Raw genomic sequence first — 115343 nt, 5'->3', positions numbered from 1 at the left:
CTTGCTTACAAATGCATGTGACACATCAAAGCCGTAAGCCTCGGCATACTCAATAATTTGTTGGCCCATACGCCCACTGGCGCCCAATACACCTAATTTCATGCGCTTTCTCGTGCTTCCTGATAAAGGTTGTTATCCTGCAACAAGTTCTCGCTGCGCGCAACAACGCGCGCCACCATCATATCACCTGTAACATTGGTCATCGTGCGCGCCATATCAATGATGCGATCAATAGCGGCAATAAAAGCGATTCCCTCGAGCGGTAACCCAACGGCGTTTAACGTCACCGTTAACATCACTAACGCAGTACCGGGGACCCCTGCCGTTCCTACAGATGCTAGCGTTGCCGTCATCATGATCAAGCCATAATCCATCCAATCCAATGGAATGCCGTACAGGTTAGCGATAAAGATACTCGCCACGGCAGGATAAATACCGCCACAACCGTCCATATTGATAGTCGCCCCGAGCGGCAACACAAAACTCGCGTAATCCTTCGATACACCCAAACGTTCTGTGACCGCGCGATGTGCCGCCGGCAAGGAACCAAATGAACTGCAGGTCGTAAAGGCAACTACTTGTGCATCGAACACGGCTCGGAAAAATTGCCAAGCACTCATGCCCCCCATGGTGCGGATAAAGCCACCGTAAACCACCACAATGTGGATCAGCACTGCTAAATAGATCACACCCACGAATTTGGCCAAAGGCAATAAACTTGCAATGCCGTATTCACCGATCACCCATGCCATTAAGCCTAAAACGCCAAGCGGTGTAAGTTGCAAGACCATGCGAGTGACCTGATACATCACCTCTGCGCCCGATTTAATCACTCGACGTACCGGTTCAGCAGGTTCGCCCAGTTTCTGTATAGCAACACCGATAATCGCGGCAAAGACAACTATTTGAAGTACATTGCCTTCACTGAGCGCAGCAAATGGATTAGTTGGCACAAAGTTAAGTAGCACTTGTGAGACGCTCGGAATGCCCTTTTCGGTTTGTTCTGTTGCGGTGAGAGCCTGAGCCGGGCTCATATCGATAAGTGTCCCCAGCGTCAAGCCGATAGCACTGGCGATAATGGCTGTCAGCATGAACATACCAATCGTTTTAGCTCCCAAGCGCCCTAGCTTTTGGCCATCGTTTAAATCGGTAATTGCACTGACAATGGCACAAAAGATAAGCGGCGCCACCAACATTTTTATTGCGCGAATAAACAGGTCGCCCAACGGCTTAAGTGCTTGTCCCGCTTCGGGGAACAGAGCACCTACCAGCGCACCTAAAACAAATGCACCCAGTACGCGTTGCCAGAAGGGAATATTAAACCAGAATCTAAACATAGAACGTCCACATCGAGAAAAATGCGGATAATTTAGCGTCAATCAATCGGTCGCCGAAAGAAAATTTTTGACTAGCATATAACTAAAAGACCAAGCCAACGAAAATTTGGCTTGGTCTTATTAATTACGAGGAAGGTCGCTCACAAGAAGGATTGCGTCCTTGTTGATGGGCTTGTTGTACTCGCGCACTCAAGCTTGGTGCGTAGTCTTCTATGGCGTCAATGCGCGTTTGTGGTGATGGGTGCGTTGATAACAGTTCCGGTGGAGCGCCTTTCGACTGCTTCGCCATATTGCGCCACAAGTCAGCGGCTTCAATAGGCTTAAACCCGGCATCTGCCATGTAGTCGAGACCCAACTGGTCTGCTTCAGACTCGTGAGTCCGACTATACGGTAACAAAATACCGACTTGCGCTCCCACACCTAAGGCACTCATCAATAGCGCCGCAGTATCGCTCTCTAGCTCCTTATTGGCAAAAATTGCACCAATTTGAAGCCCCGCGCCGACTGCCATGTTGCTTGATACACGCTCATTGCTATGTTGCGCGATCACGTGGCCAATCTCGTGACCAATCACGGCAGCCAACTGGTGTTGGTTTTCTGCGACATCCAGTAAACCGCGGTAAACACCGATATTGTTTCCCGGCAGGGCAAAAGCATTCACCGTGTCTTGATCAAATACAGTGATTTCCCAATCTGCTTGACTGTAGGGTTCGGGTAGCACATCAATCAACGCGTGACTAACGCACTGGACGTAAGCATTAATCGCGGGGTCGTCACTAATCGGCGTTTCAGCTTTCATCTGTTCATACGACTGCTCACCCATTTGATTCAATTGACCCTCGGGTAAAAAAGCTAACTGAGAACGTCCTGTTGGCGACTTTGAGCAACTGACTACTGTCACAGTCGCCAGCGTCAACGCCGCTATTTTCCAAGCCCGCATAATGCCTCCTTTAGGCAAACAATAATGACTTCGTACTAACGATATTAGTCTTAGCTACGCAAGTCATCAAAAAATTGTTTAACACCGTCAAAGAAGCCTTTTTCCTTCGGTCTGAACTTAGCCGCTTCGTCGCCTTGCCCCATCGAACTCTCAAGTTCCTCGAGTAATTCGCGTTGACGCGATGATAAGTTCACCGGCGTTTCGATGACCACTTTACATATCAGGTCGCCGACAGCACCCGTACGGACTGACTTAACGCCTTTGCCACGTAAGCGGAAATGTTTGCCCGTTTGAGTCTCTTTTGGCACCTTCAATTTGACTTTACCTTCTAGCGTCGGTACCTCAATTTCGCCACCGAGCGCTGCCTTGGTAAAGCTCACTGGAACTTCGCAGTATAAATTGTTGCCGTCACGCGCAAAGATAGGGTGTTCACGCACATGCACCTGAACATACAAGTCGCCTGCTGGCGCGCCTTTTTCTCCCGCCTCACCTTCGTTCGCTAAACGAATACGATCACCGGTATCTACGCCTGCCGGAATTTTAACCGATAGTTTTTTGGTTTTTTCAACGCGCCCCTGACCGTGGCAAGTATTACATGGATCTTTGATGATAGACCCGGTACCACGGCAATGCGGACATGCCTGCTGCACAGCAAAGAAGCCCTGACGCATTTGAATTTGACCGGAACCGTGACAGTGACTACAGGTTTCTGGTCGTGTGCCTTTTTTCGCACCTGAGCCGTCGCAATCCTCACATTCCACCATGGTCGGAATTTGCAATTCGACTTCTTTACCTTTCACCGCGTCTTCTAGCGACATTTCTAGATTGTAACGTAAGTCCGCACCGCGCTGAGGACGCGCTTGCTGACGACGACCGCCACCAAAAATATCACCGAATACATCGCCAAAGATATCAGCAAAATCGGCACCACCGCCACCAAAACCACCGGCGCCCGCTCCGCCACCTTGGCGAGCTTGTTGAAACGCTTCGTGCCCATATTGATCATACATCTGGCGTTTTTGTGGATCCGACAACACTTCGTAGGCCTGTTTAATTTCCTTAAACTTGGCTTCTAACTCTTTATCACCTTTCGTGCGGTCTGGGTGGTACTTCATCGCCATCCGCTTGTAGGCTTTCTTAATATCTCTCTCATTGGCGTCTTTGCCGACACCTAAAATCTGATAATAATCCTGCGCCATAACCGTAATCTTCTGTTGTGATTTTACACCTGTCTAAAATAAATACACGGGCATTACCTTTCGGCAACACCCGTGTTGATATCGAAGTTGCCTAATTAAGCTTACTTCTTATCGTCGTCTTTCACTTCCTCAAATTCAGCGTCAACAACGTCATCATCTTTAGATGATTGTGCTTGCTCTGCACCGGCTTCTGCACCACCTTGTTGTGCTTGCTGTTGCTGAGCAGCTTCCATCAGTTTTTGTGAAGCTTCCATCAACGCTTGAGACTTCGCTTCGATAGCGTCTTTATCGCCGTCTTTAGAAGCTTGCTCAAGTTCGTCGCAGGCTGTTTCGATGGCTTTCTTATCATCTTCTGACAAGGCTTCGCCGACTTCTTTCAACTGATTACGCGTTGCGTGCACTAAGCCGTCGGCTTGGTTACGCGCTTGCACTAACTCTTCAAACTTTTTGTCATCTTCAGCGTGTGCTTCCGCGTCTTTAACCATTTTTTCGACTTCATCCTCATCAAGACCTGATGAAGCTTTGATGGTGATCTTCTGCTCTTTACCGGTGTCTTTATCTTTCGCCGACACATGTAAGATACCGTCAGCGTCAATGTCAAAGGTCACTTCGATTTGCGGTACACCGCGCGCCGCTGCACGAATACCTTCGAGGTTAAACTGACCTAGCGATTTGTTATCGCTTGAGCGTTTACGTTCACCCTGCAATACATGAATCGTTACAGCTGACTGGTTGTCTTCTGCGGTCGAGAATGTTTGCGATTCTTTTGTTGGAATCGTGGTGTTTTTCTCGATCAACTTGGTCATTACGCCGCCCATGGTTTCGATACCTAATGACAGCGGACAAACGTCAAGCAGCAATACGTCTTTCACATCGCCTTGTAAAACACCGGCTTGAACAGCTGCACCTAGTGCTACGGCTTCATCTGGGTTGACGTCACGGCGTGGCTCTTTGCCAAAGAAGTCAGTCACGGCCTGTTGAACTTTAGGCATACGTGTTTGACCACCGACCATGATGATGTCTTTAACATCGCTCACTGACATATCAGCATCAGCCAGTGCTTGCTTCAATGGCTCAAGCGACTTCTTAATCAAGTCTTCAACCAACGATTCTAATTTAGCGCGTGTTACTTTAATCGCTAAGTGCTTAGGGCCGGTGTTATCAGCCGTGATATATGGCAAGTTGACTTCCGTTTGTTGCGCAGAAGACAGCTCGATTTTCGCTTTTTCGGCGGCTTCTTTCAGACGTTGCATCGCCAAAGGATCTTTACGTAAATCGATGCCTTGATCTTTCTCGAACTGCTCAACCAAGTAGTTAATCAAACGGTTATCAAAGTCTTCACCACCTAAGTGCGTGTCACCGTTTGTCGCCAGTACTTCAAAGGTATGCTCGCCTTCGACTTCGTCGATTTCGATGATCGAGATATCGAACGTACCACCACCTAAGTCATAAACAGCGATAACGTTGTCGCCGGACTTCTTATCCATGCCGTAAGCCAGTGCAGCTGCGGTTGGCTCGTTGATGATACGCTTAACTTCTAAGCCCGCGATTTTGCCAGCGTCTTTTGTTGCCTGACGCTGAGCGTCGTTAAAGTATGCAGGTACAGTGATAACCGCTTCGGTGACTTTCTCACCTAAAAACTCTTCTGCGGTTTTCTTCATTTTCTTCAATACTTCAGCAGAAATTTGCGGTGGCGCTTTTTTATCGCCATCGATTTCTACCCAAGCATCACCATTGTCTGCTTTGACAATGTTATAAGGCATTATGCCAATGTCGCGCTGAACTTCATCATCTTGGAAACGACGACCGATCAGGCGCTTGATAGCAAACAAGGTTTTATTCGGGTTGGTGACTGCTTGGCGTTTCGCCGGTGCGCCTACCAACGTTTCGCCATCGTCGGTAAATGCGACGACAGATGGGGTTGTACGATCCCCTTCACCGTTTTCAATAACACGAGGTTTGCCGCCGTCTAAAACCGCGACACATGAGTTTGTTGTACCCAAGTCAATGCCGATGATTTTACCCATAATTAATCTCCACTACTTCTATTCTGTTCAAACCGCTCTGGTTTGAGCGTTAATGATTTCGATAACTGTTATTTGGGGGCTGTATCTAAAATTACAAGCCCTAAAACATAATTTCTCTTACAAATTATGCTTTTGTATCCACGCCGCCGTTACTATTACGTGCCACCATCACCATGGCTGGGCGCAGTAAACGTCCGTTGAGCTCATACCCTTTCTGCATAACGGCGATAATCGTGTTGTTTTTATGCTCCGCCGATTCTTGCATCGACATCGCTTGGTGCAGGTCTGGATTAAAGACCTCGCCCTCTTCGCCGACCGCTTTTACGCCAAATTTATCCAGCGTTGATGTCAGACTTTTATACGTCAGCTCAATACCTTCTAAAAAGCTTTTTAACTCTGGGTTTTCGGTATCAGCCGCTTGCATCGCGCGCTCAAGGTTATCAACACTCGTGAGTAGCTCGTTGGCGAACTTCTCTAACGCAAATTTATGCGCCTTCTCAACATCTTGACTCGCGCGACGACGTACGTTTTCCATTTCCGCCTGACTACGCAATACCGACTCCTTTTGCTCGTTCACTTTGGCTTCGGCCTTAGTTAACGCGAGCTCAAGCTCCGCAATACGGTCCGCTTGATTGTCTGCCGCCGCAGCTGTTTGCTGCTGGGTCTCTGGTTGTTCGTCGCTACCAAGCGCCTGTTCAGCCGCCTGCTCAGCCGCCTCTTTTGCGGCCTCTTGTTGAGCGGCTTCTTGTGCTTGCTGCTCAAAGTTCTCAGTTGTTTGATTTGGTTGCTTATCACTCATAACCCATACTCTTTAAATGTCGAATGAACGTATGCGTTGTTATGTGGGGATAGTCCGATTAAGATTCAAGACCTTTATTTCGCTTGATAAAAATTAACGCAACACGTAGCGTTAACTCACGACTAGAGGATAGCGGTAAGCCCTATGAAACAACCCGCATTTAAGCGCGTCGCGCTTTTAGGAAAAATTAATGATACTGGCACTCGTCACACACTTGAGGCACTTATTAGTGCCTTGTGCGAAAGTCAGTATGAGGTCTGTTTGGAAGAACGCTGTGCCACCCAGGTGCAACCAAGCAGTTGCATCGACACGGGCTCACTTGAGAAGTTAGGACAATGGGCCGACATTGCGGTAGTCGTCGGCGGTGATGGCAATATGCTCGGTGCTGCCCGCGCATTGTGTGATCACGATGTGGCGGTTATTGGAGTGAATCGAGGTAACCTTGGCTTCTTGACCGATTTAGCGCCAGAGGACGCAGTGAGCGCGCTGATGGATGTGCTAGCGGGTGACTATGTGAGAGAAGAACGCTTCTTGCTCTCGGCCTCGGTTAAAGGCGAGTCAATTAAACAACAAGGTGTGGCGGTGAACGAAATTGTTCTTCATTCAGACAAAGTCGCTCACATGATCGAGTTTGAACTTTATGTCGATGATCAATTTGTCTTTTCGCAACGTTCCGATGGCGTCATCATCGCGACACCCACCGGCTCGACGGCTTACTCTCTGTCCGGCGGTGGTCCTATTCTGCACCCAAACCTAAATGCTATTACCTTGGTCCCCATGTTTCCGCATACACTGAGTAGTCGTCCGATTGTGCTCGACGCAAACTCCCGAGTGCGACTGCGTGCAGCCAAGGACAACGATCATTTACAAATCAGTTGCGATGGTCATGGGCGTCTTGATGTCATGCCAGGTGATGAGGTCATTATCGAAAAACACCCGCATACCTTGACGATGGTGCATCCGACAACACACAGCTACTACCATGTATTACGTAACAAGTTGGGTTGGGGCAGCCGTCTTTTCTAACTGACTAAAAAAAAGTCACTCTTTGCATTGCAATTGAACAATAATACTGTATAACTACTGTATATACTGTATAGGTAAACAGTATTACTGTTCTTTTTATTGTGAGGAGCCCAGCCATGTTGACTGAGTTACACATTCGCAATTTTGCAATCGTCAAGCAGTTAGATATCGAGTTTAAAAACGGGATGACCGCCATTACCGGTGAGACCGGTGCAGGTAAATCTATCGCACTGGATGCGCTCGGGCTATGCCTGGGTGGACGTGCCGATGCCAACTGGGTGAGACCGGGCTGCGACAAAACGGACATCAGTGCGCGCTTCACTATCACTCACGACAGTCCCGCTCACCGCTGGCTCGTCGACAACGAGTTTGATGATGACCTCGAGTGTGTATTGCGCCGTACTATTAGTAAAGATGGTCGTTCACGGGCTTGGGTTAACGGCGCGCCGGTGACGCTCACACAGCAACGCACATTAGCGCCAACATTGGTCAATATTCATGGTCAGCATGAACACCAGCTGTTGGTAAAAGAAGAGCACCAGCGCGAATTACTTGATCAGTTCGCTCAGCATGCTGAACTTATTACAGAAGTACAAGAAAGCTACCGTAACTGGGCGGCTACCGAAAAGCGTTTTCGCCAACATCAGCAGCGCAAAGAAGAATTAGCAGCACAGAAACAACTAATAAGTTATCAGGTTAAAGAGCTCAATGAATTTAATATCGGAGAGGGCGAATTTGAGCAACTTGAGAGTGACCACAAACGGTTGACTCATGTTCGCGCCTTAACGGAAAACAGTGCCTTTGCTCTAAATGCGCTTTATGACGGCGAGCACAATAATGTATCGGGACTCATTCAAGCCGCCCACGGCCGATTGGAAGAATCCGCCGAGCTCGATGAGCAAATCCAGCCTATTTTAGCACTGCTTGAACAAGCTAAAGTTCATATCGAAGAAACAGCATTAGAACTGCGTAATTATCAAGACCAATTAGATATTGATCCTGAGCAACTCGAAGTTACTGAACAACGGATGAGCCAAGCGATTGCGCTCGCTAAAAAACATCATGTCGCGCCACTCGACCTTTATCAACATCATCAGCAATTGCAACAACAATTGGATGAACTCGAACGCGCTGAGGAAGATAACGAACAACTCGCTGAGCAACGTCAAGCATTACGTACCGTTTATCGACAAGCGGCGCTTAAGCTATCGACAAGCCGAAAAAAAGCAGCGGACAAACTGAGTGCCGAAATTTCCCGCGCCATGCATAAGTTAAACATGCCCCATGGTGAATTTGTCATCCAAGTTGATCATGATGACAAAGCCACAGCAACGCTCTGGGGCACCGACGAAATCTGCTTTACCGTGACCACCAACCCTGGGCAGCCGCTACAAGCGCTTAGTAAAGTTGCATCGGGCGGGGAACTATCACGCATCAGTCTTGCCATACAGGTCATGTGTGCCAATCAAAATACGGTACCGACCATGATGTTTGACGAGGTCGATGTCGGAGTGAGTGGACCCACCGCAGCGGTTGTGGGTTCAATGTTACGGAGTCTAGGCGAGCAGTGCCAAATTATCTGTGTCACTCACTTACCGCAAGTGGCTGCTAAGGGACATCATCAAATGCAGGTACTCAAACAAACCGATGGCGCACAAACAGAAACGCAAGTTTGGCAGCTTAACGAAGAACAGCGAATTGATGAGCTCGCTCGCTTATTGGGTGGCGATAGCATTACCGAAAAAACTAAAGACAACGCCCGGGAGTTACTTATTCATTAAGTTTTCCTGCGCCAATGCTAGCTAACTCGGTTTTGTTTGTTTATCATCGGTGACAACATTTAACGGTAAGAGTAGTTAATGAAACAAATCGGAAAAACTTTGGCCGCTGTTGCGGTCGTCGCAGGTCTCTCAGGTTGCTCAGTGTTAAACGATTGGGTATATCGAATTGATATTCCTCAAGGTAATTACCTTGAACAACGCGATGTCGACAAATTACGCGTAGGTATGTCACAGGAACAAGTTGCTTACGTATTAGGGCGTCCGGTCGCTGAAAACAGCTTTAACAGCGAGCGTTGGGTCTATGTTTATGACATGAATCCAAATGAGGGTGAACCTTTCCATAAGGAATTGATACTCGATTTTGAAGACGGTCAACTCGCCCGTTTGTCGGGTGATTTTGATAAACCAGAAAACTTCGATACCCCGCTCGAACCTTAATGGGATAAGTTCCTATGACGCAACCGCTCATAGAAGAGCTCGGTGAAGTTATAAAGAGCCCAAAAGATCCGCGGTCTTTCCGTACACTAAAACTGCCCAATGGACTGTCAGTGGTGTGCGTTCAGATCCCACACAGTAAAAAGGCATCGGCATCGCTGGCTGTGCGCGCGGGTCATTTCAATGACCCGCTTGAAACCCAAGGTCTCGCCCACTTCCTAGAACACATGCTGTTTTTAGGGAACGAACGCTTTCCGGATGCTAACGAGTTCTCCGAGTTTTTGAGTGCCTACGGTGGACAACAAAACGCTTGGACAGGCTCTGAATTCTGTAATTTTTTCTTTGACTGTCAAACCCGAGCACTCTCGCGAGCATTAGATTATTTCTCCGCGATGTTCATGGCGCCGTTATTTGACGAGTCCTTAATCAATAAAGAACGTCAATCAATCGACTCTGAATTCCGCTTAAAAGAGAAAGATGAACTTCGGCGTTTATATCAAGTACACAAGACAACATGTAACCCCGAGCATCCCTTTAGTAAGTTTTCGGTAGGTAACATGGATACGCTGGCAGAAAGCGATAGCCACTCGTTAAAAGACCAGTTAAGTGAGTTCTTTCGTGCTTTTTTCAATGCCAACAACATGCGGCTTACCATCGTTGGCGCGCAACCGGTTGATGAACTCGCCGAGATGGCGCAACACTACTTTTCGGACATCAGCAGCGGTCAAGAAAATGATCCTAAGTCGCTCGAGGCGCTGCCACTGTACTTACCCTCCCAGTTAGGCGTATTCATTCAAGTTAAGCCCGTGAATCCGGCTCGTCGTCTGATCATCACGTTGCCCCTCCCTGGCATTGATGACGACTATAAAAATAAAACAACGAGCTTTATTGCTCACATTCTTGGCTATGAAGGCCCTCATAGCCTCTATGCAACGCTCCGGGCGCGTGGATGGGTTAATAGCCTCTCGGCGGGCGGCGGTATGAGCGGCAGCGGCTACAAGGATTTCAACTTAAATATTCAGCTTACTGAGGCAGGTGTTGTTCACGCCCTACAAGTAGCGCAGGCGGTGTTCAACTATATTCAGTTGATTGCAAGTTCTGGACTCGAGGCTTGGCGCTACGAGGAGAAACGGCTCACTTCCGAACTTTCATTTCACTTTCAAGAGACACCGCCCGCCGGTGAACTGGCTCCTCAGCTGTCTGTTAATGCACACCACTACCCCATCCACGATGTCGTTTACGGAGACTACCGCATGGATGGACTGTCGGTTGCTCGAGCTAAACAAACACTGTCTTTAATGGCGCCCGAACGTGCCCGTATCACGCTGATCCATGGCGATGTAGAGACCGATCAACAAACAGAGTTATATCACACACCCTTTAGTATCCGTGCATTGACAAAAGAGGAATTAAACACTCTTAATAGCCCAGCGGGCACTTTTAATTATCAACTACCAGCGCAAAACCCTTATATCACTTCTCATGTTGAACCTTACCCGCTAGAGCGCGAGCTCAGAGAGCCCGTAGCGTTGATAAAAAGCGACAATGTCACCATCTGGCATTTACAAGACCCCGATTTTAGAGTGCCCAAAGGGCATATCTATTTAAATCTCGAATCGCCAGCGGTCAATCAGTCGGCGACTCACTTCGCTGCGGCACGTCTTTGGTCGGAACTATTAATCGATTCGCTGAATGAAGCACTTTATGACGCTGAGGTCGCTGGCTTACACTTTAATATTTACCCGACCCAGTCCGGTATGACGATTCATACAATGGGGTTATCAGCGGGTCAATTGCCACTACTACAACAGTTAATGAAGCAGGCTTGGAAAGTAAAATTTAAGCGGGGTCGATTCAATTCTGTCGCTCAGCAACTTAAGCATAACTGGCAGTCCGCCCACAACAATCAGCCGCTCAATCGACTGTTTGCTGAGCTTAATTTGACACTACAGCCGTGCCTGTTCTCGCTCTCCGATATGGCCGAAGGCTTGAACTCATTAGACTATAAAGGCTTTTCGCAACTAAGTAGCGAGCTTTTTAACTCCATGGGGGTGTCGGCTTTAATACATGGCGATTGGCAAGCTAAAACCGCTTTTGAATTACATCAACTGATACGTGACAGTGCCTCAGGACGGTTAACGGCTTCTCCTCCTCAATTACAACCTAAGCGTCTTGAACCTCACACCCACATTCACCGAACCGTAGAGCAAGCGACTGGCGACAATGCCGTGTTGGTATACTTTCAGGGCGATAACGACAGTGCTGAACAGCAAATTACGTGGATGTTAGCGCAACAGTTGCTTAATGCGAGTTTATTCGACGAACTCAGAACCCAGCGGCAACTGGGTTATGTCGTTGGGAGCCAGTATTTCCCTGTTCGACGCCTACCGGGCTTCATGGTGTTTGTGCAATCACCGACGCATAACACGTCCGCTTTACAGGAACACATTCACACCGTATTGCACGATAAAATTGAACAGCTCGACGACGTGCTGACATTACAGCGCTGGAAGCACGCTAAACAAACCCTATCTGAGCAATTAACGATAAACGATCGCAGTTTGCGCGCCCGTAGCCAACGCTTTTGGGGAGCGATTCAAATGGCCGAAACTGATTTTGATCGTAACGTTGAAATGAGCGCCGCTCTGGAGCGACTACAACTGTCCGACTGGATAAGTGAGGTGAAGCGTTTAGTTATTAAACAACCTCGTAAAATTGTACTGTTGTCATGCCATTAGGAGATATTATAATAGCTTTGACAGTCAAATCGCTTTAAGTTAGCTTGTAACACTGAGTTAACAAATAATAAGAGCTGTGTAGCAGCCAACAATCGGGTCCTTCAGTTGCGTGCTTTAACCATCACTTTAGTTTGCCTCGTGTTTAGCTTGGCTCTGTTTAATCCAACCTGTCAAGCTCATGATAACCCTCATGTGACTCAGCAAATCAGCGCGCCCATTATTGATGTAGAAACAGGACCACGCGGATTTATTTGGCTTGCGACATCTCAAGCGCTCTATCGGTTTGATGGTTCTACCCTTCGCGAAGTTCAATTTAGCAATGTGCTACAACCACAAGATTTACCGCAATTGCACTGTCTTACTCGTAGACAAAATGACGCTCTATTGATTGGCAGTGATAAGGGTATTTATCAGCTACCGTTTGCATCTAGCGCTTTGGAAGCTTCAATGCGTTTGAGCAGTGAACACTTACTTGATGCGCGTATTCACCAGATTGTGATGCCTCAATCAACACCTCTTTTGGCGGTCAATAAACACACGCTACTCGTGGAGCATCAAGGCGAATTACTCCCACAACCATTACAATATGACGACGAGCCAATACGTAATCTTCATTTCGTTAAGCCGGTTGGCGATTGGACTTGGTTAGGTGACGGCCAACAAGTCTATGTTTGGGATGGATTGGGGAGTAACTTATTTAAATTAACTATCGACAACCCAGTGACCGAAAAGCTACCCCTCGGTCAGCTCGTTGATATTGCCGAAACTGATCATGTTCTCTATCTGCTTTACACGGATAAACTGGTTCGACTTGACCAACGCTATCGGCTCATTGATGAGACGCCGCTAACCAACCTTGGTATCGCCGACCTGCCGTTACAATTAAATGTAATGCCAAGTGGGGAGTTAAAACTGCTCACCCAAGCAAAGTTATATGAACTCTCATTAACACCCAGCGGTCAATTCAGCGCGACCCAAACGGCTCGCACCAAACATATCAAAGGCCCATGGTCGAAGCATTACGTAAGCGGCCAGTTTGAGATCCTACTCAATACAAAAGGATACATTGAGGTTTTACACGCTCCCCCCACCTCGGACAATGCACTCTGGGTCAGTGCCGAAGCGGCGCCATCCGGTCAGGTCAATATCGACTACGCGATCGCGTCATTCGATCTGGAACAGCCGCAGATGTTTGAATACCGAATTGAACCTCTACAAACAACTTGGCAAAAAACATTTCAGCCCTTACAAACACTCAGCCTAAAAAATTTAGAGGACGGACAGTACACGCTTGATGTCAGAGCATACCTACCTGAGCAAGATAGCTGGGTAAGCGCAAGTCAGTCCTTTACAGTCAAAGCGAACGGCTTCACAGCGATGCACTACCTATCGGTGATAATCGTGCTTCTTGCGCTTGCCATTTTATTCATTTTCCTTTTACTTAAACGAAAAGCCCGTGCTTACCATAAGCTCACCGAAGCACATACGTCGTTGCATCAGTTACTTAATGGCACCCAACAACAAGTTTGGCATTGGAACCTCGTCAATAGTGAAGTTGAGCGTGTGCACATATGGTCACACTGCCCACATTTTCCTCTTGATGGTGTAAGATTTGGACTCGGCCAATCGGACCAAAGTAACGTTCACCCAGACGACATAGGTGAGCTAACTGCGGCATTGGAGCAGGTAAAATCGGGTCATATATCTCATTATCAATGCACTTATCGAATTAAGAACGGCCAACAATGGCTGTGGGTACTTGAGCGTGGCGAACTCGTGTCAGCCGAAACGTCAGGAAAGCCAATCAAAGTACAGGGTACGCTGAGCGATATTTCCGATATTATCAATAGTGACGAGCGCATTGATATGCTCGCAACCTCGCTAACAAATATTTCAGATGGCATCTGTATCTTCGATCGGTTCTTTAGAAAACGTGAAATCAACACGGCATACGAACGAATTACCGGTTATCAGCGAGAACAAGTCATTGGTCAGGCGTTCGCACTGCCACATTACGATAGAGATTTTACGGATCAAATCAAACACACAGTGCTTCGGGAAGGAAGTTGGTCCGGCGAAGTCACCGACTTCAATGCGGATGGCGCCGAGTTACTCCTCGAGCTCACGTTAGATGCCGTTCGCAATGACAGTGGCGAGATCAAATTAATTGTCGCAAGCTTTTCTGATATTACTGAACGTCGTAATACGGAGAATGAATTACGCCGGTTATCAAATACCGACAGCCTCACCGGTTTGCCAAATCGCTCATACTTTCAGGTAAGTCATTCAAATCTGGTTCGCAAACGAGTCGCGCATGCACTGTTGTTGTTCGATTTAGACGACTTTAAGCGTATCAATGATTCTCTTGGTCATGAAGTGGGCGACGAACTTTTATGCCGAGTCGCCGACCGACTCGCTGAATTAGGTCGCCGGCAAGACACGCTTTATCGCCTAGGCGGGGACGAGTTTGGCATTCTCATCGAAGATAACACAGATATTAACGTCATCAGCACCATCGCCCAACAGGTGAATACTGAAATAGCAAAAGCCTATCGTATCAAAGGACATGAGATCGCCCTAGGTAGCTCAATTGGCATCGTGCTTTATCCTCACGATGCACATACCTCACAAGAGCTTCTACAAAAAGCAGATACGGCGATGTATCATGCTAAACAAAGAGGCGGCAATTGCTATCAGTTCTTTAACGCGTCGATGAACGAAAATGCCATCCAGCGTCTCGTGTTGGAGAGTCAAGTGCGTCACGCGATTCGCACCCATCAAGTCGAGGTGTACTATCAACCGAAAATGGAAATTGCGACAGGACATATTTCCGGGATTGAAGCACTCGCCCGCATTCGCGACGAATATGGTCAGTTCATCAGCCCCGCGCAGTTTATTCCACTGTGCGAAGAAACAGGTCTGATTATTCCGCTTAGTGAACAAGTATTACGCACCGCTTGTCGAGACATGCGCCAGCTACTGACGTTACAAGGTGCGCCTCGCAGTGTTGCAATTAATCTGTCGGCAAGGCAATTCACTCAATCGAGCTTAGCGTTGTTTATCGAACAAGTGTTACAAGAAGAGGAAATGCATCCCCGCCATATCGAGTTTGAGATTACGGAAGGCATGGTGATGAGCGATCCCGAGCGCGCGATTGCGATGCTGGAAAACCTTGCAGATATGGGCGTACAACTTGCACTTGATGATTTTGGCACGGGCTATTCTTCACTCGCTTATCTCAAGCGTTTCCCTATGCATACTCTTAAAATCGACAAAGAGTTTGTCGATGATATTACCTTTGATGAACGCGACCGTAAGATGGTCGAATCCATTATTGGCATGGCGCATAACTTAGGTTTAAAGGTGGTTGCTGAAGGCGTTGAAGAAAAAGCTCAATTGGATATTTTAGAACAATTACAATGTGAATATATACAAGGATTCTACTTCGCAAAACCGATGAGCGCCGAAGCGCTCATCGAATTCATTACTAAACAGCAGCTTGCTTACTCATAAAAGCGCTTACCCTGCTCAGCCATTTGCTTCAGCAGCGGCGCGGGTTGATAACGATCACCGCGTTGCTCTGCTAAACGCTCCATACGCTTCACAATACTGCCAATGCCCTCGGCATCCATATACCGGAACGGGCCACCACGGAATGGCGGGAAACCAATACCGAATACCGAACCAATGTCACCGTCACGTGCACTGCGAATAATGCCCTCTTGCAAGCAGTAAGCCGCTTCGTTAAGCATTGGCAACACACATAGCTCAGCAATTTCATCACCTTCATGCTTAGCTTGTGGTTCAATATTCAGTAGACTATACACTGATTTATCAACCGGCTTGCCTTTCACACCTTTGCCATATTGATAGAAGCCTTTTTTGTTTTTCTTACCCTTACGACCATCATCAATCAGTTTGTCGAAAGCCGCAGGTGCCTCAAAGCGTGTACCCAATTCTTTTACAAGGATCGGCGCAACTTTCGCGGCGACATCGATTCCTACCTCATCCAATAACGTAATTGGACCGACTGGAAAGCCAAATTTAACCAAAGACTTATCAATATGCTCAATCGGCTCGCCCGCGATCAACAAACGCGCCGCTTCGTTCATGTAAGGCGCTAAGATGCGGTTAACAAAGAAACCGGCACCGTCTTTGACAACGATAGGTGTTTTGCCTTGCTTTTTAGCCAACGCGACCGTAGTGGCAATGGTTTCCTTCGACGTATTTTCGTGAGTAATAATTTCCGCGAGTGGCATTTTATCGACCGGCGAAAAGTAATGCAGACCAATGACACGATCGGGGTGTTGAGCGCCCTCGGCGATCTGTGTGATCGGCAACGAGCTGGTATTGGTCGCGAAAATAACGCCGTCCTTTCCATGTTGCTCGACATCAGCGACCATTTTTTTCTTCAGATCGAGATCTTCGAACACGGCTTCAATCACCACATCAACACGGTCAAACCCGGAGTAATCCAACGAACCGCTCAGCGAAAGCATGGTTTTCTCTAACTCCGCACGACGCATATGACGGCGTTTAACTTTCTTATTCAAGCGCTCGTAGCTGTAATGCAGTGCATGAGTAATACCCTCAGGACTAATATCCTTGATACGCGCTGGGATACCGGCTTTCGCCGCAGTCACAAAGGCAATACCACCGCCCATCAAACCGCCGCCTAACACGCCCACACGCTTAATATCAGCTGGCTTAACACCATCCGCACCCGTCTCTTTCTTCATTTCTGTTGTGGCAAAGAAAATCTGTCTAAGCTGGTAAGACTCAGGGGTCATAGCGAGTTCACCAAAAGCCCGCGCCTCATAGTCAAGGCCCGCATCGCGACCGTTTTCGACGCCTGTTTTGACCGCCTTAATGATCTTATCGATGGCGGGATAATTGCCCTTCGCTTTAGCCTGCGCCTGCTCACCTGCCTTTTTATAAATGATGCCACGACCATAAGCGGTTGCCTCAAGCAACTTGCTCATGCCTTTTAGGTTCGCCTTTGAAGGCTTAGCTTTTGCCTTTTTAGCCTGTTTAACAGCAGCTTCTAGCAAGATTGATTGCGGTACAATCTCATCGACTAAGCCCGCCTTGAGTGCTTGCTTAGCGCGTAACTGCTTACCGGTCAGGATCATAGTGAGACCTTGCTGCACGCCGACCAATGCCGGTAAACGCTGTGTTCCACCAGAACCGGGCAATAAGCCAAGTTGCACCTCTGGTAACCCCAGTGCCGTTTTATCACTGTCGGTACACACACGCACGTGACATGCCATGGCTAACTCAAGCCCACCACCTAAGCAGGCGCCATGGATAGCGGCAACAACCGGCACATTAAGCTGTTCGATACGATCAAACATCGCCTGACCTTTGCGTGCCAAACTCTCTGTATCAGCTGCGGTTTCACAGTCATTAATCATGTTAATGTCGGCACCGGCGATAAACGAGTCGGGTTTACCGCTTATAAATACAACACCTTTCAGCTCATTATTATCCTCAAGGCGGTTCATCAAACGACCCACCTCATCGGCAAAGCTATCTTTTAAGGTATTCATGCGTTCGCCGGGAACATCGATGGTAATTACCGCAATACCATCATCTCGAATATCTAGATGAAATGCGTTATTGTCTGTCATTATTCGCTCTCCAAAATCATCGCGGCGCCCAAGCCGCCAGCGGCACAGGCCGTTGTCAACGCGGTTCCGCCACCACGACGACGTAATTCATACAACATCTGTGTAATCATCCGTGTACCGGTCGCTGCAAAGGGGTGCCCGTAAGCAATAGAGCCACCCAAGACATTAAATTTCTCCGGGTCAACCTCGCCAATTGCCGCATCACGTCCTAATTTTTCTTGCGCAAATTTCTTACTTGCAAACATTTTGAGGTTGGTCAGCGTTTGTGCCGCAAACGCCTCATGCATGTCAATTAGCGTTAAATCGTTGAGCGTCATTCCCGCACGATCGAGGGCAATAGGCGTTGCATAGCTTGGACCCATCAACATATCCTGCTCGACTTCGAGCGCAGCAAATGCGTAGCTACGCAGGTAACCTAAAATAGGATAACCCAGCGCCTTGGCACGGCTTTCCGTCATCATTAATACCGCCGAAGCACCATCGGTCAGCGGTGTTGAATTAGCCGCTGTCACGGTGCCATGTTTCTTGTCAAATACAGGTTTGAGCTTACCGAGTTTCTCTAAAGAAGAATCACCACGAATGTTGTTATCTCTATCAATGTGCTTTTTATACGGCTCTGGATAAGCGGTCACGACCTCATCATCAAGGTAGCCTGCTTCCCACGCTTCGTGCGCGCGGCGGTGAGAGTTCACCGTTAATTGGTCTTGGTCTTCGCGTGAGATATGATGGCTTTTTGCCATTTGCTCCGCAGTTTGCCCCATACTCAAACCTGTTGAATACTCTGCCACGGCAGGTGGCACAGGGAGTAAGTCCTTTAGACCCAGACGACGTAAAATTGCGATCCGTTGGCCTAAGCTTTTTGCTTTATTCAAGTCGACCAATGCGCGGCCTAGTTTTCGGCTCACACCAATCGGTAACACCGACGATGAATCAGCGCCGCCAGCAATACCGATATCGACATGCCCTGCCATCATGGCTTCGGCGATATTAACCGCTGACTGGAAACTCGTCGCGCAGGCTCGGGTTACACTGTAAGCATCTGTTGACACGGGAAGCTCCGTGCCGAGCACGATCTCACGGGCAATATTGGGTGCAGCTGGCATCTGTACCACCTGTCCAAATACCAATTGCTGTACCAATTTACCGTCAATTCCCGTACGATTGATAAGCTCTTGGACGACCATTTTGCCGAGATCGACAGCGGGAATGCCATGAAAGTCTGTTGCCTGGCGTGCGAAAGGTGTTCTAAGCCCCGCAACAAAAGCAATGCGGTCCCCTTTCGGTGTTAGCAACCGTTCAGTTGCAGACATATGTTTTCTCCATTAAAAATTAAGCGTCAAATACTGGTCTGACCACACAAGATGTTACAAATTCTAGCTGTTTAATCTACAGATTAAAACCTTGGTTTTCGTTAAAGTAGAGAACACCATTGAAAATAGCATGCTTAGGCTGCATAACAATACAGCTGAGCACAAATCATTCGCAACTAAGATAGTAAGCGGGAGCACCATGGCTGCTGAACAATTCAAACAACTGCAAGCATTTTTAGATAGTCAGGTATTAGGTCAGCCTGAGTTCACCAAGAACTTGTTAATCGCTGTACTCGCCGACGGTCACCTACTTGTTGAGGGTCCTCCTGGATTGGCCAAAACACGTGCTGTGCAAGCCCTTGCTAAAGGCATTGAGGGTGACTTTCACCGCGTACAGTTTACCCCCGATCTCCTACCTGCCGATTTAACGGGTACGGATATATACCGACCCGAGACAGGTGCCTTTGATTTTCAACAAGGTCCTTTGTTTCATAACCTGATACTTGCTGATGAGATCAACCGTGCACCGGCTAAAGTGCAATCTGCATTGTTGGAGGCGATGGCTGAGCGGCAAATTACCGTAGGCCAACGCAGCTATCCGCTATCTGATCTATTTATGGTCTTGGCGACCCAAAACCCTCTCGAGCAAGAAGGTACATATCCACTGCCTGAAGCACAGTTAGACCGTTTTCTCATGCATCTAAACCTAGACTATCCCGATGCCGACACTGAATTGAAAATTTTGCGCCTGACACGTGGCGAAGCGCTTGATGGGCAGGCGGTGATGCCGACCCCACTCACTCAGCGCCAATTGTTTGAAGCCCGTAACCAAGTGATGCAGCTGTTCTTGGATGAAGCCGTTGAACATTATCTCGTGCAGTTAGTAATGGCGACACGCTCACCGGCCAATTACGATGAAACACTTGCCAGTTGGTTAACCTATGGTGCGAGTCCTCGCGCTACAATAGCACTTGAGCGCTGTGCTCGTGCTAACGCATGGCTCAATGATCGTGACTTTGTCACCCCAGATGATGTCCGCGAAGTGTTTTTCAATACCTTGCGTCATCGCATCATTATTAGCTATCAAGCAGAAGCCGACGGTATTAGCCCGGACACGGTGCTTGAACGTATACTCGAACTAGTTCCGTCGCCCTAATGCCAATGCAAAAATTAACAACTGAGCAGTGGTTGGAAAGGCTCCATACCGATGGTTTGCAGCCCAACATGCAAGAATTGATGTACTACCGCACTAAGCTACCCGCTTTTGCTCGTCATCAGCGTCAGCTGCCTGCGTCCTCGCAGTCTGGCGCGCTACTGAGCAAAACCCGCGGACGCGGTATGGAGTTTGATGAGGTCCGTCATTATCAACCAGGCGACGATGTGCGATCGATCGATTGGCGTGTCACGGCACGGACGGGTAAAGCACATACAAAGCTCTACCGTGAAGAAAAGGATCGTCCCGTATATATTGTGGTTGATTTAGCGCTAACGCAACTGTTCGGCAGTCAACTCCTGTTTAAGTCAGTACAGGCGTGCCACCTTGCCTCTGCACTTGCTTGGCAAACACTTCAACGCGGAGACAAAGTCGGCGGTATCATTAGCAATGGGTGGTTACAAAACGAATACAAACCTAGTTTACAACACAAATCAGTGATGCACTTTTTACGCGGGCTCACGGAAGTTCACCAAGATAGTTTGCAGCGTTGGCAACAGCAAACACCACCGCACCCTGCACCACTGAATCAAAGTATCGAACATTTAACACATTTAGTGAAACCGGGTAGTTTAATAAATGTGATCAGTGATTTTGAACACATAGAAACAAAGACGCTGGAACAATTGGCGCGTTTAAATACTCGAAGTTCAGTAAGAAGTTTTAAACTTTTTGATCCGATGGAGCAACAACTACCCGCGGGTTATTCCAGTCAACCTTTAAGCATTCATGATGGCGAACGACAAGCCATGGTCAATTTAAACAATGCGCGTCAACGGCTTGATTATCATCAACGGGCGATGAGTGAGTTCGAGCAACTGTTTGAGCGCTTTAATCAGTATCGCTTACCGCTAACACGTGTAAGCTCTGCGATCGCCTTAGAACAACAATGGCCTGAATTACGGTGATGAGATGTCCGGTCTAATACAGCAAGCAGATATAAGTCAGTTAAAAGATATTGTAGAGCCGCCGAGTGCCTCAGTTCTTCCTCTCGCAACACCGATCTGGATTATTTTGATTGTGCTGATTGTGGGTTTGAGTATTGCTGTTATTTACGGTTGGCGTAGTCATTTACGTCGTAAACCATTACGTTACGCACAACAGGCGCTCAACCAGCTTGAACAACCCACAGTAAAAGAGATCACCTTCATTGCTAAGCGTGCAGCTTTGGTTTATTTTCCCCGCCAAGAAGTCGCACCTCTCAGTGGTCGCACATGGCTCGAGTTTTTAGGTGCAAACGAACAACAGCATGCCGAACTACTCGCCAATGCCGATCGCTTGTTGTTTCAACCTGGACACAGTGACTGGGTCGAGCAATACCGTCAGTTAGTGGCAGACTGGGTTGGGCAATCACCGCGGAGGTTAACACGTCATGTTTGAGTTTGCCTGGCCATGGTTATTTTTATTGCTGCCGTTACCATTGTTTGTGCGCTATTTTCTACCCAAAGCACAGCAACAAGCTTCAGCAATTCGTATCCCTAATCTGCATGGACTGAGTGACGGTCATCGTGATGCCCGAGCCCGTCCCTTCATGTGGCTACTACTTTGGCTATGCTGGCTACTCCTTGTTATCGCTGTAGCACGCCCACAGTGGCTCGGCGAGCCACTACCGGTTCGCAATGAGGGACGTGAGATTATGCTAGCAGTGGATCTATCTGGCTCAATGGAAATTGCCGACATGACGCTCGATGGCCGTAATGTCGACCGTCTAGAAATGGTCAAAGCCGTACTTGGTGACTTCATTGAGCGCCGCAAAGGTGATCGCTTAGGACTGATCCTATTTGCCGATACCGCATTTCTTCAAACGCCGATTACCTACGATCGTAACACCGTGCAACAGATGCTCGACGAATCGGTACTCGGCTTGGTTGGCGAACGCACCGCCATCGGTGATGCTATCGCCCTAGCTGTTAAGCGCTTCAAAGGTAAGCAACAAACTAACCGAGTATTAGTGCTTTTAACTGATGGTCAGAATACCGCAGGTAATCTATCGCCAGAGCAAGCGTTAGAACTGGCAAAAGCTTATGACGTCCGTATTTACCCGATTGCTGTCGGTGCTGAGGAAGTTGTTGTGGATAGTGTTTTTGGTCGACGTAAAGTCAATCCGTCACGAGACCTAGACGTACCTCTCATGCAAAATCTTGCCGATGAAACAGGTGGCGAGTATTTTCGTGCGCGCAGCACCGAGGAGCTCGAGCGCATTTATCAATTATTGGATGAGTTAGAACCAGTACAAGGCGCGGAACAACAGTTACGTCCACGAAAGGCGTTGTTTTTCTGGCCGCTTGCTGGCGCATTGATCTTACTAACACTCTTGAGCGTGATGCATTATCGTCCATGGAGAGGTGAACATGGCTGATTTTCACTTTATACGTCCCGCGTGGTTATTTGCCCTGCTACCTTTGGCGTTTCTTTATGCACGTCTTTTGTTTATTGGTAAGCATCAATCTGGCTGGCATCAGTGGCTACCAAAGCATCTTTCTAATGTTTTGGTTAACAGTGGTGGGCAAATGACATTTTGGTCCGCCCATCGATTAGGGCTTTTCTGGATCGTCGCAACCTTAGCGCTCAGCGGCCCGACCTGGGAGCGCCTCCCGCAGCCCGTATACCAGTTAGACAGCGGACAGGTCGTGTTGTTGGATATGTCACCCTCGCTGCTCGCTGAAGATATCAATCCTAACCGGTTGACGCGAGTACGTTTTAAGGCGATGGATTTAGTTCGTTCCGGACTCGACGGCGACACCGGCTTAGTAGCATACGCGGCTGACGCCTTTACTATTAGTCCCCTGACCGAGGATAACAATAATCTGCTTACCCTCATTCCCTCCCTGTCACCTGAAATTATGCCGGTACCCGGTAACAATCCACTAAGCGCGCTCAAACACGCCGATCAATTACTCACTAACGCAGGCTATTCACAAGGCGATATATACTGGATTACCGATGGTATCGATAGTCAGGATATGGCCGATGTGAGTAATTACCTTCGAGCCACGGAACACCGTGTTTCAATTCTAGGTGTCGGTACAACGGACGGAGCGCCTATTCGAGATAAGGAGGGGGCTTTAGCCAAAGACAAATACGGGCAAGTGGTGGTTGCCAAACTGTACCCTGACAGGCTCCGCGATTTAGCTCATTTGACAGGGGGAATTTACGTTAACTCGACGTCGACCAATCAAGATATCGACCAATTTATGGCGCTTGAGCCCTTATCCAGAAAGGGCAAGCAGGATGATATACAACAGCAAGGCGATCAATGGCTCGATATGGGTCCGTTTCTGGCTCTCTTACTGATTCCCATGGTGCTATTTAGTTGGCGGAGAGGCGGTACGCTGGGCAGCTATATTATTGGTTTTATTGGGCTCTCCTGCATGACGGTTCCGCAAAGCGCCTTTGCGCAGGAATCGACAACCGATCCAGGCTGGTGGTTAAATAACGAGCAGCAGGCTCAGCAGCTTTTGGAGTCTGACCAATGGCGGCGGGCAGCTGAACTGAGTAGAGATCCGCTTCGTAAAGGTGCAGCCCTTTATCGTCAGGGCGACTATGCGGCTGCCGCAGAACAATTCGCGCAGCTTGATACGCCCACGGGATGGTATAACCGAGGTAACAGTTTAGCCCGTCAGGAGCAGTATCAAGCCGCTATCGACGCGTATGATGAAGCATTACTTCAACGACCTAATTGGGAAGAGGCCCAAGCAAATCGACAATTAATGCAGCAGCTTTTGCAACAACAAAAGCAACAGCAAGGTCAGAAACCAGGCGATAAAAATAAAGGTCAGCAAGATCAAGACGACCGTCAAAGCGGACAAGGTCAAAATGAGTCGGAGCAGCAACAAGACCAACAACAGGGCGACCAGCAAGGCGAGCAATCTAATCCTGAGGGTGAACAGGAGCAAAACTCAACAAGCAAAGACCGCCAACAGTCGCAACAGGAAGAGCAGAAACGGCAACAACAATCACAGCAACAGAAAAAGACATCAGATCCTGAACGCGAGCAGCGCAGTCAACAAACTGAATTTAGTGACGATATTGATCCCGAGCGAGCTCGCCAGTTAGAACAATGGATGAATCGCGTACCCGATGATCCCAGTATTCTGTTACGCAGGAAAATGTATTTAGAGAGTCAACGCAGGCAGCAACAAGGCGTGGGTGACCCAGAAGGAGTAGAACAAAAATGGTAAGTCGTTGGTATCGCTTATGTATTGCGTGTGTCATGGTTCTGGTTTCTTTCAGCGCCCACGCAGATGTCACGAACATCACGAGTACAGTCGACAAAAACCCAGTGATCGCAAACGAGTCGTTCATTTTAACGGTGACCTTTAATGACGACGTCCCCAACTCGGCCTTCCAGCCAGATATTCTACTGAACGATTTTGTCGTCGGCCGCACGAGCGTCAGTCGTCAAACCTCGATTGTGAACGGTGACTTAAAAAAATTAACGCAATTTACCACCGTATTAGTTGCAAACGATCCGGGCGACTATCAGATTCCGAGCATCAGCCTTGATGGGGCGAGTTCAGATCCGATTACCATGACCGTTGTTGAGCCAGGCTCAGATGCTGCGAAACGCAGCGACAAAGTGGCATTTGTCGATGTGACATTAGATACTCAACAGGTTTTTCTACAACAGCCGATTCATTATATTGTGCGCCTCTATCTCGCCGCTGACCTTAACAAAGGTAACTTAGTCCCCCCGACTATGGAAAACGCAGATATCCGACAAATTGGTAAAGACGAAGAATACAGTGAAATGAATCATGGTCGCCGGTATCGGGTCTATCAGCGCACCTATCAAATTACTCCTAATCAATCGGGCGAGTTTACAATTGAGGGCGCACGATTCGACGGCGAAGTATACGCCTCGGGTCAGCGATCTATTTTCTCTTCCTTCTCTAATACGCAACCTGTCAGCGCCATTGCAGAGCCAAAAAAGGTCCAAGTTAAACCTATCCCCAAAAATTGGACAGGACACTGGCTTCCGAGTGATTTAGTGACAATCAGTCAAACCGTAAAGCCCGAAAAAGAGGAATATAAAGTGGGCGAGCCGATTTCAGTATCGTTGATGCTCACTGCGGTTGGCGTTAAGCCTGAACAGCTTCCTGATATTAACTACAACTACCCTGACAGCGTGCGGGTTTATCCAGATAACGAGAGTACGGATCAGTTCGTAAGAAACGGCATTAACATCGCTCAAAAGACGGTTAATTACGCCATTGTCCCACAGCAGCCAGGCGATCTCACGGTTCCAGGAATTGAAGTGCCTTGGTTTAATACCAAAACGCAACGGCGTTCAATCGCCTCGACCAATGACCTCAGCTTCACAGTCACCGGCGCCCCGATCACTCAAACACCTGACATGCCGTCAGCCCAACAATCCGAGAAGTCAGTTGCTCCTGATGAAGTCATCGCAAGCGACACTGCGGCGGCACAACAGCAAGATGATTCAACCCATTACTGGGTTTGGTTAGTTATTGCGTTGATCATTGCCTTATTGACCAGTTTAGCCGTTAATGTCTGGCTATTTAAAAAACGTGAAAAACATGCTCATACGGGTTCACACGAATCAACTCAGTCGCAACCAGTCACTCAGAGTGAAGCTTGGCGTCAATTCCAACAAGCGTGTGCAGGTAATCAACCTAAACTTGCCGAACAGTCGTTGAAGCGATGGGCAAGACAAAACTTTGCGCAACGCATAACAACCCTTCAAGAGGTTGAACAGCTGCTAGCGCAACCCGCAAATACCCAGCTATCGGATGAACTCAACTCGCTTCAAGCCGCTTTGTATTCGGCTCAAAAGGTAGATAGTTGGCAACGAGGAAAACAGCTTTATCAAGCTGTCAGAACAGCGCAACAGCGTAGCGATACAGCGTCCAAAGCCTCCTCGCCATTGCCTCCATTATACCCCATTAAGTAAACCAGCACCGTTGCTGAGGGTAAAAAAAAACCTGGCATTTACAATGCCAGGTTTTTTTATTGCGCTCTTATTTAGGATTTAGGCTATTAGTCATCTGACTGTGAGCGTGAAATAGAGGCTTGCTCAACTAACGTCTCAATAAATGCTTGAAGCATTAATTGCGATTGACGGTTTTGAAGCTGCTGAACCACTTGCTGATTCGCTTCTTCACCCTCGATATCTGCTTCGTTCACTTTTGTTAACGCAACAACCGCAGCATCGCCGTTCGGCATTTCAATCGTCGTCAATGCGGGCGCATCTCCTACACTCGGTGCCTCAGAGAACAAGGCGCGTAACACTGCACGTGGATGGTTTTGATTATCCATGCCAATGGCATCTAATGTCATATAGTCAGCGTCTGGCTCACCTTGCTCACGCCACTGCTTCTTCCAGGCTTCAGCTTGCTCCAAGGCAAGCGCTTGTGCCTTTTGCACACGTAGCTGGCTAACAATTTGTTCGCGAACGTCGTCCAACGGCTTAACTGCCTGAGGTTCGTGCTCTAAAACTCTGACAACTAACGAGCGATCATCTGCTGTTTCAATGACATCACTGTTTAATTTCTCATCAATCAGTTGAGGATCGAAAATACGATTAAGTGTCGCTTCGTCACTGAGCGCAGTAGGCGCGTTCTGTCGGGTAAACAAATCAGAAGTACGCACCGTCGAGTTAATGGCATCGGCCGCTGGCTCTAACGTATCAGGTTGCTCAAAGCTTACTTCCGCCAATTTTTGTTGTAACTCAAAGTATTTATCATCAACCTGTTGTGCTTTTAGCTTTTGACGAATTTCACCGGCAACGTCCTCAAGTGGTGTGACTTCGCCTGGACGAACATCAAGTAGCTTAATGATATGGTACCCGAATGAGGTTTCGACGATATCTGAAACATCTCCGACGTTTTCGAGCGCGAATGCGGCATTATCGAAATCCTCATCCATAGACCCTTTCGTAATCCAGTCTAGGTCACCGCCCTGCTCGGCAGAAAATGTATCGTCAGAATACTCTTTTGCGACAGCGGCAAAGTCAGCACCGTCATTAAGCTGAGCCAACGCTTCTTGCGCTTTTTCCTGAGCATTGTCGCTATCGCTTTCAATCAAAATATGAGCCACACGACGTTCTTCGTCAGTGCGATACTGGTCAATCGATCCCTGATAATAGGCTTTGACTTCGTCATCGCTCACTTTAACGTCATTGTAAAGTTCAGCTTTAGATAACTGGACAAATGCGACTTTGAGTTGCTCAGGCGTTTGAAACTGTTGTTGGTTTTCGTTGTAGTAATTTTCGATATCGCTATCACTCAACTCAACCTGGTCAACGAAATTAGCGTTTTCAGCAATAATGTAAGCGCCGCTGCGAGTTTGCTTTTGCAAACGCTGCAATGCAAGTGCCTCTGCTGGTAGCGCAAATTCGGTCGCACCAATGGCTTGAGCGATCTGACTTCTGATCAAGTCATCACGTAATACCGTCGCAAATTGCTCTGGGGTATATCCCGCGTTACGCAGAGCCATCAAATAAATATCGTTATCAAATTGACCCGCAGAACGGAACGCTGGAATATCACGAATTTCTTGTTTCACACGTGCAGCAGAAACACGCATGCCGTGATCACGCGCGTACTGAACCAACAACTCTTGTTGAATGAGTTGTTCCAGCACATTAGCGCGTACCGATTGCATGTAACCCGGCTGCGAGCTAACGGCTTCAAACATGTCGCCAAACTGTTCTTGCAAACGATTACGTTCGTTCTCGTATGCGCGTTCCAACGCTTGCTGACTAATCTCAGCATCGTTGACCTCAGCCACCGTGGTTGTGGCGCCACCAGTCACATAGCTACCTACGCCCGCCAAGGCAAAGGTCAAAATAATCAGGACCAGAACGGCTTTCGCAGTAAAGCTCTGCGACCCTTCTCTTATCCGCTCTAACATAATCAGGACTTCCTTCAATCGCTCATTTTAACGGTGCAGTATTATATCTAAACCGCTATAAATCGCATCCTTTAAAGCAAAAAATAACCCGAAGCATCGGCTTCGGGTTACTCGTATCAGCAAATAAAAAGCGCTTAAAAGCGCCTTGAATTAGTTTACTGCGTCTTTCAGAGCTTTACCGGCTTTGAAAGAAGGTACTTTAGCCGCAGCGATCTGAATAGTCTCGCCCGTTTGCGGGTTACGACCTGTGCGCGCAGAACGCTCACGAACACTAAACGTACCAAAGCCAACCAATGCGACTTGATCGTCTTTTTTCAATGCATCAGTTACCGCATCGATCATTGAATCTAATGCGCGACCCGCAGCAGCTTTAGAGATATCTGCACCTGCAGCGATTTTATCAATTAACTGAGACTTGTTCACAGTATCATCCCCTTCGATTGTTATTATCAAGATTCCGTGGTTCCATTCGGATTATTAAGATGGTCCGAAATTGTTATATCAAGCTTATTCAATATCTTCAACACCCTTTTCAATACGATGCGATGATAGAAGCTACTCGGAAATTGGTTACAACACCCGTATAAGCTTTAATCCTTAGGCTACCACAGTCGTAACAATTGAAAACCCTTTTTTAGTAAAATTTTAACGAAAAAATGCGGTCTGTAGAGCATTTCTAGCGCTCGAGACCGCATTTTGTCGTTGCTATATCAAAAAACTGAATAAAAAATTAAGTCTTTGTTGGATTTCGCTCTAAAGCGACCTCAAGTACCTCATCAATCCATTTTACAGGCTGAATCGTCAAGTCTTGCTTCACGTTATCAGCGATTTCCTTCAAGTCACGCTCGTTATCTTTTGGAATTAACACATGCTTGATGCCACCGCGATGTGCAGCTAGCAGCTTCTCTTTCAAACCGCCAATCGCCAACACCTCGCCTCGCAGTGTAATCTCACCCGTCATAGCCACTTCTGAGCGCACTGGTATCTTAGTTAACGATGACACTAAGGCGGTCACCATAGCAATACCGGCACTTGGACCGTCTTTAGGCGTCGCCCCTTCAGGCACGTGAACATGGATGTCGCGCTTCTCATGAAAGTCTTCTGCAATGCCTAGCTTATCAGCACGGCTTCTAACCACCGTAAGTGCGGTTTGAATCGACTCTTGCATGACATCGCCAAGCGAACCGGTTGAAGTAATCTTGCCCTTACCTGCAACATTGGTTGCCTCGATAGTCAGCAAGTCACCACCCACTTCTGTCCATGCTAAGCCTGTTACTTGACCAATTTGGTTCGCTTCTTCAGCCTTACCATAGTCAAAGCGCTGCACACCCAAGAAGTCACTTAAGTTATCTTGGTTGATAGTGACTTGCGTAATCGACTTATCCAACAAGATCGTTTTAACCGCTTTACGGCATAACCGCGAAAGTTCACGCTCTAAGTTACGCACACCGGCTTCACGCGTGTAATACCGGATAATGCCTAGAATCGCGCTATCTTCAACGTCAATTTCTTTCTTCTTCAAGCCGTTGCGATCAATTTGCTTAGGCAATAAATGTCGCTTAGCAATATTCAACTTCTCGTCTTCGGTGTAACCCGATAGTCGTATCACTTCCATACGGTCCAACAACGGCGCTGGAATATTCATGCTGTTAGAAGTGGCCACAAACATAACATCAGATAAGTCGTAATCGACTTCCATGTAGTGGTCGTTGAAATTAACGTTTTGCTCAGGATCAAGCACCTCAAGCAATGCCGACGCCGGGTCGCCGCGCATATCAGACGACATTTTGTCGATCTCATCAAGCAAGAATAGCGGGTTACGCACACCCACTTTTGACATCTTTTGAATTAACTTGCCTGGCATGGAACCGATATACGTTCGACGGTGACCACGTATCTCAGCCTCATCGCGCACACCGCCTAGCGCCATACGTACGTACTTACGTCCCGTCGCTTTGGCAATCGATTGACCTAATGATGTTTTACCAACACCCGGTGGACCCACCAAACAAAGAATGGCGCCTTTCACTTTGGATGTGCGTTGTTGAACAGCAAGATACTCAATAATACGTTCTTTGACTTTCTCAAGACCGTAATGGTCTTCATCCAGAATACGTTCAGCATTACCCAAATCTTTCTTAATGCGTGACTTCTTCTTCCACGGTATGGATACCATCCAGTCGATGTAGCCACGGACAACGGTGGCTTCTGCCGACATCGGTGACATCATTTTCAGCTTGGAAAGCTCTGCCTCGACTTTTTCACGAGCCTCTGCAGGCATCTGCGCATCGTCGATTTTTTGCTGTAATTGCTCAAACTCGTCAACGCCACCTTCGCTCTCGCCAAGCTCCTTCTGAATAGCTTTCATTTGCTCATTCAGATAGTACTCGCGCTGGCTTTTTTCCATCTGCTTTTTAACACGGCTACGGATGCGCTTTTCAACTTGCAGAATGTCGATCTCGCTTTCCATCAACGCCATCAGATACTCCAAGCGCTCACGGACATCGGTAATTTCTAAGATATGTTGTTTCTCGGCTAACTTGAGCGGCATATGTGCAGCCATGGTATCAGCCAAACGATCACATTCATCAATTCCAGACAAGGAGGTCAGTACCTCCGGCGGAATTTTTTTATTCAGCTTCACATAGCCTTCAAACTGGTTCATTGCCGAGCGGACCAGTACCTCTTCCTCTTTTTCAGGCAATGACTCAGACGCTAAGTAATGAATACTCGCCTGAAAATAGTCGTCACTGTCTTTGAGTTGATCAAGTTCAGCGCGTTGCTGACCTTCAACTAATACTTTGACGGTACCGTCGGGTAGTTTCAGCAACTGTAAAATACTCGCTACCGTGCCGACACGATAAATGTCCTCTTCCGTAGGCTCATCAACCGATGCATCTTTCTGGGCTGCTAAAAAGACACGTTTATCGCCATCCATTGCAGCCTCTAAACAACGGATAGATTTTTCGCGACCCACGAACAGTGGAATCACCATATGGGGGTAAACCACTACATCACGTAATGGGAGAACAGGCATATCTAGTTGCTCTGTACGTTCTTCGCTCATCAAATTCTCCTGACCTTAGTTCTTTCTCTAATATGTGGTCTATATGGCAAAGTTCAACGGTTTGCATAAAAAAAGGGCCGAAATGGCCCTTTTTGTCAACTTTGGGCAATACACACCCGCTTATTCGCCTGATGCGTGTTTTTCATCCGACTGATTTGAGTAGATTAAAATAGGGTCTGATTCGCCAGCTACCACTGATTCATCCACCACCACTTTAGATACGCCGTCAATCGAAGGAAGATCATACATGGTGCTCAATAATACACCCTCGACAATAGAGCGTAAGCCGCGTGCACCGGTCTTACGGTTCATCGCTTTCTTAGCAATCGCTCGCAAGGCGTCTTCACGAAACTCGAGCTCTACATCTTCCATTTCGAACAATGCGGAGTATTGTTTCGTAAGCGCATTTTTCGGCTCACGCAAAATTTCAACGAGTGCATCTTCATTGAGTTCATCGAGCGTTGCCACGACAGGTAAGCGACCAATAAACTCAGGGATCAAGCCGTAGCGAACTAGATCTTCTGGTTCAACCTGACTGATGATTTCACTTTGCGCCGCACTGTTAGGGCTTTTTACTTGAGCGCCAAAGCCAATGCCTGTTCCAGTCGCTAAACGTTGTTCGATCACGCGCTCAAGCCCAGCAAACGCACCACCGCAAACGAACAAGATTTTCGATGTATCAACTTGCAAAAATTCTTGTTGTGGATGCTTACGCCCGCCTTGTGGAGGTACAGAAGCGACCGTGCCTTCAATTAATTTCAATAACGCTTGCTGCACCCCTTCACCACTCACATCACGTGTAATGGATGGATTTTCAGACTTACGCGAAATTTTATCAATTTCATCAATGTAGACAATACCACGCTCTGCTTTCTCAACGTCATAGTCGCATTTCTGCAGAAGTTTTTGGATAATGTTCTCTACATCTTCGCCCACATAACCTGCTTCCGTTAGCGTGGTCGCGTCCGCCATGGTAAACGGAACATCCAAGAATCGCGCCATTGTCTCAGCAAGGAACGTTTTACCTGAGCCAGTCGGACCAATCAGCAAAATATTACTTTTACCCAGCTCAACGTCATCTTTGCCTTTACCTGCGTTACGCAACCGTTTGTAGTGGTTATAAACCGCCACTGACAATACTTTCTTGGCACGCTCTTGACCGATGACATAATCGTCCAAGTGCTTACGGATTTCTTTGGGCACAGGAAGCTTATCGTGTTCAGGTGCCGCAGCAATATTTTGAATTTCCTCCTTCAAAATATCGTTACATAAATCGACACACTCATCACAAATAAACACTGAAGGCCCAGCGATAAGCTTTTTCACCTCATGCTGACTTTTACCGCAGAATGTACAGTAGAGCGGCTTTTCACCGTCGCCTTGCGTTTTATCGGTCATTCGACTCTCCTACTACTCTTCGCCGCGCTTATTCAATATGCCGTCGACTAAGCCATAATCGACTGCTTCAGGCGCAGTCAAGAAATGGTCGCGATCCGTATCACGCGCCACTTTTTCGTAATCTTGCCCAGTATTTTCAGCTAACATACGGTTTAGACGCTCTTTCAGATCCAATATTTGCTTCGCATGGATCTCGAAATCTGAAGCTTGTCCTTGGAATCCACCAAGCGGTTGATGAATCATCACGCGTGAATTAGGCAAGCAATAGCGTTTACCCTGTGCGCCGCCTGCAAGCAAGAATGCGCCCATGCTGGCTGCTTGACCCATACATACAGTACTCACATCCGGCTTGATAAACCGCATGGTGTCATAAATCGCCATACCCGCAGTAACAACGCCGCCGGGAGAGTTAATATAAAGATAAATGTCTTTATCAGGATTGTCTGATTCCAAAAACAATAATTGGGCAACAATCAAATTAGCCATGTGGTCTTCGACCTGTCCACAGCAAAAAATGACACGCTCTTTCAACAGTCGCGAATAAATATCGTAGGAGCGCTCACCTTTAGAGGTTTGCTCTACAACCATCGGAACGAGCTGTGCCATGGGATCCTGAATATCGTTAGACATGAATGATAAAGCTCCTAATAAGAAAAAGGCTCGTATGAGTTACATACGAGCCATTAAACCAAGCAGTGACGGAGCTCGTCAAGGACTCCGTCGATTTATCCTCGCGGATAGATTATTGCTTAGGGTTCATGATGTCATCGAAGCTCGCTTCTTTCTCTGTCACTTTAGCTTTATCAAGTACAAACTCAACCGCTTGCTCTTCAAGCGCAACATTACGAATCTGTTGCATCATGTCGTTGTTAGACTTGTAATACTCAATGACTTCTTGCGGATCTTCGTAAGCTGAAGCAGCGTTTGCGATAATCGTATCAACACGCTCGTCTTCTGCTTTCATCTCGTTAGTACGAATGACTTCGCCTAACAATAGACCCACTTTCACGCGCTCTTTTGCTTGTTCTTCAAACAATTCAGCAGGTAAATTAGGCATTTGCTCGGCGTTACCACCAAAGCGTTCTGCTGCTTGTTTACGCAATGCATCGATCTCCTGATCGATCATCGCTTTTGGCAATTCGACTTCATTGTGCTCAACGATGCCTTTCAATACTTGCTCTTTAACTTTGCTCTTAACCGTGTTGCTCAGCTCGCGTTCCATATTTTTGCGAACTTCCGCTTTTAATGCATCAACACCGCCTTCTTTCACGCCAAACAAAGCAACAAACTCATCGTTAAGCTCTGGCAGTTCGCGTTCTTCGACTTTCTTAGCCGTAACCGCAAACTGTGCATCTTTACCTTTAAGGTTTTCAGCGTGGTAGTCTTCAGGGAAGGTCACCTCGATGGTTTTCTCTTCACCTGCTTTAATGCCTTTGATCTGATCTTCAAAACCAGGAATCATGCGGCCTTCACCCAGTTCAAGTGCAAAGTCAGACGCCTTACCGCCTTCAAACTCTTCACCATCAATTGAACCCACGAAATCCATGGTTACGCGATCGCCGTCTTTAGACTTACGCTTAACTTCTTTCCAACCCGCGTGTTGCTTGCGCAACGTCTCTAACATGCTATCGACATCAGCATCAGTGACTTCAACAGTGGGTTTTTCAATTTCGATCTTGTCGAGGTTTTTAACCTCAACTTCTGGGTATACTTCAAAAGTTGCAGTGAACTCTAGGTCTTTACCTGGTTCGTTAACTTTAGGCTCGATCGCCGGCGCACCTGCAGGGTTAATTTTTTCCTGCATGATCGCTTCATAGTATTTGCTCTGCATTACGCCAGATGCGGCACGAGAGCGTGCTTCGCGACCAAATAGCTTCTGCAATACGTGTGGAGGAATCTTTCCCTTACGGAAACCATTCACACGGCGGTGACGGTATTCTTCTTTTAATAAACGTTTTACTTCGTTATCAATAACGTCCGCCGGTACCGTAATCGTCACACGACGTTCTAAACCTTGTGTTGTCTCTACAGAAACCTGCATTGCCTTTTTACCTCGGTTTCAATCAGTGAAGTGTTGCTTGCCCTTAAAAGCTTACTCAGTTCACACTAACCAGCTCACACCAGTCGAGTGTAACCCAAGGGACTTTAACGCAAACAACGGCGTTATCCTTTAAAAATGACGCAACATTATAGCGGGTCAGAGGCGAATAGTCGAGAGTGAATTCTGTACTGAACAGCACGAGCTGTAAAACGGAAGTAGTATTTAGGGACGCGATTTTTATCGCAATGCACTAACGATGAAATTACGATTGGTCGGCGAGACTGGATTCGAACCAGCGACCCCTTGGACCCAAACCAAGTGCGCTACCAAACTGCGCTACTCGCCGATTATAATAAGGATTTTGAAGAGAAGAAGTGGGGTGGATGATGGGACTTGAACCCACGACAACCGGAATCACAATCCGGGGCTCTACCAACTGAGCTACACCCACCACTGTATTGAATCTTCATGGCGCGTTCTGGCGCACCCGGCAGGATTCGAACCTGCGACCGACGGCTTAGAAGGCCGTTGCTCTATCCAGCTGAGCTACGGGCGCAATCGAACATTCCTGCTACCCTAATGTCAAAATGGTCGGCGAGACTGGATTCGAACCAGCGACCCCTTGGACCCAAACCAAGTGCGCTACCAAACTGCGCTACTCGCCGTTTTTGACATCTGGTGGTGACAAGCAATGCTGCCTGACAACGGGGGCGAATATTACCCATAAGTTTCCCGTCCGTCAAACTTTTTTTGGCAAACGGCGGTTGTTTGGCTACTTTTGCGCCAAGCTGACCATTATTCCGACAATCAGTGACAATGAACCTAAAATAGCGGTAAACTATGCAGCCATTCAAAGCTTTTTCAATTCCAATTTCATTGACAAGCAAGGGTCCCTATATGCCTGCACAGCTAATTGATGGTAAAGCAATCGCTGCAAACATCAGAGCATCGGTAAAAACACAAATTGACGAACGACTGAGCGCGGGCAAGCGTGCGCCCGGTTTAGCTGTCGTTTTAGTCGGACAAGACCCCGCATCAGAAGTTTATGTGGGTAATAAAAGACGCGCCTGTGAACAAGTCGGTATTCGTTCGTTTGATTATGACATGCCCAGTGATACATCACAGACTGCACTCGAGCAACTAATTGATGAACTCAATGACAACCCCGATGTCGACGGTATTTTGTTACAACTACCCTTGCCTGCTGGCCTTGACGCAACGCCAATTCTCGAACGCATTCACCCGCACAAAGATGTGGATGGCTTTCATCCATACAATGTCGGTCGATTAGCACAACGAATACCCGCTTTGCGTCCGTGTACTCCAAAAGGCATCATCACTTTGCTAGACAGTACACAAATTGATTTACACGGACTCAATGCAGTGGTTGTCGGCGCATCCAATATCGTTGGTCGACCAATGAGCCTTGAACTTTTGTTAGCAGGCGCAACAACCACCGTATGTCATCGCTTCACCAATGACCTAGAAAAACATGTAAGACGTGCCGACATTGTTGTCGTCGCCGTGGGTAAGCCCGAATTTATTCCAGGTGAATGGATCAAAGAAGGCGCAATCGTTATTGATGTAGGCATGAACCGACTGAATGATGGTCGCTTAACAGGTGATGTCGAGTTTGACACGGCTGTACAAAGAGCCGGTTGGATCACACCGGTACCGGGTGGGGTGGGTCCTATGACCGTCGCTTCACTGATTGAAAATACCTTGCAAGCGTGCGTTGAATACCACGACCACACTGAGGCCTAATTAGACGAATTAACGATAACCGCTGAGCATCCGATGCTCGGCGGTTGCTGTTAACGGCCAAAACGGACTTCCTGTGATTTGTTGTGCTAGCTGACATCGTGAAACCTTTGGAGCCAACGCGGCTAACACTTTATCGGCAATCGGTATCTTCAATTCAATGCACCAAGTGACCTCAATTTTTAATGTCGTGGCACTAACGTACGCTTCTTCGTTCTCGGCCGACTGTCTTCTCGCCCAGTAGTGATCAACAGGAATTTCCTCGATCCAGTTCTGCGATTCATTACTATAGCGGCGCTCTTTAAATTGATTAACCATCGCCTCTGTGGGTTGGACGATGTCGATCTCTGAAAACTGCAAACCGTGTAATTGCTGCGCAGCAACTGACTTCAATATATTTTGCCAACTTTCTATGTCTTTATCTTTAGGCGTCAAACTCGCCATGGTGGCCGCCAAGGTCACGCGCATCGGCCGCTTTTCGCCATGGTTGATAGCCCCGACCCGCGCAGCATACTGGCTTGCAACAAACAGTGTTTGCTGTGCCCACCAAAGATAAAGTACTTGCGCCAGCAGTAGCGCAAACAGCAGCATGATTGGCAACACTACAACCGCCTCGACAAGGCTCTGCCCGCGCTGATGACACAGTTTATTAGCGTGTTCCGATAACACGGATAACGACCTCGTTACCTTGCTGTTCAAATGGCAAGGAATGACCCAATAAGAGTGATGGGTCAACGTTCTTTAATTGTGTTCGCATGAGTAATTGTTCGCTGTAAAAGGCATCTGGTAGGAATCGCCATTCAGTAGAAAACGGCCAAGCAGGCACCACGTAACGTCCCTGTCGGGCTAATTGCGCCTCGGTAAGTGCAAAAACACCATAACGTTGGTAGTGGTCACGTTGCGCTTGGATCAGCATGACCAGTTGCTGTTGCCACTGCAGGCGCTTCTGCACCGTGTCTTGCCAGCGCCAGCCGACTAACGATACTTGCCAAAAACTAGCAAGTATCGCCGCCGCCAGCACGACCTCCCAAAGGCTAAATCCTCGTTGATTCATTAGCCTTGGAAAGTCACGGTAAGGGTGCCTGTTGAAAAGCTACTCGAGAAAGCTTGATCCTGATAATCACGCGCGAGTCTATTCCCCTCCTCCTCCGAGGAGATTCCATCAAGGTTTATCGAGTATCGATTTAGATCTCCGACATCTACAGCAATTGTAATATCACCACCCCATGGGTTTTTACCGATACCATCCCCCCAATCGGCAGGAACCGCTCCAATGCTGCTCAACTCGGTCATGCTGATACCGGTAAATTCGCCACTGGCCGGTTTCCACATTTGTGCCCCCGCTTGAAGTGTCGTTATCAGATTCTTCGCTTCCGATACGCGCGCATTTCCAACCGCCCAATCACGCAATACCAAAGTCCCCAATGAGGCTATGGCAATAATGCTCAGCACCGCCAAAACTTCGATAAACGTAAATCCTTGTTCCTTTGAACGCATCCTAATCACTCCTTGAAAAACACTAAATCGATGTCATCACCGCCATCATGGTGCTACCTACAGCACTTAAAAGCATCAGTATCAATGCCGTGATGAGCAAATAGCACAACACAATCCATACCCGTTGCTGATACGCAATACTGCGTTGTATATCAACATAGCTTCGCTGAGCGACACTAACGAGCGCCTCACGTTGCCCATTAAATTGCTGCCGATGGCTAATCCGGAACAGCTGTCTCGGTAACAGTAATCCCGTATCAAGCACTGTAGCTAGGCTCACACGACCTTGTGCTAACCGTTGTTGCATTCGCTTTAAGTGCCAACCTGCGTAAGGCGATGCAACGCGAATTAACACAGCAAAAATAGTATCGAGTGCAACGTGATGATGCATGAGAACAGCGACCAGTCGTGTCAGCCATAACGCATTGATGGCTCGGAATTGGGCAAATAGACCATAGCGTTCAGCCTGCAGACGCTGACGCCCTACCCAGTTGCGTGCCAACCAGCGCCATGCCATGACTAAGCATGTCAATAAGCCAAGTAGCCACCACCAACCGCTGGCAATGATGTTGCCAATATTGATGACCCATTCCACGACTGCTTCTGAAGAGCGCGATTGACTATAACTGAGCAATCGCGGTAAATAATGTGTTGCGGCATAGGCATAAGCCAAAAGAACAGTAAATAAGACCGAAATAGGATAGGCTAATTGTCGATAAAACGCCCAACGTAACCGCTGTAGTTCGACGACAATGTCACGATAGTCATTCAATAGTGGTGTCAAACAGTTGTATTGCTGGCCGATAATAAAGAGCTCTAATAAATCTGGCTTGAGCTCCCCCTTTAACGCGTGCCCAATGGTTTGACCCCGCCGTAAGCCCGCCTGCAATCGTTCCGCTAATTTCTGCTCCGCACGTAGTTTAAAGTAGGCCGCTTGTGTGCGCATCGCCTCAGCCGCTTCTTGCGGTCCACTGCCATCCTCTAACCAGATGCAGTAGTCCTCAACCCACTGCCACTGCCGCTGTCGTCCAATTTTATTCATTTCGCGAGCGGCCCTTCTACCGAGTAATGGTATTCGCGAGGCGTCTCACCCAGTATCTGAGCTGCGCCTCGTTCGGCTAAGCCGCGCCAGCCGCAACGCGTAAGGTGCTCTCGCCAGCCCGCATAATCGTGACTGAGAGCAAATTGACGCGCGACTTGATCAAGCACTAAATATTCAGCGACGAGTGTTGCGGTGCCATCGCGATACAGTAGACGCTGTGCGATGAGCCCTCGCAACACGCCCGGCGTTAACAATTGCTCCATTGCTACCCCCAAATCGCGCAGACGTTCCAACGCAGCCAAAGTGTCAGTTGCGTGCAATGTAGCCGTCACCAAGTGACCAGTTAACGCAGCCGTTATAGCCGCAGCGGCGGTTGACCCATCGCGAATTTCACTCACAGAAATCACGTCTGGATCCTCTCGTAATGCCGTCTTGATGGCTGTCTCAAAACCTTCCTGATGGCGCGTTGAGTCGATCCAACGTTGCTCAACATGAGGTTGTTTCAGTTCAACCGGATCTTCAAACGAAATTATTTTCGCCGACTCACTAAAACGTTGATGAATAGCCGCCAAGGTCGTCGTTTTACCATGCCCCGTTGGACCGACGACGAGCAGCAGGCCACTGCGTTGTGCCAACATACAGTCGACACCTTTGATGATATCAGGCTCAAACCCGAGAGACTCAAGCGTGAGACTGGGCGCCATTGTAGTTGCCAGTAATCGTAAGGTGACCGCAAAGCCATCGCTTAAAGGCGACTTTTGCAAACGTACTTTTATCTCAGATAGATGGTTGCCGTCTTGTCTGAGCGGCACTAACAGGCTCGCACTATCAGTGCTTTGTTCATTGAACACTTGATTGTAGTCATCACTACGCGTATTCAACGCCGCGGCAATGGCTTCGGTCATTGCCTCACGATTACGCTGATGATGGTCCACTAAAACTCCTTTGACTCGATAACAGGTTCGACAGAAGTGTTTACTGAATCGCAAGTGGATATCTGAAGCTCCTTTTGCCAACCCCTCGGCGACGAGGTCGGACAGCAGTTGCTGGGCATGTGTTTGGTCCGTTGTCTCTGTTGGTTGTTCTTGCGGCGGCCGCCCCGTGCGATAAGTCAGTAACGCTGCTCGTATCACGCGAGCATCGGCAAGGGCTAATTGCACCGGTTGCTGCGTGTAATCCCGTAATAGCTTTTCCAGATTCTCTCGTTCCAGTCTTGCTTCCTCAAACACTCGTGCCGAGCAGACTAACAACCCCGACTCTGTTGCTAGCATGGCTTTATCGTCGCAACCCTCGTCGTGCCACTGGTTTAAAAGCATTTCACAATATTGAAAGATAACAGGATGAATCGTACAGCCGTAAAGTGCCTTTGCATCTAAGTGCGGCATCGCATCTAACATTAAAAGCAACTCCCTTGTTTTGCCCAGAACCACTCACCATCGGCATCGCGCAAGCGCCACTCAGACTGAGCAATACGAATACAGTTTTTAGGCGGACGAGGCGCTGCAACAGAGGTCGGTCGTAGCAGTTTTTGCTGCTGCGCAATCTCGACTTGCTTCTTCAACCAGTTCAGTTGTAATTCAGCAAAGGCTAAGTCTCGCTTCTTCTGTTCCATCGCCACTTGCCATGCCTGGTAGGCTTTTAATTCGTTTTTTAATTGTTCGCTCAATGCCAAGGGATCGGTCGTTTGACTCACGACTTGCTGAGCAGTCAGCGGCATTGATAACGGTAGGCAAAAGCTAAATAAGCTCAGCCATTTGGGAGTCCAGCGTCCATTGCACAGACCAATAGCCATGTTGGTACCTCATTGATAATGAAGAAAGAACGAATTGCGGATGGCTGACAAGCCAATCGGCTAATCGTTGCAAGTGTCGATACGACATCATGGAATAGGCTAGGCGCCATTGTGTCGCACTCAACTGAGTCACTTGCGCATCATAAAAAGTAGTTTGATATGCCGCCCACAGTGCGTCAGCGGCGCCTCCAGTGGGAGCAGTTCCTTCACGCTTCTTGCTAGGGAGTATACGCGTTTCAACCTGTGTTTTACTTTGCTGAGAGCCGGTTAATTGGTCGGGTAATTGCCACAATAAACGCAGTGTAGTGCCACTCAAATCAATCTGAACCAAGTGCTGCTTTGCAGCAAAAGGATGACTCATGAGGGACGCTATTTCTGCGATCGCACTGACACTATCTAACTGAAAAAATGCCCTTTCTTCCGTCTCGATTGCCTCAGTGGTGGGGTGATTCAGCACGTAGTACATGCCACCAAGCAGGATGAGCAATAAGCCCAGACTTCCCACCCCTATCTTGATCGCAGTTTCTGAACGTCGTGTCAGTTGCTCGCCGGGGAGCAATTGTAAAAACGTATCCGACCGATACATATCACTACGCTTATCGCCGATCCAAGCCTCGGGCGCAGGCTGTTGAGAGTACCAGCACCAAACCGAGGGGGACGTTAAATCCTTGTGCTGTTCTCTCCATTCAACGACACGTCTCATCAAACCAGCGACGTCTCCTTGTTCAATCGCAACCAAGCGACCGCTTTGCCAAACAACCAGACGAGCAGGCTGAGTATCCGCAATAATCCATCCACAGGATGCGGTTTGTTGCCAGTCAGCACGAAGGCAGAATAAGGGATCGGCGCCCGGTTGTTGACTCATACTTAACCACCACTGCTGCATGAAAAATGCTATCCCGCAAAAGGGATAATTCCATTGCGCAATGATGCCGAGAAGCTGCTTCCTTGATGGCTTCTTGACACCCAGTCTTAATCGAAAGCTATGAGTAACCCACTCACTCATTGTTCACCCCGACAATTCGCGGCGTGATGAGTAAAAGCGTCTCGCTGTTTTCCCGCGATTTTTGCTGTCCGCCCCCCAGTAACCAACTGACCCCTGAACGCGTCCGTCCCGCTTGGACAGTTTGATTACGAAACCCAGTCAAAAGAAGTGTTTCTTCGTGACCCACAAGCGCCTTTAGAAAAAAGTGTTTGCGAGATGTGTGCGGTGTTTGAATCATATTATCGCCTGACTGAACGACGTTCATCCCCTGCAACGCGCTCATTTGCGAAGATAGATGCAAAAGTACATCGCGTTTTAAAATGTTGGGTAATACAAACATTCTAAAACCTGTTGTCAATTTGCCGGGCTTGAGGCGTTGTTGCTGTCCCACATAAGGTGTCGTGCTGACTTCTGATTCAGCCAAGTAAGCTTGCTCTTCCTCGACCAATAACTGCGCCACTTGATGATTTAATGTCAAAATACGCGGATGATGACTGACTTTGACCTGTCCTTGCTCTTGTAACGCTTGCACTAAAATGTCGATGGAATTTCGCGGTCCACTCAACGGGCTTAGAATAAAACGTCCTGCGGCTTGCTGTAACCAATTATCAGAACCACTTTGCGACGTTAACCAAGGCGTGCCTTGACTTGTACGTCGTACACTCGACCAATCCACGGTAAACTGCTCCGAGTCATCGAATCGAACCTCGATCACTTGTACATCGAGTGCTACCTGACGAGTCAGACTCTTGTTCAACTGGTTAATATAGCGATCGACCTGCTTAATCACGCTGGGCGTATCTTTCACAAGTAACGCGCTCGCATTGGCGTTAAGCGCCACATGTCCTTGGTCCGACAGCATGAGTGTTATCGCTTGCTCTAATTCCTTCCACGCCAATGACTGACTTGAGCTGAACCCCAATTGTCCAGCCTGATCGCCGTCTGCTTGTTGGGCGGCCTGTTCATTCAAGGAAAACTGGGTCGTGCCCGCAAGAAAAGCTAAGTCATAACGCTTCACTTGGTAACGTTTCAAATGAACCGCATAGGGCTCGTATTCAACAAATAATTGTTGCCCATTGCTAAGCCAAGCAAGCCACTCACCCACAGTGCCGGAAAATTCACTTGAAATAAGTCGTTGCGCATCGACCTCTGGGTCAACTAAAACAGTGACATTTAACGGCGTAAATACGGTCTGAAGCGCTTGCAGTAGCGGTACTTTTAATAGCTGTGTCTGCAAGGGTTGGCTATACCAAATAGGCTTATCAACCGTGCTTTTAGCAAGCTCTGGCACATAAAACTGCTCACTCTCGATCACCGTATGCGGAGTTTGAGGCGTGAGTTGGTAATCATATTGAGAGGCTAAGTGCTGATGCTGTTGCTCACTGAGTGCATCCGCCTTGGCGATAAGCGCAGCAGGGTCATAGCTACAGGCTACGCAGATCAAACAAACACCCCATGCCAATATCACTCGAGCACAAATCACAGTGGTGATTCCTGATAACGGACCACAGCGCCTTGATTAGCATACAAGACCAGTTGTAGACCAAAAGGCTTAAGTAAGCGGGTAAAAAAAGCCTGCCAAGAATCGGCTTCGAGCAAATAGTCTGTCGGCCATTGATGGTGATGGGACGCCTGCCAATCGACCACTTTAATCGCCAAGTGTTGTTTGAGTAAGCGAATGACTTGTGGTTCGAGTAATCCTGCGCGCACCATCGCTGAGACACCGCGGTTTTGCGATTGCCAATGTAAAGAGGGCTCTACTTGAGCCGGTCCTAGATCGAGTGATAAGCAATCTTGCGCCGAACTAAGGGGAATGATACCCACCGTTAACGTGACAACCAAGGCTTGATATAAACATAATTTTTGCAGGGTCATGACCTTTACTCAGCTAAGTTAAATCATTAACTCAAACTTTATAAAGCGCATAAAAAAGGGGCGATACACCATCGCCCCTTTATTGAGTAAGTCATGGATTATTTCTTATCAATAACCCATTTACCGCCCTTGTAATGAGCCTTCCAACCGGTCTGCTTTTTATTGACCTCGGTCACTACATATTGCTCTTTGTTTTTTCGCGAGAAGCGGACGATAGCCTCGTTACCCTCGTCATCTTCCTGTGGCGCTTCAGCAAGATACTTAAACTTGTCAGGCAAACGGTCTTTAAACCGCGCAAGCTCTTTTACCTTAACCGCTCGTGTCTCACGCGACTTAGGAAAGGTGTTCGCTGATAAGAAAATACCTGAAGCACCATCACGTAACACAAAGTACGCGTCCGAATCCTCACACGGAAGCTCCGGCAACGGTACAGGATCCTCTTTGGGTGGCGCGGGTTCTCCGTTGCGCAACAACTTACGCGTATTCTTGCACTCGTCATTTGTGCAATCAAAATACTTACCAAAACGCCCCGTCTTGAGCTGCATCTCCGAACCGCATTTATCACACTCAATGGTCGGTCCGTCATAACCTTTTATACGAAACTCACCCTTTTCAATGACATAACCGTCACAGGTCGGGTTATTACCGCACACATGGAGTTTACGCTTCTCATCAATGAGGTAGCTATCCATTGCGGTGCCGCATTTAGGACAACGTTTCTTAGCACGTAACGCCTCTGTCTCGCGTTCATCCTCATCGGTCACCTTAACCGCTTCTTCGCCTGGCGTTAAGTTAAGCGTTTGGGTACATCGCTCTTTAGGTGGCAAATTATAGCCTGAACAACCTAGGAATACGCCCGTTGATGCCGTACGAATACCCATCTCGCGTCCACACTTGGGACACTCAATGTCGGTCATAACCATTTGGTTGCCGCGCATTCCGCCTTCATTTGGGTCGCGCTCGGCTTGTTCTAGATTGGCTTTAAAGTCCTCGTAAAACTTATCGAGCGTTTCTTTCCAATTACGCTTGCCAGCGGCGATATCATCGAGCGCCTGCTCCATCTCCGCGGTAAAGTTATAATTCATTAACTCGGTAAAGTTCTCAATGAGTCGATCATTAACGATTTCACCCATTTTTTCGGCGAAAAAGCGGCGATTCTCCACTTTAACGTAGCCGCGATCCTGAATCGTTGAGATGATCGACGCGTATGTCGAAGGACGGCCGATACCGCGCTTTTCTAATTCTTTGACCAAGGACGCCTCGCTATATCGCGCCGGCGGCTTGGTGAAATGCTGTTGCGGCTCCAACTGTTGCAACGCTAATATTTCGCCCTTGCCAATATCAGGCAGACTCATGTCACCGTCTTTCTTCGACGATGACGGCGGCAGTACTTTGGTCCAACCCGCAAAACGCATCACGCGACCGCGCGCTTTGAGTTCGAAGTCTCCCGCCTGTGCAGTTAGCGTTGTGCTATCGTATTTTGCTGGCACCATTTGGCAAGCAACGAACTGACGCCAAATCAATTCATACAGCCGTTGCGCATCACGATCCATGCTGCCCAGTTTATCAGCCTTGACTTTCACGTCCGAAGGACGGATCGCTTCGTGGGCTTCTTGTGCGCCCTCTTTGGAGCCGTAACGATTCGGTTGTTTGGGCAGATAATTCGCTCCAAAGCTCTGCTCAATGTAATCACGACACGCGCTGACTGCATCAGCACTCAAATTGGTTGAGTCAGTACGCATGTAGGTAATGTGACCCGCTTCATACAAGCGCTGTGCTAGAGTCATGGTTTTCTTCACACCAAAACCTAAACGCGTACTGGCTGACTGCTGCAGCGTCGACGTGATAAACGGCGCCGATGGCTTGCTCGACGTTGGCTTGTCTTCACGAGAAATAATTTCATAGTCGGCATCTTTTAACTGTGCCAATGCCGCATCGGTCTGTTCTTTGTTCGCCGGCCTGAAGTTTTCACCGGCTTGCTTCACAACCTGCATACGCAAGTCATCTTTGGCTTGTGTCGCTAAATCAGCGTGTACGTCCCAATACTCTTCCGGAACAAACGCTTTAATCTCTCGTTCGCGTTCGACTACCAAGCGGACAGCGACCGACTGCACACGACCGGCGGATAGCCCGCGGGCAATTTTTTTCCATAACAGAGGCGATACCATGAAGCCCACAACACGGTCTAAGAATCGACGCGTTTGTTGTGCGTTAACGCGATCCAAATTGAGCTGGGCAGGATGCGAGAAAGCATCTTGGATCGCATTTTTGGTGATTTCGTTAAAGACCACCCGTTGATAACGGTCGTTGTCCCCCCCCATCAGTTCGCGTAAATGCCACGCGATAGCTTCCCCCTCGCGGTCCAAATCCGTCGCGAGAATAACTTTATCTGACTTTTTCGCCAGTTGGGTAAGTTCCTTGACTACTTTTTCCTTACCGGGTAATACCTCGTAGTGTGCATCCCAGTCATGCTCAGGGTCGATTCCCATCCGCGCTACCAAACGTTTAAAATCACGTTGCTGTTGGTAAGCCGCCTTATCCTCCGGCGACATTTTGCGGACTTCGGCCGCCGATTTACTGGGTACCTTCTCTACCGCCTTGGTAGGAAGGTCGCGCACGTGCCCTACACTGGACTTCACGATAAAATCGTTACCCAGGTATTTATTAATTGTTTTGGCTTTTGCCGGGGACTCGACAATAACGAGCGATTTCGCCATAGAGTTTAGCTTCTCTTTTCTTTAACTGTCAGACGATATAGGTTCATAACCACAAAAATACAAGTGGCAACCCGATGATTCTGCCTTTTTTAAGATATATCGGTTATTTTCTTAAGAAACAACCATAACCTGTGTATTTGATAAAAATTCGCACAATTTAGATAAACAGTCAGACTCGGCGAATTTTCGGTAAGCCCACGAAAATAAAGGCTTACAAGCCGTTATTAACAACGTATAATAATTCTAATTCGATCATATCAGGCTAAACAGTAGCCCCCCGAAAGGAGCGCGAATACGTGACTATGCAACACTTTGAAGTGAATTATGACGGCCTTGTCGGTCCGACTCACAATTACGCTGGTTTGTCATTCGGCAACGTTGCCTCGTTAGCCAACGCAAAGGCTACCTCTAGCCCTAAAAGCGCCGCCCTACAAGGGTTAATGAAGATGAAAGCGCTGCACGACATGGGCATGAAGCAAGGCGTTTTGGCGCCACAAGAACGTCCAGATATTTATGCGTTGCGACGCCTCGGCTTCACCGGCACCGATGGCGAAGTATTATATAAAGCGGCAACCGAAGCGCCAGCTATTTTCCAAGCCGTGTGCTCAGCATCAAGCATGTGGACCGCCAACGCGGCGACTGTATCACCCAGCGCCGATACGGCAAATGGCAAAGTGCATTTTACACCGGCTAACTTAACGAATAAGTTTCACCGCTCACTCGAGCCTGTGACCAGTGGCAATATTCTTAAAGCCATGTTTGCGCATGAACGTTATTTCGAGCACCACACTCACCTGCCTGATAACGAGCACTTTGGCGACGAAGGCGCAGCAAACCACACGCGTTTATGTGAACAATACGGTCATGCCGGTGTTGAGATCTTTACTTACGGCCGTTGTGCATTTGATAGTACACAACCTGCACCGCGGAAGTTCCCTGCACGACAAACTTTGGAAGCATCTCAAGCCATCGCTCGCTTGCATGGTCTTACTGACGATAACACCGTTTATCTGCAGCAAAACCCCGATGTTATCGACCAAGGCGTGTTTCATAACGACGTTATTGCAGTAGGTAATCAAAACGTATTGTTCTACCACGAACAGGCATTCCGTGATACCGAACAGAAATTCGCTGAAATTCAACAAAAGTTTGGTGATACCCCAGTGCACTTTATCGAAGTTAAAACCGATGAGGTGAGCGTACAGGACGCGGTATCAACCTATTTGTTTAATACCCAGCTAATTACTCCACCAGATGGCATCATGACTCTCATTGCACCGACTGAGTGTGAAGAGAACCCTCGTGTAAAAGCCTACCTTGAGTCATTGGTGCAGCGCGATAATCCTATCAAGCGCGTTGAGTTCTTTGACGTTAAACAAAGTATGCGAAATGGCGGCGGTCCCGCGTGTTTGCGTTTACGCGTAGCGCTTAACGACGAAGAGCTTAAAGCCGCTAACCCAAACTGTTTGATGAGCGATGACTTGTATCAACGCTTAACTCAGTGGGTCGATAAACACTATCGCGAAGAGCTTGCCGTTGACGACCTACGTGACCCTGCGCTACTCGAAGAATCACGTTCAGCGCTTGATGAATTAACGCAAATTTTGAAGCTCGGTTCAGTTTATCCTTTCCAGCAGGACTAAGTTCAAAATAGTATAAAAAAGGGGCGCTTTAAGCGCCCCTTGTCATTTGATAACGACATTAATCATTGTCGTTATGCAGTTCTAAATTAGCATCTTCGCCGCCATCGCGTTGCGCTTTTGCCATATCATTGCGCGCGGCATCAAGTTCGTCGAGATAATCCTGATTAATATCCCCAGTAATATACTCACCACTAAATACTGACGTTTCAAAGCGCTGAACATTCGGATTCTCTTCACCGACCGCGCCTACAAGATCGTCTAAATCTTGATAAATGAGTCCATCGGCGCCAATCATGTCGCATATTTCGCTACTTTCGCGACCATGACCAATGAGCTCGTTGGCACTTGGCATATCGATACCATAAACGTTAGGGAAACGAATTTCAGGTGCAGCCGAAGCAAAATAGACGCGCTTAGCCCCTGCTTCTCGTGCCATTTCAATAATCTGCTCAGAGGTCGTTCCGCGAACTATCGAGTCATCGACCAATAACACGTTCTTGCCTTTGAATTCCGCGCTAATGGCGTTCAACTTACGGCGCACTGACTTACGGCGCTGCGTTTGTCCCGGCATGATAAAGGTACGGCCAATATAGCGGTTTTTAACAAAGCCTTGGCGATACGGAAGATCCAGCACGCTCGCAATTTCAAGTGCGATATCACAACTCGTCTCGGGGATTGGAATGACCACATCGATATCCAAGTCGGCATAATCGCGTTTGAGCTTCTCACCCAACTTACGCCCCATGTTGACGCGTGATGCATACACGGAAATACCATCAATAAACGAGTCAGGCCGTGCAAAATAGACATACTCAAAAATACAAGGACAGTGCTTCGGCTTGTCTGCACATTGACGCGAAAACAGTTGCCCATCGTTGGTGATATAAATCGCCTCACCTGGCTCTACGTCGCGCACGTACTTAAAACCCGTACCATCGATCGCCACGCTTTCCGAAGCAACAATATATTCATCGCCTTCAGCCGTCTCACGCTTTCCGAGCGCAAGCGGACGGATGCCCCACGGGTCACGGAATGCAACCAAACCATGACCAAGAATCATTGACACCACAGCATAAGCACCGCGTACCTTACGATGCACCGCTGTGATGGTTCTAAACACATCATCAGCGTTAAGTTCTAAGCTGTCATTTTTGTCCAGTTCATTAGCGAAAACGTTCAGTAATATTTCCGAATCGGAGGTGGTATTAATATGACGACGCGCGGTTTTGAACAGGTGTGCATGAACATCGGCTGCGTTCGTTAGGTTCCCGTTGTGCGCCATCGCAATGCCAAACGGCGAATTGACATAAAATGGCTGAGCCTCAGCTGAACTTGAACTGCCCGCCGTAGGATAGCGTACGTGACCAATACCGATGTTTCCGGCAAGGCGATGCATATGACGCGTATGAAATACATCACGCACCAAGCCATTGGCTTTGCGTAAGCGCAACGTATTGTACTCATCCACCGTCATGATGCCGGCAGCATCCTGTCCACGATGTTGGAGCATGGTTAAGCCGTCATACAGCGCTTGATTAACCGGCTGTTTGCCGACGATACCAACAATACCACACATAACTTTACGACCCTCTTAAACTGATTGCGGGACTAAAAAACTTGAACTGCTTTCTAGATATTCAAAAAACCACTGAATAAATACACCGAAATGCGGTATCAATACTGACTCCCGCCACCACTCGCTGTTTGACAGGGTGGTAAACGAGTCCATAAAGAACAGCAAAGCGCTCACGATAAGCACACCACGCAGCGCACCAAACACTAATCCAAGTACACGGTCGGTCCCGGAAAGGCCCGTGTGCTGAACAAGTTTCGAGAGGATATAGTTAAGAATGGCGCCGATAATCAACGTGGCAACAAACAACGCAGCGATAGCAGCCGCATTTCGGACAAGCGGATCTTGGATTTCAGTAAAATATACGGCTAGATCTTTGTAGAACTGACTCGAGATAACAAAAGCGGCTACCCATATTACGAGTGAGACCGCTTCTTTGACGAAGCCTCGAATCAAACTCACCAAGGTAGAAATGGTGATGATGATAATGATTGCGTAATCTATCCAGAGCATAAGCACTCAGTCGCACTGAAAAAGTGAGCAGATTTTAACAGAATCCAATTAAAAATGCGGCTTTTTTTATTTCTTTACGGTTTATAGTTTAATACTTTGCCCTGCAGCCCCGTGAGCTCTTTGAGCGCCGCTAGCTGTTGTTCTAATGCGTGCTTTGAAGTATCCGGACCGACCATTAACTTAGTTAGCTGTCCTTGGCTTCCACCTGACTCAATAAATACCGCAAAACCCTTCTCTTGCAATTGCTTTTGCAAAGCCAACACACTGTCACGATTGCTAAAGGCACCCAATTGAATAACGAAAGCCTCGCCCGTCACGGTCACCGACTTCATTTCCCGCTTCGGTGCTTGCACTTGCTTTTGTGCATCCATCGTTGGTGCTTCATCGGCGGTGACCTCATCGCTTTGCTCGGCAGCGACTTCCACCGGGGCTGGCTCAAACTCGGTCGGTGCCTGCAGCGAAGCACTCTGTTCTGGTTTCAGGGGGATCGTTTCGAAATCTTCAACCGCTTCCGTTTTTTTACCATCCAGAACATCCGGTAAGATGATAACCGCGAGTGCAACCAGTATAAGGGAGCCAACAATTCTGTTTTGCAACCGACTTGCCACATTGAACTCCTATTCGTTACCCGAATTAATTTGTGCGTAAATGTGACCTACAGTGTAAAACGAGCCAAACGCGAACACCAGAGCGTTTTTTTGTTGTGCCCGCTCTACAGCAAAATCAAAAGCAGCTTCGACACTATCAAAACAACTGGCCTGTGCACTATTGAGCGCTTCACAAGCAGCCAGTTGTTCAGCTGTATTACCGCGCGGTTCATGTAAGGTGCCTAGCGCCCATTCAGTAATGTGGGGGCTTAATGCTTCAAACACGGCGTTGGCATCTTTATCTTTCAGCATACCCACTACCGCGATAATTTCTTGATGTGGCATGCGCTTTAGTTGCTGGGCAACATACTGTGCCGCATGACCGTTATGCGCGACATCTAGTAATACCTCCACCTGCTGGTGGTGCAGTCGCTGCATACGCCCCATCAATGATGCCTTTACCAATCCTGCCTTTATGGCATCTTCGCTGACCGCCAATGGGAGGCATTCAAGCGCCGCTAATGTGGTCACAGCATTCACTAATGGAAGCTGAGGCGACGGTAAATTAAACAAGTTAACGTTAAGCCCGTAATAATGCCAATAGTCGTCATACCGTTTACTTGAAAAATCACGTCCCACTTGTTTAAGATCGGCACCGATTGATGAAGCCTGGGCAGCAATACTCTTCGGTGGGTAGCTGTCGCCGCAGATGAGCGGACGGTTTCGACGCGCAATCCCAGCCTTTTCAAAGCCTATTTTTTCACGGTTATCACCAAGAAATTGAACATGATCAATACCAATACTGGTGACTATTGCGACATCAGGATCAACCACATTCACAGCATCCAACCGACCACCTAAACCGACCTCCAAAATAGCGACATCGAGTTCAGCGCGTTGCATTAACCACAATGCAGCGAGCGTTCCCATTTCAAAATAGGTTAATGAGGTGTCTTGACGGGCGTCGTTGATAGCTGCAAAGGCCGCAGAATGCTCGGCTTCAGATAACAGGGCACCGTTGATTTGTACGCGCTCTCGGTAATCCACTAAATGCGGTGATGTATACACACCGACTTTGTAGCCCGCTTGTTGAAGTATTGACGACAACATCGCCACGCTGCTGCCTTTGCCGTTAGTACCCGCGACAGTAATAGTGAAACGAGCGGGCTGAGTAATTGCAGCGCGCTCACGCACTTGATGCGAGCGTTCTAACCCAAGGTCAATTTCTGTAGGATGGATTCGTTCAAGGTAAGTCAGCCAATCCGACAGCGAGCTAGTCGCTGTCGGCGTCATTATTTGCTCGTTCATCACAAGTCAGCGGCTTCCATTTCACTTTGTGCCGGGCTTTCTAGATTTTGGAATTTAGCTAACAGACGTGCCACAGTTGAGCGCATCTCGCGACGATCAACAATCATATCGATCGCGCCATGTTCTAGTAGAAACTCAGCACGCTGAAAACCTTCCGGTAAGGTTTGGCGTACCGTCTGTTCGATAACACGAGGCCCTGCAAAGCCTATCAATGCCTTAGGTTCAGCAATGTGGATGTCACCCAACATCGCCAAACTCGCACTCACACCACCCATCGTCGGATCGGTTAAAATCGAGATATAGGGCAGACCCGCTTCGCTCATCTTAGCCAACGCGGCAGAGGTTTTCGCCATTTGCATCAACGACATCAAAGCCTCTTGCATACGCGCTCCGCCAGATGCTGAGAAGCACACCAGTGGTAGGTTATGTTCCAAACAAAGCTCAGCAGCTTGCACGAACTTAGCGCCGACTACGGATGCCATCGAGCCACCCATAAAGTTAAAATCAAAGGCTACAGCGACCACGGGAACGCCTAATACCGTTCCACGCTGTGCAATCAAGGCATCTTTTTCGCCACTGCTTTTTTGAGCTGCGGCAATTCTATCTTTGTACTTCTTCGAATCCTTAAACTTAAGGATATCTTTAGGTTCCAAATCCGCAGCAATTTCTGAGACGCCAGTCTCATCTAAAAAAATGCGTAATCGTTCGCGGCCTGTCAAACGCATGTGGTGCCCACATTTAGGACAAACATTTAAACTACGGTCTAAATCGTTACGATACAAAATGGCATCACACGCAGCACATTTGCTCCAAACGCCTTCTGGAACATTGCGACGTTTGTTGACTTTAGGTTTAGCAAGAATACGTTCAATCCAGCTCATAATGGTCCGCTTACTCAGCTTTAATAAAAAATTTTGATTAGATTACATGGTAGCACAAATGGGTCAAGCAAAGAGGTCGTAACAGTCGCGGTTTTTTATCACTCTGTAAACCAAAGCGGACCCGGTTCAGCTTTAGGTAGTTGCCAGTCTTTCGGGTAATCCACTTCGACTAAGTACAAACCGCCTGGCTTGGCGGTCGCCGCTGCTTTGGTGCGGTCTTTTCCTGCTAACAGCTCGCCGAGCCAACTGGGATCTTGCTGATGGCGACCGATAACAATGAGGCTACCAACAATATTACGCACCATATGATGCAAGAAAGCGTTGGCTTTGATATCGACAATAATAAAATCGCCACGGCGATGAACATTGAGGTGGGTTATCTCACGATGGGCAGAGTGCGATTGGCATTGCGCCGCGCGAAAAGCACTAAAATCATGTTCCCCTAATAAAGCCGGAGTCGCCGCCTGCATCGCATCAACATCGAGTGGGTGATGATAGTGACTGACGCCGTGACTATGAATACCCGGTCTTAGAGCGTGGTTAGCAATGATGTAACGATAGCGACGCGCAGTCGCACTAAACCGTGCGCTAAAACTATCATCAACCGGTTGTGCCCAGCGCACTGCGATATCAGGTGGTAGATGGCTATTAACCCCTAAGGTCCAGGCGGCTGCGCGTCGTGGCGTAGAGACATCAAAATGCACGACCTGGTTGGTTGCATGAACGCCCGCATCGGTTCTGCCGGCACACACGGTTTCTACCGCCTGATCGGCGACCTTACTTAAGGCGTTTTCCAGCCTTTGTTGAACTGAGTCCACTTCACGCTGGCGTTGCCAACCATAGTAAGCTCGACCATCATACTCAAGCCCTAACGCAATTCGCATACAACTCCCTTACGAATTCAATTATTCCGACTGCAAACGTTGCAATAAGACGCGTGCTTCTTCGGCAACCTCATCCTCGCCTTCAGATAAAGTGACCAAAATGTCCTCGGCATCTTCCTTCTCATCCATATCGAGGTACGCACGAGCAAGATCAAGCTGACCGAGTCGCTCCTCATCCGCAGTATCCAACTCATCCTGCGGCGAACTCTCGCTTTCTTCGTCACCCAGCACACGACCGACGTTATCCGACGTATAGTTGTCGGTCTCCTCTTCGCTATCGGCCTGTTCCATCAACTCGTCTATATCCACGTACTCATCTACCGAGGACGACGTGTCAGCGTTCCCCGCTTGGTCCGTTGATACGTGCTCTGTTTCCTTATCGGCCTCAGCATCACTGTCTTCTGTCAGCTCGGTCAGCGAACTTTCCACTTCAGCAGCTTCATTTAACAGGTCGTCCAACTGTTCATCAGACACTTCATCGGACGGCTCTTCTTCGTCGACTTCGTCAGCCTCTATTCCCAGTTGTGCCAGCGCATCATCCAACGGGTTATCATGCTCCCCATCATCAAACTCGGTATCTTCGGCGGAATCATCTGATGAAGGTGTCTGTTGCACGTCCGCTTCTGAATCTTGATCCAGCGTTTCTTCTGCTTCTGGCTCTGGCTCTTGTTCCGGTTCATCTTTCGATGCTTCAGCGGCCGCTTCTTCATCAAAAATATCATCACTGACTAATTCGTCATTGGAGTCTTCACTCTCCGCACTTGGTTGTTCATCCGATTCGTTACTTTCCAGGTCTTCACCTGTAACGTCTGCATCCTCGCCTTGTGATTCATCTGTTTCGTCGCTCTCGTTTGCATCCTCATTTGCTTGCTCATCCAGATCGAGATCCAGTGCTGGCACTTCGTCATCTTCGGCTTCGCCAAATAGCTTGTCCAGTTCATCTTGAGACAATTCAGAGGATTCATCGCTGTCTTCAGGCTCAGTCTTGTCAGTATCCGGTTCCGCCACCAACGACTCATCATCTTCTTCGGGAAGTACATGTTGATCGATATCATCAACATCACTACCTTCGCTATCACCGTTATTGTTAGGGAACAACGGGTCTTCTTCATCATCATCACCATCAAGCTGAATACTAAAATCATCGTCTTGATCAACAGGCGAGTTTTCTAATTCGGCTTCTAGGTCACTTAAATCGTTACCCTCTTCTTCTTCATCATCAAGTGCCGTATTACCATCAAAATCGAATAGACCATCATCAGCGTGAGTTGAGGCGCCACCCATTAACTCACGGTCAAGTTGCTCAGCCGCTTGCTCTTCAGTAAGCTCTTGCTCTGACGCACCAGTCTGGCTCGACTCAGCGACCGTCTTATTGCGACGGAAGAAAAACCAATAAATTAATCCTAAAATGAGCAGTGCAGGTAAAATCGATAACAAAGCGATATTAAGCGGACTTTGCAACCACGACAGTCCATCCGCACTTTGTTGTTGCTGCTGTTGATTAATGAGGGCTCTTTGTTGCTCTAATAGCTGATTGAACTGGCCCTCTAGATCATCAGACTCTTTTAGCTGCTCGGAGATAGTGGCGATTCGGTCGGCTAAATCATCGAGCCGCTTCTGAATTGACTCATTTTCCGCATAGACCTTTTTAACCGCGTTCATTGAATCATTGACTTGCGACTGTAACTCAGCAAAGTTGGACTGCTGACGTGATTCCACTTGTTGAATGGCTTCTTCGGCGCGCGCTTTGGCTTGCTCTAATAACTGCTGCTGCTCAGTTCGTGTTTGCTTTGCCTGCTGCTCAATTGCAGCGAGTTGCTGCTGTTTATCCTGTAAAGACTCATCGGCCAAGACCTGTCGCCGTGCAGCCTCTGGGTTAATCATCTTAATTTCTTGCAAGCTGGGTATACGCAAGTAAAAACCATCAAGCATTCGATTCATGTTGCCATCCACGAACGCGCGTGGATTTGCTTGAACAATAGCCGCCATCGTTTGGTAGACCGTCACACTCGAGTGCGGCCGATAGCGTGATGCGATAGACCACAGCGTATCAGACGACTTAATCGGGCCATAACGCTCTTCGCCAGAACGCACATCGGATGCCTCGGCACCTTTCGGCCCCTTGATAATCGTTCCGTCCTGGTAAAACGCGTGGGCAGAAAGTGGAATGCATAAGAATACAGCCATCGCTACTGATGTAACGACACTCATTGTTAAGTGTTTTATCAACTGCTTAATCCCTTTATTGTGATTTGATTGGGAATCACTCATGTTCGTTCTCTTGCCCACGATTTCCTATAATATTTAACGGCTATAAACATAAAAACTTTATTTTAAGCCACTTCGTTATTACCAGTATTCTTTAATCAACAACTCCGCGATTTGGATCGAGTTAGTTGCAGCGCCCTTACGGATATTATCTGAAACAACCCACAAATTTAGACCTTGCGGATGACTAATATCTTCTCGAATACGCCCTACAAAAACATCATCCTTACCCGCGGCATCGCCAACCTGAGTCGGAAAATCTTGGCGGTCTTCGCACAACGTGACACCCGGCGCTTCACGTAACAAGTCTTTAGCGTACTCAGCGGTTATCGGTTGTCGTGTCTCGATATGGATGGCTTCAGCATGCCCAAAGAAAACAGGTACGCGAACCGCCGTTGGGTTCACTCGAATGCTCTGGTCGTTAAGTATTTTTTGTGTTTCCCACACCATTTTCATTTCTTCTTTGGTGTAGTCATTATCCTGAAAAACATCAATTTGCGGAATGCAGTTAAAGGCGATCTGACGGCTAAACTGGCTAACGGTTGGCTCCTTGGCGTTCAATAGCTCGGCCGTCTGCTTAGCCAACTCTTCCATCGCCTCTTTTCCCGCGCCTGAAACAGACTGATACGTAGCGACATTAATCCGTTCTATACCGACCGCATCATGCAATGGCTTTAACGCAACCATCATTTGAATGGTTGAGCAATTAGGGTTGGCAATAATGTTACGGTTTCTAAAGTCTGCTAGCGCCCAACCATTAACCTCAGGCACAACCAGAGGAATATCCGGTTGATAACGAAACTCGGAGGTATTATCAATAACCACACAACCGGCCTCAGCAGCCTTTGGAGCAAATACTTTTGAAATCTCACCACCGGCAGAGAAAAAGCCGATATCAGCTTCGCTCCAGTCGAAAGTCTCCGCATCAATGACTTCGACATCTTCCCCTTTAAAGCTTACCGTCGCACCTACCGAACGCGCGCTGGCTAACGGATACAATTGCGCAACGGGAAAGTCACGTTGCTGTAAAATCTCGATCATTTGCTGACCAACAAGCCCTGTCGCACCCAATACCGCGACACGAAAACCTTCTGCCATAATCACTCCTAAAGCCTAACAAACTTGGTATGCATTAAAACCAAGCTGCTTGAATCGAATAACCTGTGCTGCATTATGACATGCAATACTTTGATTGTTGAGTTGTCGACGAGGATTATCTTTACGATAATTCTTGCGTAGTTGATCAAAACCCGATGCTGTCAGCCCGTGGCTACGCATCATGCGATCATCTTCATCGATAGGGTACAGTGCCAAAACGAGTTTGGCTAAGTCAGGGAGTCGTTGAATACTGACGGCACCTAAAGTCCGCCAATTAACCTCGGGTAGAACATCGGCTAATTTGACCGGCAAGGGAATATCAAAGTGTTTGCATAAGGCAGTAGCGACTTGATATGCGCCACCGACTTTGCCTTCTATGCTATGCCCAGCAATATGCGGCGTCGCAATGGCAAGATAAGGTAAAATAGCCTTGTTAACCTCAGGCTCACCCTCAAATACATCAAACACCAATGTCGGGCATTCGCCTTGCTCGCACCGCGCAATGACCGCATGGTTATCGATCACGGCACCTCGACACGCATTAATGAGTAGTTGACCAGAGTGCAATGACTGGAGCGCTTCAATATCAATGAGATGATGCGTTGGGTACAAGCCCTTACGCGTTAACGGCACGTGTAAACTAATAATGTCCGAAGTTAGCACCCGCTGCCAATGTGAATGAGCTCGACTATCACCTTGTTCTGCGAGCGGCGGATCATAGTAATGCACGTTCATGCCCAACGCCGCTAAGCGTTGACCGGCAGCCGTGCCGGTATGGCCCGCTCCGACAATAGCGACGTCTAAATCGAATACCTCGTCGAGCCGGTGTTGCTGTTGCAGTACCTTAAGCACAGCCGTAAGCACATACTCACCGACTGAGTCTGCATTGCAACCCGGTGCATTGGCCCACTGAATCGCACGCGCATCAAGCGCATCAATAGCTAAATGTTCTTTACCGATGGTTGCCGTCGCAACAAATTTTAGTTGTGGCGCTTGCTTTAATAACGCCGCGTCGACTTGCGTAATTGACCGAACTAACAACGCGTCGGCCGTTTCGAGTAGCTCGGGAGGGGGCGTTCGGCCAACATAAGATGAGAGGTGACCTACGTTGCCTAATAACTCAGGCAACGCAGGAATATTCTGGTCGGCAACGATGTGAATACGTTTAGACCGATTCAAAATAACTTAGTCTTGATATTCGCGCAGTACCAATGATGCATTGGTGCCACCAAAACCAAAGCTGTTAGACATCACAGTGCGTAACTTAGCTTCCGTAGGTTCGCGCACGATGTTCATACCCTCAGCAGCCTCATCTAAGTTATCAATATTGATGCTCGGCGTCACAAAGCCATTTTTCATCATCAATAACGAGTAGATTGCCTCGTGTACACCTGCGGCCCCTAACGCGTGACCTGTCATTGCTTTAGTTGCGCTAATAAATGGCGTCTTCTCCGGGAACACCTCACGAATCGCCTCTAATTCCTTAACATCACCCACAGGCGTACTGGTACCGTGCGTGTTTAAGTAGTCGATTGGCGTGTCAACGGTTTCCATCGCCATCTTCATGCAGCGAATTGCGCCTTCACCCGACGGCGCTACCATATCGTAGCCATCAGATGTCGCACCATAGCCAACGATCTCGGCATAGATTGTTGCACCGCGAGCCTTCGCAGCCTCAAGTTCTTCAATGACCAAAATGCCGCCGCCACCTGCAGGGACAAAGCCATCACGATCGCGGTCATAGGTACGCGATGCTTTTTCTGGCGTATCATTGTATTTGGTGCTTAGAGCGCCCATCGCGTCAAATTCCATACCGAGCGTCCAGTGCAACTCTTCACCACCGCCCGCAAATACGCGATCTTGCTTGCCAAATTGAATTAGTTCCAACGCATGACCAATGCAGTGTGCCGATGTTGCACACGCAGAACTAATTGAGTAATTAATGCCTTTAATCTTAAATGGCGTTGCCAAACAAGCGGATGTGGTTGATGCCATGCATCGCGGAACCATGTAGGGCCCTACACGCTTAACACCACGCTCGCGAAGAATATCAGCAGCCGCCACTTGATGTTCACCTGACGCTCCGCCTGAACCCACTACAAGACCAGTACGCGGATTAGATACTTCCTCTTCGCTTAAGCCAGCGTCTTCAATCGCTTGTTGCATCGCAATATACGCATAGGCTGCTGAGTCACCCATGAAGCGTAAGGCTTTACGATCAATATGGTCTTTGACGTCTAACCGAACTGGGCCCCAAACTTGGCAACGCAACCCCATTTCGGCAAAGGATTCAGAACGCTCTATGCCCGACTTACCGGTACGTAGCGATTCAAGGACTTCTTTTTGATTGGTTCCGATACTCGATACAATACCGAGTCCGGTAATCACAGCTCTTCTCATTACTTATTCCTGTATTGGCGATGGGCCGATAAATTAAAAATTTTCTTATGTTGTATGGTAACGAACAACGGGTCAACAGGTGGTCTGCTTTGTATAAAATTTTTTCTCTTTACCCTGCCTGTTGTCTTACCATCAAGTACAAAGTCATCAACTATTGTTTGCAAAGTTGTTATTATAGCGAGCATTGCGCAAGAATTCATGGTGTTCAGCATGTCAAATCATGCAAAAATCGATTTTAACGAGTCGGGCGTGCCCATCTCACAAACATTTGATGATATCTATTTCTCTATAGACAGCGGTATTGACGAAAGCCAATACGTTTTTCTTAAGCACAATGGTTTACCCGAACGTTGGGTCAGCTTGCCAGCTCAGTATGACTTTGTTGTGACAGAAACGGGCTTTGGGACAGGGCTAAACTTTTTGCTCACATGGCTCGACTATCGTCAACATGCTCGGTCCTGTACACGGTTACACTTTATCAGCGTTGAAAAGTACCCTCTTTCCAAGTCTCAGCTAGCACAGGCATTAGCCACACTACCCGCGGTCGCTGCTGTGGCGGAACCATTACTCGAACAATATCCCGCAACAGAACCGGGTTGTCACCGTTTAGTTTTTGACCAAGGGCGGGTTGTGCTGGATTTGTGGATTGGCGATATTATCGAAACCCTAGCCGAGTGGCAGACAAGTCTGGCTCATCAAGTTGATGCTTGGTTTCTCGACGGCTTTGCGCCGGCAAAAAATCCAGCGATGTGGCAGTCGGCGCTATTCAACACCATGGCAAATTCGGCGCATCGAGACACCACTTTTGCCACATTTACCGCAGCGGGCATGGTCAAGCGCGGACTTAATGAAGCCGGTTTCCAGGTCAATAAAGTCAAAGGCTTTGGTCGTAAACGCGAAATGTTATGCGGTCACTTCCCGGGTCAGATAGTAAAAAGTAGCCGCTGTCGTGCACCCGTTACCTTGGTCGGTGGGGGCATTGCCAGCGCTTGCTTAGCGCGCGCTTTACAGCAACGGCAAATCCCCTGTCGTGTCATAAGTCAGGGCTTAGCCGACGGCGCATCGGGTAACCCGCAAGGCGCAGTTTATCCGCTGTTGCACGCTGAACTCACACCGTTAACTCGGTTCTATTTGCAAGCCAGCTCGACCGCAATCAGTTATTACACCCCTTGGCGTGATCGCTATTGGTTCGTTTCTGGTGTGATTCAACCGGCATTTAATGCCAGCCGCATCGATAGGATAGAGAAGATTACCGCGTGCGATTACTCATCCGCGACGGTCACGGCGCTCGCCAGCGAGCAGAGTTCGACGCTTGCTCGACTCCCCATCGAGCAACCGAGTTTATATTATCCTAATGCAGGCTGGTTAAATCCATCAAAACTGGTTCGGGCCATGTTCAACGAGTCGGATTCCGACTGGATGACCGACACCGTTGAACGCATTTTTCCAAGTAACTTAGACAGCCCCACACTAGCCTGGACACTGGTCGGTACTCGCGCCCGTTACTCGGCAGCACGCGTCGTGATCGCATGCGGCCACGCCTCAGCGACACTCTTTGACTCCAATCTGAAGATGATACCCGTAAAAGGTCAGATCTCGACTATTCGGGCGACCGCGGAAACAGAAGCATTGAACAAGGTGCTTTGCTACAAGGGTTACATGGTACCGGCACAAAATGGCGAGCATTGTATCGGTGCGACCTTTGAACGTGGCCAATCCGACCTGAATGCTTCCGTCGAGGCCGATACAGCGAACTGCGATTCGCTTGCGCGTTGCGCTCAGCAAACTTGGAGCCAACACCTTGAGGTCACAGGGCATCGTGTCAGTATAAGAGCCACGACACCCGATCACATGCCCGCAGCCGGTGCCCTAGACACGGGTCTTATGCTGTTGAGCGGACTTGGCTCACGCGGTTTAACCGCAGCACCCATCTTAGCAGAGTTGTTAGCCGAGCAACTCAGTGGCGGTGTGGTTCCGTTAACCAAAGACGCGCGATCGCGCTTGCAACCACAACGTCTGATTAAGTGAGTTAAACGCTACGAACCACGATGTCGAGCTGTTCAACTAAGTTATTCACATGCGTTTGGTCGGCCGGTGCAAGTTCATGCTTTGCCTGCTCGACCGCCGCTTTAAGGTTGGGAATGATCGCTTGGGCATCCGTTTCGTCGTTCATTTCCATGCGGGCAACGACTAGGTCAAAATGGCCACGGAGATAACCGCTCGCAAACAACTCATCATCGGAACCATCAACGTAAACCTGATCGAAGACACTTTCTAACTGCTCAATAACCGCATTAAACGACATCTAATCACCTTTTTTCATATTACTGAGACGTTATTTTAACGAGGTTTTTGCTACAATGCACCCATCGAAACTATCCAACGAGGTTGTTATGTCGTTGCAAATCGGCCTGTTTTATGGCTCAACTACCTGCTATACCGAAATTGCCGCTGAAAAAATTCAGCAAGCCATTGGCGAAGACATTGTCTCGATATTTGATATTAAAGACACGCCGCTAAAAGAAGCTGAACAGTTTGATATCCTCATTTTGGGTATATCGACATGGGACTTTGGCGAGCTTCAAGAAGACTGGGAAAGTCATTGGGACGATATTACGCCGCTCAACTTACAAGGCAAAATCGTTGCTCTTTATGGCATGGGCGACCAGCAAGGCTATACTGATTGGTTTCAGGATGCGCTCGGCATGTTGCACGACGCCATTGCCGATAAAGACTGTAAGCGCATCGGCTTTTGGCCGAACCAAGGTTATGAATTTGCTGCGTCTAAGGCGCTCACCGAGGATCAGCAGTACTTCGTCGGATTATCACTTGACGAGGACACTCAGTACGACTTATCTGAAGAGCGCATCGAGCAATGGACAACACAAATTCTCGAAGAAATAGCTGAACAATTATAACAACAAGAAGGAAGCCAACATGCGAAACTTAATTCGCGTTGTATGGATTAGTATTGCGCTGCTGCAAACCAGCCTTGTAATCGCAGCGCCTGAACCGATGCCCCGTGTTGCTGAGTTCACACAATCAATGCAAAAAGCCGAGGGCTTTTTTGATTTCTATCATGATACCAATCGCGGTAAATACTATTTGTATGTGCCCAGCAACCAAGGTTCATTTATCTTCCAGACCAGTTTACCTTGGGGGCTCGGTTCAAATGATGTCGGCCTAGATCGAGGGCAGCTAGGACAAACACAACTTGCCCATTTTACCGTGCAAGGTCAACGGGTTTTGCTGGTTGCCGAAAATACGCAATATCGTGCCGACGATAAAAATCCAGCCGAACACGCCAGTGTCCAACAGGCATTCGCCGATAGCACACTGTTTGGCTTTAACGTGGTTGCCGCAAACGAGAGCGGTGTGCTCGTTGATTACACACCCTTTTTAATGACCGATGTTCATGGTGTGAGTGAGCGTTTGCAACAGACGGGGCAAGGCCAGTACAGCATCGATAATGACCGCTCAGTTGTTTATCCCGCTCGGACTAAAAGCTTCCCGGACAATACCGAGTTCGAGGCAACGGTGACATTCGTCGGCAAGGGCAAGGGACGCTACGTTAATGCCATTTTACCCAATGCTGATGCGCTCACTTTACATTTGCACCACTCATTTATTCGTTTACCGGATGATAACTATCGTCCTCGTCAATTTTCGCCCAACAGTGGCTTTTGGGCGCAAACCTATTACGACTATTCAGCGCCCCTAGGTGAGCCCATTGTTCAGCGCGTTATCCCACGCCACCGTCTAGCAAAAAAAGATCCCATTGCTTCGAGCAGTGAGGCACAACAGCCCATCACATACTACCTTGACCCCGGGGCGCCAGAACCCGTTAAGTCTGCCTTACTTGAGGGCGCGTCATGGTGGGCGCAAGCATTTGCCGCGGCCGGCTATGAAAATGCGTTTCAAGTGAAAATGTTACCGGCCGACGCAGATCCTATGGATGTCCGTTATAATGTGATTCAGTGGGTCCACCGTGCGACCCGCGGTTGGTCTTATGGTTCATCGGTTATCGATCCGCGCACAGGCGAAATTATCAAAGGCCATGTAACGCTCGGTTCGTTACGTGTGCGTCAAGATATGAAAATCGCTGAAGGGCTAATAGGTCCTTTCAATAAAGAAAATAGCGAACAACTAAAAGAAAAAATCGAGCAAATGGCACTGGCACGTATTCGCCAATTAAGCGCCCACGAAGTCGGACACACACTCGGCATTGCCCATAATTTTGCCGCGAGCACTGAAAATCGCGCGTCTGTAATGGACTACCCTCACCCGCTTGTTACGCTGACAACCGAGGGCGTAATCAGTCTCAATGATGCTTATGATACAGGTATTGGCGAGTGGGATAAGCAAGTCATCGCCTATGGTTACAGCGATTTTGGTGGCATGCCCAGTGAGCGCGAGCAACTCGACCGAATTCTCAAAGAGAATCAATCCTTGGGCTTAACGTTTATCTCTGACCGCGACGCTCGCCCTACTGGCGGCGCACATCCTACCGCTCATTTATGGGATAATGGCAGTGATACAGTCACTGAACTCGAGCGGCTCCTCAATGTACGCAAGCAAGTACTTGCTCAGTTTGGTCAACACCAACTCCCCGCGACTGCGGCGCTCAGCGACTTGCAAGAAGTATTTGTTCCTATTTACTTACTCCATCGCTACCAAACTGAAGCTGCGGCTAAATGGTTAGGGGGAGTCAATTATCGATACTATATCAATGACCATTCGCCTAACGATTTTACCGCGGTGAGTCCTGCATCACAGAAACGTGCTCTGAATCTGCTTATCGAGACGACACGTGCTGGCACAGTTCGCGTTCCGAAGCACATTCAGCAATTACTCGTTCCGCTCGCTTATGGTCACCAGGACAACCGTGAGCGCTTTGAGGGGCGCACAGGACTCATTCCAGATCCGGTAAGCATGGCTGCAAGTGCCTCTGGTTTTAGCTTGTCACTGATTTTAAATCCAGAACGACTTAACCGTCTGAGTCAACAACATGCTTTGAACTCTGACGTCCCATCACCTGTTGCGGTGGTCAATCAACTGTTCAGCACATTGATTAACGATTGGCAGTCACAACCCGAGGATCCTGTTAATCAACGTGTCTTAGTTACCGCAGCGAATGCGCTCGTGAACACCATGCAGGATGAAGTTGTCGCCCCTGAAGTTCGCCTTGCGTTACGCAAAGCGACCGTAAGGCTCACCAATAAGCTTAAAGGTCACAGTGTTGTTGAAGCGCTTGCTGAACAGCTCAACAATTACCTCGCCGACGGAGAGTGGCCTACAGGTTATGCGCCCGCGGCACTGCCTCCTGGTTCGCCAATTTAATCACTAAACGGATGAACATAAAAAAACGGCGCATGAAAATGCGCCGTTTTTTTAACTCAGTCATTATTAACTATCGAAGTTAAATTCATCCAGCTCTTCTTTTGTTTTGCCGTGAGGCGTCGGTTGACGGGTCTCTGGATCGATGTGTACAAAGACAATATCATCAGCCGTACAAATATTTTGCTTAGTATGCTTATTACGAACCACACAAGTAATATTCAATGAAGTACGACCGGCTGACTTAACCTGTAAACCAAACTCAACCACATCGCCTTGAAACGCTGAGGTTTCGAAGGTAATAGCGCCAATGTGCTTGGTCACCAAACTCTTAGCACCAAGCTGGCAACTCGCAAAAATATAGGCTTCTTCATCAATCCACTCGAGGATACGACCACCGAATAGAGAACCTGCAAAATTGAGGTCATTGGGCATGACCAAACGGCGAGATAAAAAGCGCATAGCGACTCCTCAACAGTTTAAATTCGTTTCAGAGTCGCTAGTATAACCTATTATTGCTTCAACGTTTGTTGAAAAAAGTTGGCAATTAATTGGTAACGATGAATACGCGTATTCTTACCATTGAGCGAGTGCTTCTTACCCGGGTAATTCATCATTTGGAATGGCTGTGCATTATCCTGCAACTGCTTATAGAGCTTCGTACTGTGCGTAAATAACACGTTGTCATCGGCCATACCGTGATAAATCATCAAGTCACCGCTTAACCCGTCCGTATAAGGAAATACCGACGCTTTCTCATACGCATCACCCTGCTGTGGCATCCCCATATAACGCTCAGTATAATGCGTATCATACAAGCGCCAATCGGTTACCGGTGCACCAGAAACGCCGGCGGCAAAGTAGTCTGACGCCTTAAACATCGCCATTAACGTCATATAGCCACCATAGCTGTGACCGTGAATCCCGATACGTTCAGGATCGACATAATCGAGCGTGCGTAAGAACTCAACACCACGAATTTGATCAGCGATTTCAGGCGTCCCCATATTCTTATAGATCGGTGCCTCAAATGCCTTACCGCGATTGAACGAACCTCGGTTATCGACACTAAATACAACATAGCCTTGCTGAGCCATGTATTGAACTAAGTAATTACCCCAGCCTTTAGTGACGACTTGAGCGCCCGGCCCACCGTAAACATAGACCATGACAGGGTATTGCTTGCTAGAATCAAAATTAGCAGGCTTGGTCAGCTGGTAATAGAGTGTTTGCCCATCTTCAGCTTCCAACGTCCCAAACTCGGGATACAACCAATCACGCCAATACGGCTTTAACGGATGTTGGTCGTCGATTTTGTTTTCTTTTAGCCAAGTCAGACGCTTACCGGTCGGACCATTTAAACTGATCTGCGGCGGCTGTTTATAAGACTCAAAGGTATCCACATACGAGCTTCCGTCGGCCGCAAACTGTATATGGTGCATCCCCTCTTGCTCGGTAATGCGACTCGGTGTCGCAGGTGATGTGGTATTTAGCTGATTGCGATACAAGTGCAGCTCAAGCGGTGACTTCTCGCGTCCAGTAAAATAAAACACCCCGGTTTTTTCATCAATGGCTGCAAGTTCATCGACCTGCCAGTCCCCCGAGGTTAATTGACGAATCAACCCACCATCAACACGATACAGGTAAAGGTGCTTGTAACCGCTGCGCTCTGATGCCCAAATAAAATGCTTGTTGTCATCAAGAAAATAGAGATCGTCGTTTAGATTAACCCAGCTATCGCTCGTTTCAGTTAAAATCACATTGTCGGCCGTATCATTCACATCAACCATATGCAGGTCGAGTCGTTGCTGGTCGCGACTTTGCCACTGATAACTGAAACGTTGACTGTCTTTGAGCCATTTAACACGTGCTAAGTAGCCGTCACCTAATTCGTCGAGTCCAAGCCATTTGATTCCAGATTCAAGATTATCCGCACCACTGAAATCAACATCCACCACACCTAAGTCAATATCAACATTCGGTGTACCAGCAAACGGGTAGCGCTGCTCGATCATATCAATGTGATCAGCATAAATCTCACTCCGTACCGCGATATCAACGGGAGACTCGTCGACCCGTGTTAAGGCAATTTTACGTTCGTTCGGTGACCACCAATATCCGGTCATACGATCGATTTCTTCTTGCGCGACAAACTCTGCCATACCATATTTAATGGTGTCTTTGCCCGAGCGCGTGATTGCCTGTTCGGTACCCGTTTCCAAAGAGTAAACATACAGGTTTTGCTCACGGATATAAGAAACATAATGTCCTTGAGGCGACAACTTTGCGTCGGTTTCAAACGCTTCGGTATGGGTAATTTGGCGTGCCTTGCCAGTTTCAAGTGAATAGTAATAAACATCACCGGCTAACGGAAATAGCAGCGCATCGGACTGTGCTGACCACTGATAACTCACAATGCCGGAGCCACTCAACCTTAAGCGTTCACGACGCGCCTTTTCCTCATCGGATAAGACTTCCTCACCGGCAAACACGTCATCCGCATTCACTAAACGCTGATGCTTTTCGGTGGCTAAATTGTAAGACCAAAGGTCATAATGACTGGCATCATCAGCGCGACCTTTTAAGTAGGTCAAACGTTGACCGTCGGGTGAGAAACGCAGCGCTCGCATCGAGTCGCCGGAAAGTGATGGGGAGCTAAAAATTCGCTCAATAGATAGTTCTTTGCTTTCAACTTGTGGTTGCATCACCACTGAGGCCAGAATCACACTGGCTGATAATAATGAAAAACGCAGCATCATGGGTTCCCTGTTTTTTTTAACAGCGAGAGAATACCAAAGATGCTGCGTAATGTTCAGTCGATGCGTTCAATAAACAATGTTAAAAGGTCACTGACACACCAATTTTAAAGTTACGCCCTGCCATCGGTGCATCATCTTTTAAGAACGAACTATGCACACGACCCAATTGGTTGGTCAGATTCTCGCCCTTCAAATAAACCGTCGCACCATATTGTGCTAGCCAGTTCGGATAAAAGCTCGCGTGTGCATTGAGTAGACCAAAACCATCCGTCTCTGTCTCATTAGCGGCAATTTTATCCTGCGTTAAATAACGCGTATAACCAATCGCGCCGTCCCAATGAGTCGCTTGATAACGCACTTCAGTACCCACACGTTGCGCGGGGATGCGTGGCAAATCGCCACCATCGCGCAATTCCGCACGCGTATAGTCACTGAAACCATGGACCGACCACGCATCCGTTAATCGATAATCGGCCTCTAACTCGTAGCCGTAGAGGTTGACATCGGCTTGAGAAAATTGCACCACCATCAAGCCATCGCCATCATGCGCATGATCATGGGCGGCTTCGCCCGCATGCTCATCATGGTGCTCATCGGTGTGAATCGCGGTGGAGTTAATGCCGGTAAAACGCTCGTAAATAAAGTCATCGACGCGATTGTAGAAAACGTTCGCTTGCACGTGAACGCGGTCGGTTTCAAAGTGATAACCTACATCAATATTGTTGGACGTCTCGAGTTTGATGTCCGTGTTTTCTTGATGCAAATGGTATTCACCATTGCCTTCATCATGCAATTCGTAAAGCGTACCCAGTTCGTAGGTGCGTGTAGCGAAATGTTCACCGTTGGAGAATACCTCAGTCGCGCTAGGCGCACGCTCTGAATGAGAGAGATTCACTGAAAATGAGCTTGCATCATCAATATGATACATGTAGCCCGCCGATAATGAGGTGGCATTAAACGTATTAAGCGCCAGCTCGGTGCTACTAAGATCGGTCCGCTCTTGGCGAATGCCCAAGTCGACATGATGATTGTCTATTTCACGCTCAACCACCCAGAAAACACCTTGGCTCCGACGCTTGGCATCTGGCGTAAAGGCTTCTTCACCACGCGCTGTTTTATCGGCCGAGTCCCACTGAAAACCAATAGCGCCACTCCAGCCTGCAATAGGCGCATGACGCGCGGTCAGTCGAACTTCTTTTTGTTGGTTTTTAAATTGGGTGCCTACGGTGTCGCCCTCAATTTCGCTATGTTGGTAATCAGTCAGCGCAGCGCGCATTTCAATCACCTCGAAACCGCTAAAGGGGTCACGGAGCTCACCGGCAATTTGCCAACGTTTCTGTTCTAAGTCGGCAAAAGGTCCTGCCGCCTCAGCGTGCGCCGGCTCTTCTTCATGCCCAGCTTCGTCATGATGATGATGCTCATGGCCCGGAATTCCATATTCTTGATAAAGACCTTGATAAGAGATACCAAAATAACCGTTATCGAACTGATAAGAAGCACCTACAGTACCGCCTTTCGAATCAACAAAGCTATTTTCGACGTGGTCTAATACTTCGCCTTCATCATTGATAAAGTCAGGTGTATCGTAGTTATCAGACAAACGGCGATGAGCATCGACATAAAGCGCCCAGTCGCCATTACCCACCGTCATATCATATGAACCGCCACGGCCGTTGTTTACACTGTCGTAGTTCACATTAACACTGCCCTCAAGGCCATAGACGGGTGCCGAGGGGATACGTTCGTCGACTACATTCACCACGCCACCAATAGCACCACTACCGTAGAGTAAAGTCGCAGGCCCCCGTAAGACCTCAATTTGTTCCGCGGTGCTGGTTTCGGTCGTTACTGCATGATCGGGGCTACCTCGAGATACATCCCCGGTATCCAAACCATTCTGTGTCACTTTCACTCGCGGTCCACCGAGACCCCGAATAATTGGACTACCAGCGACGGTGGCAAAATGCGTGTTATTAATACCAGGCTCTAGTGCGAGCGTTTCACCCAGACTATGTGCTTGTTTAAGTTTTAATTCGTCACCAGAAATAATATTCACAGGTTGAGCGCTTTCAAGCGGTGTCTTATTCAACGGACTCGCTTGGATCACGATAGTTTCGTCCACCTTATTTGAGCGACTATCTTCTTTCGATTGCTGTTGTGCTTGAGCGAGGGCACTGGCTGGCAAAGCAGCTAACACAGCAAGGGTGATTGCATTTAACGACTTCATAAATATACCTACTCTTATTGTTACTCAGGGAGAGCTCTAACCGGTTAATGTGATAATATAACATTACATGTCTGGTTTACGTTTTGCAACACTCTTGTTTGTTGACGTGGTAGTGATTCTGTATAACGTGGGGTACACTGTGGCTGATGTAACAACGAAGACAACTATGGGAACCTAACTGATGAAAGTAACACGCTTGCTCATCCCCACGCTGTTAGCTGCGTCGCTAGCGGCATGTGGTGGTCAGGATACAACCACTTCTCAAGCACCTGAAGTCAGTGCGCAAAAACAAAACATCAAAGCGCACCTTGAGTTCTTGGCAAGTGACGACCTACGCGGTCGCGAAACAGGAAGTCGTGGTCATGAAATCGCGGCAAAATACATCGCTTCTGAGTTTAAGCAAATGGGCTTACAACCAGCCGGTGACGACGGAACCTATTTCCAACGTATTCCGTTTAGAATTAGTACCTTGGTACCTAACAGTGCGAAAATGTCATACTCAGTTGATGGCGAAACCACTGAGTTCACTTTTGGTAAACAATTTATCACAGGTCCAAGTCACTATAGTCAACGTAGCGAAGTCACTGCACCCTTGGTCTTCGTTGGCTATGGCATGGAAGCGCCTGAATTTGGCTTAGACGATTATGCGGGCCTTGATGTTGAAGGCAAAATCGTGGTTATGCTAACAGGTCGTCCAGCTGATCTACCAAGTGAAGAAGGCGCTCACTTAGCTAACATTAAAGGCGATATCGCGCGTGAAAAAGGGGCTGTCGGTATTATTACCTTGCACACGCCAGAGCGCGAAAAAGTACGCAAGTTTGAAACCAGTGTCTACTACACTAAAACGCCTCGTATGACGTGGATTGGTCCAAACGGTCTGCCACAAGGTGAAGAACAGCAATTAATGGGTTCTGCCTACGTCAATATCGATGCCGCGAAAGCGATGTTTGAAGGTGCTGAGAAACCGCTGGAAGATATCTTTAAGCAGATCGAAGAAGATCCAAACGCTTCACCAAAAGGTTTTGCGCTTAACGGCTCAGTTTCTTTGGCGAAAGAATCTAACCACGAAGAAACCACCAGCCCTAACGTGGCAGCTGTCTTACCGGGGACCGATCCGAAGCTGAAAGACGAGTATGTGGTATACACCGCACACGCAGACCATATCGGCGTTGTTAAAGACTTGAGTAGCGATGACACCATCAATAACGGTTTGATGGATAACGCATCGGGTGTGTCCGTCATGCTAGAAACAGCACGTATGTTTGTCGACTCAGGTCTAGACAACAAACGTTCTATCATGTTCTTGGCAGTAACGGCAGAAGAAAAAGGCCTACTGGGTGCTGATTACTTCGCTAACAACCCAACAGTTCCTCTTAATAGCATCGTCGCTAACGTGAACCTCGATATGCCGGTACTGCTGTATGATTTTGCAGACGTCATTGCGTTTGGTGCATCACACTCAACACTGGGTGATACTGTTTCGAAAGCAGCCGCTAAGTTCAATATTGAGCAAAGCCCTGATCCAATGCCAGAGCAGGCGATCTTTACTCGTTCAGATCACTACACGCTGGTTAAGAAAGGTATCCCTGCGGTATTCTTAATGACCGGATTTACGTCACGCACCGAAGGTGAAGATGGTGGCGAAGTGTGGGGTAAATTCTTCGCTGAAAACTATCACCGTCCAAGTGATGACCTTCACAACTTAGAAGTGAACTACGAATCAGCAACGCGCTTTACTGATATTAACTACGAAATCGGTAAAGAAATCGCTAACGATCCGCAGCGTCCACATTGGTTAAAAGACTCTTACTTCGGTAAGCAGTTTAAAGACTAAAATAGTCGCCTAAATGAAAAGGCCTCGCTAATGCGAGGCCTTTTTTGTGTCTAATAATCGACGAGTTATGCACCCACGCCCAAATAGCGTTTACGTTTGCGCGCTTTTAAACGGTGGATGTCCACTAACACCAAACCGTCGATCGAATCGCTAAAGTCGGGATCCACACCAAACTCTAAGAACTGCACACCCCCAGGCTCGCATAAGTCAGAATACTGCTTATAGAGCGTCGGCACACTCGCCCCCAAGCTACCCAAATACGACTTTAACGCTTTAAAGTCATCATCATAATGATCACCTTTGAGCTCAAAGCCCGGATGTTCGGTCACCCGAAACGCATGATTTGCAATGGCCAAGCGCTGCTGAGCCGGGAAATAATGACGGTAAAACGCCACCAATGCCTGCTTAGCGGGCTCGGGCAAGGTATTGCTAATACTGACCGAACCAAATAGATAACGGTACTCCGGGTGCTGGTTCAGTAGTGCTCCGATCCCCATCCAAAGATACTCCAGGCTCCGTTTCCCCCAATAGCGCGGCTGCACAAACGAACGGCCCAACTCTAATCCCTCAGCAAAAATATCATCCATGCCCCGTTCAAATTGGTAAAAATGACGGCTATAAAGTCCCTTGGGACCCACTTTCTGAATGATTTTTGCACACTCACCGAGTCTATAAGCACCAGCAATTTCCAGGTCTTCTGGATCCCAAACAATAAGGTGCATATAGTATAAGTCATGGTCATCCAAATCGCGGCGTTGCCATGTACCCTCTCCTACCGCACGAAACGCCACTTCTCGCAAACGCCCAATTTCGCGCAGCAATGGTGAACTGCCATCAAAGCGGTAGCAATAAATCGCTTTACCACAAGGCGTGTTACCTAAATGTTCACACGCCTCTATCGCTTGCTTGAGCGCTTGTCTAGGCTCAGGCCGCGCAATCGGTGTCAAGGTCGGCAAGATAGTCGGTTTAGCCGTACCCACACGATACAAGTGCTTCTTAAACAACTTCACTTGCTGTTTCATGGCAAGGTGTTGATGTTGCGTAATGGTCTTATGAGGAATCAACTGACCAATACGACAACTGACCTGTTTGGTTTGCTGGCGAAACATCTCCTTCACCAACAATAGCGTCGCTAACGGCTTGTACACCATTGATGCTGTATAAAATAGTGCCGAGTTGTGTGCTTCTAGGCGGATCGGCAAAATGTCAGATTGAGTCGCCTTAGCTAACTTTAAAAACCCCGCTTGCCACTGTGTATCGCGCACGCCTTGAGGGCGCAATCGAGACACCTCACCCGAAGGAAAAACAATCACCACACCCTCGTCATGTAAGTGCTGATGAATGGCTTTAACATCGTCACGGCTCGTACGCCCGTTAAAAACCCGCACCGGCAACAACATACTCTGCAGTGGCGGCAGTTTCATCAGCAAGTCATTGGCAACGATTTTCACGTCACTACGCACTTCACTGACCATTTTTAATAAGGCGAGACCATCGAGCGAGCCAATCGGGTGGTTGGCAATGATCACCACCCGTCCCGTGGTCGGAATATTATCGAGCTCTGCACTACGGTAAGAGTAAGTAAAGTTGAAGTAGTCGAGAACTTGCTCAACAAAATCAATGCCTTGTAGGTTGGGATAACGCTGACTGAAATCTTTGATATCGCTTTCGTGGAGTAAATTTTTAAGTAGCCAGGTGGTCGGCTTGTAGAGCCAAGGTTTGTTTTCTAGCTTGGGAAGTCGTTCTTTAACAACTTGTTCAACGTTTAACATTACAGGTGCCTCCATGTGCAACATGGTTAGAGGCTAACGTTGAATTGTGACGAATTGATGAACTAATGGACACAAAAAAGGTGGGCTGTAGCCCACCCTCAAACTAACGCGTTAGCGCTTCACACTTAACGTTTCAAGTAATGCGCAGATAAGCAGGTCACAGGCGCAGCGGTGGGCTTACCATGCTGCCAATCGCCTCCCTCAACACCGCTACCAGCGATATCAACATGCACATAGCTGAGCGGTTTATCGCTATCGACACCGTGTGCATCCAATCCCGACACACCGACTAAGAACGCCATTGGGAACTGGTGTCCGCGTGCAGTGGTCGCCGAAGGCCCATTGTTAGAAGATAAAAGGTCATCGCACAGGGTGTGTCCCTTCACAAAATCAAAGTCTTCACGACGTGACCATGAAATCTCTGCTGGATCGCCGTAGACTTCGCCCACATCAAACAGTTGCTGCGCAAGTTGACCACGGCGCGCAGGACCATTCGGTACTAACGCTGTGTATGGCCCTTTTGCTAACGCAGCGTGGCCCGTTAACGTCGCTACAGTGTATAGCTCACTGGGTAAATCACTTGCCGCCGCTTCCTCACGCAAGTGCGAGAGTAAATCGGCCATCACTAGGCGCCCTTCGGCATCGGTGTTACCAATACGTACTCGCTTGCCGCTATGCCCAGTAATGATTTCGTCGGCAACAAAAGCATCTGAGCCGATGCTGTTACGGACCGCCCCAATTTCAGCGATCACATGTAAGTTAGCCGGTTCAAGTTCAGCGACGGTTTTCACAAACCCAGCGACTGCAGCCGCACCACCTTTATCACGACTCATGCCCGCCATGTGTCCACCGACTTTAAGGTCGGCGCCACCGGTATCGTAAACAATCCCTTTACCCGCGAACATCACTTGACGCTCTGGCTGGCTGCCTTTGTATTCTAACCGGATAACACACGGACGATGACGCTCAACACTCACCGATGCACGCCCTACAGCGGCTGCAAGCGGATACTCGTGTTCGAGTTGCTGAAAATCATCGATCACAGTCACTTTAACCGCCGTGTGCGCAAAAGCATTGCGGCAGTACTCGGCAAAACGCGGTGGCGCCATGCGCTCGGGTTCAGTACCAGCTAAGTCGCGTGCCACACGCTTGCCCGCTTCAATCGCCATTGCCCACTCAGCATCTAATGCGCCCACTAAAGTCACATCACGAGTTGGCTCGATTTCATCCTCGCCATGATACTCACGCGCTTCGAGCGGTTGATAAAGCGCTTGGCAGAAGCCTAAATAAGCGGCGAGAAAAGCCTGTTGATAACGTTCGTCTTCAACGTTAACGCCGTTGAGCAAAATGACCGGATGACGTGCGCCTGCATCTTGCGCGATTTTTGCAGCTTTATGCGCTGCATCAAAGACTTGACGAACATCGTCATAGTCACGGTTTAAAGGTCCTGTTGGTGCAACTACCATGCGGTTGCCAGGCACATCATTTGCACTGATAAGCAGTGCCTCTTTACCCACGCGTTGGTCTGTGCCCTGAGCAGCACGAATCGTTTCGCTCAACTGCGTGTTTTCAATATGTGCAAAATGACCGATAACAATCAGTGCATCGGTCTGTTCGTTATCAATGGCTTGCTGAAGTTCATCAACACAATGCAAGGTTGCAAATGCCATAATTTCCTCTCTTTTTTATGAACGTCGCCACTGCGTGCCGTTTGCACCATCTTCAAGCACAATCCCCATCTCAGTAAGACGGTCACGGGCTTCATCGGCAGCGGCCCAATCTTTCTCGGCTCTTGCTTTATTACGCTGGGCAATCAATGCCTCGATCAACGCAACTTCATCATCAGCGCCACCTTGCAGGAAACTCTCCGGTGACTGCTGTAAAAGTCCCAATACATCAGCAAGCTCAACCAGTACATGAGCAAGCTGTGCAGCACGCACAACATCATTATCACGCGCCTTGTTAATTTCACGCACCAATTCAAATAGCACACTCATGGCTTCGGGCGCGTTGAAATCATCATTCATCGCATCGGTAAACTGATTCCAGTAAGGTAAACGCAGATTCTCGTCGGGCTGCTCTGGTGTAAGCCCGCGCAACGCAGTGTAGAGTCGTTCAAGTGCCGCATGCGCCTGCTCTAGGTTATCTTGCGTGTAGTTCAGTTGCGAGCGATAGTGGCTTGATAGCAAGAAGTAGCGCACAGTTTCAGCATCGTACGCGTTTAATACGTCACGTATGGTAAAGAAGTTGCCCAATGACTTCGACATCTTCACGTCATCCACCTTCACCATACCACTATGCATCCAATAATTTACATAGTTGGTTTGATTCGCACAGCAGCTTTGTGCAATTTCATTTTCATGGTGTGGAAACGTTAAATCCGACCCACCACCGTGAATATCAAAGGTTTCACCTAAGTGTGCCTTATTCATCGCTGAGCATTCAATGTGCCAACCTGGACGTCCCTCACCCCAAGGTGAATCCCAGCTCGGCTCGCCCGCCTTCGCCTTTTTCCATAACACAAAGTCCAGCGGGTCCAGTTTGCTGGCTTCCACGTCAACACGCGCGCCTGCCTGCAACTGTTCCAAGTTTTGGCGGCTTAAACGACCGTAATCGTCAAAGGTTGATACATCAAACAACACATCGCCATTGTCTGCTTGATAAGCGTAGCCTTGTGTTATCAACGATTCAATCATACGAATAATGTCATCCATATGTTGTGTAACGCGCGGCTCAACATCGGGTTCCAGCAAATTTAAGGCGGCAAAGTCACGATGCATCTCATCAATATAACGTTGGGTCAATGCATCAAAAGGCTCACCGTTTTCAGCTGCTCGCTTAATAATTTTGTCATCCAAATCGGTAATATTGCGAACATAAGTCACGTCGTAACCAATTTTTCTTAAATAACGGACCACCACGTCAAATGCTACATAGGTGCGTGCATGACCAATATGACACAAATCGTATGTGGTCACGCCACACACGTACATACCCACACGGCCTGCTTCTCTTGGTGTAAAGGTTTCTTTCTCGCGGGTCAGGGTATTAAACAGTGTCAGTGCCATAGTATCTCCGTAATTTGGCTTTAGTCGACAAAACGAACAAACCGATTCAGTTTTTATGATTCAACCACTAATGATACCACTGAACGGTCGGCTCTGGTACACTAGCGACCGATTAGTCGTAGTATTAAGGAACCCAAAATGCAGGTTGTTTTACATACCAATTATGGTGACATCACCTTAGCCATGCACACTGAGACCGCACCTAAAACGGTCGAAAATTTTCTTCAGTATGCACGCGACGGTTTTTATGAAAACACGCTATTTCATCGTGTTATCGATAACTTCATGGTGCAAGGTGGCGGTTTTGAGCCCGGCATGTCGCAAAAAGACACCCGTGGCACCATCGAAAACGAAGCCAAAACAGCAAAGCCGAACCTGACTGGTACGGTCGCAATGGCACGCACCCCGGATCCACATTCAGCCTCGTCACAGTTCTTTATCAATGTGAACGACAACCACTTCCTTAATTTCCAAAACGAAACACCTAACGGCTTTGGTTATTGTGTATTTGCTGAAGTGGTTGAAGGCATGGACGTAGTTAACAATATCAAAGGTGTCAAAACTTCAACGGCTGGCTTCCACGCCGACGTTCCAGTTGAAGACGTCGTTATTACAAGCGTTACCGTCCAAGAGGACGCATGACCACAGCGTTTATTGCTGACCTTCATTTGAGCCCTGAACGCCCGGATATCACCGCGGCGTTCGAGGCTTTTTGTGAGCGCAATGCCTGTCTAGATAAACTCTATATCCTCGGTGATCTGTTTGAGGCTTGGTTAGGTGACGACGACCCCAGTGAGTTTGCTGTGCACATTAAGTCGTTGCTCAAACAACTGGTAGACCACGGTGTGCAAGTGTATTTTATGCCAGGCAACCGCGACTTTATGCTGGGTAAAAAATTCGCACGGGAAGTGGGACTGACGCTGCTCAAAGATGAAACGGTTATCGAGCTCAATGGTGTACGCACGTTGTTGATGCACGGTGACACGCTCTGTACGGCGGATCAAAGTTACTTACGCTACCGCGCCGTCATTCAACACCCTATCACGCGATTTTTACTGGCACGTTTACCGCTTAAAACGCGCATGAGCATTGCCAAGAAACTGCGCGCCAATTCGGGGACTCAACGAGCGCTGTCCCATCAACGTTTGCAGCAGATGGATGCTCAGCACGCTGCTGTCGTTAAAGCGATGAATAATCACCAAGTTCAACAGCTTATTCATGGTCATACACACCGCGCGGCAATACACTGTTTTGAACTCGCACCCGAACGTCCTGCCAAACGTATTGTGCTGGGCGACTGGTACGACGCACAAAAAATTCAGCAACAAAACACGTACGTCGGTATTTATATGGCATAAAAAAAGAGCCCGCAGGCTCTTTTTTTATGATTCAACGCTTCCGTCGCATCGCCATCAAGACATAAAGCGAGGACCAAAGCCATTAGTCCAAAGAATCGCCGTTGCAACCATCAAAATGACCATTAAGATAAGACCGGCGGTTACAACCGAACTTGCGTATAGAAAGCCGCGTTCTTCAGGAATATGCATGAGAACGGGAATGCCCGCATACAAAAGATATACCGAATAGCCCACGCCCGCTAAAAAGACCAACGAAACGAACCATAGCTCTGGATAAAGCGCGGCAACACCGGACATAATGACGGGTGTCGCCGTATACGCGGCGAGCTCAAGCGACTGCGTAAAGCTCGGATCCGCACCAAAGGTTTTTGCCATCCAAAAGACTAAATAAGCTAATGCAAACGCTGCTGCGAGAATGCCAACATACATCGCGACAGCAAGCATCACACCGCTGCTTTGCGTCAGTGATATCGACTCGCGTGCACCGATGCTCCATCCCACGTGGACTGAGGAATAATAAGCTGCTAAGCACGGCAGTAGTGCAACAAACAATAAGTGTGTGAATGAGTGACTCAAGCTCTCATGACGTGCATCGATTGTTTTCCACTCTTCCATTGGGTGAGCATACAAGCCCCAAATATGATTAAGTAACATAATCGCTTCCCCTTGTGTTAAGGCGTTGGCCTCGAAAACGCACCATACCTTGTTGTTATTGTCGGCTAACTTTTCATTGTTAAGGCCACTTATAAGACCGTCTGATATGGCTAAAAATTCAACGCTTTACACTAATATCAAGAACATTTCTCATACTGTCAAGAGTACACCCGCATTTTTTAATACGTTTTCTTAACAAAAACCGATTTAACGCATGTTGTGGTTTTCGTTTTTCATCTAAGCACGTAAAATAACACCTTTATTCAGAAGCGAAGTATAGCCTTTAACATGTCTCACATGAGTCCCGATATCGCCCAGTTACTCGAACCGATTCACGCTTTCCTGCCTTGCGCCACACCGCAAGCATGGATAGAAAAAGCAAAGGCGCCTGAACAACTCCCTGTGCTACTGCGTGATCACATGGTGTGCGAGTTGAAAGCCGCCCAAAGCGCTATGCTATTAATCCGCCGCTACGCGGTTGATGAAGCCAGTGGTCAAGCGCTATTGGCATGGCTTAAACCTTATGAAGACTACACCTATCGTCTTGTAGGTGACTGGCGAGCACTGGCTGACCATAACAAACTCAATAAGCGTATGGTGCCAAAATCAGACCGTCCATACAGTCAGGAGTTGATCGACAAAATGGTCATGTTGATCAAGGAGGAGTTGCATCATTTTTACCAAGTATTGGAGATAGCACAGGAACTGGGCATCGAATACGACAAGCTTACTTCGAGTCGTTATGCGCGTGGCCTGCTGACACACGTACGGACATACGAACCTGCCGCACTGATCGATAAGTTAATTTGTGGTGCCTACATCGAAGCGCGTTCCTGCGAGCGCTTTGCCGCCATCGCACCCCACGTAGACGAGCGCTTAGGGCAGTTCTATATTTCACTGTTGCGTTCTGAAGCACGTCATTATCAAGACTATCTAACCTTGGCACAGCAAATTGCCGGTGAGGATATCAGTGAGCGAATTGCTTTCTTCGCAAATATTGAGGCGGAATTAATAAAGTCGCCGGATGGCGACTTTAAGTTTCATAGTGGTATGCCCGTTTAATCGATTCAAATGAACCGGATTGTCGCGCCTAAGGCGCGACCTACAGTTCTTCCAATTTTTTGCCAGCTTCTTTGTCGTAGAAGACTTCTTCGTCGAAGTCGCCTTCCGACTTAGCAACCACACAACTGACCATGGCATCGCCGGTCACATTGACTGCGGTACGAGTCATATCCAATAAGCGGTCGACACCGATGATTAAGCCGATCCCCTCGACGGGCAGACCCACCTGCTGTAAAACCATCGCGAGCATGATTAAGCCGACCCCAGGCACCCCCGCCGTACCCACTGATGCGAGTGTTGCGGTGAGAATCACCATGAGATAGTCAGCGACTGACAGATCCAGTCCATACACTTGGGCGATGAATACCGTCGCCACGCCCTGCATGATGGCAGTGCCATCCATATTAATGGTTGCTCCAAGCGGCACGGTAAACGAACCGACAGAGTTACTCACGCCTAAACGCTTAGTCACGGTTTCAAGCGTAATCGGCATGGTCGCGTTACTACTGGCAGTGCTAAAACCAAAGAGTTGTGCATCACGCATTTTCCGAATAAAGATGCCCGGTTTAACACGCGCCAGCACGCCTAATAAGAATGGATGAATAATAAACCCATGAATCAGTAACACGATGAGCACTAAGAAGAAGTACTTCGCCAGACTGGATATCATGCCCAGTCCGGTTTCGGTGAAGAGCTTAGCCATCAAAGCGAAAACACCATAAGGCGCAATGCTCATCAAAATCACCACTAGCTTCATGATGACTTCATTAAAGTCCTCAAACAGGCCCTTGATGCGCTCCCCAGGCTTCCCTACCAATGCCATCGCGATACCCAGTAATAAGGCAAACACGATAATCTGCAGCATATTGCCTTCTGCCATCGCAGTAATTGGGTTATCCGGGAATAGATCAATAATCACTTGCGACAACGAAGGCGCCTCAGAGGGCTCAAAGGTCGCGTCACTTGCACGTTCGACACCACTACCGGGTTGAATCAAAATCGCCGAGAAAATAGCAATCGAAATCGCAATAGCGGTGGTTATTAAATACATACCGACCGCTTTACCGCCTAAACGTCCCAATTTGCTTGGATCACTTAACGAGCACGTGCCCACTACCAAGGACACCAACACAAGTGGTACCACTAGCATCTTCAATGATGTGATAAATATTTGACCAATGACATTAAACAAACCATTGGTCAAATAACTATCGACCCATGCCGAATCACCTGCAAAATAGCGTAGCGCCATACCCAGCACGATACCTGCCACCATACCGATGACAATGCGGGTCGTCAGACTTAATTTTTTATTATCGCTCATAAGCGTCCTTGTTGTTATCTATCGGACTAAAAAAACCGCCATAGCCTAGCAGAAAAGCAAATCAAGGGGTAGTTACCATGCGTTAAACGCACAGCAACTGCCGAGTGGTTACACGTCGCTGCGTGTAAACGAAGATTTCAGCGTATTGACCAACGTCGCGGCGCCTTTTGCAAAACGTTCGCTGAGCGGTTTCTTAATACTGTATTCCACTTTAAGAATACGGTGTGTGTCCAATTGCTTCAACATCCACGCATCGCTGGTAATCACCTCATCAACCAGACCCAATTCAAGCGCTTCAGTACCTGTCCAAACTTCTCCCGTGGCCACTTTTTCTATATCTAATTCAGGACGGTGACGCTGGACATGCTCTTTGAACTGGTGATGGATCGACTCTAAGTCTTGCTTGAATTTACGACGTCCTTCTTCGGTGTTCTCACCCAGTACCGTTAATGTTCGCTTATATTCACCAGCCGTGATCTGCTCAATGTCGATATCATGATTTTTAAGCCACTTGTTGACATTCGGTAGTTGCGCAACCACACCAATCGAACCGATGAACGCAAACGGCGCCGATAGAATGTTATTGCCCACACAGGCCATCATATAACCACCGCTAGCAGCGACTTTATCAACCGCGATAGTCACCTTTAAACCATGGTCAATCAGTCGTTGTAGCTGTGCAGCCCCCAAACCGTAGCCGTGGACAACACCACCACCGCTCTCTAAGCGAACAAGCACTTCATCCTGATCAGTCGCGATACTAACGATCGCATTTACTTCACGCTTGAGGCTATCAACTTCTTTGGCATCAACCGAGCCTTTAAAGTCAATAACAAACAGTTTTGACTGCGGACTGTGCTCGCCTTTACGGGCCTTCTTCAGCGCTTTTTGTGCTTTTTTCTGCGCCTTACCGTCAAGAAGCTCAATACGCAAGCTATCTCGCATTTCATTAAGTTCTTTCGACACGTCAGTGACATCAAGCTCACCCTTACCGCGCTTTTGCTTTTGTGCAGTCTGTGCCACAACACCTAAAATAATTACAAGTGCGACAACGATGACACCTGCTTTTATAATAAAGCCACCAATATCGGCGAGAAACTCCATAACTTCTCCTATTTCCAAAACAAAAGGCCAGCAAAGTTGCTGGCCTTTATTATACGCAAATGTCTGCGTTCAGTTTAGTCGACTCATTACCAGTCGCTTACTGTACCACTTCTTCGTTGGTTACAGGAAGTTGTAACATTCCCGAACCAAACCAGCTGAAGATCTGCGTTTGCATTTCTTGCGTTGAAGCAGGTGAAGCAGATGGGTCAACAATTGAACCATGAGTCGCCTCTGGGAAACGAACCGCGCCGGATACAGGCGTTCCATCGCTTGAAGTCACTGTCGCTGATACACTCGGCAAGCCCATCAAACGAATCAGTGGCTCAGTACCTGCTAACGGCTTACCAGCTACATTATTCGGAATTACGCTATCACCGACCGCCTCAATCAGGTGAACAGGTGAGTCATTCGCGACAACCGCTGCTGAGTAGTTGATCGGATCCGCAGAATCCAATACCGACTGCGCTGCAAAAGCAAACTGTTCAAAGGTTGAGTTAATCTGCGCCAATTGAGCTTCAGAGGCTTGCGCAATAAAGCCATCATAAACTTGCGCTAATAATGCGTCGAAGCCTTCGCCGCCAGGAATAATACCCGCCTGCTCTGCTTGAGCGTTTACCGCAGCGGCAAACTCTTCGCTACCTGAGTAAAGCAACTGGCTCTTAATTGTTTTCTCAAACGCCGGAGATGCAAGCAAGAAGTTAGCAACACTGCCACCTGGCATAGCCAGTGAGGTGGCTTGTACAGCAAATTGACCATTCAGTGCGCTGAGAGGCGACTGTTCAGGGAACGGTGTATTAGTGATACCCGTAAAGCCAACACCAGCGATAGCACCTAGCGAGTGACCAACGAAGAACACTTTTTGACCGTTTATCTGCGCGCCATCGCTTGCTTGGAAATAATTCAAGCTGACACGAAGACCCATCAAATCAGCAATCGACTGACGAACGTTGTCACGAGCCGCTAATAAGTTAGACAGATTCATGTACGCAGTCACGTTGTCCGATGCATTGATTTCATCGGTACCATCATTGTTCAAATCAAAGCCACGGTCACCATGTAACGGATGATCAATCGCTACCGTCGCGAAACCGGCAGCAGCTAGCGAACCGGCGATACCCGCTGCGTTCGACTTATTACCTGTAATACCGTGTTGGAAGATGACCACAGGCCAACCGCCCGCTGGCACCCCATCAAGCGTTGGCATACCGCGTGCCTGACGAATTTGATTAACAACGGCGAGGTCTGGAATAGTCACAAATGCCGGTACATCAACATCATCTTGCTTTTCTGGTACGGGGTTAAACTTAGTTAAGTGGCGCTCTTCATCAACCCCAGGGAAATCAAAGCAAGCGTTGGGTGGCAACAACAAACTGGGATCTTCAATAGCGCCGGCTGGAATGCCCGCACCAGCGGGGTCAATCACACCCTGTTGAATCGCACCTAAAATTGAAGCGGGGCTATCGCACTGCGCGCGCCAGCGTCCATTAACGGGTGCCTGAGGATTCGATTGAGAAGGCAGTGGCGAGTAGTAAGGTAATGTAACCTGACCACCGTAAACGCGCGCAGCTGCAGCAATTTGTAGGGTTTGCGGATCAGTCACACCGTTCCCTTGCAATACCTGAGCAAGCGAAACGCTCTGATTTTGCGCAACCAACGCAGGTGGATTCTGTGCTGCGATTTGTTGTGCAAGCAACTGTTTAGTGACGTTTAGCACGTCCCCAACGGATTGAGTGGTGAAGTTCGACGTATAAATAACGCCGTCGGTATCGACACCATATTGACCAAGCGCGCCTTCGTAGCTATTGATCAGACGTTGCAGTGACACTGCCGACGCATCACCAGACACCGGGTTCTCGTCAGCATTACGCTTCATCAGCGTATAGGTCTGTGAGGCTTTTACATCACGACCTAAAGAATCTTGGATATTATTTGTTAACGCGACAATGTAACCGGTTTTAGGCTTCAGTGGACGCAATGGAACAATAGCCACGGTATTGCTATCAACGGCTTTTACGGTAAAGTCGGTGCCGTGTTCAAGCTCCCCAACAACGGCACATGCCGCCGCAGGGCTTGCCGCCGCACAAGCTTCTGATACTGCGCTTCCACCCTGCACCGTTTCAAAAATACGAATGGAACCCTGCGCTTCCAAACTAGCAGGCGTCACAGTGACAGAATCGCCGTTTTCGTCAACCGGCAAAGAAAAATCAAACGTGAGTGTTGAGTGAGTGCCCCAACCATCGAGACCATTTAAAGCAACTTGCGGATTACTGATGTCGGATGGATCGGCAACTGGAATGTTCAAGGTGCCGTCAACTGTACCACTCAATAGGATATTTGTTGGTACAGGGATAACACTGTTAGACGGATCAAAAGCGACACGCGTCGCTGCGACACTGACTTCTTGTTCAGAAACCGGTGCACTGTCACCGCTACCACAGCCGACAAGTGCTAAGGCACTGCCTATCGCCAATGGGAGTAATAATTTTTTCATGTGGATTCCCCAGTCCTTTTTTGCATTATTGTTATTCGCTTTCAGCTTAACGATTTTTATACACCTGTATGAATCAATATGAAAGGTTTTTTCCAGAAATTCTATTCGTTTGCTGAGAAGTTACTCGAATATACGTACAATAGCTTAACGATCTACAAACAGTCCAATGGAATCAAGTAAATATGCAAATCAAAACGGTACACGACTATCAGGCGCCGGCTGATCTACTGGCGAACAAAACGATATTGGTCACAGGTGCAGGTGAAGGTATTGGTCGCCAGGCCGCATTAAGTTTTGCCCAACATGGGGCGACTGTCATTCTACTAGGCCGCACCACCGCCAAGCTTGAAGCTGTCTACGACGAAATTGAAGCCGCCGGTTATGCGCAGGCCGCGATTGTGCCGCTCGATTTGAAAGGAGCTACCGCACAACACTATAAAGACATGGCGTCTACCATCGAACAGCAGTTTGGCCATCTCGACGGCGTGTTGCACAACGCAGGTATTCTTTCGATTCTGTCACCCTTTACTCATATTGACGAAAACGATTGGAATGACGCGCTGCAAATCAATGTCACCGGCCCAATGCTAATGACTCAGGCGTTAATGCCGGTATTAGAAAAAGCACCATTTGCGTCAGTGGTATTTACGTCATCGGGTGTAGGTCGTAAAGGTCGCGCTTATTGGGGCAGCTATGCGGTATCAAAGTTTGCGACTGAAGGCTTAGCACAGGTGATAGCGGATGAATATGAAACCACATCGGTACGCACCAACGTCATAAATCCCGGAGCGACCCGTACAAAGATGCGCTCTAAAGCGTATCCGGCTGAAGATCCAAAAACGTTAAAGACAGCGTTAGATATTATGCCAACTTATTTGTATCTCATGGGCGATGATAGTAAAAATGAGAATAATCTGTGCTTTGACGCACAGTAATGCAACCTGAGGTTAGTATGATTGCTTCGATAGCCAAGAAATCAATGTTGCCCTTCGCCTTTGTTACTACGACCGTTTTCGCGCAGTCTAATGCGCCGGAGCCGCCCAAAGTTGAAGTCGTCACATCGATTAAATCGCAACAATGGATAGGCATCAGCCCGATAAGTCGCAACACGATTTGGGTATCCGGAGTCGATGGCCGTGTCGCCCGTTCAACTGATGCGGGCTTCAGTTGGGACTACTCACAACCGGGCCCCGGCGATTTGCAGTTTCGTGATATTGAAGCCATCGACGACCGACGTGCTTACGCGCTCAGCATCGGTGACAATGGTCAGTCGCGTATCTACTTCACGGAAAATGGTGGTGCCGATTGGCGCCTACGTTATGGTGCCGCTAACGATACATTTTTAAACTGCATGGCTATTTCACCGCAGGGCGAAGCTTGGGTTACCGGGGACAGCGTAGGAGATGAATGGCGGATGGTACGCAGTCCAAGTGGCCGCAACTGGATCAAAACCAACAGCGCAGTGAGCGCAAAACCGCAAAGTAACGAGGGTGGCTTTGCCTCAAGCGGCAGTTGTGTGCGTTATCACAACGATACTTGGATGATCGGGACGGGCAATGCCGATGTGGCAAGAGTGCTCATTAAAGCCCGTTTTGGTATTCGTTTTGATGTTATCGAGACGCCGATGCAATCAGGACCTGGCGCTGGCATTTTTGCAGTATATCCCGAAAGTAAAGATAACTTTTATATCGCTGGTGGGCATCTGCAAGCAGAGCAAAATGACCAGCCTCGCTTGTGGCATTATCAGTCAGGAAAGTTTACTGCTTTACCAGAGCCGCCGTTAGACGGGACGTTATACAGCCTTGATAAGGTCGACCATAACGGAGAGTGGTTACTCACATCAAACCCCTCGGGCGCTGCCGCATTTCATCTACAAAGTAAAACATGGCATAAACTCAGCGATGCCAACATTTGGAACATCCAGTGTCACGGTGATGCCGCATGTTGGCTCGCGGGTAAAGAAGGCTACATTGCTAAACTGGTGTGGAAGCCAGCGCAAGCCCCCCAGACAAATGTTGTACCTTAGTAAAACCTAATCGCGTAAGCGCATCGGCCATCACGCCGCTGCGCTGACCTGAGCGGCAAACACATACTAAAGGCGACGATTTTAGCTGCGGATGCTCATGAATAAACTGAATCGCTTCGGTGAGTGGAACATTAACGACGCTCGCGTGCGCCGGTAAGTCATCGACAACGTGCTCTTGCCGTTCACGTACATCAATAATCGTGATGTCATCTCGTTCCCATAACGCTTGGGTATCCTCAACTATACTCGCCGCACCGCTTTGCATTGACTTTGCTAACACCAATTGATGCTCGCCATCTTTGCGCGGACACACCAAAGTCGTATCGCTAATACAATGCTGAATATCACGGATAGCTTGATGTGCACCTAAGAACGCAAAATCAACACGCAAACTCTCAGCGGCTTTGACGGGCTCACTCAGTAAAAATGTCGGCAATTCATCACCGAGTTTAAATAAACGTCGTTGACCGACCGACAAGCAACCCTGAACACCGCAGTCACACTCCGCCGGCACCGCGTCGCATCCTGCAATGGCATGTTCAGGCCAACCCCACATATCGGTGTTCGGCTCAGCACCGATCAACATCGCCCGGAGCATCGATGCTGCTTGTTGAACATCGCTATCATCAGAGCTAACCAATACACCTTGTACATCATAGTTCTGACACCGTACAAGATTTTCTAACCGGCCCGCTAAGGCGGGATGCGGATCAATAATAGCCACTTCTCGGGCTTCTCGATCAATCAATACATAACAACAATGATCGTCATACTTCAATTGAACCACACCGTCCAATTGCGCATCGTGATCATTATTGGTATCTGCCACGATCAAACAGGACTGTTGAAGCGCTTGAGCAACCAATTGAATACGCTCACACGCCTTATCAACGGTTGCTTGAGTTGTCGCTGGGCCAAATGACATGCGAATCGCAGATTCACTCTGCCAATCACTTAACCCCATCGCATCTAACACAAAACTGCGCGTCACTTTCGAGCTACACGCGGAGCCAGAGCTCACTCGGATATGACTGGCATCCAAGACATCCATAATATCTTTAGATGAAACACCTTTTACCGAAAAATTAAGGGTTGTCGGTACCGACACCGAAAAGTCATGGTTAAATACAATACTCGGGAAAGCTTGTCGCAAAGTACGCGCTAATTGCTCTCGATAGTGCTCCAGCGTTGTCGGATCAACAAACGTGGTTTGCGTCGGGTCCAGCATCAATTCAAACAGTGCATGAAGCGCCGCGATACCAGGCAAGTTTTCTGTACCCGAGCGATAACCTGACTCCTGACCACCACCGATAATAAGCGGTGTAAACGGCGCACTTTCGCGCACCGCCATGAAACCGATACCTTTTGGGCCATACAGTTTATGTCCGCTAAATGGCGCATAGTCTATCGAGATATCGTCGAGCGCAAGGGGTAACTTACCGAGCGCCTGTACGCAATCGACCATCCAAGGAACTTCGGGCGCATGAGTTCGAATAGTCTGCTCAAGTGCGCTCAGATCCTGCTTTACACCGGTTTCATTATTAGCCGCCATGGTGCATATCATTGCAGCCTGTCCAACATGTTCCGCAATAAATTCATGGTCAAGAATACCCTGCTCATTCACAGGTATCGCTTTCAGCTCGGCATTAAGACCGAGCAACTGGTTCCAATGTTGCAGCGCCTGCGGCACGGCTTTATGTTCGGTAGCGCCATACAGGAGGTAACTACGTGGCGATTGTGGGTTATCGACAGCCGCTCGAATCGCCGATACGACGGCCGTTTGAATACCCTCTGTTGCACCACTCGTAAAAATCAGTTTACCAGAAGATGCGCCGACGACACGACGGGCAAGCTGACGAGTTGTATCGAGGATATAGCGCGCTTTGAGGCCGGTCACATGGCTGCTGCTGGGGTTGCCAAATATCGTCTCCATCGTATGCGACACCGCATCCGCAATTTGCGGAAGTACAGGAGTGGTGGCATTGCAATCGAGATAAATTTCTTTACTGTCGCTATTTAGTGCAAACGGTTTCACTGAGAGCCCTCCTTCGAAACAACAAGGGCGCTTGCCGCGCCCCTAATCACATAATGTTATAACGATATAACTGTTGAGGGTCAACGAATTTCGTTTTCTTTCCATTGCGCTTCTTTACGCATACGATCTTTTCGCTTGTCACACGGTTCGTCACAGTCGCAGGCTTTTTCCATCCCGAGTGCGCCGATACCACCGCAACTTCCCGAAATGGACTTCTTCTGCATGATATAACCGACTGCCATTGCCAATACGACAACCACAAATAGAACAAATACCAGTAAAAATGTTTGCATGAGTACTCCTTCTCAGTCCTTAGTGCGTTTTTTGCAGCAAAGGCTCAAACTGTGGACTGACAAACTCCTGAAAACCGTCATCGGTTTTAAATACGAGCATCACCGCCAGCTTATGTTGCTGAGCAAACGCTTTGGCGCGCTCGGGTCCCATGACCATGAGTGCGGTCGCATAGGCGTCTGCAGACATACAATCATCAGCATAAACGCTCACTGAAACCAGTTTATGTTGAATCGGCTCGCCAGTTCTTGGGTCAATAATATGCGAGTACCGACGTCCATCTTCAACATAAAAATTTCGGTAGTCACCGGAGGTAGCTAACGCGCCCTCTTTAAATGAGACAACTTCTTGCACCGCACGTTCCGTAGAAACCGGTTTTTCTATTGCGAGGCGCCAAGGCTCATTATCAGGCTTACCACCCGAAGCGACGATTTCGCCACCGATTTCAACCAGGTACTGACTGATCCCAAGGTCTTCTAGCAAACTCGCGACCCTATCAACGCCGTAGCCTTTGGCAATAGTCGATAAGTCGACATAAACCTTAGGATGCGACTTACTCAACTGATGGTTCTCAATCGCGAGTTTTTTATAGCCCACATAAGCTTCGATTTGTTCCAGCTGTGCCGCTGTTGGCGTTTGCTCGGGACGATTCTGCGGGCCGAACCCCCACAGGTTCACCAAAGGTCCGACAGTTACATCAAGCACTCCATCCGTTTCATCGGCAATCTCAATGGCGCGAGAAACGACTTTTTCCAGCGCGCGAGAAATCACAACAGGGTCAGTCGACTGGTGCTGGTTAAATAGCGACAACTCTGATGTAGGATCATAAGTCGACATCTGAGCATTGACCTGCTCCAACACCGTATCCACACGACGCTGAATCTCTTCTTTACCATAGCGAGGATCCTTACTAAACACAGTAATGTGATAGCTGGTTCCCATGGTCGCGCCCTGCATTTTGATAACACGCGGCGCATCAGAGCAAGAAACCAAAAAGGCTAGCCCCAAAAGGGCTAGCCACAGTTTGCTTGCTAATGCATGTTTCACTGTAGAAACGTTCATTAATTAGCCACCGAAATCATCCAACATAATGTTTTCATCTTCGACGCCCAACTCTTTGAGCATGTTGATGACCGCAGCGTTCATCACTGGTGGACCACACATGTAGAATTCACAGTCTTCTGGCGCATCATGATCTTTCAGATAGCGCTCATATAGAACGTTGTGGATAAAGCCTGTGTCGCCATCCCAATCGTCCTCAGGCTGCGGATCCGACAATGCAACGTGCCATTCGAAGTTGTCATTTTCTTCTTCTAGCATGTCAAAGTCTTCGGTGTAGAACATCTCACGTTTAGAACGTGCACCGTACCAGAACGAGATCTTACGATCGGTGTTCAAGCGACGCAGTTGGTCAAAGATATGTGAACGCATCGGCGCCATACCTGCACCACCACCAACGAAGACCATTTCCGCTTCAGTTTCCTTCGCGAAGAACTCACCAAACGGTCCTGAAATTGTCACTTTATCACCTGGCTTCAAGCTAAAGATGTATGAAGACATCTTACCTGCTGGCAAGCTCAAATCGTTCGGTGGCGGTGTTGCGCAACGTACGTTCAGCATGATGATACCCTTCTCGTCAGGGTAGTTCGCCATGGAGTATGCACGTACCACTTCTTCGTCGACTTTAGACTCAACATCTAAGAAGCCAAAGCGTTCCCAATCGCCACGGTATTCTGGACCGATATCAAAGTCTTTATACTTCACGTGGTGCGGCGGGCATTCGATTTGAATATAACCACCGGCACGGAACGGTACTTCTTCGCCTTCTGGCAACTGTACAACGAACTCTTTAATAAAGGTCGCCACGTTATCATTTGATTTAACAACACAGTCCCATTTACGAATACCAAAGACTTCTTCTGGCAATTCAATTTTCATGTCTTGCTTAACATTGACTTGGCAAGACAAGCGCACGCCTTCACGCGCTTCTTTCTTAGTAATGTGGTCGAGCTCGGTCGGTAGAATATCGCCACCGCCGTCTTTAATGGTTACGCGACACTGGCCACATGAACCACCACCACCACACGCAGACGAAACGAAGATACCAGCATTGGCGAGTGCGCCCAACAATTTAGTGCCAGGCTGGGTCACGATTTTCTTGTCTTCGTCGTCGTTAATCAGGATTTCCACATCACCCTGAGGTACCAATTTTGATTTCGCAAACATAATAATCGCGACCAAAATTAGTACGATGATGGTGAACATCGCTACACTGAGTGAAATCAGTTGAATATCCATCGATTCGTACCTTTAACTTTTATCGATTCAACACACTGGTTATAGAGATACGCCGGAAAACGACATAAAGCCCAAACCAATCAGACCCACTGACATAAACGTTGCACCGAGACCACGTAGGCCATCAGGCACATCGGCGTATTTCAGTTTCTCACGCACTGCGGCCAAAGCAACAATTGCAAGTGCCCAGCCCACGCCACTTCCGATGCCGTAAACAACCGACTCACCGAAGTTATAATCACGCTCTACCATGAACGATACACCACCAAAGATGGCACAGTTCACCGTGATCAGCGGCAAGAAAATGCCGAGCGCGTTGTAAAGTGCAGGCACAAATTTGTCCAACGCCATTTCTAGAATCTGGACAATCGCTGCAATAACACCGATAAAGGTCAAGAAACGCAAGAAGCTCAGGTCTGCGTCAGGAAATCCTGCCCAGCCCAACGCGCCAGGTGCAAGAATGTTGTGATAGATAAGGTTGTTAGCAGGTACCGAAATACCCAATACAACAATAACCGCTACACCCAGACCAAAAGCCGTTTTAACTTTCTTAGATACCGCCAAAAAGGTACACATACCTAAGAAGAATGACAGTGCCAAGTTCTCAATGAATACGGCACGAATAAACAGGTTAATATACTGTTCCATTGTGCTTACTCCTTAGGTTCGACTTGTTCAGTGCGGAAGGTACGCAGTACCCAGATAAATCCGCCAATGATAAAGAATGCGCTCGGTGGCATTAACAACAAGCCCACAGGCTCATACCAACCGCCTTCTGAAACCAAAGGTAAGATCTGCACATCAAACAGGCTACCTGAACCAAATAGTTCACGCACAAAACCAACGACGAGCAATACTAATGAATAGCCTAAGCCATTGCCGATACCATCTAAGAACGACATGCCTGGACTGCTTTTCATTGCATACGCCTCGGCGCGACCCATAACGATACAGTTGGTAATAATCAAGCCAACAAATACCGAAAGCTCGCGCGAGATTTCGTATGCGTAAGCACGCAGCACTTGGTCAACCACGATAACCAAACTCGCGATGATGGTCATCTGAACGATGATACGTACGCTCGAAGGGATGTGGTTTCGGATAATCGAGATAAAAAAGTTTGAAAACGCAACAACCGCGGTCAAAGCAATACACATAACCAGTGTATTGCTCATTTTTGATGTGACCGCCAATGCTGAACAGATACCTAAGATCTGTAACGCAATTGGGTTGTTTGCAAATATCGGTCCAAAGAGTACGGACTTCACTTCTTTTGCATTAGCCATTGGTCAGCTCTCCTTTGCGCAATTTGTCGAGTAACGGACCGTAGGCGTCGTCGCCCATCCAAAATTGAATCAGTGCGTCTACACCGTTACTGGTTAACGTTGCACCCGACAGCGCGTCTACTTCGTGTTCGCCTGAAGCGCCGCCCTTCACCAAGTCGAATTGGACTTGACCGTCATCGCCATAGAGCTCTTTACCTTGCCAAGTTTTAACCCAAGCCGGGTTGGTGATTTCACCACCGAGACCAGGTGTTTCCGAGTGCTCGTAAAATTTAACGCCTTTAACTGTATTAAAGTCGTCTTCAAGCGCGATTAAGCCGTACATAGTACCCCAAAGACCTTGACCACGGATATGTAACACGGCGCCATTGGTGCCACCGTTACCGTCTTTGATAAGGTAAACTTCGGTCATATTTTCGCGCGTACCCAAGCCAGCAGGGTCATCTGATTTTGGTAGTTTAGTGCTACGCTCAGGATCGCCCGCCGCTTTACGGTTATCAAAGTCTGATGGGTTAACATCCTGCATGACTTGATAGTCTTTCAGACTCACAACCAGTGGTTGAATGCGCTCTTTATAAACAGCTGGCACATCCATACCTTTTTCTAGAATACCGGCTGCATCAAGGATGTTTTCCTGCATAGCTAGCGCAGCGTTGCGCTCTTGCATTGGTTTAAGACCAATCGCCGCACCTGATACAACGATAGAACAAACCAAACACAGCGCCAGCACTACACCGACCGTTTTGCCTAAACTTTCATTCTTCTTAGACATTACGTGCTAACCTCCGTTTAATGTTGGCTTGTGCTACGAAGTAGTCAAACAATGGTGCAAAGACGTTCGAGAACAAGATTGCCAGCATGATGCCTTCAGGGAACGCCGGGTTGACGACACGAATCATCACGGTCATGAAACCAATCAAGAAACCGTAGGCAAACTTACCCTTGTTCGTAAATGACGCTGATACCGGATCGGTTGCCATAAACATCATACCAAAGGCAAAACCACCCAGTACTAAGTGCCAGTACCACTGCATTGCAAACATTGGGTTGGTGTCGCTACCAATCAGGTTAAGCAGGCTTGAGAATACGACCATACCGAGGAACACGCCTGAGACGATGCGCCAAGAAGCGATACGGAAGTAAATCAGTGCAAGACCACCAATCAAAATCATCAGAGTTGAGACTTCGCCCACTGAACCTTGGATGTTACCTAAGAAAGCGTCCCACCAAAGTGCGGTGTTGCTGTAGTCGATTTGACCCATCGCCGCCTTACCTAGGTTAGTAGCACCAGAGAAGCCATCAACAGCAGTCCAGATAGAGTCGCCCGACATACTTGCTGGATAAGCAAAGTACAAGAATGCACGACCTGTTAACGCAGGGTTCAAGAAGTTACGGCCCGTACCGCCGAAGATTTCCTTGCCAATGACAACACCAAAGGTGATACCAAGTGCAACTTGCCAAAGCGGCGTGGTCGCAGGCAGGATCAACGAGAACAGTACCGAGGTGACGAAGAAGCCTTCGTTTACTTCGTGCTTACGCACAGATGCAAAGAGTACTTCCCAGAAGCCACCAACAATAAACGTCACCGCATAGATAGGTAGGTACCAGCACGCGCCGTACCACATCTTAGTGCCCCAGCCAGCATCGCCGCCAAAGTCGCCACCCAACAAGTGGAATAAGCCCACCTGCCATGCGTCACCTAATTGATAACCTTCAGCCAACGCCATCGCGGCTTGGTTACCCACGTTATACATACCCCAGAACATCGCTGGGAATGTCATCATCCATACCAAGATCATGATGCGTTTTAAGTCGATACGATCACGAATGTGAGTCGTCGACTTAGTCACCGTACCTGGTGTATAAAGAATAGTGGCTACCGCTTCGTAAAGCGCGTACCACTTCTCGTATTTGCCGCCTTTTTCAAATTGCGGCTCAATACGCTCGAGTGTATCTTTCAAGCTCATGGTTAGCCTTCTTTCTCAATCTTAGTGAGACAGTCTCGCAACACTGGTCCGTATTCATACTTTCCAGGGCATACGTAGGTACACAATGCCAGATCTTCCTCATCCAGCTCCAAGCAGCCAAGTTGCTGACCTTCATCAGTATCGCCTGATAATAAGTCACGCAATAATAGCGTTGGTACGATATCCAGCGGCATCACGCGTTCGTAGTTACCAATCGGTACCATTGAGCGCGCAGACCCATTCAATGAAGTGGTCATGCTGAATAGCTTCTTCGGATTGAAGTGGCCCGCATAAGCACGCGTGACCGAGTGTAAATCTGAACCAGGGCGGATCCAGCCGAACAATTCTTTATGATTGCCCTCTGGAATAACACTCACCTGATTGTGGAAACGACCCAACCAACGATGCGCATCATCTGCTGTGTGACCGTTCAATACAGAACCGGAAATAACGCGGTTGTTGTCACCGGCAAGCTCACCGTCTGTTAAATCAACGATATCAGCACCTAAACGGGTACGTAACAACCGAGGTTCTTTAACACCTTCACCCGCTAACGCAACGAAGCGCTCGGTGAAAATTTCACCCGTTGTAAACAGCTTACCGTAGGCAATCACGTCTTGATAACCAATATGCCAAGCGGGACGCTTCAAGCTGACTGGGTTCAAGAAATGCATATGAGTACCCACCAATCCGGCTGGGTGTGGACCACTGAACGACTCTAACTGTGCGTTAGTGTCGCCGATATCCACTTCTGCATCGGCAGCTTTAACCACAAACAATTTGCCTTCAGTCAGGTTTGAAAGCACTTTCAAACCATCGATGAATGCTTGTTTATGCTCATTAATATAAACAGTCGGATCGCCACACAATGGATTCGTGTCCATTGCATTGATGAAGATTGCGGTAGCTTCAGCGTCTAAAGCAGGTGCTTTGCTGAATGGGCGCGTTCTCAATGCTGGCCATTGACCCGATTCGACTAGAATCTCTTGCACTTTTTCGCGACCCAAACCATCAAGCTTGGCACTGTCAAACGACTCAAAGGTCACTTGCTCATCGCCATCAAGCTCAACTACAACTGCCTGCAGCACACGGCGAGCACCACGAAGGATGTCTTTCACCTTACCTGCGCCAGGGGCAGTGTATTTCACGCCTGGATTCTTTTTATCTTCGAAAATCACCTGACCTTTTTTTACACGATCGTCCACTTTCACGTGCATGGTCGGGCGCATACCGACATACTCTTCACCCAAGGTAGCGACCGTCGTCACGGCCTTACCGTCGGATAGTTGCTGCTGGGGAGCACCCTTAATTGGGATATCCAGCCCTTTTTTGATCGTAATCATATGCGTTTGCACTACTCGTTAGGGAAGATTCATCACAACCAGCTATAATAACTGGAAACCTGAGAAATCAATAAGTTACTGATAAGGGCTCACTTCTAGTAAAACCGATACCAGTGACTAGAAAACGTAATCCACACTTATCGTCTGGATTTTAACACTTTTTACACTCCGCTTACCAGTTTACTTTGGGATTTACATCTGCGTCGTAATCGACGTTGTCAAAACCAAAGCCAAACAGGCGCAGGAAGTCTTGGTGATAGCCCGCATAGTCAGCCAGCTCATGGAAATTGTCTTGTGTCACCTGATCCCACAGGGCTTCCACTTTGGCTTGGGTCTTTTCGTTGGTTTCGTAACCATTCATATACAGTCGCCCCGCCTCATCTAAAGTTGGATTGTCCTGATACAAGCCCTCGGTGAACAAGCGATAAATCTGCTCAATACAGCCTTCATGAGTCCCCTCTTCTTTCATTACGCGATAAATGAGCGAGATATAAAGGGGCATCACAGGGATAGCGGAACTTGCTTGTGTCACTAACGCTTTTAAAGAAGACACATAGGCAGACAGGTCAATATCACTGTATTGCTCACGAAGCGCTGCTGCGGCACGGTCTAAATCTTCTTTAGCTCGACCAATAGTGGCATGACCATAAATCGGCCACGTTAATTTCTTGCCAATATAAGTATAAGCGGTGGTTTGACAACCCTCGGCGAGTACACCGGCATCATGCAATTGTTTAATCCAACGTTCCCAGTCCTCGCCACCCATGACTTTAACGGTGTTGGCGATTTCTTCGTCGTTAGCCGGCTCGAGCGAAATATCATGCACCTCATCTTTGTCGGTATGATAAGTCTTGGTGGTATAAGCCTGTCCTACGGGTTTCAGTGTCGAACTATACACCTCACCTGATTCTGGGTCTTTACGTTTTGGCGACGCCAAGCTGTAAACAACCAGGTCAATTTTGCCCATGTTTTGCTTGATGTAATCGATGGTCTCTTGTTTGATTTCATCAGAAAACGCATCGCCATTAATACTGTGGTATTGCAGGCCGGCGTTTTCAGCCTCTTGATGAAACGCCGCCGTGTTATACCAACCCGCAGTACCCGTACGCTTTTCGGTAGGCTCCTTCTCAAAACACACACCTAACGTATGTGCACCGCTGCCAAAAGCGGCGGTGATTCGTGATGCCAACCCATATCCTGTTGAGCAACCCACGACCAAAACATTTTTCGGGCCGCCAGCAACTGAGCCTTGTTGCTTAACAAACTCCACTTGACGATGAACGTTTTCTGCACAGCCTACCGGGTGTGCGTTGGTGCAAATAAATCCACGAATTTTTGGTTTTATGATCATAGTGATTCCCTAATTTAAATTTTTCGCTATTGTACGGGTTCTGCTATCAAGAACATATCTTACCTGCTTAAACTGAACCGCCTCCGCCCATACAATGAGGAGAATCAGGCGCCTGCCCCTGCGCTTGCCACTCTTTCTCGGTGTACGTATGCAACGCCAAAGCATGTATCTGCCCAAGTACCTCGGCCAACACGCGATTCACTGAACGATGACGCTGAATCAGTCGCTTACCCTCAAATTCATCGCTTACGATAGTCACTTTAAAGTGTGACTGTGCATCAGCACCCGCTGCATGCATGTAACTCTCATCTTTAACATCTAATAACTTGGGTCGAAATGCACTTTTAAGCGCATTCTCAATCATTGGCTTAATTTGACTCATTAGTACGTCGCTCCTTCGTCAACTGCACTTAAGCACACGCGTTCGGATCCGGCTAAGGTTGCAACAGCAGGGAACACCTGCTCTGCCACCGCCCCCGCGGATTTCGATGCAGGCATCGCTAAACGATAGCGAGAGGCACTCACCGAACCATCAATTTGATACAGAATAAAGGGTTGCTCACCCATGACTTCATTCAGTGCGTTTAACCCTTCTTGTCGGTAAGGCGGAAAAGCACTGATATCGCCCGTTAAACGCCAACCATTAAGTTCTGACTCGCTTGCCAATAACGCCTCATTGGTGCGATCGCGGCAGAAGCTTACCTCAATCACGGCACGACTTAAACGCCATTCAGCATTGGGTAACTGTTTTAAATCGAGTTGCGCAATTGGATTATTTTGCGCGATTGTGCGTGAAGAGGATGGACTACAAGCCGTTAGCACGACCGTGTTCATAGCTAAAATGAGAACCCCTAATCGAATCAATGCTGGATGCACAGATACACTCCTATCAGATATGTCTAACAGGAGTATAGCAACTACGCCTATATACTTCAGCCGTATTCCATTGATGCCGATATCAATGGTTACTGGTTATTAATGGCTTGCTCGATTTCGTCCAAACTGGCTAACCATGCTCGATCAAGTGCACGCACTAAGCCATCGTAGCCGTCGCTCGAGAGAGGAATTCTTTGTTCAAAGTGACCACTCAAAACATCGTTCGACTCAGCACGGTAATGCCAATAGCCAGCCACCACGGCTTCCCCCTGATTATTACCGTAAAATTGCATGAGCGATAGTTGCAGCGTCTGCCCACATTGCTCCGTTAATCGCCGCTGCAAACTATTCTGTAGCTGCGAATCCAAGCCACCTAACCAACGATTATTCTTAGCTTCCACCATCAGTAAATCTGATTTTTGAACCATCACACCATCTTGTCCAATGCCAGCGTCAATACGCACACGACGCGATTGAGCATCGCAATAGCCGTTGCTTGACTGATTTAAATGAGGCAGTCGATAGTGTTTTACCTGATCGGCAGGTACCGCACTGCAAGCGCAGACAAGCAGCACCGTGCTGACGGCAATGCATAGCACATTAATCTTTTGCTTTAGGCTCTGGATCATTTTCTGTTTCCGTATTAAACAATAATGCATTGGGCTTACGTCGAAGCGTTTCGACTAATGGTTGGAGGTCTCGTGACATACGCTCAAGGTTTTGTAGCGTTCGCTCTAACTGTTCTCTGTTTGTTGAGCCGGCATCAAAATCAGCGAGGATACTGTTAAGCCGCTCAACGGACTGCGCTAAAGATTGCGGTAGCGCTTCCCAACCAGGTTGCGCAACAATCTTTTTCAATTGCTCAGTGAGCACTTTTATTTCTTCAGCGGTTTCATCCGTGGATGCCATCGCTTCAGTAAACTGATTAACACTTTGATTCAGAGGTAAACTATTTAAGGTATCCAAAATCGAATTGAGCTTCTCTTCGAGCCTACTAAAGTTGCTTACTATCGTCGGCATCACAGGGTAACCCGCGAAGGTGTCTTGCTTTATCGCTTCCTCATCGGGATAGAAGCGCAAGTCCACGTACAACGTATTGGTCAAAATATTCGAGGCGCGAATCGAAGCGCGCAGACCTTGTTCGAAAAAGTGCTGCAAATGTTGTCGCCATTGCTCTAATTCCGTTGAAGCGACCAAGCCCTCTAGACGATCAGGCTCATAGCGTATCAATACGGGAATCAAACGTAAGGGTTGACCGGAGTTCTCATCCGGTTGCCAACGAAAAGGTACTTCGACCACAGTTCCCACGCGAATGCCCTTGAACATGACCGGCGAGCCGACCGCCAAACCATCGACAGACTCATCCAACAACAACACGTAATCAATACCCCGTGAGTATCCTTGTTGTTCGGCTTCTTCCTCGCTCGCAAACAGCTCAAAAACAGCCATCGCTTGCAGCGGCTTTCCTAACGGCTGACCATTAGGTACGCCAAAACTGATGCCCGCCCCCAATAACGACTCTATCGATCCCACGGAGACGTCCACGCCATCCGGCTTCCAACGGAACGACACGCCGCGCTGTAGCCAAAAACGGGTATTTTCGGTTAGCAGCTCATCGTAAGGGGACTTAATGAACACATGGTAGGTCGTTGCTCGCGCCTCAACCGAGAAGTCAACTTGTTCAACAATACCGACGGTAACACCACGATATTGAACGCTATCTCCCACCACAATATTAGCGGCACTATCACTCTCTAATACAATACGTTTACCGTCCGTATCCGCATCCGTTACTGGCGGTTGCTCAAGCGCGGTAAAATGATTGCGCGACTGCGACGACTCGCCCGGTTCGAGCTGAACATAAGCGCCCGACAGCAAGGTGTTAAGGCCAGAGATGCCACGCCGCCCGATACGCGGTTTGACCACCCAGAACTGGGAGTCCTCGACTAACATGTCCGCTGTGCCGGCGTTCATTTCAATATGTAATTCAGCGGCCTCAAAATTGTCCGATAATGTGATCTGAGTGACCTGACCGACATCAACATTACGCACTCGCACCGCTGTTTTTCCTGCTTGCAGGCCTTCTGCGTCCTTTATTTGGACAGTAATTTCCGGCCCGCTCTGATCACGCTCTTGCCACACCATCCAGCCGGCAATAAACGCAGCCAGAATCGGTACTAGCCAAATCGGTGAAGCAAGTTTGCGTGTCCAATGTGTCATTCAGTTGATTTCCTTACCCAAAATTGTCGGGTATCAAAGCTCATCGCAGCCAGCATGGTGAGTATGACTGTACTGGCGAAAGCGATTGCGGCATGTCCCGGGTAAACCGACATCAAGGCGCCGTTTCTTACTAAAGCAACAAGTACTGCGACAACAAAGATATCGATCATCGACCAACGCCCGATCCAATCGGTTATACGGTACAACCATAGCGCGCTTTTAGGGCGCTTTGAAGTATCCTGTCGTGCCAAGATAGCGAGTGTCGCCAAAATAAGGATTTTAGCGATTGGAATGACCAGGCTCGCGACAAATACAATAATCGCAATCGGTATATCGCCGCTTTGCCACAACGATAATACGCCTCCTACGATGGTTTGAGGTTGTGTCGAACCCAGCGCCACGGTCTCCATAATGGGCAACACCTGAGCAGGAATAAGCATTAATGCTGCCGCAAGCAACAACGCGAACGTCAGCGAAGTGCGCCGAAATTGAACAGTCCAAAGGGGTTCGTGACAACGCCAGCATGTCGTCTGATGCGCTGGGTTCGCCGCATAACAGACCGGACATCCCACCACCTGATGTTGTCGCGCACTTTCACCGACGATGGCACGGTAATTAACCGCCCGTTCATCCGCAGGCCATAATGGATGACGCTTCATACGATCAACCACCATCATCAACAACGTCACGAAGCCAGCGAACGCAATCACGCCAAAACCAAAGTCGATCGTGGCATAGCCCGCTAATTTTATAAAACTGATCAGCGCACCAATCAAAAACACATCGGCCATCATCCAAACGCGAATGTACTTAACCGCTCGCACCAGCCAGCGTCCCATTTTATAGTGAGTTCGATTATGCCAAATAAGGATGACGCCAGAAGCAAGCAAAAAAAGCGCCGGTAGAATCACCACCGAAAGAAGCACCACAATCGCTAACCACTGTTCATGAAAGGCAGATAACGTCAAGCTACTGTCAAGGAGCGTGATTTGCTGACCTTGACCGGAAACACGGTAACCAACAAAGGTCATTTCTGTCGCGGGGATGAGTAAAATAAGTGCAGCGATGATCAGCGCAAGCGTGTGTTGAGCACTCAGCGGGTGACCACCAAGAAGGTGGCCACAACGCTTACAACGAATGGATGTGCGGCCACTAACCCAATTGATCTGATCGCAATCGGGACAAACTCGCACATCCTCGGCGTTACTCGCCTCCCTCATCCGTATTTTTCTCCGGTGTGATCATTGCAATAACAACCCAACCCGGTGCTGGTTTAAGCTCGCGCTCAGTCGTAAAGATATGGATCTTTTTCTGATCATCCAACGCAAACATCGGTACCGCACGTGCACCATACTGTTGTTGATACTCTTCAAAACCAAAGTTTTCAGTAATCGGCGTTGACTTAACTTTGGCACCTTGGAAGTGCAAACTCGCCAATTTAGAGTAAGTAATGCTATCGCCAAACAAATTGAGCGTATTTTTATAGTTTTCGGATAACTGATGGCTAGCTCTGAAATCCGACTCGCCACTATTCAAGCCGTGGACTTTTGAACTGCCAAACCAGTCCTGGTAATAAACAGAAACCAGCGGGTTGAGCTGCTTATACGGTGACATCACCAATAAGCGGCCAATACCAGTTAAGTCGATATTATTCGAAGCATGTTCCGAAGCGGGATTACCAAAGTAAACAGGTAAGTTATCCATCCGCGCAAGACGGATATTCTCCCAGTTGGTATCAGCCAACCGGACTGGGATTTCATGTTCTTTCAGAACCGATGCCACCGCACGTGCCATCTGGTTGGCACCAAAAATCAAGAATCCACGCGCCGGAGGTTCAATTAATCCAAGCAGTCGCGCTAGCGGTTTAGCGGTTAAGCTTTGTAACACCACCGTTGTCATGATGACTAAGAACACCAAGGGCACGATAGCCGATGCATCCGTCCATCCCGACTGTTCCATCTTCAACGCAAACAAAGCCGATACCGCTGCGGCAACAATACCTCTGGGAGCAATCCACGACAGTAGCAACTTATCCTTAAAGCGCAACTCGGTGCCGATAGCTGACAGCCATACGCTTAATGGACGCACAAGGAACATAATGACAGCGAGTAAAATAATAGACGGCACACCCAAGGCATCAAAATCAGCAAAATCCAATCGCGCAGCGAGTAGAATAAACAATGCCGATATCAACAGCACAGAGAGGGTTTCTTTGAACTCCAAAATCTCATCAAGATTAAGATTTTTGGTATTCGCCATCGCCATCCCCATAACGGTGACGGTGAGTAGACCGGATTCATGTTGAATGGCATTCGACAATGCAAAAACACCCAAAACGATGGTCAGGGTCGCGACATTCTGTAAGTAATGCGGGAACCAACCTCGACCTAGCGCGAGGCCTAGCAGCTTAGCCGCCGCCCAACCAAAGAAGAAACCGATCCCGATAGTTTTCGCAAAAGCCTGCAACGCGTGTAGCATTGCGACATCTTGGCTGGCGATAATAAATTCATAGACCAATACTGCGAGTAAGGCGCCCAGTGGGTCAATAATAATGCCTTCCCAGCGCAAAATATTGGCTAACTTATTAATCGGTCGAATTGAGCGGATCATTGGCTGTATCACCGTCGGTCCGGTTACCACCACCAATGCGCCAAACAGCGATGCAATCTCCCAACGCCAATCCATAATAAAGTGCGTCGCGACACTGATGGTTATCCAAGTAACCACCATCCCAATGCTGACGAGGTTGGTCACCATACGACCATGACCACGAATTTCATCAAACTTAAGCGTTAGACTGCCTTCAAAAAGAATAACCGCAACAGCTAAGGAAACCACAGGGAATAACAAATGATCGAATAACTGATCGGGCTGTAGCCAACCTAACGTAGGTCCCACTAAGAGGCCACACACCAGCAGCGGCAAAATCGCCGGCAGTTTAATGCGCCAGGCTAACCATTGGCAACAAATCGATAGCACACCGATAAGCGCTAACATGGATAAGTCAGACATAGGGTCTCCAGTAAAGTATGAGCATCTGCTCTATTATTTTATTTGACATTGACACCCACTCAAATGAGAATGGCTATCATTAAATTTTAATTTTGATACACTTAAGTATGTAATCTACGCGAATTATTAGTAAGAGGTTTGAATATGGCAATAAAAATTACTCCCCTCAAGCTTGCAATGGCTGCCATTATCAGTGCCAGCACATTAGCAGGTTCTTTTGCGCAAGCGGCTGAAGTTAATATTTATTCATCGCGGAAGCAAGCATTGATCAAGCCTCTGCTCGATAAGTTTACTGAGCAAACAGGTATTGAGGTCAACTTGCTCACGGGCAACTCAGATGCCTTATTGTCGCGGTTAAAGGCTGAAGGCGAAAACACACCCGCAGACTTATTTTTAACCGTTGACGCCGGCGCGCTGCATCGTGCCGTTACCGCCGACGTGTTTCAAGCGATCGATTCTGAGTTCGCCCATAAAACTGTGCCAGCGCATTTTCGCGACAGCGATGACCAATGGGTGGGTTTGAGCCTGCGTGCTCGCCCAATTTTTTATTCACCTGACCGTGTCGATCCAAGCAAACTCGAAAATTACATGAGTCTAGCCGACGACCAATGGCAAGACCGTATTTGTATTCGCTCGTCGAATAACATCTATAACCAGTCATTAGTCGCGGCATTGCTCGACCACTACGGCGAACAAAAAATCATGGGTTGGGCTAAGGATTTAGTCGACAATTTCGCCCGTACGCCGGTCGGCGGCGATCGTGACCAAATTAAAGGCGTCGCATACGGCGTGTGTGATATCGCCGTAGCGAACACTTACTATTTTGGTCATATGCTGAATTCCGACCAAGCTGAAGAACGCGAAGCGGCCGAAAAAGTTAAGATTTTCTGGCCGGCGCAAAACGGCAATGGCACCCACGTGAATGTGTCGGGTATTGGCATCACTAAACATGCGAAACATGTCGATGAAGCCACACAATTAATCGAATTTCTACTCTCAGAAGCCTCACAAAAATGGTATGCTGAAGCCAATTATGAGTACCCTGTACGTGAAGGCGTTGAGTGGAGTGAGACCCTCAAGCAATGGGGTGACTTCAAACAAGACGATATTTCGATGGATATTTTAGGTGAGAATAACGCAGAAGCCGTCCGTTTAATGAACTCGGCAGGCTGGCGTTAATTCCTCACTAGGTGTTAAGGAGCAGCTATGACCCGCGGCCCGCTCGTGCTGTTCGGCGTTGCGGCACTGGTAGGGCTACCACTTATTGTGGTGGCCTTATCTTTGTTAAATCCTAATTGGGATATATTAAATCACCTTTGGCAAACGGTGATACCCGAGTACATTTCTCATTCACTGATACTATTGGTATCGGTGGGGTTTGGCGTGACTATCCTCGGCGTCAGCACCGCATGGTGCGTAAGCCAATACGATTTCCCAGGTTGGCGCTGGGTAAGTTGGGGGCTACTACTTCCTTTAGCCATGCCCGCCTATATCTCCGCTTATACTTATACTGGCCTACTCGATTACGCCGGTCCCGTACAGCAAGCATTACGCGATACCTTCGACCTAAGCATTGGTGAGTATTGGTTTCCCAGTATTCGGAGCATCGAAGGCGCTATATTCGTATTAAGCTTAGTGCTTTACCCTTACGTTTATCTAATTACTCGTGCGGCCTTCATGCAGCAATCAACCGCTGCTTTTGAGAGCGCCCGTACACTGGGTGCCGGTCCCGTCCGCAGTTTCTTCCGTATTGCATTGCCATTAGCAAGACCCGCCATCGCAACGGGCGTTACGCTTGCTTTAATGGAGACACTCGCCGACTACGGCACCATGGAATACTTCGGTGTTACGGTATTTACTACGGGTATTTTCCGCACGTGGTACGGTATGGGTGATGCTCAGGGTGCGTTGCAGTTAGCGTCGATTCTCCTGCTGTTTGTGATTGTACTTATCCTAATTGAGCGTTACTCACGTCGACAAGCCAAGTTTTATCAGCGCCGCAGCCAAAATAATAACTTTAGAAAGCCGTTACGTGGCAAAGCGGCGTGGCTTGCGTCGGCGGTGTGTTGGCTTCCTATTGTGCTCGGCTTCGCCATTCCCGCAAGTCAGTTACTGATGTGGTCGATTGAACGTGCTGATATTTGGACCCGGGCGTCCTTCTGGACACTGACACTCAATACGCTTTGGTTAGGTTTATTGGCCGCGACTATAACTGTAGCGTTAGCGCTCTGGCTCGCCTATGGTCGCCGTCGCCATCCCACCCGAGCAATCCGCACAGCAATAACCACCGCCGGGCTCGGCTATGCGATTCCAGGCATCGTCATTGCCGTTGGCATCTTGATTCCACTCGCGTGGCTTGATCACCGCATTATCGATTTCAGTAAATCGCTATTCGGCGTGAACCCGGGTCTATTATTAAGCGGCACCGTTGTTGCTTTAGTATTTGCTTATACGGTGCGCTTTTTGTCTATTTCCTTGCAGACAATAAGCTCGGGGCTGGAGCAAATCACACCTCAAATGGATGACAGCGCACGCACGTTGGGCGCGAGTTCACGTCGCATCATGACCCGGATACATTTGCCGTTACTTAAAAGCTCAATTCTTGCGGCATTGATATTGGTATTAGTCGATGTGATGAAAGAGCTTCCCGCCACCTTGGTATTACGACCTTTTAATTTTAATACGTTGGCGGTAAAGGCATTCGAAATGGCATCCGATGAACGACTCGCCGATGCCGGACCACCAGCGTTAATGATCGTATTAGTTGGGTTAATCCCGGTGCTGATGTTGTCACGTGCGTTGCGCACTCAAACGATTAAAACGGGAGACTAAATGAAGCCGATAGTAGAACTTGATTCAGTGTCCATTGAGTTAGGTAAAGAGCGTATTGTTGAGCAACTCTCGTTCTCACTGAATGAGGGCGATATCGGCTGCTTATTGGGACCGAGCGGTTGTGGTAAAACAACACTGCTACGCACCATTGCCGGTTTTTCTGAGGTCACCAGTGGTTCCATACGTCTCTATGGTGAGGAAGTCGCTTCAACGAAAGTGCAAATGCCCACCGAGCAACGTCAAATAGGCATGATGTTCCAAGACTTTGCCTTGTTTCCGCACCTTACTGTGGAAGAAAATATCGCCTTTGGCATTAATAATTGGTCGAAAGTCGAACAAAAGCAGCGCGTAAAACAACTGCTTCAACGGGTCGATCTGACCGGCTACCAAAGCCGTTACCCACACGAATTATCGGGCGGGCAACAACAACGAATTGCACTTGCCCGAGCATTGGCACCCAAGCCAAAACTCATGCTTTTAGACGAACCTTTTTCGAGTCTTGATGCAGAACTGCGCGAACTGTTAGCTCAAGATGTGCGTAACTTATTAAAAGAAGAAGGTATTACCGCACTGTTAGTCACCCACGATCAGCAAGAAGCCTTTGCCATGGCGGATAAAGCGGGCGTCATGTACGCCGGTCAGTTATTGCAGTGGAATACCCCCTACGAGCTTTACCATCAACCCGAGCATGAACTGGTCGCCGACTTTATTGGTCGCGGGGTGTTACTTAATGGCCAGATTAAATCGCACCAACTGCACAGTGCTTTGGGCGTTATCGACCATGAGGTTCTCTGTGATCAAGACGATCACGACGTCACGTTCCTCGTGCGCCCGGATGATGTGCTGATTGTCTCAACCGAGCAACCCCACCGCTTGCAGGCTAAAGTTGTTGGACGCGGCTTTCGCGGATCGCATTACCTGTATACGCTTGCCTTAGACAACCATGAACATGTACTCGCAGTTGGGCCTTCACACCAACCCTTGCAGTCTGGTCAAATGGTAGGGATAAATGTTGACTTCGACCATTTAGTGGTGTTTGATTCCAATATATGTCAATTACCTGACTAAGCGCTCAACAATCAATCACTTATGTGATTTGGGCGCTTATTATTGGAGCGCTTTATGAACTTTTTAATCGATGCTTGGGATTTTAACCAGCACCCTGCGCAAGCGATCACCAACGACGACACTGTTAAGTCTCGCCCCGGTTGTTGGTTCCACTTTCAGCGTGACGTGGAAGGTATCAATGAATGGCTGAAAGCCGCTGATATTCCCGAATCTATTATTGACGCCATGCTTGAAGAAGATACGCGTCCACGCTTTCAGCGACTCAAAGACGGCTTTGTACTGTTATTGCGAGGCGTAAACCTCAATGAAGGGGCTCAACCTGAAGATATGATGAGCTTACGCATCCTCTATTATAAAGGCACTGTGTATACGTTTCGCAAGCACCATTTCAAAGCAGTAGCGCATATACGTGATGACCTGCAAAACCAACAGGGACCTGAAAGCCTCAATGATTTTTTGGTTCACCTTGTCGAGCAGTTAAACCAGAAGATCGAAGATGTCATTGACGATATTGAGCTCAACGTCGAGCAAATGGAGACGGAAGGCTTTGATAACACAGCGGAGCAACAAAAGAAGCTGACCGTCATGCATCGCCGTCTGCTGCGCTTGAACCGCTTTATTCGCCCGCAGTTAGCCGCACTGGATAAGTTTACCAGTGAGAGCGAGAAATGGGTCGACGCGGAGTTGCATCAGTGGCTACTGAATGAGCGCGATACCACTCAGCGGTTATTGGAGCAAATCGATCTGATGCTTGAACAAGTATGGATGCAGCGCGAGCAAATTCAACAAGCGGTCGCCGAAAAGATGAACCGAAATACTTACTGGCTTTCAGTCATCGCAGGCGTATTTTTGCCATTGAGCTTTTTAACCGGGGTGTTTGGTATCAACATTGGTGGCATGCCTGGCGTAGAGAACACCAGTGCCTTTGAGATTTTCTGCTGGATTCTCTTGGGGATCGCCGTGGTCGAGTTTTTATTGTTAAGACGTCTGCGGTTTTGGTAAACCCTGCCAGAGCAGGCAACACAAAAAACGCGGCTAACTCTGCCGCGTTTTCTATGATTGAAAGAGGTTAATTTTACTTCATGCCTTGCAAATAAAGCGACTCACCCAAGCGATCCATCAGGTTCAATTGGATACGCAGCCAATAGGCGTGGTCTTCTTCCGTATCACGTAAAATTCCCACCAACATATCACGTGTGACATAGTCATCCACTTGCTCGCAATAGTCGATCACTTCACGCAGGGTTTTAGCGTTGTTGTATTCCAGCTGTAGGTCATTTTCTAACATTTCGCGCACGTCCGAGCCGATATTGTGAGGCTCGCGGTTGGACATATTAGGTTTACCTTCCAAAAATAGAATACGACGAATCAATAGGTCAGCATGACCCCGCTCATCATCAATCTCATGATTGATACGTTCATACAGTTTCATCAAACCCATGTCTTCATACTGGCGCGAATGGGATGTGTATTGGTCAATAGAGGTCAGTTCGAAAGCGAGTAAACGGTTTAACTGCTCGACGACTTTGTTCTCTGCTTTCATTCTAGTCCTCCTCTTTTAACATCGACTGAAGGTATACTTCTGTACCTAGGCGCGACATTAAATCAATTTGTGTTTCTAACCAGTCTAAATGCTCTTCTTGCTTATCAAGAATCTTATTCAGCGCATCGCGACTGACGTAATCTTGATGGCTTTCACAGACTTTAACGGCGTCACGAATAGCATTGATATCGTTGAACTGAACCTTATGGTCCATTTCTAACATTTCACGTGGGTCTTCACCGATATAAAGCTTGCCAAGCTCTTGTAAGTTCGGCATACCCTCTAAAAACAGCAGCCGTTCAATGAGCACGTCAGCGTGCTTCATTTCTTCGATAGACGCTTTATAAACGACATTGTTGAGGGATTCAAAACCCCAGTCTCGAAACATGCGCGCATGTAAGAAGTACTGGTTAATAGCGGTCAGTTTGAGCGTCAGCACCTTATTAAGCTGCTGAATGACTTTTGCGTCACCTTTCATGCGGGATGTGCTCCTTAAGCTGGTTCTAAAATTAGAAACTCAGCTAAGTGTAGCACACCGTAGTAGGAATTTTAGTGCCTGGCAGCACATGATCGTTACGTTTTTCTAAAGCCTCATTCAAGACTTCCTTAGCGCATTGCTTACAGCAACCGCACTGCGAAGCCACACCGTACTGCTGACGGAGCTCTCGCATACTAGACACCTCGCCAGTAGCAACTGACTTAGCAATGGTTTTATCCGAAACGCCTTTGCATAAACAAACGTACACTGAACATCACCTCGTAATTTACTATTAATGAGTGTAATGCTAATGCGAACGATTTTCAACAATAATGGAATAAAAAAGCCGCGACTCGCGCGGCTCATTTTTATAGTCAGTCTATTTAACTAGTTAACGCGGGTGTGAATCCCGTGCTTATCAGATAAACCGTGTAAGCAACGTAAAGGACTAAGAACGTCACACCATGTACGCGGTTAATTCGGCCTAAACGATTAACTCGCAAAGAAAACAGCAACAACAATAGTGTGAGACCGGCCATTGCGACCCAATCACGCGACAGCACCAACGGTTCTAAATCAATCGGATGAATCGCACCTGCAATACCCACGACCGCTAGGGTATTGAACATGTTCGAACCAATCACGTTACCCAACGCCAAATCATGCTCGTTTTTGCGCGTCGCAGCAATGGCAGAGGCGAGTTCTGGCAGCGATGTACCAATAGCGACCACAGTCAAGCCAATCACCAAGTCACTCACACCAAGCGCAGTAGCAATGTTTACCGCCCCCCAAACGAGTGCTCTGGAGCTCACAACCAATAACACTAAACCAATAATCAACCAGATAACCGCAGGCTTCATCGACACCGGATTAGCGTCGACTTCCTGGGTAAACTCAGCGGCCAAGCTATCGTCGCTACTGTTTTTGCCCAACCAGATTGACCAACCCATGTAGATCGCGAAGATAGCTAACAGGACCCAAGCTTCAATGGCGGTTATTTGATAATCCCACAGAAAAGCAGCCGTCAATAAAGTAATCGCGATCAGCACCGGCAACTCACGTTTGATCACCCCCGACTGCACCGCAATCGGTGCCAACACGGCCGTTAAGCCCAACACTAAAGCGATATTCGTGATATTGGAACCGTACGCATTGCCTAGCGCGAGCGCTGGGTTACCTTGTGATGATGCCAACGCCGAGACCACCATCTCTGGCGCTGAAGTACCGAAGCCAATGATCACCATGCCGATAACAAGCGGCGCCATCCCTAAGTTTTTGGCAACTGCGGCAGCACCTTCGACAAAGCGATCAGCACTCCAGACTAAGACAATTAAACCCAAAACAACTGCGACAATAGAAAGTGTCATTCAATACCCGTTAAATTGACTCACAAAGGCTCTATTCTAACGGTATTTCAACTGACTTTCCTAGCTTCATTTTGCTGCTTTACCACGGTTTGAATCATCTCAACACTATCCGGGTCGTCTATGGTCGAAGGAACCGCCACGGTGTCGCCCTGTAATACTTGTCGAATCAACCGGCGCAAAATTTTCCCTGAGCGCGTTTTGGGCAACTTGGGCACAACGTAGAGCGTTTTTAAGCATGCAATCGCACCGATCGTCTCGCGAATTTGAGCAATAAGTTGCGCCTGCAATTCCTCTGTTGAGATCTGCGCATCATTTTTCAAAATCACCAGCCCCACCGGTAACTCGCCCTTGAGTTCATCGGGTTGACCGACAACCGCACACTCGGCGACAGCAGTATGTTGCGCCAATACTTCTTCCATTTCGCCGGTCGACAAGCGGTGACCTGCGACATTAATCACGTCATCAGTGCGGCCCATAATGAATACATAGCCATCGTCGTCCATGTACCCCCCGTCGCCACTGCAGTAATAACCCGGAAACGCCTTCAGGTAGCTATCCTGTAAACGTTGTTCATCGCCCCACACCGTCGGTAAACAGCCCGGCGGCAACGGCAGACGCAAGCACACGGAACCCTCTTCATTAGCGCCTAATGGCTGACCTTGTGGATCGAGGATGGCAAATTCATAACCCGGCACAGGTAGGCTTGAAGAACCCGGCTTGACAGGGGTAGCGCCTACTCCCACGGGGTTAGCGCACATTGGCCAACCACTTTCAGTCTGCCACCAGTGGTCATACACCGGACGATCGGTCAGATGCTCAGTCCACTCGAGCGTAGCGGGGTCGAGCCGCTCACCGGCCATGTAAATGCGCTTTAACGCGCTAATATCGTATTTGGCTAAATGCTCACCATGAGGGTCTTCTTTTTTAATGGCACGAAACGCCGTCGGTGCCGAAAATACAGCCGATGCTTGGTAGTCTTGGATAATTCGCCAAAACGCACCAGCGTCGGGTGTATTAATCGGCTTTCCCTCATAGAGTATAGAACTGCAACCGAACAACAACGGACCATATACAATATAAGAATGGCCGACGACCCAGCCCACGTCTGAGGCAGTGAATAAGGTCTCTCCGGGATGCATACCGTAAACGTAATTCATAGAGAAATTGAGCGCTACAGCATAGCCACCATGATCACGTACCACCCCTTTCGGACGTCCCGTGGTTCCCGACGTGTATAGAATATACAGTGGATGAGTGGCATTTACCGGCATCGCATCAACCGCAGGTGCGTCTTTTATTGCGCTTGCCCAGTCAATATCGCGAGGTGACTGCATCGACGCGTGGCTTTGCGAGCGTTGATACACAATCACATGTTGTGGCGGGTGTTCAGCTTCGTGCAGTGCTTTATCGACAATGGGTTTATAGTCGAGCACACGCTGCCCCTCAATACCGCATGAGGCGGTAATCAGCAATGCAGGTTCCGCATCATCAATACGGATTGCAAGTTCGTGTGCCGCAAAACCACCAAACACAACGGAGTGAATCGCGCCTAGTCTCGCACACGCCAGCATCGCAATGGCTGCCTGTGGGATCATCGGCATGTAAATAACCACGCGGTCGCCTTTACTCACACCCGTCGCCTGGATCATACCCGCGCAGCGCGCCACTTCGTCGCGCAACTGGTTAAATGTCCACTGCTGTTTGGTTTGCGTAACGGGAGAGTCGTAGTACAGGGCAACTTGTTCGCCTCGCCCCGCTTCTATCTGCGCATCCAGTGCTTGATAGCTAATATTGCACTCGCCATCGGGGAACCAATCGGCTAAGCCATTGGTTTTTAAATTAGCCGCCTGTTGGGGCGCTTTAAACCAATGTAAACGATGCGCCTGCTCAAGCCAGAATCCCTCTGGATCTTGCTGAGCATCAGAATAAAGTTGGTGATAGGCCTGCATATACATACTCCGCAACCAAATAGATTTGGTTTAAGCATATGCAAGCCAATAAAAATTAAACATTCGACTTAGGTCGAAGTGCGCCACGCATCTTGCGCCACATCAAACATCGCCCCACCGTACGTCGCGCATTCTGCGCGACAACAACCATCGCGACATCGAACACCCCACCGCCGTACGTCGCGCATCTTGCGCGACAACAGCCATCGCGACATCGAACACCCCACCGCCGTAGGTCGCGCATCTTGCGCGACATCATTCATCGCGACATCGGCCCCCACCACCGTAGGTCGCGCATTCTGCGCGACATCAACCATCGCGACATCGGCCCCCACCACCGTAGGTCGCGCATTTTGCGCGACATCAACCATCGCGACATCGGCGCCCACCACCGTACGTCGCGCATCTTGCGCGACATCAACCATCGCGACATCGAACACCCCACCACCGTACGTCGCGCATCTTGCGCGACATCAACCATCGCGACATCGGCCCCCACCCACCGTAGGTCGCGCATCTTGCGCGACAACAACCATCGCGACATCGGCCCCCCACCGCCGTACGTCGCGCATCCTGCGCGACATCAACCATCGCGACATCGGCCCCCACCCACCGTAGGTCGCGCATCTTGCGCGACAACAACCATCGCGACATCGGCCCCCACCCACCGTAGGTCGCGCATTCTGCGCGACAACAACCATCGCGACATCGGCCCCCACCACCGTAGGTCGCGCATTCTGCGCGACAACAACCATCGCGACATCGGCCCCCACCCACCGTAGGTCGCGCATTCTGCGCGACAACAACCATCGCGACATCGAACACCCCACCGCCGTACGTCGCGCATCTTGCGCGACAACAGATACCGCCCTTGCGCCAAAGGCGCAAGCTACGATTAATCGTCGATTTCTGCCTCGTAGACAAGCACGTAGCTTTGTTCTTGCCACTGGCCTTCGACCTCAACCACAACACCTTCAGCTAATGCATCAACAAACGCTTGCAATGTGACCTCTTCGTCGTTAATTTTCAGCTCGCTATCAGAGGTTAAACGCGCCTCGATGCCATTAACCGTAAAAGCTTCGCCATTGACGTCCGTCACCTCACCTTCATATTCGGTATAGCCCTGACGCTCATCACCCTCATCGTCACCATCGCCGGCATCACCTTCGTCTTCGAGGTCGACCTCGACTTTGTGCGCAATCAGTTGGTCACCGTCCCACTCGCCTTCAACCTCAACGCGCAACTCAGTATCGCCGTCGAACAAGGCAATGAATTCATCGAGCGAAATCCGTGAATCATCGGTTTTAAAGCGTGTTTCGTCATTAATAATGACTTCAACTCCAGCAAGCGTGAAACCCGACTCCGAAATATCATTGGGTACGCCCTTAATCTCACCGTCACGATCTTCTTCATCTAAACGCTTAATCTTCAGAGCAATCGCTTGACCCTGTTGGTCTTCACGCGCAATGACACGTAATACGTCGTTGACGGCAATATCGTCGAACGTGAATTGACGCAAATCAGCATCCGAATCATCTTTATAACGGGTTTGCGAGGTGGTTAAGAATTCAATGCCGTTTACAGTAATCAATCCGTTATCCACGTCAATTTCACTGACAGCACCCTCGGTGCGCCCTACCGCACGGTACTCTTGAAATTCTATTTCTTCAGCAATCCAAGACTCGCCATCATTACGTACTTCAACTTTGATACGAACACCGTTACTTAGATCGACCTCTTCACCCTCATCAAATTCAGTATCGTCATCAAGGGCAACTTGGTAACCTTTAATGATAAAGGTACCCGCCTCAGCATCATAATTACCGACAACACCCGCGACTTCCAGCTCATCAACATCGTCGTCCAAGCGGCTATCTTTTTGCTCAATAGAATCAGCAATCAACGTATCTGTGGTTGAATCATACTGACTTCCTTCAACTTTAATGGCTAACCCATCTTGCAAATCATCAGCCGTCATCTCTTCGAAATTCGCTTGCGAATAGTCGATGGTGAGTTCGCCCAGCATGAAGGTTTGCGCGTCCGTATCGAGCCCAGCTATATTGCCTTTTACTTTAAGCTCATCCTCGTCGCTCTCAAGCTCCACCAAGGTCGCGTAAAATTCACCGTATTCGTTTAAATACCCACTGATTTCAACAAAGTTACCTACGGCGAGCGTACTGTCGGTTACTCCTACAAATTCCGTGACATCATCAAAGTTTATGGTTTGACCTAATACAGTAAACGCTTGATTATCGATATCGATGAAGTCTACGCGACCCTGAATTTCTTCTTCATACGCGATCTCACTGGCTTCAGGTGTTTCATTACCGGAGCGTGTGGCTTTCATTTTCACCACCATACCGACCTTTAAGTCACTCTCGGTGCCAGATTGAGCATTATCGAGCGCAATGGTGGCGTTGTCAGAACGATAACGTTCACCGTTTACGTAAACACTACCAAAACCCGTGATGACCCCTTCGGTCACAATTGTAGATGATGCGGTTTCATTACCGCCGCCATTATCACCGGTTGTTGAGTCGGTGCTTGAGTCAGATCCACCACAAGCGGCGAGCGCACTACTCAGCGCAATAACAAGTAAGGAACGTTTAAACATAACTACCTCCAAACAAAATGAAACTTCAATTTGAAACACTTTGTTACAATAGACAATATGCTTCCTAGATTCAACTAATAACTGCAACACTCGCTCATAGCCTGTTGCAATTGCTCTTTAAAAATTATGTCTGGCTGAATAAACCCCAAAGTTTTCCTGG

Annotated in this window: 95 protein-coding genes and 4 tRNA genes (1 of these 99 running past the window's edge); 26 read left to right on the top strand and 73 right to left on the bottom strand. The window is 48.3% G+C overall.

What is annotated here, in order from left to right; all coding sequences use genetic code 11:
• From dapB to grpE, 6 genes are all read right to left on the bottom strand, one after another.
• Positions 1–102: the start of a 4-hydroxy-tetrahydrodipicolinate reductase gene (gene dapB / locus AWU56_RS02825; RefSeq protein ID WP_286681717.1), read on the bottom strand. 687 nt of this gene lie to the left of the window's left edge; only the first 102 of its 789 coding nucleotides appear in the window; it begins with the start codon at positions 100–102; the stop codon falls past the left edge of the window.
• Positions 99–1337 (bottom strand): dicarboxylate/amino acid:cation symporter, encoded by a 1239-nt coding sequence (locus AWU56_RS02820; protein ID WP_286681716.1) that lies wholly within the window; start codon positions 1335–1337, stop codon positions 99–101. Before AWU56_RS02820 ends, dapB begins: the two co-directional genes overlap by 4 nt.
• A 124-nt stretch (positions 1338–1461) precedes the next feature.
• On the bottom strand, positions 1462–2277 hold the full coding sequence (locus tag AWU56_RS02815; protein ID WP_286681715.1) for a M48 family metallopeptidase: 816 nt from the start codon (positions 2275–2277) through the stop codon (positions 1462–1464).
• Between the two features lie 50 nt (positions 2278–2327).
• Positions 2328–3476, bottom strand: coding sequence for a molecular chaperone DnaJ (dnaJ, locus tag AWU56_RS02810; protein ID WP_286681714.1), 1149 nt, complete (start codon positions 3474–3476; stop codon positions 2328–2330).
• 101 nt (positions 3477–3577) lie between these two features.
• Positions 3578–5503 carry a molecular chaperone DnaK gene (dnaK, locus tag AWU56_RS02805; RefSeq protein WP_006955152.1) on the bottom strand — a complete coding sequence of 642 codons (1926 nt, stop codon included), beginning with the start codon at positions 5501–5503 and terminating at the stop codon, positions 3578–3580.
• A 124-nt stretch (positions 5504–5627) separates the two neighbouring features.
• The gene (gene grpE / locus AWU56_RS02800; RefSeq protein ID WP_006955151.1) at positions 5628–6302 is read right to left on the bottom strand and encodes a nucleotide exchange factor GrpE; all 675 of its coding nucleotides are present in this window, start codon (positions 6300–6302) and stop codon (positions 5628–5630) included.
• Between the two features lie 144 nt (positions 6303–6446).
• Between grpE and nadK the strand changes: the two genes are divergently transcribed.
• From nadK to AWU56_RS02775, 5 genes are all read left to right on the top strand, one after another.
• Positions 6447–7328 carry an NAD(+) kinase gene (gene nadK / locus AWU56_RS02795; protein WP_006955150.1) on the top strand — a complete coding sequence of 294 codons (882 nt, stop codon included), beginning with the start codon at positions 6447–6449 and terminating at the stop codon, positions 7326–7328.
• Between the two features lie 116 nt (positions 7329–7444).
• Complete coding sequence (gene recN, locus AWU56_RS02790; RefSeq protein WP_006955149.1) at positions 7445–9109, top strand: DNA repair protein RecN; 1665 nt, start codon at positions 7445–7447, stop codon at positions 9107–9109.
• 78 nt (positions 9110–9187) lie between these two features.
• Positions 9188–9547: an outer membrane protein assembly factor BamE gene (locus AWU56_RS02785; RefSeq protein ID WP_006955148.1), complete on the top strand. Its 360-nt coding sequence runs from the start codon at positions 9188–9190 to the stop codon at positions 9545–9547.
• A 14-nt stretch (positions 9548–9561) separates the two neighbouring features.
• Positions 9562–12282 (top strand): insulinase family protein, encoded by a 2721-nt coding sequence (locus tag AWU56_RS02780; protein ID WP_286681713.1) that lies wholly within the window; start codon positions 9562–9564, stop codon positions 12280–12282.
• A gap of 147 nt (positions 12283–12429) precedes the next feature.
• Positions 12430–15795 carry an EAL domain-containing protein gene (locus AWU56_RS02775; RefSeq protein ID WP_286681712.1) on the top strand — a complete coding sequence of 1122 codons (3366 nt, stop codon included), beginning with the start codon at positions 12430–12432 and terminating at the stop codon, positions 15793–15795.
• Here the strand turns inward: AWU56_RS02775 and fadJ are convergent.
• Positions 15786–17912 carry a fatty acid oxidation complex subunit alpha FadJ gene (fadJ, locus tag AWU56_RS02770; protein WP_286681711.1) on the bottom strand — a complete coding sequence of 709 codons (2127 nt, stop codon included), beginning with the start codon at positions 17910–17912 and terminating at the stop codon, positions 15786–15788. The two genes, AWU56_RS02775 and fadJ, sit on opposite strands and share 10 nt — an antisense overlap.
• Positions 17912–19222 (bottom strand): acetyl-CoA C-acyltransferase FadI, encoded by a 1311-nt coding sequence (gene fadI, locus AWU56_RS02765; RefSeq protein ID WP_286681710.1) that lies wholly within the window; start codon positions 19220–19222, stop codon positions 17912–17914. The genes fadJ and fadI overlap by 1 nt, the downstream gene beginning before the upstream one ends.
• Positions 19223–19421: 199 nt before the next feature.
• On the opposite strand from fadI, the gene AWU56_RS02760 reads away from it, so the two are divergent.
• The 6 genes from AWU56_RS02760 to AWU56_RS02735 are packed head-to-tail and all read left to right on the top strand — an operon-like array spanning position 19422 to position 26349.
• Positions 19422–20378, top strand: a complete 957-nt coding sequence (locus AWU56_RS02760; protein WP_006955143.1) for an AAA family ATPase — start codon at positions 19422–19424, stop codon at positions 20376–20378.
• Positions 20379–20383: 5 nt separating this feature from the next.
• Positions 20384–21343 carry a DUF58 domain-containing protein gene (locus AWU56_RS02755; protein WP_040487790.1) on the top strand — a complete coding sequence of 320 codons (960 nt, stop codon included), beginning with the start codon at positions 20384–20386 and terminating at the stop codon, positions 21341–21343.
• Positions 21344–21347: 4 nt separating this feature from the next.
• Complete coding sequence (locus AWU56_RS02750; RefSeq protein ID WP_286681709.1) at positions 21348–21815, top strand: DUF4381 domain-containing protein; 468 nt, start codon at positions 21348–21350, stop codon at positions 21813–21815.
• Positions 21808–22794 carry a vWA domain-containing protein gene (locus AWU56_RS02745; protein ID WP_006955140.1) on the top strand — a complete coding sequence of 329 codons (987 nt, stop codon included), beginning with the start codon at positions 21808–21810 and terminating at the stop codon, positions 22792–22794. The genes AWU56_RS02750 and AWU56_RS02745 overlap by 8 nt, the downstream gene beginning before the upstream one ends.
• Positions 22787–24616, top strand: coding sequence for a vWA domain-containing protein (locus tag AWU56_RS02740; protein ID WP_286681708.1), 1830 nt, complete (start codon positions 22787–22789; stop codon positions 24614–24616). The genes AWU56_RS02745 and AWU56_RS02740 overlap by 8 nt, the downstream gene beginning before the upstream one ends.
• Entirely contained in the window at positions 24610–26349 is a 1740-nt protein-coding gene (locus AWU56_RS02735; protein ID WP_286681707.1) for a BatD family protein, read from the top strand. The genes AWU56_RS02740 and AWU56_RS02735 overlap by 7 nt, the downstream gene beginning before the upstream one ends.
• Positions 26350–26435: 86 nt before the next feature.
• Here AWU56_RS02735 and AWU56_RS02730 read toward each other — a convergent pair whose 3' ends face one another.
• From AWU56_RS02730 to AWU56_RS02685, 10 genes are all read right to left on the bottom strand, one after another.
• The gene (locus AWU56_RS02730) at positions 26436–28310 is read right to left on the bottom strand and encodes a SurA N-terminal domain-containing protein (protein WP_272977608.1); all 1875 of its coding nucleotides are present in this window, start codon (positions 28308–28310) and stop codon (positions 26436–26438) included.
• A gap of 150 nt (positions 28311–28460) precedes the next feature.
• Positions 28461–28733 (bottom strand): nucleoid-associated protein HU-beta, encoded by a 273-nt coding sequence (gene hupB, locus AWU56_RS02725; RefSeq protein WP_011234253.1) that lies wholly within the window; start codon positions 28731–28733, stop codon positions 28461–28463.
• 307 nt (positions 28734–29040) lie between these two features.
• Complete coding sequence (gene lon / locus AWU56_RS02720) at positions 29041–31377, bottom strand: endopeptidase La (protein ID WP_272977607.1); 2337 nt, start codon at positions 31375–31377, stop codon at positions 29041–29043.
• Between the two features lie 120 nt (positions 31378–31497).
• Positions 31498–32775 (bottom strand): ATP-dependent protease ATP-binding subunit ClpX, encoded by a 1278-nt coding sequence (gene clpX, locus AWU56_RS02715; protein WP_006955133.1) that lies wholly within the window; start codon positions 32773–32775, stop codon positions 31498–31500.
• Positions 32776–32787: 12 nt separating this feature from the next.
• Positions 32788–33405 (bottom strand): ATP-dependent Clp endopeptidase proteolytic subunit ClpP, encoded by a 618-nt coding sequence (gene clpP / locus AWU56_RS02710; RefSeq protein ID WP_006955134.1) that lies wholly within the window; start codon positions 33403–33405, stop codon positions 32788–32790.
• 112 nt (positions 33406–33517) lie between these two features.
• Positions 33518–34816 carry a trigger factor gene (tig, locus tag AWU56_RS02705; RefSeq protein ID WP_272977939.1) on the bottom strand — a complete coding sequence of 433 codons (1299 nt, stop codon included), beginning with the start codon at positions 34814–34816 and terminating at the stop codon, positions 33518–33520.
• 269 nt (positions 34817–35085) lie between these two features.
• Positions 35086–35162, bottom strand: a tRNA-Pro gene (locus AWU56_RS02700).
• A gap of 29 nt (positions 35163–35191) precedes the next feature.
• Positions 35192–35267 (bottom strand) — tRNA-His (locus tag AWU56_RS02695).
• 28 nt (positions 35268–35295) lie between these two features.
• Positions 35296–35372 (bottom strand) — tRNA-Arg (locus AWU56_RS02690).
• Between the two features lie 32 nt (positions 35373–35404).
• A tRNA-Pro gene (locus tag AWU56_RS02685) sits at positions 35405–35481 on the bottom strand.
• A gap of 232 nt (positions 35482–35713) precedes the next feature.
• Here AWU56_RS02685 and folD point away from each other — a divergent pair.
• Positions 35714–36580, top strand: coding sequence for a bifunctional methylenetetrahydrofolate dehydrogenase/methenyltetrahydrofolate cyclohydrolase FolD (folD, locus tag AWU56_RS02680; RefSeq protein ID WP_286681706.1), 867 nt, complete (start codon positions 35714–35716; stop codon positions 36578–36580).
• Positions 36581–36589: 9 nt separating this feature from the next.
• Here folD and AWU56_RS02675 read toward each other — a convergent pair whose 3' ends face one another.
• The 10 genes from AWU56_RS02675 to topA all read right to left on the bottom strand — a co-directional run bounded on the left by AWU56_RS02675 (position 36590) and on the right by topA (position 46485).
• Positions 36590–37246, bottom strand: a complete 657-nt coding sequence (locus AWU56_RS02675) for a TadE family protein (RefSeq protein WP_286681705.1) — start codon at positions 37244–37246, stop codon at positions 36590–36592.
• Positions 37227–37631: a hypothetical protein gene (locus AWU56_RS02670; RefSeq protein WP_286681704.1), complete on the bottom strand. Its 405-nt coding sequence runs from the start codon at positions 37629–37631 to the stop codon at positions 37227–37229. Before AWU56_RS02670 ends, AWU56_RS02675 begins: the two co-directional genes overlap by 20 nt.
• A complete protein-coding gene (locus tag AWU56_RS02665; protein WP_286681703.1) occupies positions 37631–38074 on the bottom strand; it encodes a type II secretion system protein in 444 nt (147 codons plus the stop codon). The genes AWU56_RS02670 and AWU56_RS02665 overlap by 1 nt, the downstream gene beginning before the upstream one ends.
• A 22-nt stretch (positions 38075–38096) precedes the next feature.
• Positions 38097–39116, bottom strand: coding sequence for a hypothetical protein (locus tag AWU56_RS02660; RefSeq protein ID WP_006955116.1), 1020 nt, complete (start codon positions 39114–39116; stop codon positions 38097–38099).
• Positions 39113–40513 carry an ATPase, T2SS/T4P/T4SS family gene (locus AWU56_RS02655; protein ID WP_286681702.1) on the bottom strand — a complete coding sequence of 467 codons (1401 nt, stop codon included), beginning with the start codon at positions 40511–40513 and terminating at the stop codon, positions 39113–39115. The genes AWU56_RS02660 and AWU56_RS02655 overlap by 4 nt, the downstream gene beginning before the upstream one ends.
• Positions 40513–40908 (bottom strand): hypothetical protein, encoded by a 396-nt coding sequence (locus AWU56_RS02650; protein WP_286681701.1) that lies wholly within the window; start codon positions 40906–40908, stop codon positions 40513–40515. The genes AWU56_RS02655 and AWU56_RS02650 overlap by 1 nt, the downstream gene beginning before the upstream one ends.
• Complete coding sequence (locus AWU56_RS02645) at positions 40853–41914, bottom strand: hypothetical protein (RefSeq protein ID WP_286681700.1); 1062 nt, start codon at positions 41912–41914, stop codon at positions 40853–40855. The genes AWU56_RS02650 and AWU56_RS02645 overlap by 56 nt, the downstream gene beginning before the upstream one ends.
• Positions 41907–43376, bottom strand: a complete 1470-nt coding sequence (locus AWU56_RS02640) for a secretin GspD/PilQ domain-containing protein (protein WP_286681699.1) — start codon at positions 43374–43376, stop codon at positions 41907–41909. Before AWU56_RS02640 ends, AWU56_RS02645 begins: the two co-directional genes overlap by 8 nt.
• Positions 43373–43768, bottom strand: coding sequence for a hypothetical protein (locus AWU56_RS02635; RefSeq protein WP_006955121.1), 396 nt, complete (start codon positions 43766–43768; stop codon positions 43373–43375). The genes AWU56_RS02640 and AWU56_RS02635 overlap by 4 nt, the downstream gene beginning before the upstream one ends.
• A 98-nt stretch (positions 43769–43866) precedes the next feature.
• Positions 43867–46485 carry a type I DNA topoisomerase gene (topA, locus tag AWU56_RS02630; RefSeq protein ID WP_286681698.1) on the bottom strand — a complete coding sequence of 873 codons (2619 nt, stop codon included), beginning with the start codon at positions 46483–46485 and terminating at the stop codon, positions 43867–43869.
• A gap of 302 nt (positions 46486–46787) precedes the next feature.
• Here topA and astB point away from each other — a divergent pair, with 302 nt between their 5' ends.
• A complete protein-coding gene (astB, locus tag AWU56_RS02625) occupies positions 46788–48128 on the top strand; it encodes an N-succinylarginine dihydrolase (protein WP_286681769.1) in 1341 nt (446 codons plus the stop codon).
• Positions 48129–48186: 58 nt separating this feature from the next.
• Here astB and purF read toward each other — a convergent pair whose 3' ends face one another.
• From purF to fabB, 10 genes are all read right to left on the bottom strand, one after another.
• On the bottom strand, positions 48187–49704 hold the full coding sequence (purF, locus tag AWU56_RS02620) for an amidophosphoribosyltransferase (RefSeq protein WP_272978103.1): 1518 nt from the start codon (positions 49702–49704) through the stop codon (positions 48187–48189).
• A 15-nt stretch (positions 49705–49719) separates the two neighbouring features.
• Positions 49720–50214: a CvpA family protein gene (locus AWU56_RS02615; RefSeq protein ID WP_272978104.1), complete on the bottom strand. Its 495-nt coding sequence runs from the start codon at positions 50212–50214 to the stop codon at positions 49720–49722.
• A 74-nt stretch (positions 50215–50288) separates the two neighbouring features.
• Positions 50289–50822 carry an SPOR domain-containing protein gene (locus AWU56_RS02610; RefSeq protein ID WP_006955126.1) on the bottom strand — a complete coding sequence of 178 codons (534 nt, stop codon included), beginning with the start codon at positions 50820–50822 and terminating at the stop codon, positions 50289–50291.
• Positions 50823–50831: 9 nt separating this feature from the next.
• A complete protein-coding gene (folC, locus tag AWU56_RS02605) occupies positions 50832–52094 on the bottom strand; it encodes a bifunctional tetrahydrofolate synthase/dihydrofolate synthase (RefSeq protein ID WP_286681697.1) in 1263 nt (420 codons plus the stop codon).
• Between the two features lie 14 nt (positions 52095–52108).
• Positions 52109–52990 carry an acetyl-CoA carboxylase, carboxyltransferase subunit beta gene (accD, locus tag AWU56_RS02600; protein ID WP_006955128.1) on the bottom strand — a complete coding sequence of 294 codons (882 nt, stop codon included), beginning with the start codon at positions 52988–52990 and terminating at the stop codon, positions 52109–52111.
• A gap of 98 nt (positions 52991–53088) precedes the next feature.
• Positions 53089–53874 carry a tRNA pseudouridine(38-40) synthase TruA gene (gene truA, locus AWU56_RS02595; RefSeq protein WP_272978107.1) on the bottom strand — a complete coding sequence of 262 codons (786 nt, stop codon included), beginning with the start codon at positions 53872–53874 and terminating at the stop codon, positions 53089–53091.
• 21 nt (positions 53875–53895) lie between these two features.
• Entirely contained in the window at positions 53896–56145 is a 2250-nt protein-coding gene (locus AWU56_RS02590; RefSeq protein ID WP_286681696.1) for a FimV/HubP family polar landmark protein, read from the bottom strand.
• A gap of 78 nt (positions 56146–56223) precedes the next feature.
• A complete protein-coding gene (locus AWU56_RS02585) occupies positions 56224–57240 on the bottom strand; it encodes an aspartate-semialdehyde dehydrogenase (RefSeq protein ID WP_006955131.1) in 1017 nt (338 codons plus the stop codon).
• Positions 57241–57255: 15 nt separating this feature from the next.
• Positions 57256–58401 (bottom strand): 4-phosphoerythronate dehydrogenase, encoded by a 1146-nt coding sequence (locus AWU56_RS02580; RefSeq protein ID WP_333809737.1) that lies wholly within the window; start codon positions 58399–58401, stop codon positions 57256–57258.
• A 24-nt stretch (positions 58402–58425) separates the two neighbouring features.
• Positions 58426–59640: a beta-ketoacyl-ACP synthase I gene (gene fabB, locus AWU56_RS02575; RefSeq protein WP_006955109.1), complete on the bottom strand. Its 1215-nt coding sequence runs from the start codon at positions 59638–59640 to the stop codon at positions 58426–58428.
• Between the two features lie 210 nt (positions 59641–59850).
• On the opposite strand from fabB, the gene mnmC reads away from it, so the two are divergent.
• Entirely contained in the window at positions 59851–61668 is a 1818-nt protein-coding gene (mnmC, locus tag AWU56_RS02570) for a bifunctional tRNA (5-methylaminomethyl-2-thiouridine)(34)-methyltransferase MnmC2/FAD-dependent 5-carboxymethylaminomethyl-2-thiouridine(34) oxidoreductase MnmC1 (RefSeq protein ID WP_286681694.1), read from the top strand.
• Between the two features lies 1 nt (position 61669).
• Here mnmC and AWU56_RS02565 read toward each other — a convergent pair whose 3' ends face one another.
• The gene (locus tag AWU56_RS02565) at positions 61670–61945 is read right to left on the bottom strand and encodes a YfcL family protein (RefSeq protein WP_006955107.1); all 276 of its coding nucleotides are present in this window, start codon (positions 61943–61945) and stop codon (positions 61670–61672) included.
• Between the two features lie 88 nt (positions 61946–62033).
• Here AWU56_RS02565 and fldB point away from each other — a divergent pair, with 88 nt between their 5' ends.
• The gene (gene fldB / locus AWU56_RS02560) at positions 62034–62558 is read left to right on the top strand and encodes a flavodoxin FldB (RefSeq protein ID WP_207328202.1); all 525 of its coding nucleotides are present in this window, start codon (positions 62034–62036) and stop codon (positions 62556–62558) included.
• Between the two features lie 19 nt (positions 62559–62577).
• Entirely contained in the window at positions 62578–64980 is a 2403-nt protein-coding gene (locus tag AWU56_RS02555; protein ID WP_286681693.1) for a zinc-dependent metalloprotease, read from the top strand.
• 66 nt (positions 64981–65046) lie between these two features.
• On the opposite strand, the gene AWU56_RS02550 is transcribed toward AWU56_RS02555, so the two are convergent.
• The 3 genes from AWU56_RS02550 to AWU56_RS02540 all read right to left on the bottom strand — a co-directional run bounded on the left by AWU56_RS02550 (position 65047) and on the right by AWU56_RS02540 (position 69963).
• Complete coding sequence (locus AWU56_RS02550) at positions 65047–65439, bottom strand: acyl-CoA thioesterase (protein WP_006955104.1); 393 nt, start codon at positions 65437–65439, stop codon at positions 65047–65049.
• A gap of 50 nt (positions 65440–65489) precedes the next feature.
• The gene (locus AWU56_RS02545; protein ID WP_083773235.1) at positions 65490–67736 is read right to left on the bottom strand and encodes a S9 family peptidase; all 2247 of its coding nucleotides are present in this window, start codon (positions 67734–67736) and stop codon (positions 65490–65492) included.
• 79 nt (positions 67737–67815) lie between these two features.
• Positions 67816–69963, bottom strand: coding sequence for a TonB-dependent receptor (locus tag AWU56_RS02540; RefSeq protein ID WP_286681692.1), 2148 nt, complete (start codon positions 69961–69963; stop codon positions 67816–67818).
• A 181-nt stretch (positions 69964–70144) separates the two neighbouring features.
• Between AWU56_RS02540 and AWU56_RS02535 the strand changes: the two genes are divergently transcribed.
• Positions 70145–71797, top strand: coding sequence for a M28 family metallopeptidase (locus AWU56_RS02535; protein WP_286681691.1), 1653 nt, complete (start codon positions 70145–70147; stop codon positions 71795–71797).
• A 65-nt stretch (positions 71798–71862) separates the two neighbouring features.
• Here AWU56_RS02535 and olsF read toward each other — a convergent pair whose 3' ends face one another.
• The 3 genes from olsF to cysS all read right to left on the bottom strand — a co-directional run bounded on the left by olsF (position 71863) and on the right by cysS (position 76637).
• A complete protein-coding gene (gene olsF / locus AWU56_RS02530) occupies positions 71863–73569 on the bottom strand; it encodes a bifunctional ornithine lipid synthase OlsF (protein WP_006955096.1) in 1707 nt (568 codons plus the stop codon).
• 125 nt (positions 73570–73694) lie between these two features.
• Positions 73695–75239: a M17 family metallopeptidase gene (locus AWU56_RS02525; RefSeq protein ID WP_006955097.1), complete on the bottom strand. Its 1545-nt coding sequence runs from the start codon at positions 75237–75239 to the stop codon at positions 73695–73697.
• A gap of 15 nt (positions 75240–75254) precedes the next feature.
• The gene (gene cysS / locus AWU56_RS02520; protein ID WP_286681690.1) at positions 75255–76637 is read right to left on the bottom strand and encodes a cysteine--tRNA ligase; all 1383 of its coding nucleotides are present in this window, start codon (positions 76635–76637) and stop codon (positions 75255–75257) included.
• 138 nt (positions 76638–76775) lie between these two features.
• On the opposite strand from cysS, the gene AWU56_RS02515 reads away from it, so the two are divergent.
• Positions 76776–77279, top strand: coding sequence for a peptidylprolyl isomerase (locus AWU56_RS02515; protein ID WP_006955099.1), 504 nt, complete (start codon positions 76776–76778; stop codon positions 77277–77279).
• Positions 77276–77995 (top strand): UDP-2,3-diacylglucosamine diphosphatase, encoded by a 720-nt coding sequence (locus AWU56_RS02510; protein ID WP_286681689.1) that lies wholly within the window; start codon positions 77276–77278, stop codon positions 77993–77995. Before AWU56_RS02515 ends, AWU56_RS02510 begins: the two co-directional genes overlap by 4 nt.
• Positions 77996–78049: 54 nt before the next feature.
• On the opposite strand, the gene AWU56_RS02505 is transcribed toward AWU56_RS02510, so the two are convergent.
• Positions 78050–78649: a Yip1 family protein gene (locus tag AWU56_RS02505; protein ID WP_272977290.1), complete on the bottom strand. Its 600-nt coding sequence runs from the start codon at positions 78647–78649 to the stop codon at positions 78050–78052.
• Between the two features lie 297 nt (positions 78650–78946).
• On the opposite strand from AWU56_RS02505, the gene miaE reads away from it, so the two are divergent.
• Positions 78947–79711 carry a tRNA isopentenyl-2-thiomethyl-A-37 hydroxylase MiaE gene (gene miaE / locus AWU56_RS02500; protein WP_286681688.1) on the top strand — a complete coding sequence of 255 codons (765 nt, stop codon included), beginning with the start codon at positions 78947–78949 and terminating at the stop codon, positions 79709–79711.
• Positions 79712–79751: 40 nt separating this feature from the next.
• Here the strand turns inward: miaE and AWU56_RS02495 are convergent, their stop codons facing one another.
• The 3 genes from AWU56_RS02495 to AWU56_RS02485 form a co-directional block, all read right to left on the bottom strand.
• Positions 79752–81035 carry a dicarboxylate/amino acid:cation symporter gene (locus AWU56_RS02495; protein ID WP_006955091.1) on the bottom strand — a complete coding sequence of 428 codons (1284 nt, stop codon included), beginning with the start codon at positions 81033–81035 and terminating at the stop codon, positions 79752–79754.
• 108 nt (positions 81036–81143) lie between these two features.
• Positions 81144–82139 carry a protease SohB gene (gene sohB, locus AWU56_RS02490; protein WP_272977292.1) on the bottom strand — a complete coding sequence of 332 codons (996 nt, stop codon included), beginning with the start codon at positions 82137–82139 and terminating at the stop codon, positions 81144–81146.
• Between the two features lie 97 nt (positions 82140–82236).
• The gene (locus tag AWU56_RS02485) at positions 82237–84630 is read right to left on the bottom strand and encodes a VolA/Pla-1 family phospholipase (protein ID WP_286681687.1); all 2394 of its coding nucleotides are present in this window, start codon (positions 84628–84630) and stop codon (positions 82237–82239) included.
• A 182-nt stretch (positions 84631–84812) separates the two neighbouring features.
• On the opposite strand from AWU56_RS02485, the gene AWU56_RS02480 reads away from it, so the two are divergent.
• Positions 84813–85565 carry a YciK family oxidoreductase gene (locus tag AWU56_RS02480; protein WP_006955088.1) on the top strand — a complete coding sequence of 251 codons (753 nt, stop codon included), beginning with the start codon at positions 84813–84815 and terminating at the stop codon, positions 85563–85565.
• Entirely contained in the window at positions 85565–86656 is a 1092-nt protein-coding gene (locus tag AWU56_RS02475; RefSeq protein ID WP_286681686.1) for a WD40/YVTN/BNR-like repeat-containing protein, read from the top strand. The genes AWU56_RS02480 and AWU56_RS02475 overlap by 1 nt, the downstream gene beginning before the upstream one ends.
• Here the strand turns inward: AWU56_RS02475 and AWU56_RS02470 are convergent.
• The 16 genes from AWU56_RS02470 to AWU56_RS02395 form a co-directional block, all read right to left on the bottom strand.
• Positions 86604–88691, bottom strand: coding sequence for an aminotransferase class V-fold PLP-dependent enzyme (locus AWU56_RS02470; protein WP_286681685.1), 2088 nt, complete (start codon positions 88689–88691; stop codon positions 86604–86606). The genes AWU56_RS02475 and AWU56_RS02470 overlap by 53 nt on opposite strands.
• Before the next feature lie 80 nt (positions 88692–88771).
• On the bottom strand, positions 88772–88984 hold the full coding sequence (nqrM, locus tag AWU56_RS02465) for a (Na+)-NQR maturation NqrM (protein WP_006955084.1): 213 nt from the start codon (positions 88982–88984) through the stop codon (positions 88772–88774).
• Between the two features lie 19 nt (positions 88985–89003).
• Positions 89004–90044 carry an FAD:protein FMN transferase gene (locus AWU56_RS02460; RefSeq protein ID WP_272977295.1) on the bottom strand — a complete coding sequence of 347 codons (1041 nt, stop codon included), beginning with the start codon at positions 90042–90044 and terminating at the stop codon, positions 89004–89006.
• A gap of 3 nt (positions 90045–90047) precedes the next feature.
• Positions 90048–91274: an NADH:ubiquinone reductase (Na(+)-transporting) subunit F gene (gene nqrF / locus AWU56_RS02455; protein ID WP_272977309.1), complete on the bottom strand. Its 1227-nt coding sequence runs from the start codon at positions 91272–91274 to the stop codon at positions 90048–90050.
• Positions 91275–91319: 45 nt separating this feature from the next.
• Positions 91320–91928 (bottom strand): NADH:ubiquinone reductase (Na(+)-transporting) subunit E, encoded by a 609-nt coding sequence (gene nqrE / locus AWU56_RS02450; RefSeq protein WP_006955081.1) that lies wholly within the window; start codon positions 91926–91928, stop codon positions 91320–91322.
• Positions 91929–91933: 5 nt separating this feature from the next.
• Positions 91934–92566: an NADH:ubiquinone reductase (Na(+)-transporting) subunit D gene (locus AWU56_RS02445; protein WP_006955080.1), complete on the bottom strand. Its 633-nt coding sequence runs from the start codon at positions 92564–92566 to the stop codon at positions 91934–91936.
• Positions 92559–93335, bottom strand: a complete 777-nt coding sequence (locus tag AWU56_RS02440; protein ID WP_006955079.1) for a Na(+)-translocating NADH-quinone reductase subunit C — start codon at positions 93333–93335, stop codon at positions 92559–92561. The genes AWU56_RS02445 and AWU56_RS02440 overlap by 8 nt, the downstream gene beginning before the upstream one ends.
• The gene (locus AWU56_RS02435; protein WP_006955078.1) at positions 93328–94530 is read right to left on the bottom strand and encodes an NADH:ubiquinone reductase (Na(+)-transporting) subunit B; all 1203 of its coding nucleotides are present in this window, start codon (positions 94528–94530) and stop codon (positions 93328–93330) included. Before AWU56_RS02435 ends, AWU56_RS02440 begins: the two co-directional genes overlap by 8 nt.
• A gap of 2 nt (positions 94531–94532) precedes the next feature.
• A complete protein-coding gene (locus AWU56_RS02430; RefSeq protein WP_286681684.1) occupies positions 94533–95873 on the bottom strand; it encodes a Na(+)-translocating NADH-quinone reductase subunit A in 1341 nt (446 codons plus the stop codon).
• Positions 95874–96045: 172 nt separating this feature from the next.
• Positions 96046–97224, bottom strand: a complete 1179-nt coding sequence (fabV, locus tag AWU56_RS02425; RefSeq protein ID WP_006955076.1) for an enoyl-ACP reductase FabV — start codon at positions 97222–97224, stop codon at positions 96046–96048.
• Between the two features lie 67 nt (positions 97225–97291).
• Entirely contained in the window at positions 97292–97606 is a 315-nt protein-coding gene (locus AWU56_RS02420) for a BolA family protein (protein WP_006955075.1), read from the bottom strand.
• A complete protein-coding gene (locus AWU56_RS02415; protein ID WP_006955074.1) occupies positions 97606–98100 on the bottom strand; it encodes a hypothetical protein in 495 nt (164 codons plus the stop codon). Before AWU56_RS02415 ends, AWU56_RS02420 begins: the two co-directional genes overlap by 1 nt.
• Before the next feature lie 89 nt (positions 98101–98189).
• Positions 98190–98729 (bottom strand): PqiC family protein, encoded by a 540-nt coding sequence (locus AWU56_RS02410; RefSeq protein WP_006955073.1) that lies wholly within the window; start codon positions 98727–98729, stop codon positions 98190–98192.
• Positions 98701–100320, bottom strand: a complete 1620-nt coding sequence (gene pqiB, locus AWU56_RS02405) for an intermembrane transport protein PqiB (protein WP_286681683.1) — start codon at positions 100318–100320, stop codon at positions 98701–98703. The genes AWU56_RS02410 and pqiB overlap by 29 nt, the downstream gene beginning before the upstream one ends.
• On the bottom strand, positions 100317–101540 hold the full coding sequence (locus AWU56_RS02400) for a PqiA/YebS family transporter subunit (protein WP_272977299.1): 1224 nt from the start codon (positions 101538–101540) through the stop codon (positions 100317–100319). Before AWU56_RS02400 ends, pqiB begins: the two co-directional genes overlap by 4 nt.
• On the bottom strand, positions 101524–103332 hold the full coding sequence (locus AWU56_RS02395; protein WP_006955070.1) for a cation:proton antiporter: 1809 nt from the start codon (positions 103330–103332) through the stop codon (positions 101524–101526). Before AWU56_RS02395 ends, AWU56_RS02400 begins: the two co-directional genes overlap by 17 nt.
• Positions 103333–103476: 144 nt before the next feature.
• Here AWU56_RS02395 and AWU56_RS02390 point away from each other — a divergent pair, with 144 nt between their 5' ends.
• The 4 genes from AWU56_RS02390 to AWU56_RS02375 are packed head-to-tail and all read left to right on the top strand — an operon-like array spanning position 103477 to position 108234.
• Positions 103477–104511 (top strand): Fe(3+) ABC transporter substrate-binding protein, encoded by a 1035-nt coding sequence (locus AWU56_RS02390; protein WP_272977300.1) that lies wholly within the window; start codon positions 103477–103479, stop codon positions 104509–104511.
• A gap of 27 nt (positions 104512–104538) precedes the next feature.
• Positions 104539–106164, top strand: coding sequence for an ABC transporter permease (locus AWU56_RS02385; protein WP_006955068.1), 1626 nt, complete (start codon positions 104539–104541; stop codon positions 106162–106164).
• Entirely contained in the window at positions 106165–107232 is a 1068-nt protein-coding gene (locus AWU56_RS02380; protein WP_286681682.1) for an ABC transporter ATP-binding protein, read from the top strand.
• A gap of 54 nt (positions 107233–107286) precedes the next feature.
• A complete protein-coding gene (locus tag AWU56_RS02375; protein ID WP_286681681.1) occupies positions 107287–108234 on the top strand; it encodes a zinc transporter ZntB in 948 nt (315 codons plus the stop codon).
• A gap of 73 nt (positions 108235–108307) precedes the next feature.
• On the opposite strand, the gene bfr (AWU56_RS02370) is transcribed toward AWU56_RS02375, so the two are convergent.
• The 8 genes from bfr (AWU56_RS02370) to AWU56_RS02335 form a co-directional block, all read right to left on the bottom strand.
• Positions 108308–108775: a bacterioferritin gene (bfr, locus tag AWU56_RS02370; protein ID WP_272977305.1), complete on the bottom strand. Its 468-nt coding sequence runs from the start codon at positions 108773–108775 to the stop codon at positions 108308–108310.
• Position 108776: 1 nt separating this feature from the next.
• Complete coding sequence (gene bfr / locus AWU56_RS02365; RefSeq protein WP_006955064.1) at positions 108777–109253, bottom strand: bacterioferritin; 477 nt, start codon at positions 109251–109253, stop codon at positions 108777–108779.
• A 43-nt stretch (positions 109254–109296) separates the two neighbouring features.
• Positions 109297–109521, bottom strand: coding sequence for a (2Fe-2S)-binding protein (locus tag AWU56_RS02360; protein ID WP_083773232.1), 225 nt, complete (start codon positions 109519–109521; stop codon positions 109297–109299).
• Positions 109522–109636: 115 nt separating this feature from the next.
• Positions 109637–110620 carry a calcium/sodium antiporter gene (locus tag AWU56_RS02355; protein ID WP_286681680.1) on the bottom strand — a complete coding sequence of 328 codons (984 nt, stop codon included), beginning with the start codon at positions 110618–110620 and terminating at the stop codon, positions 109637–109639.
• A gap of 47 nt (positions 110621–110667) precedes the next feature.
• Positions 110668–112569, bottom strand: a complete 1902-nt coding sequence (locus AWU56_RS02350; protein ID WP_286681679.1) for an acetate--CoA ligase — start codon at positions 112567–112569, stop codon at positions 110668–110670.
• A 68-nt stretch (positions 112570–112637) separates the two neighbouring features.
• Complete coding sequence (locus AWU56_RS02345) at positions 112638–113009, bottom strand: hypothetical protein (RefSeq protein ID WP_286681678.1); 372 nt, start codon at positions 113007–113009, stop codon at positions 112638–112640.
• 33 nt (positions 113010–113042) lie between these two features.
• Positions 113043–113387, bottom strand: coding sequence for a hypothetical protein (locus AWU56_RS02340; RefSeq protein ID WP_286681677.1), 345 nt, complete (start codon positions 113385–113387; stop codon positions 113043–113045).
• A 77-nt stretch (positions 113388–113464) separates the two neighbouring features.
• On the bottom strand, positions 113465–115183 hold the full coding sequence (locus AWU56_RS02335) for a DUF5666 domain-containing protein (RefSeq protein WP_286681676.1): 1719 nt from the start codon (positions 115181–115183) through the stop codon (positions 113465–113467).
• Between the last annotated feature and the right edge of the window lie 160 nt (positions 115184–115343).

The organism is Idiomarina sp. T82-3 (assembly GCF_001577655.1).
Lineage (GTDB): Bacteria > Pseudomonadota > Gammaproteobacteria > Enterobacterales > Alteromonadaceae > Idiomarina > Idiomarina baltica.
Note: the sequence above shows the minus strand (reverse complement) of the source record. Positions and strands in the feature narration are given on the sequence as shown.

Coding starts and splice junctions, on each gene's coding strand:
- AWU56_RS02820 (WP_286681716.1), bottom strand. CDS start 1,337: ATGTTTAGATTCTGGTTTAATATTCCCTTCTGGCAACGCGTACTGGGT.
- AWU56_RS02815 (WP_286681715.1), bottom strand. CDS start 2,277: ATGCGGGCTTGGAAAATAGCGGCGTTGACGCTGGCGACTGTGACAGTA.
- dnaJ (WP_286681714.1), bottom strand. CDS start 3,476: ATGGCGCAGGATTATTATCAGATTTTAGGTGTCGGCAAAGACGCCAAT.
- dnaK (WP_006955152.1), bottom strand. CDS start 5,503: ATGGGTAAAATCATCGGCATTGACTTGGGTACAACAAACTCATGTGTC.
- grpE (WP_006955151.1), bottom strand. CDS start 6,302: ATGAGTGATAAGCAACCAAATCAAACAACTGAGAACTTTGAGCAGCAA.
- nadK (WP_006955150.1), top strand. CDS start 6,447: ATGAAACAACCCGCATTTAAGCGCGTCGCGCTTTTAGGAAAAATTAAT.
- recN (WP_006955149.1), top strand. CDS start 7,445: ATGTTGACTGAGTTACACATTCGCAATTTTGCAATCGTCAAGCAGTTA.
- AWU56_RS02785 (WP_006955148.1), top strand. CDS start 9,188: ATGAAACAAATCGGAAAAACTTTGGCCGCTGTTGCGGTCGTCGCAGGT.
- AWU56_RS02780 (WP_286681713.1), top strand. CDS start 9,562: ATGACGCAACCGCTCATAGAAGAGCTCGGTGAAGTTATAAAGAGCCCA.
- fadJ (WP_286681711.1), bottom strand. CDS start 17,912: ATGACAGACAATAACGCATTTCATCTAGATATTCGAGATGATGGTATT.
- fadI (WP_286681710.1), bottom strand. CDS start 19,222: ATGTCTGCAACTGAACGGTTGCTAACACCGAAAGGGGACCGCATTGCT.
- AWU56_RS02760 (WP_006955143.1), top strand. CDS start 19,422: ATGGCTGCTGAACAATTCAAACAACTGCAAGCATTTTTAGATAGTCAG.
- AWU56_RS02755 (WP_040487790.1), top strand. CDS start 20,384: ATGCAAAAATTAACAACTGAGCAGTGGTTGGAAAGGCTCCATACCGAT.
- AWU56_RS02750 (WP_286681709.1), top strand. CDS start 21,348: ATGTCCGGTCTAATACAGCAAGCAGATATAAGTCAGTTAAAAGATATT.
- AWU56_RS02745 (WP_006955140.1), top strand. CDS start 21,808: ATGTTTGAGTTTGCCTGGCCATGGTTATTTTTATTGCTGCCGTTACCA.
- AWU56_RS02740 (WP_286681708.1), top strand. CDS start 22,787: ATGGCTGATTTTCACTTTATACGTCCCGCGTGGTTATTTGCCCTGCTA.
- AWU56_RS02735 (WP_286681707.1), top strand. CDS start 24,610: ATGGTAAGTCGTTGGTATCGCTTATGTATTGCGTGTGTCATGGTTCTG.
- AWU56_RS02730 (WP_272977608.1), bottom strand. CDS start 28,310: ATGTTAGAGCGGATAAGAGAAGGGTCGCAGAGCTTTACTGCGAAAGCC.
- lon (WP_272977607.1), bottom strand. CDS start 31,377: ATGAGCGAAGAACGTACAGAGCAACTAGATATGCCTGTTCTCCCATTA.
- clpX (WP_006955133.1), bottom strand. CDS start 32,775: ATGACCGATAAAACGCAAGGCGACGGTGAAAAGCCGCTCTACTGTACA.
- clpP (WP_006955134.1), bottom strand. CDS start 33,405: ATGTCTAACGATATTCAGGATCCCATGGCACAGCTCGTTCCGATGGTT.
- tig (WP_272977939.1), bottom strand. CDS start 34,816: ATGCAGGTTTCTGTAGAGACAACACAAGGTTTAGAACGTCGTGTGACG.
- folD (WP_286681706.1), top strand. CDS start 35,714: ATGCCTGCACAGCTAATTGATGGTAAAGCAATCGCTGCAAACATCAGA.
- AWU56_RS02670 (WP_286681704.1), bottom strand. CDS start 37,631: ATGAATCAACGAGGATTTAGCCTTTGGGAGGTCGTGCTGGCGGCGGCG.
- AWU56_RS02665 (WP_286681703.1), bottom strand. CDS start 38,074: ATGCGTTCAAAGGAACAAGGATTTACGTTTATCGAAGTTTTGGCGGTG.
- AWU56_RS02660 (WP_006955116.1), bottom strand. CDS start 39,116: ATGAATAAAATTGGACGACAGCGGCAGTGGCAGTGGGTTGAGGACTAC.
- AWU56_RS02655 (WP_286681702.1), bottom strand. CDS start 40,513: ATGTTAGATGCGATGCCGCACTTAGATGCAAAGGCACTTTACGGCTGT.
- AWU56_RS02650 (WP_286681701.1), bottom strand. CDS start 40,908: ATGGCTATTGGTCTGTGCAATGGACGCTGGACTCCCAAATGGCTGAGC.
- AWU56_RS02645 (WP_286681700.1), bottom strand. CDS start 41,914: ATGAGTGAGTGGGTTACTCATAGCTTTCGATTAAGACTGGGTGTCAAG.
- AWU56_RS02635 (WP_006955121.1), bottom strand. CDS start 43,768: ATGACCCTGCAAAAATTATGTTTATATCAAGCCTTGGTTGTCACGTTA.
- topA (WP_286681698.1), bottom strand. CDS start 46,485: ATGGCGAAATCGCTCGTTATTGTCGAGTCCCCGGCAAAAGCCAAAACA.
- astB (WP_286681769.1), top strand. CDS start 46,788: ATGCAACACTTTGAAGTGAATTATGACGGCCTTGTCGGTCCGACTCAC.
- purF (WP_272978103.1), bottom strand. CDS start 49,704: ATGTGTGGTATTGTTGGTATCGTCGGCAAACAGCCGGTTAATCAAGCG.
- AWU56_RS02615 (WP_272978104.1), bottom strand. CDS start 50,214: ATGCTCTGGATAGATTACGCAATCATTATCATCATCACCATTTCTACC.
- folC (WP_286681697.1), bottom strand. CDS start 52,094: ATGACGCCGACAGCGACTAGCTCGCTGTCGGATTGGCTGACTTACCTT.
- accD (WP_006955128.1), bottom strand. CDS start 52,990: ATGAGCTGGATTGAACGTATTCTTGCTAAACCTAAAGTCAACAAACGT.
- truA (WP_272978107.1), bottom strand. CDS start 53,874: ATGCGAATTGCGTTAGGGCTTGAGTATGATGGTCGAGCTTACTATGGT.
- AWU56_RS02590 (WP_286681696.1), bottom strand. CDS start 56,145: ATGAGTGATTCCCAATCAAATCACAATAAAGGGATTAAGCAGTTGATA.
- AWU56_RS02585 (WP_006955131.1), bottom strand. CDS start 57,240: ATGGCAGAAGGTTTTCGTGTCGCGGTATTGGGTGCGACAGGGCTTGTT.
- fabB (WP_006955109.1), bottom strand. CDS start 59,640: ATGAGAAGAGCTGTGATTACCGGACTCGGTATTGTATCGAGTATCGGA.
- mnmC (WP_286681694.1), top strand. CDS start 59,851: ATGTCAAATCATGCAAAAATCGATTTTAACGAGTCGGGCGTGCCCATC.
- AWU56_RS02565 (WP_006955107.1), bottom strand. CDS start 61,945: ATGTCGTTTAATGCGGTTATTGAGCAGTTAGAAAGTGTCTTCGATCAG.
- fldB (WP_207328202.1), top strand. CDS start 62,034: ATGTCGTTGCAAATCGGCCTGTTTTATGGCTCAACTACCTGCTATACC.
- AWU56_RS02555 (WP_286681693.1), top strand. CDS start 62,578: ATGCGAAACTTAATTCGCGTTGTATGGATTAGTATTGCGCTGCTGCAA.
- AWU56_RS02550 (WP_006955104.1), bottom strand. CDS start 65,439: ATGCGCTTTTTATCTCGCCGTTTGGTCATGCCCAATGACCTCAATTTT.
- AWU56_RS02545 (WP_083773235.1), bottom strand. CDS start 67,736: ATGATGCTGCGTTTTTCATTATTATCAGCCAGTGTGATTCTGGCCTCA.
- AWU56_RS02540 (WP_286681692.1), bottom strand. CDS start 69,963: ATGAAGTCGTTAAATGCAATCACCCTTGCTGTGTTAGCTGCTTTGCCA.
- AWU56_RS02535 (WP_286681691.1), top strand. CDS start 70,145: ATGAAAGTAACACGCTTGCTCATCCCCACGCTGTTAGCTGCGTCGCTA.
- olsF (WP_006955096.1), bottom strand. CDS start 73,569: ATGTTAAACGTTGAACAAGTTGTTAAAGAACGACTTCCCAAGCTAGAA.
- AWU56_RS02525 (WP_006955097.1), bottom strand. CDS start 75,239: ATGGCATTTGCAACCTTGCATTGTGTTGATGAACTTCAGCAAGCCATT.
- cysS (WP_286681690.1), bottom strand. CDS start 76,637: ATGGCACTGACACTGTTTAATACCCTGACCCGCGAGAAAGAAACCTTT.
- AWU56_RS02515 (WP_006955099.1), top strand. CDS start 76,776: ATGCAGGTTGTTTTACATACCAATTATGGTGACATCACCTTAGCCATG.
- AWU56_RS02510 (WP_286681689.1), top strand. CDS start 77,276: ATGACCACAGCGTTTATTGCTGACCTTCATTTGAGCCCTGAACGCCCG.
- AWU56_RS02505 (WP_272977290.1), bottom strand. CDS start 78,649: ATGTTACTTAATCATATTTGGGGCTTGTATGCTCACCCAATGGAAGAG.
- miaE (WP_286681688.1), top strand. CDS start 78,947: ATGAGTCCCGATATCGCCCAGTTACTCGAACCGATTCACGCTTTCCTG.
- AWU56_RS02495 (WP_006955091.1), bottom strand. CDS start 81,035: ATGAGCGATAATAAAAAATTAAGTCTGACGACCCGCATTGTCATCGGT.
- sohB (WP_272977292.1), bottom strand. CDS start 82,139: ATGGAGTTTCTCGCCGATATTGGTGGCTTTATTATAAAAGCAGGTGTC.
- AWU56_RS02485 (WP_286681687.1), bottom strand. CDS start 84,630: ATGAAAAAATTATTACTCCCATTGGCGATAGGCAGTGCCTTAGCACTT.
- AWU56_RS02480 (WP_006955088.1), top strand. CDS start 84,813: ATGCAAATCAAAACGGTACACGACTATCAGGCGCCGGCTGATCTACTG.
- AWU56_RS02475 (WP_286681686.1), top strand. CDS start 85,565: ATGCAACCTGAGGTTAGTATGATTGCTTCGATAGCCAAGAAATCAATG.
- nqrM (WP_006955084.1), bottom strand. CDS start 88,984: ATGCAAACATTTTTACTGGTATTTGTTCTATTTGTGGTTGTCGTATTG.
- AWU56_RS02460 (WP_272977295.1), bottom strand. CDS start 90,044: ATGAACGTTTCTACAGTGAAACATGCATTAGCAAGCAAACTGTGGCTA.
- nqrE (WP_006955081.1), bottom strand. CDS start 91,928: ATGGAACAGTATATTAACCTGTTTATTCGTGCCGTATTCATTGAGAAC.
- AWU56_RS02445 (WP_006955080.1), bottom strand. CDS start 92,566: ATGGCTAATGCAAAAGAAGTGAAGTCCGTACTCTTTGGACCGATATTT.
- AWU56_RS02440 (WP_006955079.1), bottom strand. CDS start 93,335: ATGTCTAAGAAGAATGAAAGTTTAGGCAAAACGGTCGGTGTAGTGCTG.
- AWU56_RS02435 (WP_006955078.1), bottom strand. CDS start 94,530: ATGAGCTTGAAAGATACACTCGAGCGTATTGAGCCGCAATTTGAAAAA.
- AWU56_RS02430 (WP_286681684.1), bottom strand. CDS start 95,873: ATGATTACGATCAAAAAAGGGCTGGATATCCCAATTAAGGGTGCTCCC.
- fabV (WP_006955076.1), bottom strand. CDS start 97,224: ATGATCATAAAACCAAAAATTCGTGGATTTATTTGCACCAACGCACAC.
- AWU56_RS02420 (WP_006955075.1), bottom strand. CDS start 97,606: ATGAGTCAAATTAAGCCAATGATTGAGAATGCGCTTAAAAGTGCATTT.
- AWU56_RS02410 (WP_006955073.1), bottom strand. CDS start 98,729: ATGATCCAGAGCCTAAAGCAAAAGATTAATGTGCTATGCATTGCCGTC.
- pqiB (WP_286681683.1), bottom strand. CDS start 100,320: ATGACACATTGGACACGCAAACTTGCTTCACCGATTTGGCTAGTACCG.
- AWU56_RS02400 (WP_272977299.1), bottom strand. CDS start 101,540: ATGAGGGAGGCGAGTAACGCCGAGGATGTGCGAGTTTGTCCCGATTGC.
- AWU56_RS02395 (WP_006955070.1), bottom strand. CDS start 103,332: ATGTCTGACTTATCCATGTTAGCGCTTATCGGTGTGCTATCGATTTGT.
- AWU56_RS02390 (WP_272977300.1), top strand. CDS start 103,477: ATGGCAATAAAAATTACTCCCCTCAAGCTTGCAATGGCTGCCATTATC.
- AWU56_RS02385 (WP_006955068.1), top strand. CDS start 104,539: ATGACCCGCGGCCCGCTCGTGCTGTTCGGCGTTGCGGCACTGGTAGGG.
- AWU56_RS02380 (WP_286681682.1), top strand. CDS start 106,165: ATGAAGCCGATAGTAGAACTTGATTCAGTGTCCATTGAGTTAGGTAAA.
- AWU56_RS02375 (WP_286681681.1), top strand. CDS start 107,287: ATGAACTTTTTAATCGATGCTTGGGATTTTAACCAGCACCCTGCGCAA.
- bfr (WP_272977305.1), bottom strand. CDS start 108,775: ATGAAAGCAGAGAACAAAGTCGTCGAGCAGTTAAACCGTTTACTCGCT.
- bfr (WP_006955064.1), bottom strand. CDS start 109,253: ATGAAAGGTGACGCAAAAGTCATTCAGCAGCTTAATAAGGTGCTGACG.
- AWU56_RS02355 (WP_286681680.1), bottom strand. CDS start 110,620: ATGACACTTTCTATTGTCGCAGTTGTTTTGGGTTTAATTGTCTTAGTC.
- AWU56_RS02350 (WP_286681679.1), bottom strand. CDS start 112,569: ATGCAGGCCTATCACCAACTTTATTCTGATGCTCAGCAAGATCCAGAG.
- AWU56_RS02340 (WP_286681677.1), bottom strand. CDS start 113,387: ATGTCGCGATGGTTGTTGTCGCGCAGAATGCGCGACCTACGGTGGGTG.
- AWU56_RS02335 (WP_286681676.1), bottom strand. CDS start 115,183: ATGTTTAAACGTTCCTTACTTGTTATTGCGCTGAGTAGTGCGCTCGCC.